Source organism: Streptomyces rishiriensis, from assembly GCF_003112535.1.
GTDB lineage: Bacteria > Actinomycetota > Actinomycetes > Streptomycetales > Streptomycetaceae > Streptomyces > Streptomyces rishiriensis.
Map to the genome: position 1 here is coordinate 1 of NZ_BEWA01000025.1, position 109,727 is coordinate 109,727.

Annotated in this window: 107 protein-coding genes and 23 pseudogenes (1 of these 130 running past the window's edge); 53 read left to right on the forward strand and 77 right to left on the reverse strand. The window is 69.2% G+C overall.

The genetic code is table 11. The annotated features are described in order from the left end of the window. Positions 1–163: 163 nt before the first annotated feature. Positions 164–718 carry a serine hydrolase domain-containing protein gene (locus Sri02f_RS34695; protein WP_359445539.1) on the reverse strand — a complete coding sequence of 185 codons (555 nt, stop codon included), beginning with the start codon at positions 716–718 and terminating at the stop codon, positions 164–166. Between the two features lie 141 nt (positions 719–859). On the opposite strand from Sri02f_RS34695, the gene Sri02f_RS34700 reads away from it, so the two are divergent. After that, positions 860–1,525 carry a hypothetical protein gene (locus tag Sri02f_RS34700; protein WP_109005317.1) on the forward strand — a complete coding sequence of 222 codons (666 nt, stop codon included), beginning with the start codon at positions 860–862 and terminating at the stop codon, positions 1,523–1,525. Positions 1,526–1,698: 173 nt separating this feature from the next. Here Sri02f_RS34700 and Sri02f_RS34705 read toward each other — a convergent pair whose 3' ends face one another. The 3 genes and pseudogenes from Sri02f_RS34705 to Sri02f_RS34715 form a co-directional block, all read right to left on the reverse strand. Then, positions 1,699–2,082: a hypothetical protein gene (locus Sri02f_RS34705; protein ID WP_245970933.1), complete on the reverse strand. Its 384-nt coding sequence runs from the start codon at positions 2,080–2,082 to the stop codon at positions 1,699–1,701. Then, a pseudogene (locus Sri02f_RS34710) lies at positions 2,079–2,912 on the reverse strand (IS5 family transposase). Before Sri02f_RS34710 ends, Sri02f_RS34705 begins: the two are co-directional and overlap by 4 nt. A gap of 81 nt (positions 2,913–2,993) precedes the next feature. Then, complete coding sequence (locus Sri02f_RS34715; protein ID WP_109005399.1) at positions 2,994–3,611, reverse strand: RNA polymerase sigma factor; 618 nt, start codon at positions 3,609–3,611, stop codon at positions 2,994–2,996. Between the two features lie 209 nt (positions 3,612–3,820). On the opposite strand from Sri02f_RS34715, the gene Sri02f_RS43720 reads away from it, so the two are divergent. Further along, positions 3,821–4,243 (forward strand): Tn3 family transposase, encoded by a 423-nt coding sequence (locus Sri02f_RS43720; protein ID WP_281261914.1) that lies wholly within the window; start codon positions 3,821–3,823, stop codon positions 4,241–4,243. Between the two features lie 208 nt (positions 4,244–4,451). Here Sri02f_RS43720 and Sri02f_RS34725 read toward each other — a convergent pair whose 3' ends face one another. Beyond that, positions 4,452–4,832: a winged helix-turn-helix transcriptional regulator gene (locus tag Sri02f_RS34725; protein WP_109005318.1), complete on the reverse strand. Its 381-nt coding sequence runs from the start codon at positions 4,830–4,832 to the stop codon at positions 4,452–4,454. A 265-nt stretch (positions 4,833–5,097) separates the two neighbouring features. On the opposite strand from Sri02f_RS34725, the gene Sri02f_RS34730 reads away from it, so the two are divergent. After that, complete coding sequence (locus Sri02f_RS34730; protein WP_109005319.1) at positions 5,098–6,003, forward strand: NADP-dependent oxidoreductase; 906 nt, start codon at positions 5,098–5,100, stop codon at positions 6,001–6,003. Between the two features lie 122 nt (positions 6,004–6,125). Here the strand turns inward: Sri02f_RS34730 and Sri02f_RS34735 are convergent, their stop codons facing one another. Further along, complete coding sequence (locus tag Sri02f_RS34735) at positions 6,126–6,560, reverse strand: Rrf2 family transcriptional regulator (RefSeq protein ID WP_109005320.1); 435 nt, start codon at positions 6,558–6,560, stop codon at positions 6,126–6,128. Between the two features lie 128 nt (positions 6,561–6,688). Between Sri02f_RS34735 and Sri02f_RS34740 the strand changes: the two genes are divergently transcribed. Both Sri02f_RS34740 and Sri02f_RS43205 read left to right on the forward strand, forming a co-directional pair. Next, a complete protein-coding gene (locus Sri02f_RS34740) occupies positions 6,689–7,438 on the forward strand; it encodes an SDR family NAD(P)-dependent oxidoreductase (protein ID WP_109005321.1) in 750 nt (249 codons plus the stop codon). A 125-nt stretch (positions 7,439–7,563) separates the two neighbouring features. Continuing rightward, a pseudogene (locus Sri02f_RS43205) lies at positions 7,564–7,743 on the forward strand (IS5/IS1182 family transposase); the annotation flags it as partial. An 11-nt stretch (positions 7,744–7,754) separates the two neighbouring features. Here the strand turns inward: Sri02f_RS43205 and Sri02f_RS34745 are convergent. Together Sri02f_RS34745 and Sri02f_RS34750 are read right to left on the reverse strand one after the other, a co-directional pair. Then, entirely contained in the window at positions 7,755–8,693 is a 939-nt protein-coding gene (locus tag Sri02f_RS34745) for a DUF1648 domain-containing protein (protein WP_245970934.1), read from the reverse strand. 50 nt (positions 8,694–8,743) lie between these two features. Beyond that, positions 8,744–9,091 (reverse strand): GntR family transcriptional regulator, encoded by a 348-nt coding sequence (locus Sri02f_RS34750; protein ID WP_109005322.1) that lies wholly within the window; start codon positions 9,089–9,091, stop codon positions 8,744–8,746. Positions 9,092–9,577: 486 nt separating this feature from the next. Here Sri02f_RS34750 and Sri02f_RS34755 point away from each other — a divergent pair, with 486 nt between their 5' ends. Both Sri02f_RS34755 and Sri02f_RS43210 read left to right on the forward strand, forming a co-directional pair. Continuing rightward, entirely contained in the window at positions 9,578–11,395 is a 1,818-nt protein-coding gene (locus Sri02f_RS34755; protein WP_109005323.1) for a serine/threonine-protein kinase, read from the forward strand. A gap of 50 nt (positions 11,396–11,445) precedes the next feature. After that, positions 11,446–11,703: pseudogene (locus Sri02f_RS43210) on the forward strand (helix-turn-helix domain-containing protein); the annotation flags it as partial. A 451-nt stretch (positions 11,704–12,154) separates the two neighbouring features. On the opposite strand, the pseudogene Sri02f_RS34765 reads toward Sri02f_RS43210, so the two are convergent. Beyond that, positions 12,155–12,627: pseudogene (locus tag Sri02f_RS34765) on the reverse strand (winged helix-turn-helix transcriptional regulator). A gap of 101 nt (positions 12,628–12,728) precedes the next feature. Here Sri02f_RS34765 and Sri02f_RS34770 point away from each other — a divergent pair. Continuing rightward, positions 12,729–13,220, forward strand: a complete 492-nt coding sequence (locus tag Sri02f_RS34770) for a PaaI family thioesterase (RefSeq protein ID WP_109005324.1) — start codon at positions 12,729–12,731, stop codon at positions 13,218–13,220. A gap of 338 nt (positions 13,221–13,558) precedes the next feature. Here Sri02f_RS34770 and Sri02f_RS34775 read toward each other — a convergent pair whose 3' ends face one another. Continuing rightward, a complete protein-coding gene (locus tag Sri02f_RS34775; protein ID WP_109005325.1) occupies positions 13,559–14,119 on the reverse strand; it encodes a TetR/AcrR family transcriptional regulator in 561 nt (186 codons plus the stop codon). Positions 14,120–14,234: 115 nt separating this feature from the next. Here Sri02f_RS34775 and Sri02f_RS34780 point away from each other — a divergent pair, with 115 nt between their 5' ends. From Sri02f_RS34780 to Sri02f_RS34815, 8 genes are all read left to right on the forward strand, one after another. Further along, positions 14,235–14,927: an SDR family oxidoreductase gene (locus tag Sri02f_RS34780; RefSeq protein ID WP_109005326.1), complete on the forward strand. Its 693-nt coding sequence runs from the start codon at positions 14,235–14,237 to the stop codon at positions 14,925–14,927. Positions 14,928–14,985: 58 nt separating this feature from the next. After that, positions 14,986–16,041, forward strand: a complete 1,056-nt coding sequence (locus tag Sri02f_RS34785; protein ID WP_109005327.1) for an aldo/keto reductase — start codon at positions 14,986–14,988, stop codon at positions 16,039–16,041. Between the two features lie 355 nt (positions 16,042–16,396). Further along, a complete protein-coding gene (locus Sri02f_RS34790) occupies positions 16,397–17,266 on the forward strand; it encodes an alpha/beta fold hydrolase (RefSeq protein ID WP_109005328.1) in 870 nt (289 codons plus the stop codon). Positions 17,267–17,781: 515 nt separating this feature from the next. Beyond that, positions 17,782–17,958, forward strand: coding sequence for an ATP-binding cassette domain-containing protein (locus tag Sri02f_RS42300; protein WP_109005329.1), 177 nt, complete (start codon positions 17,782–17,784; stop codon positions 17,956–17,958). A 28-nt stretch (positions 17,959–17,986) separates the two neighbouring features. Next, positions 17,987–18,151, forward strand: a complete 165-nt coding sequence (locus tag Sri02f_RS42305; protein WP_218029918.1) for a hypothetical protein — start codon at positions 17,987–17,989, stop codon at positions 18,149–18,151. Positions 18,152–18,473: 322 nt separating this feature from the next. After that, positions 18,474–19,127 (forward strand): response regulator transcription factor, encoded by a 654-nt coding sequence (locus tag Sri02f_RS34805; protein WP_109005330.1) that lies wholly within the window; start codon positions 18,474–18,476, stop codon positions 19,125–19,127. Next, complete coding sequence (locus tag Sri02f_RS34810) at positions 19,118–20,386, forward strand: sensor histidine kinase (RefSeq protein WP_109005331.1); 1,269 nt, start codon at positions 19,118–19,120, stop codon at positions 20,384–20,386. Before Sri02f_RS34805 ends, Sri02f_RS34810 begins: the two co-directional genes overlap by 10 nt. Before the next feature lie 38 nt (positions 20,387–20,424). Then, positions 20,425–21,696: a COG4705 family protein gene (locus Sri02f_RS34815; RefSeq protein WP_109005332.1), complete on the forward strand. Its 1,272-nt coding sequence runs from the start codon at positions 20,425–20,427 to the stop codon at positions 21,694–21,696. Positions 21,697–22,210: 514 nt separating this feature from the next. Here the strand turns inward: Sri02f_RS34815 and Sri02f_RS34820 are convergent. The 5 genes and pseudogenes from Sri02f_RS34820 to Sri02f_RS34840 all read right to left on the reverse strand — a co-directional run. Continuing rightward, positions 22,211–22,377, reverse strand: a pseudogene (locus Sri02f_RS34820) (helix-turn-helix domain-containing protein); the annotation flags it as partial. A gap of 248 nt (positions 22,378–22,625) precedes the next feature. Further along, positions 22,626–23,078, reverse strand: a complete 453-nt coding sequence (locus Sri02f_RS34825; RefSeq protein WP_373865152.1) for a GtrA family protein — start codon at positions 23,076–23,078, stop codon at positions 22,626–22,628. 31 nt (positions 23,079–23,109) lie between these two features. Beyond that, the gene (locus tag Sri02f_RS34830; protein ID WP_245970936.1) at positions 23,110–23,859 is read right to left on the reverse strand and encodes a hypothetical protein; all 750 of its coding nucleotides are present in this window, start codon (positions 23,857–23,859) and stop codon (positions 23,110–23,112) included. Between the two features lie 499 nt (positions 23,860–24,358). Next, positions 24,359–25,240, reverse strand: a complete 882-nt coding sequence (locus Sri02f_RS34835; protein WP_245970937.1) for a serine hydrolase — start codon at positions 25,238–25,240, stop codon at positions 24,359–24,361. Positions 25,241–25,919: 679 nt separating this feature from the next. After that, a complete protein-coding gene (locus tag Sri02f_RS34840) occupies positions 25,920–26,348 on the reverse strand; it encodes a hypothetical protein (protein WP_109005334.1) in 429 nt (142 codons plus the stop codon). 417 nt (positions 26,349–26,765) lie between these two features. Here Sri02f_RS34840 and Sri02f_RS44195 point away from each other — a divergent pair, with 417 nt between their 5' ends. The 3 genes and pseudogenes from Sri02f_RS44195 to Sri02f_RS44200 form a co-directional block, all read left to right on the forward strand. Beyond that, positions 26,766–27,065, forward strand: a complete 300-nt coding sequence (locus Sri02f_RS44195; protein WP_373865155.1) for a DUF6009 family protein — start codon at positions 26,766–26,768, stop codon at positions 27,063–27,065. Positions 27,066–27,436: 371 nt separating this feature from the next. Next, positions 27,437–28,153, forward strand: a complete 717-nt coding sequence (locus tag Sri02f_RS34850; protein ID WP_109005335.1) for a DUF1345 domain-containing protein — start codon at positions 27,437–27,439, stop codon at positions 28,151–28,153. Between the two features lies 1 nt (position 28,154). Continuing rightward, a pseudogene (locus Sri02f_RS44200) lies at positions 28,155–28,298 on the forward strand (helix-turn-helix domain-containing protein); the annotation flags it as partial. On the opposite strand, the pseudogene Sri02f_RS44205 reads toward Sri02f_RS44200, so the two are convergent. The 3 genes and pseudogenes from Sri02f_RS44205 to Sri02f_RS34865 all read right to left on the reverse strand — a co-directional run. Further along, positions 28,293–28,688 (reverse strand): annotated as a pseudogene (locus tag Sri02f_RS44205) (serine hydrolase domain-containing protein); the annotation flags it as partial. The pseudogenes Sri02f_RS44200 and Sri02f_RS44205 sit on opposite strands and share 6 nt — an antisense overlap. Next, positions 28,673–29,194 (reverse strand): pyridoxamine 5'-phosphate oxidase family protein, encoded by a 522-nt coding sequence (locus tag Sri02f_RS34860; protein ID WP_109005337.1) that lies wholly within the window; start codon positions 29,192–29,194, stop codon positions 28,673–28,675. The gene Sri02f_RS34860 and the pseudogene Sri02f_RS44205, both read right to left, overlap by 16 nt. A 273-nt stretch (positions 29,195–29,467) precedes the next feature. Continuing rightward, positions 29,468–30,043 (reverse strand): TetR/AcrR family transcriptional regulator, encoded by a 576-nt coding sequence (locus Sri02f_RS34865; protein ID WP_109005338.1) that lies wholly within the window; start codon positions 30,041–30,043, stop codon positions 29,468–29,470. Positions 30,044–30,295: 252 nt separating this feature from the next. Between Sri02f_RS34865 and Sri02f_RS34870 the strand changes: the two genes are divergently transcribed. Next, positions 30,296–31,381, forward strand: a complete 1,086-nt coding sequence (locus Sri02f_RS34870; RefSeq protein WP_307721063.1) for an FAD-dependent oxidoreductase — start codon at positions 30,296–30,298, stop codon at positions 31,379–31,381. Positions 31,382–31,686: 305 nt separating this feature from the next. Next, positions 31,687–32,127 (forward strand): hypothetical protein, encoded by a 441-nt coding sequence (locus tag Sri02f_RS34875; RefSeq protein ID WP_109005339.1) that lies wholly within the window; start codon positions 31,687–31,689, stop codon positions 32,125–32,127. Positions 32,128–32,325: 198 nt separating this feature from the next. On the opposite strand, the gene Sri02f_RS34880 is transcribed toward Sri02f_RS34875, so the two are convergent. From Sri02f_RS34880 to Sri02f_RS34890, 3 genes are read right to left on the reverse strand one after another with little or no spacing between them, the layout of a single operon-like run. Continuing rightward, the gene (locus Sri02f_RS34880) at positions 32,326–32,673 is read right to left on the reverse strand and encodes a nuclear transport factor 2 family protein (protein WP_109005340.1); all 348 of its coding nucleotides are present in this window, start codon (positions 32,671–32,673) and stop codon (positions 32,326–32,328) included. Further along, positions 32,670–33,146 carry a TetR/AcrR family transcriptional regulator gene (locus Sri02f_RS34885; RefSeq protein WP_174855770.1) on the reverse strand — a complete coding sequence of 159 codons (477 nt, stop codon included), beginning with the start codon at positions 33,144–33,146 and terminating at the stop codon, positions 32,670–32,672. Before Sri02f_RS34885 ends, Sri02f_RS34880 begins: the two co-directional genes overlap by 4 nt. A gap of 47 nt (positions 33,147–33,193) precedes the next feature. Beyond that, complete coding sequence (locus Sri02f_RS34890) at positions 33,194–34,630, reverse strand: FAD-dependent monooxygenase (protein ID WP_109005341.1); 1,437 nt, start codon at positions 34,628–34,630, stop codon at positions 33,194–33,196. 115 nt (positions 34,631–34,745) lie between these two features. On the opposite strand from Sri02f_RS34890, the gene Sri02f_RS34895 reads away from it, so the two are divergent. Then, a complete protein-coding gene (locus tag Sri02f_RS34895; RefSeq protein WP_109005342.1) occupies positions 34,746–35,711 on the forward strand; it encodes an Lrp/AsnC family transcriptional regulator in 966 nt (321 codons plus the stop codon). An 82-nt stretch (positions 35,712–35,793) separates the two neighbouring features. On the opposite strand, the pseudogene tpg reads toward Sri02f_RS34895, so the two are convergent. After that, positions 35,794–36,106 (reverse strand): annotated as a pseudogene (gene tpg, locus Sri02f_RS43220) (telomere-protecting terminal protein Tpg); the annotation flags it as partial. Then, positions 36,097–36,312, reverse strand: a pseudogene (locus tag Sri02f_RS43225) (telomere-associated protein Tap); the annotation flags it as partial. The pseudogenes tpg and Sri02f_RS43225, both read right to left, overlap by 10 nt. Positions 36,313–36,707: 395 nt before the next feature. Between Sri02f_RS43225 and Sri02f_RS34910 the strand changes: the two are divergent. Further along, a complete protein-coding gene (locus Sri02f_RS34910) occupies positions 36,708–36,932 on the forward strand; it encodes a type 1 glutamine amidotransferase family protein (protein WP_109005404.1) in 225 nt (74 codons plus the stop codon). Between the two features lie 366 nt (positions 36,933–37,298). On the opposite strand, the gene Sri02f_RS34915 is transcribed toward Sri02f_RS34910, so the two are convergent. Together Sri02f_RS34915 and Sri02f_RS34920 are read right to left on the reverse strand one after the other, a co-directional pair. After that, on the reverse strand, positions 37,299–38,126 hold the full coding sequence (locus Sri02f_RS34915) for a ZIP family metal transporter (protein ID WP_109005343.1): 828 nt from the start codon (positions 38,124–38,126) through the stop codon (positions 37,299–37,301). Between the two features lie 170 nt (positions 38,127–38,296). Then, a complete protein-coding gene (locus tag Sri02f_RS34920; protein ID WP_373865153.1) occupies positions 38,297–38,506 on the reverse strand; it encodes a Rossmann-fold NAD(P)-binding domain-containing protein in 210 nt (69 codons plus the stop codon). Positions 38,507–39,613: 1,107 nt separating this feature from the next. On the opposite strand from Sri02f_RS34920, the gene Sri02f_RS42105 reads away from it, so the two are divergent. After that, the gene (locus Sri02f_RS42105; RefSeq protein WP_174855771.1) at positions 39,614–40,645 is read left to right on the forward strand and encodes a WD40 repeat domain-containing protein; all 1,032 of its coding nucleotides are present in this window, start codon (positions 39,614–39,616) and stop codon (positions 40,643–40,645) included. A 341-nt stretch (positions 40,646–40,986) separates the two neighbouring features. Here Sri02f_RS42105 and mscL read toward each other — a convergent pair whose 3' ends face one another. Then, positions 40,987–41,430, reverse strand: a complete 444-nt coding sequence (gene mscL / locus Sri02f_RS34930; protein ID WP_109005344.1) for a large conductance mechanosensitive channel protein MscL — start codon at positions 41,428–41,430, stop codon at positions 40,987–40,989. A gap of 217 nt (positions 41,431–41,647) precedes the next feature. Here mscL and Sri02f_RS41455 point away from each other — a divergent pair, with 217 nt between their 5' ends. Continuing rightward, positions 41,648–41,836 (forward strand): hypothetical protein, encoded by a 189-nt coding sequence (locus Sri02f_RS41455; RefSeq protein WP_159106826.1) that lies wholly within the window; start codon positions 41,648–41,650, stop codon positions 41,834–41,836. Between the two features lie 84 nt (positions 41,837–41,920). On the opposite strand, the gene Sri02f_RS34935 is transcribed toward Sri02f_RS41455, so the two are convergent. Continuing rightward, positions 41,921–43,123: a DUF4241 domain-containing protein gene (locus tag Sri02f_RS34935; protein ID WP_109005345.1), complete on the reverse strand. Its 1,203-nt coding sequence runs from the start codon at positions 43,121–43,123 to the stop codon at positions 41,921–41,923. Between the two features lie 517 nt (positions 43,124–43,640). Between Sri02f_RS34935 and Sri02f_RS34940 the strand changes: the two genes are divergently transcribed. Continuing rightward, positions 43,641–44,093: a DUF5707 domain-containing protein gene (locus Sri02f_RS34940; RefSeq protein ID WP_109005346.1), complete on the forward strand. Its 453-nt coding sequence runs from the start codon at positions 43,641–43,643 to the stop codon at positions 44,091–44,093. A 204-nt stretch (positions 44,094–44,297) separates the two neighbouring features. Here Sri02f_RS34940 and Sri02f_RS34945 read toward each other — a convergent pair whose 3' ends face one another. The 4 genes from Sri02f_RS34945 to Sri02f_RS34960 all read right to left on the reverse strand — a co-directional run bounded on the left by Sri02f_RS34945 (position 44,298) and on the right by Sri02f_RS34960 (position 47,772). Continuing rightward, positions 44,298–44,876, reverse strand: coding sequence for a TetR/AcrR family transcriptional regulator (locus Sri02f_RS34945; protein ID WP_109005347.1), 579 nt, complete (start codon positions 44,874–44,876; stop codon positions 44,298–44,300). Between the two features lie 80 nt (positions 44,877–44,956). Next, positions 44,957–45,847, reverse strand: a complete 891-nt coding sequence (locus tag Sri02f_RS34950; protein ID WP_109005405.1) for an SDR family NAD(P)-dependent oxidoreductase — start codon at positions 45,845–45,847, stop codon at positions 44,957–44,959. A 645-nt stretch (positions 45,848–46,492) separates the two neighbouring features. Next, positions 46,493–47,392 (reverse strand): phosphotriesterase family protein, encoded by a 900-nt coding sequence (locus Sri02f_RS34955; protein ID WP_109005348.1) that lies wholly within the window; start codon positions 47,390–47,392, stop codon positions 46,493–46,495. Beyond that, positions 47,392–47,772: a carboxymuconolactone decarboxylase family protein gene (locus Sri02f_RS34960; protein ID WP_218029919.1), complete on the reverse strand. Its 381-nt coding sequence runs from the start codon at positions 47,770–47,772 to the stop codon at positions 47,392–47,394. Before Sri02f_RS34960 ends, Sri02f_RS34955 begins: the two co-directional genes overlap by 1 nt. Before the next feature lie 128 nt (positions 47,773–47,900). Between Sri02f_RS34960 and Sri02f_RS34965 the strand changes: the two genes are divergently transcribed. Both Sri02f_RS34965 and Sri02f_RS34970 read left to right on the forward strand, forming a co-directional pair. Next, positions 47,901–48,500, forward strand: coding sequence for a CGNR zinc finger domain-containing protein (locus Sri02f_RS34965; RefSeq protein WP_109005406.1), 600 nt, complete (start codon positions 47,901–47,903; stop codon positions 48,498–48,500). An 858-nt stretch (positions 48,501–49,358) separates the two neighbouring features. Beyond that, a pseudogene (locus Sri02f_RS34970) lies at positions 49,359–49,487 on the forward strand (IS5/IS1182 family transposase); the annotation flags it as partial. 114 nt (positions 49,488–49,601) lie between these two features. On the opposite strand, the gene Sri02f_RS34975 reads toward Sri02f_RS34970, so the two are convergent. Continuing rightward, a complete protein-coding gene (locus tag Sri02f_RS34975) occupies positions 49,602–49,910 on the reverse strand; it encodes a DUF7677 family protein (protein WP_109005350.1) in 309 nt (102 codons plus the stop codon). A 159-nt stretch (positions 49,911–50,069) separates the two neighbouring features. Then, on the reverse strand, positions 50,070–50,642 hold the full coding sequence (locus tag Sri02f_RS34980; RefSeq protein WP_159106827.1) for a hypothetical protein: 573 nt from the start codon (positions 50,640–50,642) through the stop codon (positions 50,070–50,072). A gap of 341 nt (positions 50,643–50,983) precedes the next feature. Between Sri02f_RS34980 and Sri02f_RS34985 the strand changes: the two genes are divergently transcribed. Further along, positions 50,984–51,772 (forward strand): hypothetical protein, encoded by a 789-nt coding sequence (locus tag Sri02f_RS34985; RefSeq protein WP_159106828.1) that lies wholly within the window; start codon positions 50,984–50,986, stop codon positions 51,770–51,772. Here the strand turns inward: Sri02f_RS34985 and Sri02f_RS42310 are convergent. After that, on the reverse strand, positions 51,769–52,236 hold the full coding sequence (locus Sri02f_RS42310; RefSeq protein ID WP_218029922.1) for a helix-turn-helix domain-containing protein: 468 nt from the start codon (positions 52,234–52,236) through the stop codon (positions 51,769–51,771). The genes Sri02f_RS34985 and Sri02f_RS42310 overlap by 4 nt on opposite strands. Before the next feature lie 291 nt (positions 52,237–52,527). Between Sri02f_RS42310 and Sri02f_RS35000 the strand changes: the two genes are divergently transcribed. Next, the gene (locus Sri02f_RS35000) at positions 52,528–53,187 is read left to right on the forward strand and encodes an MSMEG_1061 family FMN-dependent PPOX-type flavoprotein (protein WP_109005353.1); all 660 of its coding nucleotides are present in this window, start codon (positions 52,528–52,530) and stop codon (positions 53,185–53,187) included. A gap of 78 nt (positions 53,188–53,265) precedes the next feature. On the opposite strand, the pseudogene Sri02f_RS42110 reads toward Sri02f_RS35000, so the two are convergent. The 3 genes and pseudogenes from Sri02f_RS42110 to Sri02f_RS35015 all read right to left on the reverse strand — a co-directional run. Next, a pseudogene (locus tag Sri02f_RS42110) lies at positions 53,266–53,951 on the reverse strand (transposase). Between the two features lie 239 nt (positions 53,952–54,190). Further along, entirely contained in the window at positions 54,191–55,048 is an 858-nt protein-coding gene (locus Sri02f_RS35010) for a PDR/VanB family oxidoreductase (protein ID WP_245970939.1), read from the reverse strand. A 460-nt stretch (positions 55,049–55,508) separates the two neighbouring features. Next, positions 55,509–55,991 (reverse strand): annotated as a pseudogene (locus Sri02f_RS35015) (metal-dependent hydrolase); the annotation flags it as partial. Here Sri02f_RS35015 and Sri02f_RS35020 point away from each other — a divergent pair. After that, positions 55,915–56,181: pseudogene (locus Sri02f_RS35020) on the forward strand (HAD family hydrolase); the annotation flags it as partial. The pseudogenes Sri02f_RS35015 and Sri02f_RS35020 overlap by 77 nt on opposite strands. 413 nt (positions 56,182–56,594) lie before the next feature. Here the strand turns inward: Sri02f_RS35020 and Sri02f_RS41460 are convergent. Further along, on the reverse strand, positions 56,595–56,747 hold the full coding sequence (locus Sri02f_RS41460) for a hypothetical protein (RefSeq protein ID WP_159106829.1): 153 nt from the start codon (positions 56,745–56,747) through the stop codon (positions 56,595–56,597). Here Sri02f_RS41460 and Sri02f_RS35025 point away from each other — a divergent pair. Beyond that, positions 56,746–56,919: a DUF6300 family protein gene (locus Sri02f_RS35025; RefSeq protein WP_245970940.1), complete on the forward strand. Its 174-nt coding sequence runs from the start codon at positions 56,746–56,748 to the stop codon at positions 56,917–56,919. The genes Sri02f_RS41460 and Sri02f_RS35025 overlap by 2 nt on opposite strands. 50 nt (positions 56,920–56,969) lie before the next feature. Here the strand turns inward: Sri02f_RS35025 and Sri02f_RS43230 are convergent. The 5 genes and pseudogenes from Sri02f_RS43230 to Sri02f_RS44220 form a co-directional block, all read right to left on the reverse strand. Beyond that, positions 56,970–57,262: pseudogene (locus Sri02f_RS43230) on the reverse strand (IS110 family transposase); the annotation flags it as partial. A 183-nt stretch (positions 57,263–57,445) separates the two neighbouring features. Next, the gene (locus tag Sri02f_RS35030) at positions 57,446–58,486 is read right to left on the reverse strand and encodes an arabinan endo-1,5-alpha-L-arabinosidase (protein WP_109005354.1); all 1,041 of its coding nucleotides are present in this window, start codon (positions 58,484–58,486) and stop codon (positions 57,446–57,448) included. 142 nt (positions 58,487–58,628) lie between these two features. Further along, positions 58,629–59,096, reverse strand: a complete 468-nt coding sequence (locus Sri02f_RS44210; protein WP_373865156.1) for a fibronectin type III-like domain-contianing protein — start codon at positions 59,094–59,096, stop codon at positions 58,629–58,631. A 236-nt stretch (positions 59,097–59,332) separates the two neighbouring features. Continuing rightward, positions 59,333–59,595 (reverse strand): annotated as a pseudogene (locus tag Sri02f_RS44215) (sugar ABC transporter ATP-binding protein); the annotation flags it as partial. Then, a pseudogene (locus Sri02f_RS44220) lies at positions 59,575–60,034 on the reverse strand (FAD-dependent oxidoreductase); the annotation flags it as partial. The pseudogenes Sri02f_RS44215 and Sri02f_RS44220, both read right to left, overlap by 21 nt. A gap of 182 nt (positions 60,035–60,216) precedes the next feature. Between Sri02f_RS44220 and Sri02f_RS35045 the strand changes: the two are divergent. Then, positions 60,217–60,987: an SDR family NAD(P)-dependent oxidoreductase gene (locus tag Sri02f_RS35045; protein WP_109005355.1), complete on the forward strand. Its 771-nt coding sequence runs from the start codon at positions 60,217–60,219 to the stop codon at positions 60,985–60,987. 567 nt (positions 60,988–61,554) lie between these two features. Here the strand turns inward: Sri02f_RS35045 and Sri02f_RS35055 are convergent. The 10 genes and pseudogenes from Sri02f_RS35055 to Sri02f_RS35100 all read right to left on the reverse strand — a co-directional run bounded on the left by Sri02f_RS35055 (position 61,555) and on the right by Sri02f_RS35100 (position 68,462). Further along, on the reverse strand, positions 61,555–61,920 hold the full coding sequence (locus Sri02f_RS35055; protein WP_109005357.1) for a winged helix-turn-helix transcriptional regulator: 366 nt from the start codon (positions 61,918–61,920) through the stop codon (positions 61,555–61,557). A gap of 221 nt (positions 61,921–62,141) precedes the next feature. Further along, complete coding sequence (gene namA / locus Sri02f_RS35060) at positions 62,142–63,218, reverse strand: NADPH dehydrogenase NamA (protein ID WP_109005358.1); 1,077 nt, start codon at positions 63,216–63,218, stop codon at positions 62,142–62,144. Between the two features lie 650 nt (positions 63,219–63,868). Next, positions 63,869–64,255: a nuclear transport factor 2 family protein gene (locus Sri02f_RS35070; RefSeq protein ID WP_109005359.1), complete on the reverse strand. Its 387-nt coding sequence runs from the start codon at positions 64,253–64,255 to the stop codon at positions 63,869–63,871. Between the two features lie 183 nt (positions 64,256–64,438). Beyond that, a complete protein-coding gene (locus Sri02f_RS35075) occupies positions 64,439–64,873 on the reverse strand; it encodes a VOC family protein (protein WP_109005360.1) in 435 nt (144 codons plus the stop codon). A gap of 41 nt (positions 64,874–64,914) precedes the next feature. Then, a complete protein-coding gene (locus Sri02f_RS43725; RefSeq protein WP_281261915.1) occupies positions 64,915–65,274 on the reverse strand; it encodes an SDR family oxidoreductase in 360 nt (119 codons plus the stop codon). Further along, complete coding sequence (locus Sri02f_RS43730) at positions 65,244–65,669, reverse strand: SDR family oxidoreductase (RefSeq protein ID WP_281261916.1); 426 nt, start codon at positions 65,667–65,669, stop codon at positions 65,244–65,246. Before Sri02f_RS43730 ends, Sri02f_RS43725 begins: the two co-directional genes overlap by 31 nt. A gap of 81 nt (positions 65,670–65,750) precedes the next feature. Next, positions 65,751–66,860, reverse strand: coding sequence for an NADH:flavin oxidoreductase/NADH oxidase (locus Sri02f_RS35085; protein ID WP_109005361.1), 1,110 nt, complete (start codon positions 66,858–66,860; stop codon positions 65,751–65,753). A 63-nt stretch (positions 66,861–66,923) separates the two neighbouring features. Beyond that, positions 66,924–67,358, reverse strand: a complete 435-nt coding sequence (locus Sri02f_RS35090) for an SRPBCC family protein (protein ID WP_109005362.1) — start codon at positions 67,356–67,358, stop codon at positions 66,924–66,926. Further along, positions 67,358–67,648: pseudogene (locus tag Sri02f_RS35095) on the reverse strand (RidA family protein); the annotation flags it as partial. The gene Sri02f_RS35090 and the pseudogene Sri02f_RS35095, both read right to left, overlap by 1 nt. 163 nt (positions 67,649–67,811) lie before the next feature. After that, positions 67,812–68,462: an NAD(P)H-binding protein gene (locus tag Sri02f_RS35100; protein ID WP_109005364.1), complete on the reverse strand. Its 651-nt coding sequence runs from the start codon at positions 68,460–68,462 to the stop codon at positions 67,812–67,814. A gap of 94 nt (positions 68,463–68,556) precedes the next feature. On the opposite strand from Sri02f_RS35100, the gene Sri02f_RS35105 reads away from it, so the two are divergent. After that, the gene (locus tag Sri02f_RS35105; RefSeq protein WP_109005365.1) at positions 68,557–69,240 is read left to right on the forward strand and encodes a GntR family transcriptional regulator; all 684 of its coding nucleotides are present in this window, start codon (positions 68,557–68,559) and stop codon (positions 69,238–69,240) included. A gap of 870 nt (positions 69,241–70,110) precedes the next feature. On the opposite strand, the pseudogene Sri02f_RS35115 reads toward Sri02f_RS35105, so the two are convergent. The 4 genes and pseudogenes from Sri02f_RS35115 to Sri02f_RS35145 form a co-directional block, all read right to left on the reverse strand. Then, positions 70,111–71,000: pseudogene (locus tag Sri02f_RS35115) on the reverse strand (IS110 family transposase); the annotation flags it as partial. A 781-nt stretch (positions 71,001–71,781) separates the two neighbouring features. Beyond that, the gene (locus Sri02f_RS44225) at positions 71,782–73,812 is read right to left on the reverse strand and encodes a glycosyltransferase family 2 protein (RefSeq protein ID WP_174855773.1); all 2,031 of its coding nucleotides are present in this window, start codon (positions 73,810–73,812) and stop codon (positions 71,782–71,784) included. 414 nt (positions 73,813–74,226) lie between these two features. After that, positions 74,227–75,645: a glycosyl hydrolase family 28-related protein gene (locus tag Sri02f_RS35140; RefSeq protein ID WP_159106831.1), complete on the reverse strand. Its 1,419-nt coding sequence runs from the start codon at positions 75,643–75,645 to the stop codon at positions 74,227–74,229. Between the two features lie 512 nt (positions 75,646–76,157). Then, positions 76,158–77,837: a glycoside hydrolase family 13 protein gene (locus tag Sri02f_RS35145; RefSeq protein ID WP_109005370.1), complete on the reverse strand. Its 1,680-nt coding sequence runs from the start codon at positions 77,835–77,837 to the stop codon at positions 76,158–76,160. A gap of 452 nt (positions 77,838–78,289) precedes the next feature. On the opposite strand from Sri02f_RS35145, the gene Sri02f_RS41465 reads away from it, so the two are divergent. Continuing rightward, positions 78,290–78,481: a DUF6417 family protein gene (locus Sri02f_RS41465; RefSeq protein WP_159106833.1), complete on the forward strand. Its 192-nt coding sequence runs from the start codon at positions 78,290–78,292 to the stop codon at positions 78,479–78,481. A gap of 31 nt (positions 78,482–78,512) precedes the next feature. Here Sri02f_RS41465 and Sri02f_RS43255 read toward each other — a convergent pair whose 3' ends face one another. The 4 genes from Sri02f_RS43255 to Sri02f_RS35175 all read right to left on the reverse strand — a co-directional run bounded on the left by Sri02f_RS43255 (position 78,513) and on the right by Sri02f_RS35175 (position 81,822). Further along, positions 78,513–79,043, reverse strand: a complete 531-nt coding sequence (locus tag Sri02f_RS43255) for a DUF6233 domain-containing protein (protein ID WP_307721062.1) — start codon at positions 79,041–79,043, stop codon at positions 78,513–78,515. A gap of 226 nt (positions 79,044–79,269) precedes the next feature. Beyond that, positions 79,270–79,854, reverse strand: coding sequence for a TetR/AcrR family transcriptional regulator (locus Sri02f_RS35165; protein ID WP_167467685.1), 585 nt, complete (start codon positions 79,852–79,854; stop codon positions 79,270–79,272). 380 nt (positions 79,855–80,234) lie between these two features. After that, on the reverse strand, positions 80,235–81,626 hold the full coding sequence (locus tag Sri02f_RS35170) for an amidase (RefSeq protein ID WP_109005373.1): 1,392 nt from the start codon (positions 81,624–81,626) through the stop codon (positions 80,235–80,237). Further along, entirely contained in the window at positions 81,613–81,822 is a 210-nt protein-coding gene (locus tag Sri02f_RS35175; protein WP_109005374.1) for a hypothetical protein, read from the reverse strand. The genes Sri02f_RS35170 and Sri02f_RS35175 overlap by 14 nt, the downstream gene beginning before the upstream one ends. A 133-nt stretch (positions 81,823–81,955) precedes the next feature. On the opposite strand from Sri02f_RS35175, the gene Sri02f_RS35180 reads away from it, so the two are divergent. Together Sri02f_RS35180 and Sri02f_RS35185 are read left to right on the forward strand one after the other, a co-directional pair. Next, the gene (locus tag Sri02f_RS35180) at positions 81,956–83,221 is read left to right on the forward strand and encodes an MFS transporter (protein ID WP_109005375.1); all 1,266 of its coding nucleotides are present in this window, start codon (positions 81,956–81,958) and stop codon (positions 83,219–83,221) included. 24 nt (positions 83,222–83,245) lie between these two features. Then, positions 83,246–84,172, forward strand: a complete 927-nt coding sequence (locus Sri02f_RS35185) for an MBL fold metallo-hydrolase (RefSeq protein WP_109005376.1) — start codon at positions 83,246–83,248, stop codon at positions 84,170–84,172. Positions 84,173–84,274: 102 nt separating this feature from the next. Here the strand turns inward: Sri02f_RS35185 and Sri02f_RS35190 are convergent. The 5 genes and pseudogenes from Sri02f_RS35190 to Sri02f_RS35210 form a co-directional block, all read right to left on the reverse strand. Then, positions 84,275–84,916 (reverse strand): annotated as a pseudogene (locus Sri02f_RS35190) (transposase); the annotation flags it as partial. 125 nt (positions 84,917–85,041) lie between these two features. After that, a complete protein-coding gene (locus Sri02f_RS35195) occupies positions 85,042–85,329 on the reverse strand; it encodes a barstar family protein (protein WP_109005377.1) in 288 nt (95 codons plus the stop codon). Then, positions 85,253–85,576, reverse strand: a complete 324-nt coding sequence (locus tag Sri02f_RS41910; RefSeq protein ID WP_167467684.1) for a hypothetical protein — start codon at positions 85,574–85,576, stop codon at positions 85,253–85,255. The genes Sri02f_RS35195 and Sri02f_RS41910 overlap by 77 nt, the downstream gene beginning before the upstream one ends. 48 nt (positions 85,577–85,624) lie before the next feature. Next, a complete protein-coding gene (locus Sri02f_RS35205; RefSeq protein WP_109005379.1) occupies positions 85,625–86,563 on the reverse strand; it encodes a helix-turn-helix domain-containing protein in 939 nt (312 codons plus the stop codon). Between the two features lie 10 nt (positions 86,564–86,573). Next, a complete protein-coding gene (locus Sri02f_RS35210) occupies positions 86,574–86,840 on the reverse strand; it encodes a hypothetical protein (RefSeq protein ID WP_109005380.1) in 267 nt (88 codons plus the stop codon). Between the two features lie 974 nt (positions 86,841–87,814). On the opposite strand from Sri02f_RS35210, the gene Sri02f_RS35215 reads away from it, so the two are divergent. The 6 genes from Sri02f_RS35215 (at position 87,815) to Sri02f_RS41470 (ending at position 92,265) form a co-directional block, all read left to right on the forward strand. Beyond that, positions 87,815–88,216 carry a class II aldolase/adducin family protein gene (locus Sri02f_RS35215; RefSeq protein WP_109005381.1) on the forward strand — a complete coding sequence of 134 codons (402 nt, stop codon included), beginning with the start codon at positions 87,815–87,817 and terminating at the stop codon, positions 88,214–88,216. A gap of 132 nt (positions 88,217–88,348) precedes the next feature. Continuing rightward, positions 88,349–89,668 (forward strand): UDP-N-acetylglucosamine 1-carboxyvinyltransferase, encoded by a 1,320-nt coding sequence (gene murA, locus Sri02f_RS35220; RefSeq protein WP_218029920.1) that lies wholly within the window; start codon positions 88,349–88,351, stop codon positions 89,666–89,668. Position 89,669: 1 nt separating this feature from the next. Beyond that, positions 89,670–90,881: a radical SAM family protein gene (locus Sri02f_RS35225; protein ID WP_245970941.1), complete on the forward strand. Its 1,212-nt coding sequence runs from the start codon at positions 89,670–89,672 to the stop codon at positions 90,879–90,881. Then, on the forward strand, positions 90,823–91,215 hold the full coding sequence (locus tag Sri02f_RS35230) for a helix-turn-helix domain-containing protein (protein ID WP_109005383.1): 393 nt from the start codon (positions 90,823–90,825) through the stop codon (positions 91,213–91,215). The genes Sri02f_RS35225 and Sri02f_RS35230 overlap by 59 nt, the downstream gene beginning before the upstream one ends. A 100-nt stretch (positions 91,216–91,315) precedes the next feature. Beyond that, on the forward strand, positions 91,316–91,978 hold the full coding sequence (locus Sri02f_RS44235; protein WP_507772821.1) for a DUF6093 family protein: 663 nt from the start codon (positions 91,316–91,318) through the stop codon (positions 91,976–91,978). After that, entirely contained in the window at positions 91,861–92,265 is a 405-nt protein-coding gene (locus Sri02f_RS41470) for a hypothetical protein (protein WP_159106834.1), read from the forward strand. The genes Sri02f_RS44235 and Sri02f_RS41470 overlap by 118 nt, the downstream gene beginning before the upstream one ends. Positions 92,266–92,828: 563 nt before the next feature. On the opposite strand, the gene Sri02f_RS43260 is transcribed toward Sri02f_RS41470, so the two are convergent. The 4 genes from Sri02f_RS43260 to Sri02f_RS35250 form a co-directional block, all read right to left on the reverse strand. Continuing rightward, positions 92,829–93,713, reverse strand: coding sequence for an ATP/GTP-binding protein (locus Sri02f_RS43260; protein ID WP_245970942.1), 885 nt, complete (start codon positions 93,711–93,713; stop codon positions 92,829–92,831). After that, positions 93,707–93,922, reverse strand: coding sequence for a hypothetical protein (locus tag Sri02f_RS35240; RefSeq protein ID WP_174855774.1), 216 nt, complete (start codon positions 93,920–93,922; stop codon positions 93,707–93,709). The genes Sri02f_RS43260 and Sri02f_RS35240 overlap by 7 nt, the downstream gene beginning before the upstream one ends. A gap of 116 nt (positions 93,923–94,038) precedes the next feature. After that, a protein-coding gene (locus tag Sri02f_RS35245) for an IS5 family transposase (protein WP_373865158.1) occupies positions 94,039–94,838 on the reverse strand; the annotation gives its coding sequence in 2 pieces (ribosomal slippage) (positions 94,039–94,500 and positions 94,503–94,838; 798 coding nt in all). Positions 94,839–95,213: 375 nt separating this feature from the next. Further along, positions 95,214–96,110, reverse strand: a complete 897-nt coding sequence (locus tag Sri02f_RS35250; protein ID WP_109005385.1) for an NAD-dependent epimerase/dehydratase family protein — start codon at positions 96,108–96,110, stop codon at positions 95,214–95,216. Positions 96,111–96,258: 148 nt separating this feature from the next. On the opposite strand from Sri02f_RS35250, the gene Sri02f_RS35255 reads away from it, so the two are divergent. Further along, positions 96,259–97,221, forward strand: a complete 963-nt coding sequence (locus Sri02f_RS35255; protein ID WP_109005386.1) for a GlxA family transcriptional regulator — start codon at positions 96,259–96,261, stop codon at positions 97,219–97,221. A 92-nt stretch (positions 97,222–97,313) separates the two neighbouring features. Here Sri02f_RS35255 and Sri02f_RS41475 read toward each other — a convergent pair whose 3' ends face one another. Next, a complete protein-coding gene (locus tag Sri02f_RS41475; RefSeq protein ID WP_159106835.1) occupies positions 97,314–97,469 on the reverse strand; it encodes a hypothetical protein in 156 nt (51 codons plus the stop codon). Positions 97,470–97,838: 369 nt separating this feature from the next. Further along, a pseudogene (locus Sri02f_RS43265) lies at positions 97,839–98,249 on the reverse strand (GGDEF domain-containing protein); the annotation flags it as partial. A gap of 274 nt (positions 98,250–98,523) precedes the next feature. Here Sri02f_RS43265 and Sri02f_RS35270 point away from each other — a divergent pair. After that, positions 98,524–99,042: a hypothetical protein gene (locus Sri02f_RS35270; RefSeq protein ID WP_109005388.1), complete on the forward strand. Its 519-nt coding sequence runs from the start codon at positions 98,524–98,526 to the stop codon at positions 99,040–99,042. A 149-nt stretch (positions 99,043–99,191) separates the two neighbouring features. Here the strand turns inward: Sri02f_RS35270 and Sri02f_RS35275 are convergent, their stop codons facing one another. The 3 genes from Sri02f_RS35275 to Sri02f_RS41480 form a co-directional block, all read right to left on the reverse strand. Then, a complete protein-coding gene (locus tag Sri02f_RS35275) occupies positions 99,192–99,845 on the reverse strand; it encodes a hypothetical protein (protein WP_109005389.1) in 654 nt (217 codons plus the stop codon). Beyond that, positions 99,842–100,153 carry a hypothetical protein gene (locus Sri02f_RS43270; protein ID WP_245970943.1) on the reverse strand — a complete coding sequence of 104 codons (312 nt, stop codon included), beginning with the start codon at positions 100,151–100,153 and terminating at the stop codon, positions 99,842–99,844. Before Sri02f_RS43270 ends, Sri02f_RS35275 begins: the two co-directional genes overlap by 4 nt. Before the next feature lie 389 nt (positions 100,154–100,542). Continuing rightward, the gene (locus Sri02f_RS41480) at positions 100,543–100,836 is read right to left on the reverse strand and encodes a hypothetical protein (RefSeq protein ID WP_159106836.1); all 294 of its coding nucleotides are present in this window, start codon (positions 100,834–100,836) and stop codon (positions 100,543–100,545) included. Between Sri02f_RS41480 and Sri02f_RS43275 the strand changes: the two are divergent. From Sri02f_RS43275 to Sri02f_RS35315, 6 genes and pseudogenes are all read left to right on the forward strand, one after another. Continuing rightward, a pseudogene (locus Sri02f_RS43275) lies at positions 100,829–101,721 on the forward strand (IS3 family transposase); the annotation flags it as partial. The gene Sri02f_RS41480 and the pseudogene Sri02f_RS43275 overlap by 8 nt on opposite strands. 70 nt (positions 101,722–101,791) lie before the next feature. Beyond that, positions 101,792–103,206: pseudogene (locus Sri02f_RS35300) on the forward strand (IS30 family transposase). Between the two features lie 4 nt (positions 103,207–103,210). Next, positions 103,211–103,504 (forward strand): annotated as a pseudogene (locus Sri02f_RS35305) (integrase core domain-containing protein); the annotation flags it as partial. A 129-nt stretch (positions 103,505–103,633) separates the two neighbouring features. Then, positions 103,634–103,804 (forward strand): hypothetical protein, encoded by a 171-nt coding sequence (locus Sri02f_RS41485; RefSeq protein ID WP_159106837.1) that lies wholly within the window; start codon positions 103,634–103,636, stop codon positions 103,802–103,804. Between the two features lie 186 nt (positions 103,805–103,990). Continuing rightward, complete coding sequence (locus tag Sri02f_RS35310) at positions 103,991–104,872, forward strand: alpha/beta fold hydrolase (RefSeq protein ID WP_109005393.1); 882 nt, start codon at positions 103,991–103,993, stop codon at positions 104,870–104,872. 222 nt (positions 104,873–105,094) lie between these two features. Next, complete coding sequence (locus Sri02f_RS35315) at positions 105,095–105,511, forward strand: hypothetical protein (RefSeq protein WP_245970944.1); 417 nt, start codon at positions 105,095–105,097, stop codon at positions 105,509–105,511. Positions 105,512–105,960: 449 nt separating this feature from the next. Here Sri02f_RS35315 and Sri02f_RS35320 read toward each other — a convergent pair whose 3' ends face one another. Next, entirely contained in the window at positions 105,961–106,230 is a 270-nt protein-coding gene (locus Sri02f_RS35320) for a hypothetical protein (protein WP_109005394.1), read from the reverse strand. A gap of 855 nt (positions 106,231–107,085) precedes the next feature. On the opposite strand from Sri02f_RS35320, the gene Sri02f_RS35330 reads away from it, so the two are divergent. Further along, positions 107,086–108,483 carry a replication-relaxation family protein gene (locus tag Sri02f_RS35330; protein WP_174855775.1) on the forward strand — a complete coding sequence of 466 codons (1,398 nt, stop codon included), beginning with the start codon at positions 107,086–107,088 and terminating at the stop codon, positions 108,481–108,483. A 98-nt stretch (positions 108,484–108,581) separates the two neighbouring features. Here the strand turns inward: Sri02f_RS35330 and Sri02f_RS35335 are convergent, their stop codons facing one another. Beyond that, positions 108,582–109,112 (reverse strand): sigma-70 family RNA polymerase sigma factor, encoded by a 531-nt coding sequence (locus Sri02f_RS35335; protein ID WP_109005396.1) that lies wholly within the window; start codon positions 109,110–109,112, stop codon positions 108,582–108,584. A 274-nt stretch (positions 109,113–109,386) separates the two neighbouring features. Between Sri02f_RS35335 and Sri02f_RS35340 the strand changes: the two genes are divergently transcribed. Continuing rightward, positions 109,387–109,727 carry the 5' end (the start) of a fibronectin type III domain-containing protein gene (locus Sri02f_RS35340; protein WP_159106838.1) on the forward strand. Its footprint extends 640 nt past the window's final position, so the window shows 341 of its 981 coding nt (coding positions 1–341); it begins with the start codon at positions 109,387–109,389; its stop codon lies off the right edge, out of view.

Genomic DNA, 109,727 nt, shown 5'->3' on the forward strand with positions numbered 1-109,727 from the left:
TGGGCGCTGACGGTCATCGGGCCGTAGTAGTTGTTGGCGTACGTCCCGGTGTAGGCGCTGTTCGCCTTGGCGGGTGCGGGTGCGGGTGAGGCCGGCGGCTTGCTGTAGTCGACCTTCGAGTGCTCCCCCTGCAGGGTCTGCTGGAAGATCGGACCGAGGAACTTCAGCCAGTCGACGGTCGGCCCGCCCGTCTGCGCAGTGTCGAGTCGAGGAACGTGGCGGAGATCGCCTCGGGCACGCCGATGGGCTCGCCGTTGGTCAGGACGACGATGCCGAGCTTCTCCGAGGGCAGCAACGCGACGTTGGTGGCCGCCCCCAGCGCGAACCCGCCGGAGTGGCCGAGCTTCAGCCTGCCCTGGTCGTCGTAGCTCACATTCCAGCCGAGCCCGTAGAACCCGGTCCTTCCCGCGGGCGAGTGCGGCGGCTCGGAGACCATGTGCGGCAGATGGGTCTCCTCCAGTGCGTCGGCGTCGACGACTTGCCGCCCCTTGAATGTGCCGTTGCCCAGTTGCAGGCGCAGCCACTTCGACATGTCCCGGACCGTGGAGCTGACCCCGCCCGCCGGGCTCTGGGCGTCCGGGTCGTGCACATGCTCGGCACGCCAGGTTCCCCCGGTCCTCAGAGGGCGGGATGTGAGGTGATGTCCGTTTCGCTGCCCCGGAGGGAGTAGCTGCGCTGGTTGTCTGGGCGTTCTGCGCAGCGCGTTTGTGCAGTTCATGGGTGTGTAGCGGGTCTCGGCATCCGCAGCATCGGCCGACGTCGCCGGCGGCCCGGTCACCCGTTCCAGCCGGGCGGCTGCGACACTGCCGGGCGAGAGCGCCAGCCGCTGGCGCCGACCACATGCCTCGGGGGGGCACACATGGGTACATTCGAGCGCGTCAACCTGTTCTACGGCGTCGACCACGAGCAGGTGTACGCCGCGTTGGAGGAATTCTGGCACCAGGAGGAGCACACGCTCAAACTGGAGGACGTCCACGACGTCAACCTCGATTCCTACGCCCTGCACGAGCGGCGCGGCGACTGGACCGTGCTGAAATGGATCCGGGGTTGGGAGTGGGTCCTGCGCCGACGCGCCCAGCTTCACGTTTCACGCGCCTACGACTGCCCGGGCCTGCTGGTCTTCATCTACGACGACGACTTCTGGGGCTGCGAGCTGTTCCACCACGGCAGAGCGATCGACCAGTTCCAGCAGGAGACCGGCATCAATGGCTCGTTCTTCGGCGATCTTCCGTGCCAGGGGCGCCCCGACCTCCTGCTGGCCCAGTTCCCGGCTCTGAACCTGAACATCGAGCATGCCCGGGGCTATCTGACCCACTACAGCATCGACGACCCCGGGTACGAGGACATCGACTGGGAGAACGAGCACGACCCTCTCAACAGCCCCGTCCGTCCGAGCGATGGGTACGGCCGCCTTGAAGGAGGCATCTACTGGGACTTCCAGAACTTCCTCGGCGTCGACCATCATGCCCCGGTCTGGCGGAGGTTCACCACCTCGCCCCAGGCACTCGGGAGAACGGACAAATGATCGGTTCTGCCCGAGACCGAAGGTGGCTACGCGCACCCCCTGGCCGCGCCTGCCACGGCAACATGCCTCAAACGCTGATCATGCTCTGAACTGTGGAAAGTAGCGAGTGGCCCCAGGCGCCACGGCGGACGGTTATGGTCGTGGCAGGGTGAACAGACCCGGCTCGGGCTCGGTCAGAATGCCGCGCCTGGCCAGGCGCTTGAGCTTGTTCGGACGTTGTTGATGTTGTTCGGAGCCAGGTCCAGGTCCATCGCCTCGCATACGCCCCGCGCGCGTAGCGGACCTCTGGCCTCGGCGAACACTGCCAGGATCTCCTGGTAGGCCGCCTTGTCCGGCAGCTCCGATCCGGCCGGCGGCGTGGGCGGGCCTGACTCAGGTAGCTCCAGCAGCGTCTTGCGCGTGATCCGCACCTCCTCGACGGCTCTGTCGAGCTCGTCCAGCATCGCAGTGAGCTGCGCAATCTGCTCGCGGGTCTGCTCGGCCTGCGCGGCGATCTCCCGCTCGCGCTCCTCCAGCCGTACCAGTACCGCCCCCAAGGTCAGTTCCCCGCCGGTCATGCGCCGCGCCAGGCTGGGGTCGCGCCGCCCGTCAGCCGACGGGCCATCACATCGCTTATCGCCCAGTACACCCGGGACTCGGCCGACGCGGGGCGGTGCTCGTAGTCGCACACCAGCCGCCGGTGCAGCATCAAGATTCCGTTCGTCTGCTCCACCCGCCACCGGATCGGCTGCGGGACGAACCCGGCATCGGCCGGGTTGCGCTCGACAATTTCGACCTCGATGCCCAGCCGCTCGCCGTGGTCCGCCACGGTCTTCTTGAACCCCTGGTCCACAAGGACCTTCGTCACGGTGCCGGCAGCACTGACGGCGACCTTGTCGAGCAGGGCGGTGCCGAAGGAGTTGTCGTGGACGGAGGCGGCCAGCACGACCACGGCGATCACCAGGCCCAGCACGTTCACGGCAAGTCCCCGCTTGCGGCCGGGCACCTTCTTCGCCGCGTCCCGTCCCGTCGTCTCGGCCGGCACTCCGGCCGCGGCGTGCAGGCTCTGGGTGTCGAGCACCACCAGTCTGGGGTCGGCTAATCGGCCCCTCTTCTCGCGGACCTGCCAGCGCAGCAGGTCGTGAATGACCTGGTCGGTGCCGTCGTTGCGCCACGTCTAGAAGTAGTACTTCACCGCGCCGCCCGGCGGAAGGTCGTGCGGTAGGTAGTCCCACTGGCAGCCGGTCCGGGACTGGTAAAGCAGTGCGTTGACGATCTCCCGCATCTCGTAGCGGCCCTCGTGGCCGCTGACGGAGGGATGCTGGGCCTTCCAGGCGTTGATCACGGGCTCGATCAGCGCCCAGCGCTCGTCGGATAAGTCGCTCTTGTAGGACTTGCGGTCACTCACCCAGCCACCTCAGCACGGTGCTGCCCCGACGACCTGCCATGGACGGCAAGGCCACACGTTCAGGCGACGACAGAACGGATATCAGCTCACATTTCGCCCTCTCGCATGAAGGGCGGCCTTGTTGTCCGCTTTCTCGTAGTCGGCGAAGGAAGAGCTGGTGGAGTCCATGCCGAGCGGCCGGTACAGCGTGTCGGCGAGCTTTGCCCGCGCCCGCGAGAGGCGTGATCGCACGGTGCCCACGGGCACTCCCAGTGCTTCGGCCGCCGCCTCGTACCCGAGGCCCGACCACACGCCCAGCGCCAGCACCTCGTGCTCGGCGCGCCGCAGCCTCGCCAGCGCGGGCCGCACGGCGGCCAGTTGCACGGCGTCGTCCACCCGGTCCGCCACCTCGTCGGCGAAGTCCCGCACCGTCTCCTCGCGCGGCAGCCGCGCCACCGCGGCGGCGTGCCTTCGGGCCGCGCGGCGGACGTTGCGGGTGACGTTGGTGGCGATGCCGAGGAGCCAGGGACGCGGCGAGCCGCCGTCCTCGTTCAGCCGCTCGCGCAGCCGCCAGGCGTCCAGGAAGGTCAGCGAGACGATCTCCTCGGCGGTCGTCCACTCTCCCGTGAGCCGATAGGCGTGGTTGTAGACGGAGCGCGCGTAGGCGTCGAATAGCTCACCGAAGGCGTCGTGGTCCCCCGCGCGGATGCGTTTCCTCAAGATGCTCAGATGCGTATCCACACCCTTCTACCTGTCCGTACGACGAAGGCCGGTTCCCGTGACCCACGTCACGTCCTGGGTGGCACCGACGTGCGTGAAGCCGGCCGCCGCGGGAACCGATCGCCGCCCGGTGCACCCTCTACCGGATCGGGATCCATTGCGAACTCGGCGACCTCGACACTGCCCTCGCCGCAGCCGCGGCCCGCCGCTTGTTCCCCCCAACCGCCCATCCCGACGCCGCGCCCGCCGCGTCCGACGCCGACCGCCTCGACGCCGGCGAGGCGGTCGGCGCCTTCACGCAGCTGCGCCTCGCCGAGCTCGCCGCACCCGGGCCTGAGCCGCCACGCGACATTCAGTCAGCCGGACGCTCAGCGTCTGATCTCGTGTTGAACGCCGTGGTCCTGTGGACGACGCGCCACATCGACGCCTCAGTCGCCCAGCTCCGCGTCGAGGGCCACGAGATCAGTGACGAGGATGTCGCCCGGCTCTCCCCGCTCGAACACAAGAACCTCAACTGCCTGGGCCGCTACAGCTTCACGGCCTCCCAGCCGGTTGAGGGGCTGCGGCCCTTGCGCGCCCCGGACGCCGTCGACCTCGACGATGACGATGACGACGACGGCCAGGAGGCGTGAGCGCCGCATCCGTCGTCCGGGGCAAATCCTTGTACTCCGGGAAGACCACCGGCGACCGGCGGCCACGGCTGGACCGCGGACAACGCAGGACCCCGCTGTCCCCGATCGCCGCCCGGTGGGAGCCGAGCATGGCCTGCCACCGCTGATTTCCCGAGTCAACACAGAGGCGCGGCTGGTCCGGTGCGGCACGCGCAACCACAGGTTCGCGTCAGCCGATGGAGGGGGAGATGCCGCCCTCGCGGGCGTCGAGCAGCTCGTCCCAGTGCTCGGTCGCCCATCGGCACGCGGCGGCCAACGGCTCCAGCGTGCTGCGGCCCAGGGGTGTCAGCGCATACTCCACCCGCAGTTTCGGGTCGGCGTGCACCGTGCGGGACACGAACCCGTTCCGCTCCAGGCTGCGGAGCGACTGGGTGAGTGCCTTCGGGGTGACGCGGCCCAGCGGTACGCGGAGTTCGGAGTACCTGCGCGGGCCGTCCTCCAGGCAGCGGAGGACCATGGACGCCCATTTGTCACCGAAGCGGAAAGGCAGCAACGAGGACGGGCACAGCTCGTCGAACAAGTCGGCTGGCAGCGGTGGCCGTTGCGTCATCGGGGGTCTCCGTCTCCGGTCTTGGTATCCAGATGGTGACCGACCTTCTGGATACCTTCTGGAGCATCGACTCAACGGGAGATATTCCGACGACGGGCCGGATCGTGGGTTTCGGGGCAGGTGGCCGCCTGCTCGACAGACTCACCGATCCGCACCCGGCCTCCTCTGGCCGGAAGGCAGCCGGCGTGCCGATTTGCACCTCGTCAGAGTAACGGGTGTCGTATAAACGCCATCATTTCGACCCATAAAGGTAAGGCAGGACATTATGCGTGCAGCCCGCTTCCATGCATACGGCGGAGCGGAGAGCCTGGTGATCGAGCAGGCCCCCGACCCCCACCCCGGACCTGGTGAGATCCGTGTCCGCGTCGCGGCGGCCGGCGTCAATCCCATCGACTGGAAGCTGCGCGCCGGCGCCCTGCGCCAGCTGATTCCCCTGGAGCTGCCCGCCATTCCCGGGCGCGACGCCGCCGGCGTGGTCGACGAACTCGGTGACGGGGTGCAGGGGGTGAGCGTCGGCGACCGCGTCTTCGGGCTGGGCGGTGTCACCGGCTCGACCGCAGAGCTGGTCATCCTCTCGGCCTGGGCCCACGCCCCCGACACGTGGAACGATGAGCAGGCTGCGGGTGCCGGACTCGCGTCCGTGACCGCGATGCGTGGCCTGAACGCGCTCGGCTCCCTCGCGGGGCGCACCCTTCTCGTCGAGGGCGCCGCCGGAGGCGTGGGCAGTGCGGCAGTCGAGATCGCTGTGGCACAAGGTGCCACCGTGATCGGGACCGCCAGCGAACGCAACCACGAGTTCCTCACCTCTCTCGGCGCCGTTCCCACCACCTATGGCGCCGGCCTCGCGCAGCGCCTCTCCGCTCTCGCTCCGCACGGCGTCGACATCGCGCTCGACACCGCGGCCTCCGGATCCCTGAGCGACCTCGTCACTGTCACGGGCGACCCGAAGCGTGTCGCGACGGTCGCCGACCACGCAGGCGGGCAGCGCCTGGGCACACATGTGGTCAACGCGGAGAACGACTCCACCCTCCTGTCCGCGGCCGCGGAACTGGGCCGGCAAGGCCGCTACACACCCCGTATCGAACAGACCTACCCCCTGGAGCGGATCGTCGACGCCCACGCACACGCCGAGCGCGGACGCACGCGCGGAAAGATCGTGATCTCCATCTGAACCGGAGGCATGGCACAGATGTGCCGGCCCGCCGAGCGACGATCTTGGCGGGCCGGCGCTGACGGCAGGCAATGTCGAAAGGCCTCAGGCTGCGGCCAGGCCAGGTGTTACGGGACAAGCCTTTAGCGAGGTGCCGCGAGTACGTCCCGGAGTACGTTCTCGAGCGTGACGCGGGCCAGCTCGTGTCTCAGGGTCTCCTCGATGCCCTCGTAAATGTTCTGCATTGCCGGCTGGATGCCGTGACCCACCACACATCCCTGGTCCGGGGTGGTGCGGTGCATGGCGAACAGCGGACCGGGTTCCACGGCCTCGTACACGTCGAGCAGGGTCATCGACTCCAACTCGCGTGCCAGCGACCAGCCCGCGCCCACGCCTCGCCGGGACTCCACGAGCCCGGCCCTGCGCAGCTCGCCGAGCAGCCGTCTGATGACCACGGGGTTGGTGTTCGCGCTGGTCGCGATCTGCTCGGAGGTGGCGACCTCATGGCCCTGGCGCTGATAGAGGCCGATCCAGGCCAGCGCGTGGGCGGCGATGGTCAGCCTGCTGTTGGCGCTCATGGACTCCTCCTCTCGGCCGCAACGCTTTATGTTACGACGGCACAGTCGTAACAGTGAAGGTTGCAACTGCCTGTCGTAACAATTAACGTTGCGACTGCCGGGAAGGGTCAATCAACGAGGTGAGAAGAATGAGCAAGTCACTCACGGGCAAGGTCGCCCTGGTCACCGGGGGGTCGCGCGGACTGGGAGCCGCGACCGTACGGCTGCTGGCCGAGCAGGGCGCCGACGTCGCCTTCACCTATGTCAGCTCCGAGAAGCAGGCGCAGGCTGTGGTCGACGAGGTGTGCGGCAAGGGAGCGAAGGCCGTCGCCTTCAAGTCCGACCAGGCGGACATGAGTCAGGCGCCGGCGCTGATTGATGACGTGGTGGCGCACTTCGGCGGCCTGGACATCCTCGTCAACAACGCGGCGATCTCCGTGGCGGGCACGGTGGACGACCCGGACGCCGACACCGCCGCACTGGACCGGATGCACGCCACCAACTACCTCGGCGTGATCGCAGTCATCCGGGCCGCCTCCCGAGTGCTGAGCACGGGCGGCCGCATCATCACGGTGAGCTCCGGACTGGGCTCCCGGGTCGGCGCCCCCGGCCTTGCCGACTACTCGGCGACCAAGTCCGGGATCGAGAGGTACACGATGGGCGTCGCACGCGACCTCGGGCCCCGGAACATCACGGCCAACGTCGTGGAGGCCGGACTGATGGAGGGCGGCATGCAACCGCCGGACTCAGAGACCCTCAATGCCCTGGTCAGCTCGCTGTCGCTGCAACGCATGGGGCGCCCCGAGGAAATCGCCGCGGCGATCGCCTTCCTGGCGAGCCCCGCCGCGTCATACGTCACGGGCGCGGTGCTGGACGCCCACGGCGGCTACAACGCCTGAACCCGAACCCCTGCCGCACGCCCCGAAGGGCATCGCGCCTTCGGGGCGCGCACCGCCAACGACCCGCGTGTGCGTGGCCACGCCTCGGGAAGCCTGGATCGTATTCGTGTGACGAGCTCTTGCCCGGCTTCGGCTCGGGCATGAGCTGCCGGCGCCGCCCGGCCGAGTGGACCGAGGCCGGTGTGTGGCCCCGGCTGCACGAGATGCTCCTCGCCAAGCTCCGCAGCGCGAACACCCTGGACTTCTCCCGGACGGCGGTCGACGGCTCCCACATCCGGGCGTTGAGGTGCGGGGGTGTCACCGGCCGGGACCTGCCTCACCTTGTGTGCTGTGCACTCAAGGAGTTCAGAAGAGCGGCCGCGTGTTCGGCGTCGTCCACGCTCACGCCGAAATCCTTGCCCCTGGCCGTGCGAATGACCAGGCATTCGCCGCCGCGCAACATCACCGTGGTCCCCAGTCCGCTCAGCCGGTATCCCCAGCCGCCGACCTGAGCGGGTGTGAGGTTCTCGGTGCGGGCCGACTCGATGTCCTCGAGAGCCCAGTGGCGGCCGGGCCAGCGCAGGGGGCCGAAGGTCACGTCCAAGCCGCGTTCCGTCACACGCGCCTGAACCGAGGAGCAGCCCAGGACCAGCACGCAGGCGAGCGCGAACGGCGTGGCGGCCAGTGCGACCGGAGAGTCCGTCAGACCGGCCAGCGCCCCCACCGCAACCGCGATCGCGAGCAGTCCGGTCACGGCGGAGATCGCCTGCAGCCAGGGATTCGAGGTATGCGCGAGCCATACGACGCGCTGTCCGGCGGGCAGATCCAGTGCCGGACCGTCCTGCGGCGGAGCCTGCGCCGGTGTCTGCGCCAGTGCCCGCTGCGCGGCCAGGAAGCCGAGCGCGCCGACCGTGGCCGCAACGACGAGCGTGCCCACGACCCAGCTCGTCACCGGGCCGGCATCATGCCAGTCCGCGTGGTCGAGGTTGGCCCGCACGATCGACGTCTGCCCGCCGAGCAGCATCACGCCGCCGAACCCGAGGCCCGCTAGGGCCCATCCCGGTATCGCGCCGCTGCCGGTACCCGCCCGGCGCAGCGCCAGCGCGACGACGGCGGTCAGCACCGCCCACACGAGCGCGGGGAAGAGTGCTGCGGCCCACAGTGGCATGGAGCCGTCAGGCCTGCCGGAGCCGGCGTTCCAGTGCGTCGCGAGCCGCTCCGGCAGTCGGCTGCTCGCAGCGGGCGGCAACGCCGCCAATAACACCAGCACACCCACGCACCAGCCGACGGTCCCCCACGCAGTCGTGCTCCTGCGTCCACGGTCGGTCACGGAATCTCCCTGATCATCTCGATGACGTCGTTCTTGCTGTAGCCCAGGTGCGCCGCGTCGGCCACCAGATCGCGCACGCGGTCCAGCAGCGCGGAGCGCCGGTCGGCCCCGTCGGCCACCGTCACGCCCCGCCCCCGCCGGAACTCGAGCACGCCTTCGTCGCGCAGCGCCCGCAGTCCGCGCAGGACGGTGTTGACGTTCACGTCCAGCGCCCGGGACAGGTCCCGGGCCGGGGGGAGCCGGTCGCCCGGCACGCACTCCCCTTCGGCGATGGCGCGTCGGATCGCTCCGGCGACCTGCTCGTGCAGGGGGGAGCTGCTCGCGGTATCCAGTCTCAGGAGCATAGTGCTAATGACGATAGCACCAAGCTCTTCATGTGAGTGATCGGTTTCCGGACACTCAGCACTCGCGTGAAGCCATGGAGGGACAGGTCAGGCCGCCGGAATGCATGCCGGGCACGATCCGCGTGGAGAGTCCGCTCATCGCGCGACGGGCCGACGGGGATCGCGAGCATGCCTGGGGTGCGGGTGCAACGATGCCCCTCATATCGACGGGACGGCTCCACAGGCCGCACCGTCCCGCCGACCTTGCGCCGCGGAGGTTGCCGGGAGCTACTCAAGGAGGCCGAGCGTGGTGTCGTGGCGGCGGGGCAGGGGCTCGCCGCGTCAGCCTGCGGTGGCTCGCTCGTGGGCTGGCTGGTCGCGTTCGTCGACGGTGGGGCCGTCGAGTTGCCGTTGACGCTGGCGATCCGAAGTCCGCGCACGTACCCCGGCCGGGGCCGCCCACTATCCTGCTTCGTCACGGGGTGAGGTGACCAGGGGGAGGCGTACGTGCAGTCGTTGGAGAGCACGGATCCGGCCACGATCGGCGGCTATCCGCTGCTGGCGCGGCTCGGCGCGGGCGGTATGGGGCAGGTCTACCTGTCGCGCACGCCGACCGGCCGCCCCCTGGCGCTGAAGACGGTCCGGCCCGACCTCACCGCCGCCCCGGACTTCGAGCGGCGCTTCGCCCGGGAGATCCGCACCAGCGACCGCGTCCGCTCCCCGTGGACCGTTTCGGTGGTGGACTTCAGCCCGCCCGGCCACCGCCCGCTGTGGCTCGCCACCGAGTACGTCCCCGCGCCCGCCCTCTCCGACTGGGTCGTTGGGCACGGTCCGCTGCCGCCCGCCGCCCTGCGCACCCTGGCCGCCGAACTCGCCGCGGCGCTGGCCGCCGTGCACGCCTGCGGGCTCACCCACCGGGACGTCAAACCGTCCAACGTCCTGCTCGGCCGCGACCGGCCCATGCTCATCGACTTCGGCATCGCCCGGGCCGCCGATGACTCCCGCCACACCAGCACCGGCGGTGTCATCGGCTCGCCCGGCTACCTCGCTCCCGAACAGGCCGCCGGGGGAGCCGTCACCGAGGCGGGCGACATCTTCTCCCTGGGCGCGGTCCTGGTGTTCGCCGCGACCGGCACCGGTCCCTTCGAGTATCCCGGCGAGCAGCCCTCGGCCGCCTCCCTGCTCTACCGCATCGTCCACGAGCCGCCCCGCCTGGACGGCGTACCGGCCGAACTGGCCCCGCTGATCCGCGACTGCCTGGCGAAGCGGCCCGAGGACCGGCCGGACAGCGCCGAGTTGGCGGCCCGGCTGCGCCGTCCGCGGGCCGCGGACGACCCGCGGACGGCCGCTCACGAGGGCGCACCCGCTTCGGCGGCTGACGCGTGGAAGGGCGCGCTGCCGCCCGGACTCGGCGCCGACCTCGCGGCTCGCGAGGAAGAGGTCGCACACCGATGCGCGGTACCGCAGCACGGCCAGGGGCAGGCGCCGTCGGACGCGGTGAGATCCGCCGGCGGGAGGCCGCCCGTGCCGGCGGCCGCCAGGGCGGTGTCCCTGACCCCGTCCCTCGACCACGCGACCCCCGCCTTGCCATACCCGCCGCCCCCCGACATCCCGGCCCCGTACGGCCGGCCGGCCCCGGACACCCCCACGCCGTACGGCGTGTTCACCCCTGACACCGCCCAGCCCCACGGCCCTTTCGCCCCCGGCGCCGCCGGGCCGGCCGGGTCCGGGCCGCACGGCGCCTGGGCCCTCCACAGGGAGGGGCGCGCACGCCGCCGCGTCCGCTGGACCGTCGCCGGTTCCGTTCTCGCGGTGGCCGCCCTGGTGACCGGCGTCCTGCTGTGGAACCCGTTCGACAAGGAGGCGGCCGGTGAAGGCTCCACGGCCTCCCCGGCCCCGTCGTCCTCCGCGCCCGCCCTCTCCGCCGCCTGGGCGGGCGTCTGGACCGGCACGGGACCGGGCAACCCTGACGCGGACGGCCAACAGCACCCGCGCACCGAGTCGTTCACCGTGACCCTCACCCTGCACACCGCCGAGGTGGGCGAACTGGCCGGCAAACAGGTCAGCAACATCAAGGAGGCCGGCACCGGCCGCGAGGTCGGCTGTACGGAAGCCCTGGAACTACGGTCGGTGCGCGGCACGACAGCCACGTTCGTCGCGGCCACCAGCCACGCGACCAACCGCTCGGACACCTCGCTGCAGTGCGAGAGCGGTCACCTGTACGTGGTCCAGCTGACCGCTGCCGACACCATCAGCCTCGGTGATGAGGGCAGTCAGTCCGCCGGTGCGCCCACGGCCCTGCACCACAGCCGCGGCACGTCCTGAGCGGCGACCGTCGGGCCGGCGCGGGAGCCACGCGATCGGGTTACGACTGCGCCCTGAAGCTGGTCCGCTTCGACCATGCCGCCCGCCGCCTGGTCGCGGGTGACGGCGCGGCCGAAGTCGCGGCCGACACCGGCTATGCCGACCAGTCCCACCCGCATCGGGACGTCATGGTGTTCACCGGGGCAACCCCCGCGACCGTGGCCCGCGAGCCGTTTCTCGCCGTTGACGACATCGCATGGCCCAGCCGTGGAACAACCGCATTCTTCACCTCTTCAGGGAGCTCGGGCTCGGTCGCCGGCCGAAGGTGAGACGGCTACCGCGCTCGAGCGGGGAAGTCGACGCCGCTGGTGGGGAATTACGTGACGTTCTACGGCGACGACTGCGGCTGCCGGAGCTGACCGACCACGACCATGCAGAACCTGCGTGTCAGGGCTTCCAGATCGGCAGACCGACGCGCGAGTCCTGGCTCGTTCCCCTCCATGAATCTGCGAATCCGCGCGCTTCGACTTCGCCCCCACGGATCACGACACCGAGCGGCTGCGCCTGTTGACCTTGGACGAGGCGTATGCCCTGTCAGGCGCCGCCGCCGGCCGCGGCCCTGAAGGAGCTGAAGAGCGCCCTGCGCTATCACGGTGCCGACGCCCGGCAGTTGGGGGAGTCCGGCGAACTCACCGTCGCGATCACCCTCTTGAAAGCGGCCGGCGTCTCCAGCGCCAGAGCATTCCGCCAGCGCCCGGCCGGCCGCCCGGGGCTGACGGCCTACGAGAGACCCTGCGCACCTGACCCCAGCCGGACGGTGACGCCTTCGGGGGTCAGGGGGGTGTGCTCCGCGGAGCACTGGACGTTGACATGGACCGGGGCGCCGCAGTCAGTGTGGGTCACCTTCAGGACGGGGTCCGGGCTCTCGGGGCCGACGGCGTGGGTCTCACCCCACTGCCTGAGCGCCACCAGGACGGGCCACAGATCCCATCCTTTGCGAGTCAGGTGGTACTCGTCACGGGTGCGGCGGCCTGGTTTCCGGTAGGCGACAGCCTTCAGCACGCCGGCTGCGGTCAGCTTCCGCAGGCGGTCACTGAGAACGGCCTCCGAGAGGCCGATATGACGGTGGAAGCTGTCGAAGCGGCGCACCCCGTTGACGGCGTCGCGCAGGATCAGCAGCGTCCATTTCTCCCGACCACATCCAGCGCGCGCTGGACCGGGCAGTTCTCCGTGCTCACCTCAATCCACTCCATCTGGACATCGTAGAGCCCCTGGCTTCGTCATTGACAGTCAGATGAATGCGCAGCTAGCTTCGCTCGGGAAAGTCAGATGATCAGAAGGAAGGCGCTGGGCTGTGGGGCGAACACGTACGTACAGCTGGGACGACCCGGCGATCCCGGCGCAGGCCGCAGCGGGCATGGCCGGTCTCGACTTTCTGCGCGAGGTGCAGGCGGGGCGACTTGCCGCGGCGCCCGTCGGCCGGACCCTCGACTTCGCCCTGGACGAGGTGGAGCACGGCAGGGCTGTCTTCTCCCTGGTGCCGGGCGAGGAGCACTACAACCCCATCGGGAGCATGCACGGCGGCGTGTTCGCCACGCTGCTCGACTCCGCGGCGGGCTGCGCTGTCCAGTCCACGCTTCCGCAGGGGATGGCGTACACCTCGCTCGATCTGACGGTGAAGTTCCTGCGGCCGGTCACCGTGGACACGGGCCGGGTGCGCGCCGTCGGCACGGTGATCAGCGGTGGTCGCCGAACCGCGCTCGCCCAGGCCCAGTTGGTCGACGCGGCGGACCGCCTGCTCGCGCACGCCACCAGTAGCTGCCTGCTCTTCCCGGTGCCCGTATGACGTTCTGAGACAGCGAGGCACCGCGACGCCGGTGACCGGTTCATGGGACACCGGCATCCCGGTGCCTCGCTTGATACGGCGTTCTGTCGAGCCTGCCCCGCTGCTGGGTTCGGGCGCCGAGGTGCTGGTGCAGCCACTGGCCCATCTCCTTCATCCTCCAGCGCCGGACGCGTGCCCGAGGCCGACCAGGCCATCCAGCAGCGACCCGGGACTGACCGGCGCCCGGTGAAGCCGACGCGCCGAGCGCCGACAGCAGCCTTCTCCCACCGCCCCTGCCTGGCCGTGGACGCCTCGTCGCCCACGCGTACGGTCGACGTGCACCCGGACGGCGCCCTTGATCAGCTTCCGTCCGTCAAGGCCTCGTGCGCGGCGTCGAGGATCTCCCCGGAGAGCGGGGAGTCCTTGGTGGCCCGGGACAGGATCAGCGCACCGAACAGGGTGCAGAGGCGGACGATGCCGTCCTGGTCGTCTGTGGCGAGGAAAGCGGCGAAGTCGGCCACCCCCTCGGCGTAGACGCGACGGGCCTCGCGCCCCCCGCCCTCGCGCGCGATGTCGGTGGCGAGGGCTGCGACCGGGCAGCCGTCCCCCGGGCCGTCGCGGTGCTCGACGGAGAGATAGGTGTCGATCAGTGCCTGCTGGGCGGCTCCGCGCTGCCCGTCGTACCGCTCGAGCCCGGCGTTGTAGCGCTGGGTGAGCTCGGCGAAGGCGTGGGCGGTGGCCTCGTCGACGAGCGCCTCCTTGGAGGCGAACTGCTTGTAGAAGGCGCCGTGGGTAAGGCCGGCCGCCTTCATCAGGTCGGCGACGCTGACCTGCGTCCCCTGCTCCCGGAACAGCCGGGATGCGGTGTCCACCACCCGCCTGCGATTTTCCACCGCCTGTGCCTGCGATACGCGACCCATGACCACCTCCCGTTTGGATGTCGACTGGCATCTATCATAGGCCCATGTTTAGATTGTGCATGTAATCTAATTTGTTGCGGGTGGACGACACCACCCGCCAGGAGCAGGAGCAGACATGGAACTCAAGAACGCGGTCGCGGTCGTCACCGGGGCCAACCGGGGCCTCGGACGGCATCTGGCCGCCCAGCTGGTCGAGCGGGGCGCGAAGGTCTATGCGGCGGCCCGCCGCCCCGAGACGGTCGACCTGCCGGGCGTCACCCCGCTGCGCCTCGACGTGATGGACGAGGAGTCGATACGGGAGGCCGTCCGTATCGCCTCCGATTCGACGCTGCTGATCAACAACGCGGGCATCTCCACCGGCGTGACGCTGATCGGCGGCGACCTGGACGAGGTACGTCGCGAGATGGAGACCAACTTCTTCGGCCCGCTCGTCGCCACACGGGCCTTCGCCCCCGTCATCGAGGGCAACGGCGGCGGCGCCGTACTCAACGTCCTGTCCGCCCTGTCCTGGTTCCACCCGGCCGGCCTCGGCTCCTACGCGGCCTCCAAGGCCGCCGCCTGGGCGCTGAGCGACGCGACCCGTGAGGAGCTGGCACCGCGCGGGATCACCGTCTCGGCGCTGCACGTCGGTTACATGGACACCGACATGGCCGCCGGCGTGCCCGCCGACCAGAAGGTCGCCGCCGCCGACGTCGCCGCCCAGGCCCTGCGCGGCATCGAGACCGGCGTGCCCGAGATCCTCGCCGACGAGACCAGCCGGTACGTCAAGCAGAGCCTGTCCGCGGCACCTCAGCCGACCGCTGGCTGACCGCTCACCCCTCCACCCCGACGCGACCGCCTTCTCACCCTTCATGCGAGGACATCTCATGCGTTACACGACCTTCGGACACCGGACCGGACTGCGCGTCTCCGAGTACGCGCTCGGCACCGCGAACTTCGGCACCGGCTGGGGAGCGGGCGCCGAGCCGGACGAGGCACGCCGGATGTTCGACCGGTTCGCCGAAGCGGGCGGCACTTTCCTGGACAGCGCGGACGGCTACCAGTTCGGCGAGTCGGAGGAACTGACCGGAAAGCTGATCTCCGCCGACCGAGAGCACTTTGTCCTGGCCACGAAGTTCTCGCTCGGCGCCTCCCCGCAGCCGGACATCTCCAGGACCGGCAACAGCCGCAAGACCATGGTCGCCTCGGTGGAAGCCAGCCTGAAGCGCCTGGGCACCGACTACATCGACCTGCTGTGGGTGCACTTCCCCGACGAGCTCACTCCGATGGAGGAGCTCCTGCGCGGACTCGATGACCTGGTGAGCGCCGGCAAGATCCACCATGCCGCGCTGTCCAACTTCCCCGCCTGGCGCGTCTCCCGCGCGGTGGCCCTCGCCGATCTGAGGAACCAGGCCCCGATCATCGGCATCCAGCATGAGTACAGCCTCGTCGAGCGCACCGCAGACCGCGAACTCCTGCCCATGGCCGAGAGCCTCGGACTCGGCGCCGCCCTGTGGTCCCCGCTCGGCGGCGGACTGCTCACCGGCAAGTACCGCAGCTCCGCCGAAGGGCGCCTGAGCGACCTGGGCATGGTCATCCACACCGAGAGCACCGGCCAGAAGACCGATGTCGTGGACACCGTCCTGGCCATCGCCGAGGAGACCGGCGTGACGCCCGCCCAGGTGGCGGTGGCCTGGGTGCGCGAGCGCGCCGCCCGCTCCGTGGCCACGCTCGTCCCGATCATCGGCCCGCGCAACCTCTCTCAGCTCGACAGCTACCTCGGCGCCCTCAACGTCCAGCTGACCGACGCGCAGTACACCCGCCTCACCGAGGTCAGCGCGGTGCCGCTCGGCGTGCCCCACGAGGGGATCGCCGCCTCCCTGGACCGCCTCCAGGGAGGCGCCGCCGACCGGATCACCGCCCCGGTCGTTCCGGTGGCCTGATCGCCGGACGGGGCCGGGGACACCGTGCGCCCGCGCCACACCCGGAAAGACGACACAAACTAGTTCGTACGGGGAGAACCGCGGACCGAACGGAGACCCTCGTCCGAACGGACGGGACACGGAACGGAGACGACGATGAGGGCCGTCCCGTCGCCGACGCGTTTTCCCGTTCGACGAAGCCCTCCAGGCCATGGAGTACGTCGAGACGGGCCGAGCGAAGGGCCGGGGAAAGTCGTCGTCTCCCGACTCCATGACGGGAGCGCGAGCACGGCCCAGCCGGACGCCGAGGCAGCCCGGAACAACGAGAAGCCCAACCCCCACACCCCCGTCCCCTACCGCGCACCAGGACCCGGCCATGACCGCATCGTCCAGCTCCTCCACACCCACCCCGGCGTCGTACAAGAACGCGGCGACCCGCTCCGTGTCCGTGCAGGGCGTCAACTTCGCCTACCGGCAGCTCGGCCCGGACAACGGCGTACCGCTGATCCTGCTCAACCACCTGTCCGCGGTCTTGGACAACTGGGATCCACGGGTCGTCGACGGACTGGCCGCCCGACGCCGCGTGATCACTTACGACAACCGCGGCGTCGGCGCGTCCGGCGGCTCCACGCCCGACACCATCGAGGCGATGGCCCGCGACACCGTGCTGTTCATCCGGTCCCTCGGGTTCGACCGGGTCGACCTGCTCGGCCTGTCGATGGGCGGCTTCATCGCCCAGGTCATCGCGGCAGAGGAACCCGACCTCGTACGCAAACTCATCCTCGCGGGCACCGGCCCCGCCGGCGGACCCGGCATCGACAAGGTCACGTCCCTCACCGTCCAGGACATGCTGAAGGCGACGCTGCGGCGCAAGGATCCGAAGCACTACCTCTTCTTCACCCGGACCGAGGGCGGACAACGGGCGGCGCGCGAATTCCTGGCGCGGCTGAAGGAGCGCACGGACGACCGCGACAAGGCGATCTCGGTGCCCTCGTTCCGCGCCCAGCTGAAGGCCATCAAACGCTGGGGCCGCACGGCACCGCAGGACCTGTCGCGCATCCAGCAGCCGGTCCTGGTGGCCAACGGCGAGAGCGACCGGATGGTCCCGAGCGTCAACACGATCGACCTGGCGGCCCGACTGCCCCGGGGTGAACTCGAGCCCCTCTACCCCGACGCCGGACACGGCGGGATCTTCCAGCACCACGACAGATTCGTTCCGCGGGCGCTCGCATTCCTGGAACCGTAGCCAGCAGCCGGACAGGTCCAAGGCCCCTGCCTTGCACCCAGCGAGACCGGCACCAGGAAATCCGTCCTCGCACATTGCCACCATGAACAGCGACCCCGGCGGAGGTCGACGGGGTCCGGCCACCCGGTGGACGGATCGTGCTGCGGCTGTTCCTCGTCGGAGCCGTGGTCGGCAAGGGCCACCCTCGTACTTCGGGCCCGCGGCGGAGGTCACGCCGAGGTACGGCTGTCCGATGCGGTGACGGCGGTTTCGGGTGCGGCGCCCCGCCGAACGAACGGCCCAGGTATGTATCAGATCCTCGTACCCGAACGCGCCCACTCGGTCTCTCTTCCGCCCCCGTCCCGCCGGTGACTCCGGCTTCCCTCCGAGGTGAACCCCCTCGGTGCCCGCACGCCGCTCGCCCTTGAAACGCCGGGTTCCACCGCCTCGAGTACGGCCTGCGGCACGGCGAGTCGGCCGCGAGCCTCAAGGCCCCGGCCGGCCACCTCGTCGCCTCGGCCGTCGGGTTGGTCGGCATGTCGCCCGCGTTCGCCGACCGCTGCCCGCACGAGCTGTCAGGAGGCCGGCGCCAGCGTGTCGCGGTGGCCAGGGCGCTCGCTGCCGACCTGCGGGTGCTGATCTGCGACGAGGTCACCTCCGCACTGGACGAGGAGGCGGCCGCGGCGATCATGGATCTGCTCGCTGGCCTATAGGGAACAGCGAGACGCGACGCTCGTCCTCATGAGCCACGCTCTTCGCCTGGTCGCGGACCGCACGGACACGGTGACGGTGCTGGATGCGGGACGGGTGGTGGAGCCGGGGCGGACCGAGGAGGTCTTCGGTGCTCCGACGTATTCGGCGGCACAGGCTCTCCTCGGCCGCGCCGCAGAGGTCGGTCGGCCTTGAGACAGCTGTTGCCCACCCGTAGATCGAGACGCCGTAAGACCGGACGCCGATGTACAGCCTGCGCTGTTCGACCCGGTAGACGGGCATTCCGCACGACAGTGCCACGCTCGCCTGCGGGAATTCCTTGAGGATCAGCCCGCTCACCCGGTCGAGGAGCGGGCGGCGACCTGGCGGATGGGCGTCGATGTACTCCTGCACACGGTCCAGGCCATATTGCGGTCTTCCCGTGAGCCCCCGCTGCGGCTCGGCCGGTCGTCCCCGGGCGTCAGGTGGCTGATCTCGGCAGATGGAGAACTGGGACGGGAGTAACTAGGGTCGGCACGTGGCTTTCATCATGGTGTGCGAAGACGACGCGGCGGTCCGCGACATCCTCAGGCGTGCCCTGGAGCATGACGGCCACACCGTTTCCGTCGCCGCCACGGCCGACAGCCTGCTGCGGCAGCTCGCACCGGCGCCCCAGCTGGTCGTCCTGGATCTCGGGCTGCCGGACGCAGACGGCCGCGATGTCTGCCTGGCCCTGAGGGCTCGCGGCGTCGACGTGCCGGTGTTGATGCTCACCGCCTTGGACGGCCTGCATCACAAGGTGGGCGGCTTCGAGGCCGGCGCCGACGACTACATGACCAAACCCTTCGACATCCCGGAACTGCTGGTCCGCGTCCGGGCGCTGCTGCGCCGGGCCACCGTGGCGCCCGCACCGCACGAGGTCGTGCTCGATCCGGCGAAGCACGTGGTGTCCTACGATGCGGCGAGCATGAGCCTGACCCCGACCGAGTTCCGACTACTGGGCCGCCTGATCGCCTCGCAGGGCGACGCGGTACGTCGCCACGCCCTCGTCGCCGCCGGCTGGCCGCACGGAGCACAGGTCAGCGACAACACTCTCGACTCCTATATGCGCCGGCTGCGGGCCAAGCTGGGTCCGCTGGGTGTGGCCGGCCGTCTGGCGACGGTCCGCGGCGTGGGCTACCGATGGCAGTGACGGGATTCCGTAGAAGCGTCGTCGCGCTCACCGTCGTGATCGCCACCGCCGTGGTCGCCATCCTGGTCGTGGTCTCGCACGTGCTGCTGAGCAGGGTGACGGACGCGGACGCGCACGATCTGGCCCGGACGCGCGCCGAGGCGGTCGCGGCGAACGTCACCTCCGAGGGCGGCCGTGTCGTGCTCACGGAGAACGGCAGTGAGGCGTTGGACGAGGTCGCCTGGGTGTATGCCGACGGCCGCCTGATCGACGGGAATGTGCCGGCGAGCGTGGTCGGGCGTGTCGAGGAGCTGGCGGGCTCGGCGCGTTCGCAGACCGCGACCGTGGACGACTCCCTCCTGTACGCGCGGCAGGTCCCGGTCGACGGCCACCACGTCATGGTGATCGTCCGGGTGGACCTCACGCCCTATGAGACGTCCGAGCAGCGCAGCCTGACCTTGTCGTTGATCCTGGGCGGCCTCACGATCCTCCTCGCCGGCGGTGTCGCGCATCTCGTGGTGCGCCGCGCGCTGCGGGTCGTGCATGAAATGGCTCGCCTCGCCGACGACTGGGGTCATCACGAACCCGGGCGTCGTTTCAACCTCGGCGTCCCCCGCGACGAGTTCGGGGAACTGGGACAGACCCTGGATCGCCTTCTGGAGCGCGTCGACAACGCGTTGGCGGACGAGCGCCGGCTCACCGACGAGATCGCCCACGAACTGCGGACACCGCTCACGGTCCTGCGGGGCGAGGCGCAGCTGGCGCAGCTGTCCGGCGAGCCGGTGGTGCCGGAGGTCGTGCTGAGCGAGGTCGACCGCCTCGATGCGGCGATCACGACGATTCTCCGGGCCGCACGCGCACGGACGGACGACGGGACCCGATGCGATCTGCGTTCCGCTGCGCGGCAGGCGATCGGCACTCGCGCGGTCGAGGTCGTCTTCCCGGCGAAGGTCGAGGCGGCCGTGGCTTCTGACGTCGCCGTGTCGCTGCTGTCACCCCTGCTGGAGAACGGCCTGCGGCATGCGAAGTCCCGGGTGTGGATCACCGCGCGCCACCAGGGCGAGGTCATCGTGGTCGATGTCCTGGACGACGGCCCGGGGTTCGGTCCCGACGAGGTCGACCGGGTCTTCGAAGCGGGTGTGACCGGCGGCGATGGATATGGGCTGGGGTTGCCTGTGGCCCGGCGCATCGCCGCCTCGGCCGGTGTGGAGGTCCGTGCGATCGCGGACGGCCGCGGTCATGTCGAGGTGACGCTCCCGGCCGTGCGTGCGATTACGTAGTCAGGTTGCTTGCAGGTTCCCCGCGTAAACCTGGCCGCATGACAACGACAACGGAAGCGCGCACGCGCAGCGGGCGTCTCATGCTCAACAAGGTCCCTGAGGTCACCATCTGGTTCTGGGTGATCAAGATCCTGTGCACCACTGTGGGTGAGAGCTTCGCCGACTGGATCAACATGAAGCTGGGCGTCGGCCTGGTGAACACGGCCTGGATCTTCACCGGGGTGTTCGTGGTGGTCCTGGCCGTCCAGTTGCGGCTGAAGCGGTACGTTCCGTTCCCCTACTGGCTGACCGTGGTCGTTGTCAGCGTCACGGGCACCCTGTACACCGACATCCTCACCGATCAGCTCAACGTGCCGCTGTGGATCAGCTCCGCGGTCTTCTCGGTGCTGCTCGCGGTGGTCTTCGGCGTGTGGTGGCTGCGCGAGCGCACGCTGTCGATCCACTCCGTCACCACGCTTCCGCGTGAGTCGTTCTACTGGCTCGCCGTTCTCGTCACCTTCGCGCTCGGCACCGCGACCGGCGACTGGACCCTCGAGCTCACCGGCTGGAGCCCGGGCGCCTCGGTGCTGCTGCCGCTCGGCCTCATCGCCGCGATCACGCTGCTGTGGAAGTTCGGCGCGAATCCGGTGCTGTCCTTCTGGCTCGCCTACATCCTGACCCGCCCGCTGGGCGCGAACATCGGCGACTGGCTCGCCTCCCCGAAGGTCGCTCAGCCGGGCGAGCCGACCGGCCTCGCGCTGGGCACCTTCACCACCAGCCTGATCTTCCTCGGCCTGATCCTGGCGACCGTGGTCTACCTGACGGTGACGCGCTCGGACGTGACCGAGACCTACGAGGCCGCCCACGCCACCCACACCACCGGCGACCTGCGAAAGGAGCGCGTCGGTCTGGCCGGCTTCGGACTGCTCGCCGTCGCCACCACGGGCCTTCTGATCTGGGCCCACAGCCAGCCGCACGTCGGCCCGGCGCCGGAGGCCGACAACACCTCCGCCGTGCAGATGGCCCCCGGCGAGGCGGTGAAGAAATTCCCGCCCGCCAAGGTCACCGCCCTGAAGACCCTCGCCTCCACCGCGCTCAAGGACGCCCGCTCCGGGAACGCGAAGGGTGCGCACACGGCCGCACAGTCGCTGCGTGACCTGTGGGATGCCGACCAGGCCTCGCTGCAGCCGCTGGACCAGACCGGGTGGACCTCCATCGACGCCCAGATGGACAAGGTGCTGGGGACCTTCGGCATCGATCACTCGAACCCGCCTATGCCGCCCGCGCAGCAGGAGAAGGAACTGAACGCCCTCCTGACGGACATGGGCTGACAGGCCAGGCCACGCCCGGCCGAGCCATCCGCCCGACGGGTTGAGTGTGCCGGACTACGCCGAGAACACGCCGCCTCGGCACACACCCGAGCCGTGGACAACGGATATGCCCGGGTCGCCTGCAGGCGACCCGGGCATATCCGCACACTCCGTTGGGACGGTCGAAGCCGGCGTTGATGGCTCCGACCGCCCCACGGTCACCCCAGGCTGATCGACGGCCACGGTGGACCGGCGATGGGGGCGGGGCCGGCACGGTACGCGCCGGCGCTCTGTGCGATAGCGGCCCTGGCCGCGCACAAACCGGTAACGGTGCGACGACACTCCGGCGATATGCTTGCCGTGCTGGAGCGGCACTTGGCCGAGGGCTGGTTCGGACGGGAGGGCGGGCCAACGGTCTATCCTCATGGTGAACGCCACGGTCAGGACCGTCATCAGCACTGCAGCAGTGGTCAGCGCCACGAGCGAGAGCCGGCCCGCAGGGTGCGCGGGGTGAGACGGCGGACGACGCGTTTCTTGACAGGCGGTGTCCGATCCCGCGCGCCGTGCCGATGGTCAGCGCGCTGCCGCCTCGCGCAGCTTGTGCCGCAGCCGGGTCAGACAATGATCCAGTGTGTTGTCGTTGACCTGGGCGCCCTCGGGCCGACCTGACCGGATCAGATCGAGACGGCGCACGATGCACCCGAGATCGGTCCGAGTGGCCGAACGCCCCTGGTCGCCGCGCAAGGGATGCGAAGCAGACAAGGCGGTCGCGTGGTTGGCGCCAGTCACGGAACCTCCTGCGCGGGGTTCTCGCCCTCTCCGTGCGCACCGGACACCGTGAACGTACGTGTTTGATCATCACGGGCACGCTCATGACCATTACCGCAGCGGACATCCTGTTCCCGCGGTCGTCACGTCGGTGATGCGCCAAGCGGCCGGGGTCCCTCGCGTCACGGACGGGTCTTCTCGAAATCGCTCTGCGGCGGGGAGTGCTCGGGTGGGTGGCTGGAGCCGTGCCGCCTGAACACCCAGGTGCGGTACACCCAGAAGCGGAAGCCGGTTGCGGCCGCCAGGCCGACAGCCTTGAACAGGTTGCTCTGGAGAGCGGTGTCCCAACCGAACCAATAGGTCGCCGCGTACAGCACGCCGTTCTCGATGGCCAGGCCGATGACGCTGAACACGACGAACAGGGTGAACTCGCGGGCCGGCCGGCACTTGTCCCGGTCGCGGTAGGCGTAGTAACGAAAGCCCAGGTAGTTGACGAGAACCGCCACGCTGGTGCCGATCACGCTGCACCGCACCACAGGCAATCTCGTGACCGAGCGGCACAGGTTGAACACCGCGAAGTTCACCACCACACCGAGACCGCCGACCACGGCGAACCTCACGATCTCGGCCGCCAAGTCTCGACGCATCCGGTTGCCCGGCGGTCGATCAGGAGCGGAATCCGACGTGTACATGATCGTGATGAGTCGGGTCGCTGAAGAACTGGCCTGCGCTGGCACCGCTCGGCAGTTCCGGTCCGCCCACGTTGTAGGAGCCGACCGCCGCAGCATCCCGCATGAACGACTCGATCAGACGGCGGGGGGTGGCCGAGTCGACCACGGAGCGGCCATTGATCTGCCAGACGTCGAACGCCAGGCCGCGCGGGTGGTCGCTGGGGCGGGACGTGCCGAAGACGTCCAGCGGATGGCCCGAGCGGATCACGCTCAGGTTCATCCGGTACGTGTCCGCCAGCCGCAGCATCGCCTCCAGGACACTGGTGTGGATGTGCCCGCTGCGCACGTCGGCACGTGCGGCCGGCGGCAGACCGATACGCGAGTCGTCCAGCACCTTGCGTGCGGCCGGGGGCAGGGACGAGACGGCCGGACCCGGGCGGGCCGGATGCAGGGCGGTGATCGCCCACCGCGGAATCGCGCGGCTCAGCCGTACGTCCACGGTGGTCCCACCCGCAGTGACCGCGCCTGCCCGGCGGGTCCACTGCCGGCAGACCACCAGCACGCTGGCCGCGTCCGCCAGGATGCCGCCGTACTGGGCGTCCACCACCCGCAGCACGGCCTCGTCGGCCGAAGCCAGCAGCGGCCCCGCCTGTCCCACGAGGCCCGGATCCAGCCCGAGGGCGGATACCCGGCGCCGGGCCGCAGCCGCGCCCTGTTCCCCGGTGCGCCAACTTCCTAGAGCCACGATGAGCTGTACGGCGCGCAGCTTGACCTGCGGATCGACATCGTCAGGGCTGGGATGCCACGGCGTGGCGCGCGGGAGTCCTGACGGGTTTCCGGGGCTTTCCGCTGCGGTGACACGAAGGCGGTCACCGGAACAGCCTGCGGCGCCGAATGCCATTCCACCCACCGCAAGCAGTACCGTCCGACGACCAACCGATGACGCCGGCTGCCCGAAGTCACGCATCGATCAGTCCCCCTCCTTTCCCGGAAGGTGCGCCGGGCCGCCCCGGTGCGAGAACCAAAGCCCTGTGCGCCTGGCAGAGCGACCGTGGCTCTGGCGAGGGACGCGACATCCGGGGACTGGGGTAAGACAAACCCGAAGTACCCATTGCCCGGTCTTCGAGCATTACCTCATGGTTTGTAGGGTTTCGCAGAAGATTGTCGGTCCGTGTGCCGAAGGTGTGCACAGGAGGGCGTTGAGCCCAGTCGGCGACCGAGGCAGACGAGGACGGGTCTCCCCGTCAGGTCCGGACGGTCGCGGTCACGGCCTGCCGGGCCGCCCGCTCCACCAGTGAGACGCCGTCGCTCATCGACGTGCTGCCGTCCGACAGCACGGTGACGAGGTAGCGGTGTCCGTCCACCGTGATCCGGCCGACGCTGTTGACGTCCCAGAGCCCGGAGGTGGTGCGCTGCAGCCAGCCGTTCTTCAATGCGTACTCGGTGTCGGAGGCCGTCGAGACACCCCACGTCTGATCGCTCGCGATACGGCTCATCAGGGTTTGGACGTAGGTCCGGGACTCTTTGTTCAGCGGGGAGCCGGTCTTCGACGTCGCAGCGCCGTCGAACACGGAGAGCAGGAGCCTGATCTGGTCACTCGCCGTCGTCCGCGTCAGCCCCCACTTCGTGCCGTGACCACCCTTGGTCGAGGTCAGTCCCAGGCGTTTGTTGGCCGCCTCCAGGCCCGGTGCCTGGCCGATCTCGCGCCACAGGGCGTTCGCCGCCGCGTTGTCGCTGTTGCGGATCATCGGTTCGGCCAGCGCGCGTTCATGAGTGGTGAGGTGCCGGCCCGCGTCCTGAGCCTGCAGCAGCAGTGCCGCGAGGATGTCGACCTTGATGATGCTAGCGGTGTCGTACAGGGCGTCCTGACCGTACAGCGACGGCTTCCGGCTCCCGCCGTCGAGGCTGAGCACCGCCGCTGTCACGCGCGCCTTGCTCTGCGGCTGCATCGCGGCGTGGACGCCGGCTGTGGTCTGGGTCTGCGCCGACAGCGCGGGCGCGGCGACCGCAGGTGCCGTGTGCAGCGCGCCAAGGGAGAAGAGGGTCGTCACCGAGGCCAGGAGCACACCGGCGCAGGCGCCGACGCGGCTGTCACGGCGCCTGGCTGAGGACTTCGAATGCGGCACGGAACGGGGGCAGGACATGGTCGGGCGGGCCTCGGCATGGGTCGACAACGGGGAACTGCATGGCAAAGGTAGAGACAACGCGCGCCAGGTGAAGTGGCCCCCGTCACTACGAACCCGTTTCGGCCCGGATTGTGAGAAGGCCCATGTGCCCGTGGCCTCGGCACACGGGCTCTGTCGCGAGTTCCGTGAAACCCGAGATGTCGCCGGGCGGGAGGAGCAGCGCGCGGCATTGACGGCCGCCGCGCCGATCGCCGTAACGGCGGCCCCGAGGATGAGGGCGAGGTGCGTCCAGGGACGGCCAGGCGGCGACGCTCTTTTGATCGGTGCCGCCGGTGTTGGTCGCCACATGCTGCGGTCACTACGTCGCGTTACCGGACAAAAGCTGCGCCGAGGCGTCGTCGTCCAGGCCGAGCCGCTTCATGGTGGGGAAGGAGGCCGGGAAGGGGGCGAAGGACTCCGGCTGCGTGCTCACCGCTGCCTTCACCCTGCTCGTCGCCGCCCTCGCCTGAGCCCGCGGATCGGCCGTGCGCGTCGGCGGCGTACGCTCCCGGCCCTCGGGCGGGGGAGCGGCCCGCTGAGCTCCCGACATCCGGGAAGGCAGCTGCCGGCGCAGACGGTGCCGCCCGGCAAGCGACATGCCGGTCTTCGACTGGATGTCGTCTGCCGGGCCGAACCCGGCCTAGAGGACGGCCACCGTGTCCGCGTCGCCGTACCTGAACCCGTCATTGTCGAAGTAGAAGACGGAGACCTTCACTTTGTCTCCCTTGTCGAAGTGCGAGCCAGCGGCCGGGCGCAGGGTCACCAGCGCGACATGGTCGTTGTAGTCGCACACCAGCTTGTCCTTCTTGACGGTGCCCGCAGCGATGGACTGGTCGTGAGGGCTGTGGTTGAGCGTCGTCGCGTTGGCCACGAGTTCGTGGTCCATGCCGACGTCACAGGAGTAGGTGACCTTCACCTGCAGGCCTGGAGTGTGCTGCGACACCGTGTCGATGGTCAGCAGGTTCGCCTTGGCCGCTGCTGAAGGCGCGGTCGCCAGGGCCCCGGCTCCGATCAGAAGAGCGGTTGCCGCGGTGCCGGCGAGGCGTCGTCGGAAAGTGGATGACGTCATCTGGGTTTGTTCCTTCCCCCTTGCACAGGTGCCCATGGTCAAGATGTGGAGAGTCTCCAACTGAGCGGGCAACTGCGTCGGTTGCTGTTCAGGTCGACCTGGATGCTACGTGAGCTTTGAGTGATTCCGGCATCAGATGGTGCGGCCCTGCTTCGTGAGGAATGCCGCATCCTGCCGGATGAACCACTCCCGGCTCGGCATCGTCCGTGACGGGCCCGTCTGACTCAAGAGGTCGCACGCGGCCCGCCGCTCGGACGGCCGACCGCGTGGGCTCCGGTTTCGGAGGCTGCCAGAGGCACCGTAATCGTCGTGGCAAGACGGTGTGAGCCGCGCGGTGATTACGGCGTAATCACTCCGGGGCCCGCATGGTCGGGGTCGGCGCCGAGGCCGGGCTTCTGCCACCCTTGTGCCGGAGTGGTGCAGGGGGTCGGCTCGGCCTGTGCTGCGCACCGCGAGGGACGCAAGGTCGGCTACGCGGTCCTGGGCCCCACGGCCAAACCCTCACGCGCCTCCGGCACGTTCCGCCGCCACGTCCTCTGGCTCCGTCTTGTAGCCCTTGATCCGGCTTCGAGCGTGCGGGGCGTCTCACCAGTTCGTGCATGCTCGGTGGTGGCACGGCGGGACTTCGATCGTCGATCACGATCTGCGTGGTGGGGGACCGGGCGGGCGCAGCGGTCCTTGGCAGTCAGCAGGTCACCGGCCTCAGTTCGGAGCTGATCGTCGAACTTGTAGCGGAGATCGGCCAGTTGTGGCACGAGCGGCACCAGGCTGCACTTGCCTCGCGTCCTCGCGGGCGAGCAGTCGGGGCCGGTCACCGATACGCGTGCGATCGGTGAAGTGACGGCCGCTGCTGGCCCAGCGATGCTGCACTGTCGTTCCTGGCCTTCGATTCCGCACGCTCGCCGAGGTGCTTGACGCGTGCCACGCCTCCCGCGCCCACAGCGCCCCGCCGACCCCGCGCGCCGGACCAGACAGGCGGGGGAGAGCCGTACTCGGGGTAGATACTGGAGGTGCCCGATGGCCTGCACCGCTGAAGGACGCAGGCGTCGTGGCGCTGTCACCGGCGGCGACCGGAAGGACCAGTCGGCATGGCACGTACGCGTGCGGAGGCGAGTACCAGGCATCCCCGGCACGAACGCAGGGGCGAAGTGCGGCTGCCCGCGGTCGTCGCGACGCTCGCCGCGATCGCCCTGTACCTGTTCCTGCCGCAACGGCTGCTGGTCGCTCCGCGCTATGTGCTGCCCGCCCTGGAGTGCCTGCTGCTCGTTCCGCTGATCGCGATCAACCCGAAGCGTCTGACCCGGCAGACGAAGGCGTTCCGGGTGCTTTCCCTCACGCTCGTGGCGGTCATCGCCGTCAGCAATCTGGTGGCGCTGGTCATCCTGATCCACGAGCTGGTGTACGCCGGGGTGAAGGACGGCCGGTCCTTGCTGGTGGCGGCCCTGCAGGTGTGGCTCACCAACATCATCGTCTTCGGCCTGGCCTACTGGGAGCTGGACCGCGGCGGCCCGGTCAGCCGCACCCAGGTGCCCCGCTCGGCGCTGCCCCTGGCGGATTTCCGTTTCTCGCAGGACGAGAATGACGACGCCGTCCAGGAAGTGGCCGACGGCGCCAGCGGCACGTCGGACTGGGTCCCCACCCTCGTGGACTACCTCTACGTGTCCGTCACGAACTCCACGGCGTTCAGCCCGACCGACACGATGCCGCTGTCGACCCGAGCGAAGCTCCTGATGAGCGTCCAGAGCGTCGCCGCTCTGTGCACCTCGCTCCTCGTGATCGCCCGGGCCGTCAGCATCCTGCACTGACCGGCCGCGTGGCGGTGATATCCAGCGGGGCCGGCCGTGGCGATCGCCGATGGCCACGTACTGTCGCACGAACCTGACGTTGCGCCAGGTGGCGCCGTTGTCCGGGATCTCGAAGTCGGCCGCGGACCGGATCCTGGACCATCTCAGCGCTGGGCACACCGAAATGCAGATCGCCGTCGATGCCCGGGGGCAGGGTGACCCACTCGCGCAGAAGCTGCCGCGTCGATTCGCCGGTGGCTCGGCGTGCGACTTCGCCGACCAGGAAGCCGAAGGTGAACGGTGGTACCCGGTCTTGGTCCCGGAGCGCCCCTGCGGCTCGGCGTCGGCGAGATCGCGCTGCAGACCCGCGGCCAGTCGGTGAGAACGGCAGGCCGATGCATCGCGGCATGGCCGACGCTCCGACCGAGTGTGTCAGCACGTTTCGAAGAGTCGCACTCTCCTTCCCGTGGGCACCGAACTCCGGCCACAGGTCGACCACTGGTGTGCCGTATCCGACCGCTCCTAGTGAGGGTGTGATCGTCACCGCTTCGGCCATGTGTAGCGGGTCTCGCTGAACGTCGGTAGCTTGCCGAAAGCGAATCCCACCGTCGGATCGATTCGATACAGCCTGACGTCACCGACGATGACGGCCTCGCCCAACCCGTACCAGGTGCCCTCAGGGCTGGTCAGATGTGTGCCGTACTTTCGCTCGAAGTCCGCAGCAGCCTGTTCACGCTCGGAGCGCCCATCCACTGTGTGTGCGGCGCCCTCGATGACGACGTCCACACCGGTCAAAGCATTCGTGCCGGTCGTCAGCACACAGCGGGGATTGCGCTCGAGATTTCGCGCCTTGCGCTCTTGGCCGCCTGTGGTGAAGCACATTCCGCCCAGACTCCAAGCAGCCAACAGCGGTGTCACGTGCGGTCGCCCGTCAAGCCGCACCGTGGAAAGCCAGAACACCTCCGCCTCAGCCAGGACCGCCAAGGCCGACCCCCACGGCGTCGCTCGCGCGCTTGGGGACGAGAAGGGTCCCAGCAAGACATCTGGTTCGCTGTTCAACATTTGCGTCCCCAATCATGCATGTTCCGCCATGGGCACCGGTGAGCCAGCGCCATCCAGCCGACCCGTCATGCTCTCGGACAGGTCTTACGCGCCGTGTTGGTGATGACCTGAGTTCGCCGAGAAACTCATCGGTCCGAGCGCACCGGGAGGCTGTAAGCGTCGCCCAGCAGTTGCGGTGGGGCCGGGACAGACACGCTCAGTTGATCTCCCCGTCCCTCCAGGTGCTGACTTGGGACGGAGCGTCAGACCCAGGGCCGGGCCACGCTCTTACGCTCAGACGCCGGGACGGATGCCGTTCCAGCCGCGTTCGAGGAGGTCGAAGGCGCGGCTGACCCTCTCGTGGCGGTCGGCACGGCCTCGGGCGGCGCGGGGCGCTTCAAGGGCGAAGTGGGCGAGCGCCGCGCAGTCCGGATCGTCAGCGGGAACTCCGGTCGCCTCGGCGATGGCACGCGCGAGCGCGCTTTCGTGGCGCAGCCACATGTTCTGGGCGTAGTCGCGTAGGGCGGGGGTGCCCTCCACGAGTTCGGCGAAGTCGGCGAACTCCGCGTCTCCGCCCCGGGCCTCGACCCGGTATCGGAGTGCGTGCTCGCGCAGGGCGGCCACGACGGACTGGCCTTGGCGCCGCTCGCGCACGGCGGTGAGCAGCAGGGTTTCCTGTTCCGCGTCCTCGTCGAAGACGAGCGCCTCTTTCACGGGGAAGTGCTTGAACAACGTGGTGGTGGACACGTCCGCGGCATCGGCGATGTCCCGGATGCCGACCTGGTCGTAGCCGCGCTCGAGGAAGAGGCGCAGGGCGGCCTCGGCCAGGGCCTGCCGGGTGGCGGCCTTCTTGCGCTCGCGGCGCCCCATCGGTTCGCGCCCAGCAGTCGTCTCGTTCACGCTTCAACCCTACTCTCTTGGTTACACAACTCCAAAAGTTGGGTTGTTGCACTTTTTTGCCGAGGGTGGTCTTCTGAAAGCGCCGGCCGCGGCCCAACCGCGGTCAGCCGAGCCTCTCCTTCGACTGAGCACACCCATGAGCACACCCACGAGCGGAGCATCGCCATCCACACACCCGCCGCACCCCGCATCGCGATCATCGGCGCCGGTCCCGGCGGCCTGATCTGCGCCCGCATCCTCCAGCGGCACGGCATCATCGCCACCGTCTACGACCTGGACGCCTCCGCGACGGCCCGCAACCAGGGCGGCACCCTCGACATGCACCCCGACTCCGGCCAGGACGCCCTGCGCGAGGCCGGACTGCTGGACGAGTTCCTGGCGCTGGCCCGCCCCGAAGGTCAGCAGATGCGCCTGGTCAGCCGCGACGGACGCCTCCTGGTCGACGCCGTGCCACCCGAGGCCGACACGGACGGCAACCCGGAAATCGACCGGAGCCAGTTGCGCGACCTCCTGCTGAACGCCCTGACGCCCGGTACCGTCCGCTGGAACCATAAGCTCACGCACGCAGAACCCCTCACCGACGGCGTCCACCGCCTGCACTTCGCGGACGGCGCCGGCACCGAGGCCGATCTCGTCGTCGGAGCCGACGGCGCCTGGTCGAAGGTCCGTCGCCTGCTGTCCGGCGCGATACCCATCTACACCGGTGTCACCTTCGTCGAATCCGGCCTCGACCACGCGGACACCCGCCACCGCACACTTGCCGAACTCACCGGCGACGGCACGATGATGGCCCTCGACGACAATCGCGGCTTCATTGCCCAGCGCAACAGCCGCCAGCACATACGCGTCTACATCGGCATGCGCACCGATGAGCACTGGTACCAGAGGCCCGGCGTCGACCTGTCCGATGACCGCGCCGTTCGCGAAGCACTCCTCAAGGAGTTCACCGGCTGGAACCTCGACCTGCTCGGCTTCATCACCGACACTGACCGCGGGTACATCAACCGGCCCCTGTACGCCCTGCCCGTGCCCCACACCTGGCAGCACAAGCCCGGCATCACCCTCCTCGGTGACGCCGCGCACCTGATGTCCCCCTTCTCCGGCATGGGCGCCAACCTCGCCATGCTCGACGGCGCCGACCTCGCCCGGGCCCTCATCACCCACACCACCACCGACGAGGCCGTCCGCGCCTACGAGGCCCTGATGCTGCCCCGATCAGCGGAAGCAGCCGAAGGTGCCGCCGAGGGAATCGACAGCGCCTTCGCACCCGACAGCGCCAGCCAAGTCCTTGCACACATGTCCCGTTGAACCGCTGACAACACGAGAGTCGTCAGCCCCTCTACAGGCCGTATGTCCCTCAATCGATCATTCAGGCTGCGGCCTGCGCAGATGACCGCGCGGGCCGGCGGGACGTGGTGGTGACGGATTGACGGACGGACCCGGCGACGGCCAGGTGGACGGGCGGACAGCGCACAGTCGGCGTAACGGCCCTTGTGACACCGGTGACGGGACCGCGACAGAAAACCTACAACTGTGAGCGGGCCTGCCCGGTCTCGCATTGCGTGGACGGCGACGACCGGCCGTCCCGCCGAGACACCAACAGGGGGAACACCATGAAGTCGATCCGCCGTAAGGCAGCCACCGCCGGCGCGCTTGCCGTTCTGGCTCTGGGCGGCACGCTCGCCGCGACCGCACCGGCTTCGGCTGCCACTGCCCGCGCGTACAACGGAGCGTGTGGCAAGGGGTACGAGGTCTTCACGTCGACTCCGATCAGGTCGTCGCAGACCACGGTGGCCGCCACCACGTACGTGGCCTACAGCTCTGCGGACAAGCAGTGGTGCGCGGTCACGGTGCGCAACAAGCCCGGCGCCCGCGTGTTCATGGAGGTCACGCTGGACACCTGGCCGACCAGCAGCAACCCGGCGAGGGATGCCGGCTCCTACACGACCTTCGCCGGCCCGGTGTACAAGGACCTCCCCGAGCCCGGCCGGTGCATGACCTGGAGCGGTTCGATCGACATCTACTACAACTCGGACAGGGGCCTTTGCCCCTGACCAACGGTAACGGCTGCGGGCGGGGCCGACCCCCGGCTCGGCCCCACCGGCAGCCCCCGCAGCGGGAACACCGTCCGCCGGGCCGCGAACTGCCTCCCGTGGCTGCGCAGTGCCCAGCCGTCGAAGTAGCGGTGGACAGTGACCTCGCCGAGCGGGCCAGCTGATCTGCGAGGTGCTCGGCGAGGCTGCGGGGTCCGCTCAGGCGGGGAGGAAGAACCCGGTGATGTCGGCGAGCCGGCCGTCGCGGTGCAGCGCGGTGCTCACGCCTGACATGGCGGGTTCGCCGTGCTCGCCGAGCTGGGTCCACCGTGCGAGCGACCGGTCGTGGTGGTCGAATACCTGGTCGATGCGGAACCGGTGACCGGGGAAGGCTCCGGCGAATCCGGTCATGTAGGCGGCCAGCTCGGTCAGTCCGCCGACCTCCGTGCCAGGGTCCCGGTAGGCGACGTCGTTGACCGCGACCGCGTCGAGTGCGGCGAGCCGCTCGCCGGGCTCGGCCGACCAGCACGCGGCATGGTTCTCCCAGAGCTGCTGTGCGTCACTCATCGCTGTCCCCCTTTCTCGGGGGCGATCGACGCCATCGCGCCGCCGGTGATCGTGTGCAGTTTCGTGACGGGTGTGCCGGCCCTGACCAGTACCAACAGGCCTTGATAGAGCGCCAGCAGGTGGGCTGCCGACACCTCGACGTTCAGATCCGCCGAGAGCAGGCCGAGGGCGCGGCCGCGCGTCAGGGCTTCGGTGAAGCCTGACTCGATCGTCTCCAGCCCTCGGCGTACTCCGGCGGCGGCCTGCGGAACGGTGAAGGACTCCACGGCGGTGTTGGTGAGCAGACAGCCCGGATCGGGCTCGGGGCCGGCCTGGAACGCCGAGGTGAAGAACGACCGGATGCCCGCCACGGGGTCTGTCGACTCCAGGAGATGGACTCGTACCCGGCCCTGGACCACCTGCTCGTTGTAGGCGTCCAGGGCGGCGCGGAACAGACCGTCCTTGCTTTCGAAGGCCCGGTACAGGCTGCCCACTGACGGCCATCAGCCTCTCCACGACGGACGGCTTCCCGAACGTCGGCTCAGCGGGGTTCGCCGAACCAGCGGTGGAGCGCCGGTTCCAGCTCATCCGCGCCTGCCCAGCACACGTAGCCGTCCGGCCGGATGAGCATCGGCTCGGTGTCGGCGCCCTCGCCCACCCGGTCCACCCGGTCCGACCAGGGGCCGGCGACCTTGGAGAACGCGTCGGCCGGGTCCAGCAGGATGCCGTGCCCGGACCGCAGCAGTTCGTGCATCCGGGCCGGGCCGAGGTCCAGGTCCGGTGCGGGCCGGCCTACGAGCGGATGGGTTTCGGTGCCCGGCATCGGGTAGCGGATGGCCATCCCGGACATCAGGTCGGCGAGGTAGTGCTGGACGTCCGGCAGTTGGGCCATGTCCGTGAAGATCTCCCGGGCGGCCAGCACGTCCGGATCGCGGGTGCCGGTCCAGTCCATCAGCAGGCTCTGTGCCCGGACGTTGCGCAATACGGCGGCCCCGGCCGGATGGCGTTCCGCGTGGTAGGTGTCGAGCAGGTTCTTTGGCGCCCAGCCGTTCACGGCGGCGCCGAGCTTCCAGCCGAGGTTGAGCGCGTCCTGCATCCCGGTGTTCATGCCCTGCGCGCCGAGCGGAAGGTGGACATGCGCGGCATCGCCCGCCAGGAACACCCTCCCGTGCCGGTACTGCTCGACCTGCCGTGACGCGTTGGTGATACGGCGGGCGTAGCGCAGTTCGAGCAGATGCACCTTCGTTCCGAACACGGTGCTCAGACCCTGGCGGATTTCGTCCTCGGTGACGGGGATCTCCCTCGGCAGTGACCGGCCCGGCCCGCCGAGGACCAGCCGGAGCAGCTGCCTGCCCTGCGGATCGGTGCCGAGCGGGAACAGTGCCGCCCAGTGCCCGTCCTCGTTCCAGGTGTGCGACGTCGATGGACTGACGCCGCTCAGCCGCACGTCGGCGGCGGTGATCGTCAACGTGCCGGGCTGACCGGGGAACCCGGCCCGCAGGAGCGACCGTACGGTGCTGTGGGCTCCGTCGGCGGCGACGAGGTGACGGGAGCGCAGGGTGGCGCCGTTGGCGAACGTCGCGGTGACCCCTTTGTCGTCCTGGGCGAGGCCGACCAGTTCATGGTCCCTGCGGGCGTGGAGGCCCTGCGCGGCGAGATGCTGCTCGAAGAATCCCTCGATCGCCACCTGCGGCACGGACCGCCAAGGCAGACTGTGCCGGTTGGAGTGGGGCGGGAGCGGGATACCGGCGAAGTGGCCAGTGGTGACGGGGTGATCTCCGGTGGCCAGCAAGGGCTCCAGCAGCCCTCGTTGGTCGAGCGCCTCCAGTGTGCGGGACTGCACGCCGCCCGCCTTGGACAGGTCGCTGCGCTGCGACAGCTTGTCGACCAGCACGGTCGACACCTCCGCCATCAGCAGCTCGTTGGCCAGCGTCATTCCGGTCGGGCCGGCGCCGACGATGAGCACATCGGTGTCCATGGGTCTCCTGTGGGCTGTGTCGAACGGGACACAGGCAACGCTCCGTCGGCCGAGCCGTCCGAGCCAGAAACCGGCGTCATTGCGTTGGTATCTGACACTGTCTAGCCTTGGCTCGGTGGAATCCGACTACGACGAGCTGGATCGTCGGCTCGTGCACGCCCTGCAGATCGACGGCCGTGCTCCGTTCAGCACCATCGCCGAGGTTCTCGGCGTGTCGGATCGCACCATCGCCCGCCGGTACGCCCGGTTGCGGTCGGCCGGGGCGATACGGGTGCTGGGCGGGGTCGACCCCACCGTGCTGGGCGCCGTCCTGTGGTTTCTGCGGGTGCGATGTGCGCCCGCAGCGTCGCTCCCGGTCGCCGAGGCGCTGGCGAGACGCCCCGACACGTCCTGGGTGAGCCTCAGCTCCGGCGGCACCGAGATCACCTGCGTGGTGCGTACCGAGAGCGAGGCGGACAGCGAGGCACTGTTGCTGGCCAAACTCCCCCGTACCCCGCGCGTGGAGGGCGTGACCGCACACTCCTTGCTGCACGCCTTCTACGGCGGCCCGGACAACCTGGTCGGAAAGCTCGGGTCGCTGGACACGGAGGCGATCGAGCGACTGCGCCCGCCTCCGATGCCGCATCGACGGGGACCGGTGCGCCTCGACGACGGTGACCGCAAACTCCTCGCCCTGCTCGCCACCGACGGCCGGACCGGGTTCGAGCAGTTGGCCGCGGCGACCGGCTGGTCCCCGACAACGGTCCGGCGCAGGATGACGGAGCTGCGCGAACATGGCCTGCTCTATCTCGACATCGACGTCGACTGGCGCATGTTCGGCGTGAGCGCCCGAACCTTGCTCTGGCTCTCGGTCGCCCCAGCACACCTGGAGGAGGCCGGTCAGGCGCTGGCCGGACACCCGGAGATCGCGTTCGCCGCCGCCACGACCGGCCCGACCAACCTGTACGCGAGCGTGGTGTGCACGAACCAACAGGAGCTGTACCGGTATCTGACCACCCGGGTCGCCGCGCTCCCCGCCATCACACACCTCGAGACGGCACCAGTGATCAGGACCGTCAAGCAGGCAGCGAACCAGACATAGCAACCGACCGGCCCTGCCGTCGCGATCGCGCAAAGCACACTGCTCGGCACGAGTTCGGCGCGCTACCTGTCACCAGCAGGGGTCAGTAGTCGAGGTCGAGGTAGTCGGGCCGTCGAGGCTGACGTCGGTGAGTCCGGTGGCCCGGTTTCCGCCGTCTTGGAAGTACACGTCTTTGAGGCCTTCGGCGATGATCTGGCGCATCTGCTGGTCGCTGGCTCCGCAGTCGCGGGCGTTGAAGCGGCCTTGTGCGCAGGTGACGGGGGAGGTGGACGGTGAGGCGGCGGATGCGTCCGTCGCCGGTGGTGCCGATGGGTGCGGTGTAACCGAACCGGGCCGGGCCCGGGTCTCCATTGTGATCCCGCGCGTGGTGGCAGCCGGCGTCTACGGCGACGGTGTGGGTCTGGCACCAGGCGGGTCCTGTCGGCCGGGTGCCGTCGGGGGTGAAGGGCGAGGGCAGGCGTGGGTCCGCATCGATGTGGGAGAGGTCGACCAGCCAGGAGCCGGGGATCTTCGGGTTGAACACCGGACGGTGGAAGTGGTCGGGTGCGCTGAGGCCGACGACGAGGCGGGCGGCGGCGGCGAGGAAGGCGGTGTTGGGGTCGCCGAAGGTCAAGTGGCTCGCGAGCAAGGCCACCAGGAGCCGGTGCGCCGTGGGCCAGAGCAGCGCGCTTTCCAGCGTGAGGCCCGCCGCCCTGTCTGCACCGAATGCGGTGCCGAGGTCACCGACGAACGGTGGAAGGAATTCGAGCGCGTCGGCTGGGGGTCGGCTGGGGTGTTCCTCAAGGGCCCCGCCCGTCTCTGTGCGGGGACTGCGACCGGCGGTTCGTCACCGACATACAGCAAGCCCGGCCGGCCGCGCATCAGCATCAGGAACAGGGCCAGGAGGCCGTGCCCGAGCAGAAGCCAGCGGAACCTGGCGCCCCCGTTTTCCGCGGATGATGCATGACGCCCCCGGCCGACTCGCCCGCCGAACCTGCCCGGGGCACGCTGGAAGGCATGACCAGCGCGCCGATCGTCGTGCACCGGCCCACCCTCTCGGGCGGCCGGAGAGTCACCGTGCACAGCAGCGGCCGGGACGAGATCCTCGGCACCGCCTACAGCGACCACGACCTGGTCGTGTTCCTCGAGGGTGCCGGCGTCGCCGACCCCGAGGTCATCCTGGACGACCCGCAGTGGGTGGAGTGGCGCGGCGGTCCCGCCCACGAGTTCAGCGCCGCCTGACGCGAGGGCAAGTGAGGTCTTCTCGGCGACCTGACGGTTGCAGGCAGGGACGGTGCAGGGGCCGACTTGGCTTCCCAGGCTTGCCACCGGACCCACAAGTACGCGCACGGCGGCATGCGGCTGTGCCAGGGCGCGCGGCACCTCTCCTGGAGCAGTGGGGCCCACACGTACGCGACCTCAGCACCCGCACCTGACGGGGTTGCCGGTCCGGGTCGGATGCGGGGGTCGGACGAGGGCGGACGGGCCGGGTGCTGTGACGGGCGGTGGGGGAGCGAGGTGCATGGTTGGTGTCCTTCCGGCGGCGCGTGCGGGGCTCTCAGGGCTGCCGCCGGGAAAGGTAGCCCGTGCCCGTGCCCGTGCCCGTGGTCAGGCGCCCGCGGCTGTGACAACGGCGTCGGTGGCGAAGCCGAGCAGGAGGCCGAGGAGGATGCTCCAGGTGGTGAGCGTCTTGAGGCCGGTTTTGCGGGCCACGGCCAGTAGTTCGATGACGACGTAGAGGATCGAGCCGGCGGCGAGGCCGAGGAAGGCGATCGACAGGGTGTCACTGACGAGGTGCTGGCCCACGAGGGTGCCCAGGAAGGTCGGGCCGCCGCCGATCAGGCCGAGCCAGAGCAGGGAGAGCCAGGAGGGACGTTCGCCCTCGGCGGCGAGCGGGGCGACGATGCCGAAGCCTTCGGTGGCGTTGTGCAGGCCGAAGCCGAGGATCAGCAGGAGGGCGAGGGAGAGTTCGCCTTGGGCGGCGGAGCTGCCGATGGCGAGGCCCTCGGCGAAGTTGTGCAGGCCGATGCCGGTGGCGATCATCAGGGCCAGTGAGGCCGCCTGGCTGCGGGTCTTGGGCGCCAGTTCGGCGGAGGTAGCGGCGCCTGGGCCCGTGGGCCGGGTGGCGGCCTCGCGGCGGCGGGTGATCCAACCGTCGTAGTGGACGAGCCCCGCCAGGCCGACGGTCAGGCCGGCGGCGAGGGTGAAGCCGCCGGATGCCACCGTGCCCCAGGTGTGTTGGCCCAATGCCTCGTCGATGGGCTCCCAGGCGTGGGTCAGCACGTCCCAGACGAGGAAGATCAGGATTCCGATGGCGACGGCGTTCAGGCCGGCCCTGAGTCGGGGCGTGGGGGAGCGGAGGCGGCCGAGGGGGAGGCCGAGGTAGATGGTGAAGCCTGCGATGGCTCCGAGCAGGGCGATGTTGCCGCTGGACATGGGAACTCCGGTCTGACGTGCACGGGAAGCGCCCAGAACATAAGGCAGGCAAGGCTTGCCTAACAATACTGTCGGATCAGACTTCAACGAACCTTTGGGAAGTCATGGCGGGAGCCATGCCTGCGAGCGAATCGCGGCCAGAGCATGATCCCGCTCCGATCGGAGGGGTGTCAGGCGGCCAGCTTGTTGAATTTGCGGATCTGCTGGTCGAAGACCCTGGTGGGAGCGATGCGGCGTAGCAGGCTGATGCGCCGGGCGAACGGGCCGGCGGTGGAGCGCAGCCGCGGCTTGCGTGCGGTGGCCGCCGTGACGATGGCCTGAGCGACGACGGTGGGGGCGTCGCCGCCGGTCGCCGAACTCGCCGAACCCGGCCACGGCAAAGAAGCACCCCTGCGTCGCACCGGCACACCCCGACCCCCACGACGCCCCCACCCCCTCCGCCGCACGGCGGGTCGCCGAGGTCGCCGACGCGATGCGGACCACCGACCCGCGCACCGCGATCTGCTGGGCGTCGCCGCCTGGCGGGTGGCGCCGCTGCCCGAGGCCCGCCGGGCCCTGCTCGGCTCCCTCGCCCAGGCGGAGCACGCGATCTTCACCGACCCGGCCGCGGGCGACGGCCCGAGACGGTTCCTCGCCGACTCCGGCCGTACGCTGCTCAGCGTCGAGGGCCGTACCTGGCGGACCTGGGACGTGCGCAGGGCCCGCCGTACCGGCTCCGGGCGGCTCCCGGCCGGCCAGGTGTTCGCGGCCGGCCCCGACGCCCGCGTCCTCGCCCTCACCTCCGGCGACGGCATGCGGCTGTGGGACACGGTCACCGGCCGCTGGACCGGCGACCCGCGCCCGCTCCCCTTCACCCTCGCCGACCTGGCCAACGGCGGCTTTCTGGTGAGCGAGGGGGACGACGTACGGCTGCACTCGGTCACGGACGGCCGGGTACTGTTCGAGAACCGTTCGGCCGGCCTGGTGACCCCGGCCCTGAGCAAGGACGGCCGGCTGGTCGCCCTCTGTCCCGAGGGCAAGACCCCGCAGCTCCGGGACGCCGCCCGCCACCGCACCCTGCCCGGCCCGTGGGAGCGGGCCCGGGATCTGTGCGCGGAGGACCAGGAGACCTCCCTGGTGTTCGGATGCCCACGCCTCGCCGCCCTCTCGACGTCCGGCGTGCGCGTCTGGGACACCGCCAAGGGCCGCGCGCTCGCGAGCTTCGCCGACCCGGGCGCGCAGTGGGCCTCCTTCAGCGCGGACGGACATTTCCTCGCCACGGCCGACAGCGCGGAGCTCAAGGTCTGGCGGCTCTCCGACCCCGCCACCCCCGCCTTCCGCCACTCCCTCAACAGCCAACACCTGTACGGCCTCGCCTGGGACCCCACCCACCACTCGGTTCTGCGCTACCTCGAAGGCCACCGTCCACTGCCTGAACCTGGGCACCGCGCTCACGCCGGCCTGGCGCGAGCGTCCACAGGCGGCCGTACTGCTGGCGCCGGACGGCCGTGCGTACGCCACAGCCGAACGCACCGGCGGCGCGCGCTACCGTTTCGAGCTGCGCGCCACCTTCGACGGCCGCCTCCTGCGCACGCTCCCCGCCCCGCCCCCACCGGTGTCGCGCGACCCCGCCGAACCGGTCGTCCAGGACACGGTGGCCCTGCGCGTTCAGCCCGGACGGCAAGGCGCTCTCCTACGGCGTCTCCGCCCCCGGCAGAGAGGCGGCGCCGCTGCGCTTCACGGTCTGGGACCCGGCCCACGACCGCGCCCGCACCACCGCACCCGACCTGGCCACCCCGAAGTCCGCCGCCCCTGTGGTCACCCTCGCCCTCGGGCCCGGCGGCCGCACCCTGTACGCGGCCCGGCTGCCGGTGCTCGGCGACCCGAGCGACGAGGCGTGGTACACCGCGAGGGGCCGGCGGGTGTCGGTCCTGTCCGGCCTGACCAGCTCCGACCTGGCCGTGCACCCCGATGGCGGCCTCCTCGTCGGCGACAACCGCACCGCCCGCCTGCCCTGCGGGAAGGTCACCGGCGCGGGCCTCGTCCAGGGCGAACAGATCGGCGCGCTCGCCGTCGCCGCCGACGGCTCCCGCTTCGCGGCGGGCGACCAGACCGGCCGAGTCGCCCTGCGGGACGGGGAGTTGACTTACCGTATGGGCGTGCTGCGCAACGTCTTCCCCGTCCCGCTCGGCGACGAGCCCGAACCGGTCAGCGCGCTCGACGTCAGCCCCGACGGCAAAACCCTGGCCGTCGGCGGCGGCACCGGCACGCTCCAACTCTGGGACATCGCCACTCAACAGCCCTTGGGCGGCCGCCTCGTCACCCCGGGCGGGCGGATCGACTCGCTGTCCTTCAGCGCTGACAGCGCCACGCTGTACGCGAGCAGCGCCCACGTCCCCCTCCAGCGCTACGCCATCGACCCGACGCGCGCGACGTCGGCGGTCTGCGAGCGGGCACGGGGGAGTCTGACGCGGGAGCAGTGGCAGACGTACGTGCCGGAGGTGCCGTATCGGAAGGTCTGCGCGGCCGGCTCTCGCTGAGGTCAGGCCGTGGCGAGCTCGCACCACACGTACTTGCTCCGGTCGCCGAAACCGGGACAGCGGCTGCCAGCGACCGACGAGCCGTCGTCCATTGCCGCGTCCCCTGCCGCGCGCAGCAACAGACGCTTCAGTGACGTCGCGGGGCCCTGGCCGCCGGGGCCGGGCAGGGTGCCCTGCTGCTCAATGTCACGGAGTCAGGTCTCGTCGGCGAGCGCGGCCGCCCGTTGCGCCGGCTGTGAAGCCACGCAGCCGCTTCGGCATCGGACGCCGTCGGTGATCACGGTCACCACGGACGTGCCCGCGGTGGGCCCGGAAACCCGGGCCGGGCCATGGAGGTCGGGTCACCCGGCGCGCTGGGTCGTCTCCCCGGCCTGAGCGGGTACGGCGGGCAGGGGGACGGTGCAGGAGGCGCAGCGTCGGGCCTGTGCGGGGACGGGGCTGAGGCATTCGGGGCAGTCCCGTTTGGGGGCCTGGACGTCTTGGTGCGGGGCGAGGCGTTCGTGGAGCTTGTTGATCGGGAGCACGACCAGGAAGTACAGAGCGCTGGCGAGGAGGAGGAAGCTGATCGCCGCGTTGATGAAGGCGCCGTAGGGGAACTTCGTGGCGCCTACGGTGAAGGTCTTGCGGCCTATGTCGCCCGTGGCGCCGGTGGCCAGCCCGACGAGTGGTGTCAGCAAGGCGCTGACGAAGCCGTTCACCACGGCGGTGAACGCTGCCCCGATGACGATGCCGACGGCCAGGTCGACCACGTTGCCGCGCAGGATGAAGCTGCGGAAGCCCTTCACCTTCTCACTCCCAAGAGATTCTTGACCTGGCCACGGTGTGGCCCGCCTTGTGGCAGCTCCTCCCGGACGCCCCGCGTCAGCAGATCGAAGCGGGCCGCGAAGCCCTCGGCCGCGCTACCACCCTGGTGGCCTGGGCGGTCTTGTAGCGGTCCTCGCGGTCTGGCGGTGGCCCGCACCGCCGCCGGCGGTCGCCACGTACGTCACTGGCCGGCTCCGTATGCGCAGTGGTGTGGACGCCTACGCGGCCCTCATCGAGGCGTCGGTCCCCGTGTACGTCGCCGAACTGGCCGAGCGCCTGTACGTGGCCGCCCAGGGGGTCGTCGGCAGGCGCACGGGATGGGAGATCACCTGCCTGCTGCAGGGCAAGCATCACCTCATCGACCTGACGGCCCACGAACCCCAGTAATCAGCGCCGGCCAGGCAGCGGGGGAGACGGCGGACCGCTCTGCCCGCACGCTGACCACCGGCAACGTTTGCAGCAGGGGATGACTTACTCTCCCCCGTCGGCGGATTGGAGCTGGAAGTCGACGACCACGCAGCCAACCTGTCCGTCATCGGTGCGGCCGATCCAGACGGGGTAGGCCCCGTCGCCCTGGCCGGCACGGAAGGCGATGAGATTCGGCTCGGGCGCCGTGCCGGGCATTTCGACGCTGACATGGCTGGCGAGGGGTACGAACAGGCCCTCGTCCAGCTGGTCTTCGATCACCGTCCGAGTCGCATCCATGAAAGCAACGGTGCCGGTATCCACGCCGACCCCGAAGAACTTGCCGTCGCCGAGCAGCCCCAGGTCCTCGTCCGGCCGGAGGACCATTTCCCACTCGCGGGGCGGGACGTCCAGGAACGTCACCTTGGCCCCGGCGACATGGACCCCACCTGTCGTGCGCAAAAGTGACAGCGTGACCGGGAACTCGCCCGGTGGCACAGCCACGGTCCGCGGGTCTCCGATCCAGCCGGGATCCAAAACCGCCAGTTGCCCTGACGTGATCCGCAGCAGGCCGGCGTCAACGGGCTCGACGACGGCCGACCCGTCCGGAGTGTCGCGCGCGCCCGGGCTGAACAGTTGCTCGATTCCAGTGGCGCGCAGCGGTCCCGATCCTTCGTCCACCGACACGTCGCTCAGGACTATGGTCGTGGCGGGTTCGTGGCCCTGCTGGGCGAGGAACGGCGCGAACACCTGCCAGTCGCCGAATTCCGGTACGGGGCAGAGGAAGTCCTCGGCGGATGCCGGGAACCGCCGCACGGGGACGCTCGACGGGCCGGACATCCGCGCGTGCAGTGGCTCTGTCGACGCTCCCCGCGGCTGGGCAAACTCGGACCTCACCTCGACCTGCCCGTCGGCCGAGACGGTCGTGGTCTCCTCGACATCCCACTTCGAGGACGAGTGCTCCTGCTCGCCGGAAAACTGCCATCGGGTATTCCGATGAGCCAACAACATGCCCTTGCTGTGCGGCTTGAGGTCGATCATCTGCATGCACCAGGACCTGTCGTCGAACAGATACACACGCCACATTCGACGCGGCCAGTATTCGACCAGTGCCAGCGGTCGCTCCCGCGCGGACAGCAGTACCGCGTAATCCATCCCGGCAGCATGTCTGCGTGCCGCAACCGCGCGCGACATCGGGTCCGGATGGGTCATACCCCGATAGGAACCCCACATCTCGCCGTACGACACCTCAAGCCTGTCGAAGATCACAGCCGCGCATCTCCCCCCGTGGCACCAGCCACCCCGAGCAGTGGTGCTCGACGGGTGACCCCTGCCGCAACGCCCTGCCCTTCCGAAGCTTCGTTGTGCCGCAGTCTGCCACTGAGGTGTGACACATACGATGGTGGGAGGCCCGCAACCTGGGGTTACCGCACCGCTCTGCACTGCGCAAACCGCACCCCTATTTCAAGGTGGCTGATGAAGTCCGCCTCGGTGCCGCACCCAGCGCGTGACCGACCGGACAGCAACGCCCGGCGGTGGGCCGGCAGTTGCCCGGCGCACGGTGCATCCCGGAAGCCGGCCCGCTCCGAAGCCGGGAGGCAAGGCAGGGACGGTGGCTCTGGCAGATGCAGCCCGTGACGGTGTCGATGGGTGAGCGGGCGGGCGTACTCATACCGAGCTGAGTACGTTTCCTCATGCCGGGCGGACCTTCGCGACGCGAGTATCGGTGCAGCGGCGCGGACCAGTAGCGCCGGCCCGATCCGGTTGAGACTGTACGGAGAATCTCATGTCCCGACGTATGGCCCTTTCCGTCGCCGCCGGCGCCGTCGTCCTGGTGGGTGCCGGTGCTTACGCCCTCGCCTACGCCGGCGAGCAGCCTCCGGCGCTGACGCACAGCACCGCCCGCTACACCGCCCCCGAGGGCGGCCGCGACGGCTCGCTCACCTTCGCCACCTCCGTCACGGCGTCCTCCGGCGTGAAGAACGTGAAGGTGCTGGCATGGCCGCAGAACTCGTCCTTCGCCAAGAACAAGCTGACCGCCAAGGACATGGCCGCCGCGGAGCCGGCCGTCTGTGTGCCCTTCAAGAAGCACACCGCGACCTGCACCTACAGGATCGCGACCACCGCCTCCGACGCCGGGTCGTCCCCGCGCGGCGTCTGGCACGTCGCCGTTCTCGCCACCGCGCGGAACGGCGCCACCACCCTCGACACACAGGCGGCCGACTTCCTCGTCAAGTGACCCGAACGCGCATGCCTCGTCGCCTGGGGCCTGTGGTGAAAGGGCTGGTCACAGCCACTCGTTGAGGCTGCATCAGCTCCCGTTGTGGGTGAACGACAGCTGGGCGTCATCGCCCAGGTTCCGTGCAGCGCCTCCGATCGTGGCCGGTCTCGAGACGCTGGGCGGGCATGTCTGGAGGCCGCGGTACATCCGGGGGCTGGTCGCTCACGCAGTCGGTGGTGTCGTGCGCAAGCCCTCAAGGAAGGCAGCGAGGTAGCGGTGTGCGAGGTCGACCCTGTCGGCGGGATTGCCGCCGCGCAGGCCTACGGCATGGGCGATGCCGCACATGAGGGGGACGAGGTCGGCGGCGGCGAGGTCGGGGCGGACCACGCCGGCATCACGGGCCCTGGCGAGGAGTGTGGCGCCGGCCGAAGCCATTGACTTTTTGAGTTCCGTGGTGCGCGGCACGGCGTCCGTGGCCGCGGCGGCCACCGGCGGCAGAGCGGCGTCGGTGACCTGTGCCTCGACGACGTGGGAGAGGAAGCCCGTCAGACCGCGCCAGGGATCGGTGTCGGTCAGCGCCTGCCGGCCGTGGGCGGCCAGGCGCTCCAGGCAGGGGGCGGCGACGGTCTCCAGCAGCGCCTCGGGCGTGGCGAAGTGCCGGTAGACGGTGCCGACTCCGAGTCCCGTCCGTCGTGCGACGTCGTTGAGCTGCAATGGTGTGCCCTCGTCGATGAGGTCGCGGGCGACGGAGACGATCCGCTTCCAGTTGCGGGCCGCGTCCTTGCGCAGAGGGGTCGTCATGACGTCATGCTAAACGGATGGCCCATCCGCATGGTTCCATCGCCCGACAGGTGCCCGCACTGCCGCCGTCCGCACGACGCTCAGGCGAGGGCGAGCGGCGCGTGCCGTTCGCTGAGGCGGCGTACGGCTTCGGCGACGCGGGGGTCGGCCGCCGCGCGGTGCGGGGCCACCGGGTGTGCCTGGGCGCCGATGACGATGCCGGTTCGGCCCGTCAGAGTGGCGTCGGTGGCGGCCACGAGGGAGGGCCTGGCTGCCGCGGAGGCTGGACCCGAGGTCGAGCGTTCGAATGTGCGGCGCACCAGAGGCCACAACAGCCGCAGGGCGGGGGAGACGATCTTCGGATCGGCCATGGTGCCGTTGGTCATGTCGGTCGCGGCCCCTCCGGGATCGGCGGCGAAGACCGAGACGCCGGTGCCGTCCAGCCGGGCTGACAGGTCCAATGTGTAGGCCAGGTTGGCGAGCTTGGCGCGACCGTACCAGTGGAAGCCGTAGTAGCCGCCCGGCGGCTCGACAGCGTCGAACGCTCGCTTGGCCACGGCGACCGCGCCCGACGTCACGTTCACGATCCTGCTCGGCGCACCGGCCGTGAGTGTGGGCAGGAGCAGTTCGGTCAGCAGGTAGGGAGAGAGGTGGTTGACGACGAACGACGCCTCGACGCCGCCCCGGGTCTGGCGCTCGGCGAACATCGCCCCGACGTTGTTGACCAGCACCGTCAGAGGTTCCCCGGAGGCGGCGTGGTCGACAGCGAGCCTGTGGGCGAGCACACGCACCTGCTCGAGCGAGGCGAGGTCCGCGGGCAGGAAGCGGGGCGGGTGCACCGGGCCCGCCGCATTCAATCTGTCGATGGCCTTGGCTCCCCGTTCGGCGTCGCGTCCGATCACGGTGACCGCGAACCCGGCGTCGGCCAGGCCCAGCGCCGTCTCCAAGCCGATGCCTCCCGTTCCGGCCGTGACCACAGCTGTCTTCCTCATGTGCTCCTCCATCCCGGCAGTTAACCGGATAGATCATCCGCTTAGACCCGGACCGTAGCACATACCGGATGGGCTATCCGGTTGAGGTTTCAGCGGCAAGAGCGGCCCGTCGGCACCAGACAGGCGGGTACCAGCGGGTACCTGGGGATCGCGTGATGTCTGCCCTGAGGAACCATGACCGTCGCCATGGCGGCGTCGTCGACCGTTGTGAGCGGCTGCGGCGCATACCGCAGGAGGCCGCCCCATCGCGGGCTTCGACGGGCGTCACTCGCCCGGCTCGGCCGAACTGCCGCGCCATGCCCGGCGCTCGGGGGGACGCCCTTCACTTGGTCCCGGGCTGAAGGAGCGCGGTCCTGCGGTCGGCGTCCGGGGAGATGTCGGTCTCCCGGCCGTAGGGGCGAGCGCACGACGGTCGCCGACGCGCCGGGCTTTCGCTGGTGGACCGCGCCCCGGCCCAGAAGGGCGCACCCGGTTCCTCGTCACGTTCACTCCCCCCGGAGACCCGTGCCCAGGGCGGCGCGCAGAGCTACTCGTCGGGTGGCGGCAGCTGTACGAGGACAGGGCCTGTCCAGCTGTCGCCAGGTCCTGGTTGAGGCGGGGTGTGTGGTGACGGCGTGTGATCGTCGGGCGGCTTGCCGATGATGGCTATCGCCACCGCGCCGCGAACGCGCGGGCCGGATTCTCGGTGAAGATGGCAGAGGCGATGTCGGGTCCCAGTTCGCTCTCGATCCGCGGACGCAGGCCGCTCAGCAGGAAGGGCATGCCAGGGCCGTCCGCAGTGGACCTGGCCGTCGGCGTGACTGTGTCACCTCCGAGCAGGACCTGGTTGATGTGACCGGTGTCGGCGAGGGCGGCGAGGGAGTCCAGCAATCGCCAGTCGGTGCCATGGTGCACGCGGGATGGACCATCGAAGGCCAGGAAGGCGCCGGCCTCGGCGGCTTGCCGGTGGATTCGGGCATCGGGGAATCGATGCAGGTGCCCGAGGATCACACGGCGCGGTGCGACCCCGTGCGATCCGCACAGGAAATCGAGCACGTCCATGGCGGCGGTTCCAGCCTCCAGGTGGACGCCGATGGGTGCGTCCGTGGTGTGGTGCGCCTCGGCTGCGGCGGTCATGACGTGCCGAGCGTGGTCGTCCAGACGGTGATAGGACCCGGCGACCTTGACCAGTCCGGCCTTCACGGGGGCGCTGGTCAGCTCGTGGACGAACAGTTCGGCCAGCCCGTCGCGAACACTTTCCAGATCGTCGGGGTCGTAGTGCCTTGCCTGGTGCAATCCGGTGGCGGAGATGACGTGGACACCGGACCGCCGCGACAGGCCCGGGAGTTCTTCGGCTCGCGGTCCCATTCCCCAGGGTGTCCACTGCACGACCGCGCTGCCGCCGAGCGCGCCGAAGGCGTTCAATTCGGCAAGTGCGGCTTCGACGTCGTCCAGTTCCTGGCCCGGCAGCGTGAGCGAGCCGATGAACAGGTGGTCGTGGGCGTCGCACGTGCCCAACTCCTCGGGCGGGATGTCCCCGAGTACGGTCCGGATCGCGGGGCTCATCACGCGCTCTCCTGCTCGGCGGTGGCGAGCGTGTCCGCAGCGACACGTAGTCCGGCCAGCGCCTTGGGTACGCCGACGTAGGGCGCCAGGTGGACGAAGACCTCGACGATCTGCTGCCGGGTCATTCCGATCCGCAGCCCGGTCCTGACGTGCCCGCTCAGCTGCGGCTCCACCCCGCCGAGTGCGGTGAGGGCGGCCAGGTTGACCAGCTGCCGGTCACGCAACGACAGCCCCTCGCGCAGGTAGGTGCCGCCGAACAGAGCGGTGATGATCCAGTCGGCGTATCCGGGGGCGATCTGCTCCAGGCCCGGCAAGGTCGCCTGCTGGGTGGCCTCGTCTTGGAGGAGGTTGAGCATCCGGTATCCCTCATCGCGATCCATGCGGCTCTGTGTCAGGTGCTCTGGCAGTGCGCGATTCGTTGTCACAGTCATACCCCCATCGCTTCGTAACGCTTCAAGCGTTACATGGACGATAGCAGGGGTAACGGATGAGGCGTTACACTGCCGTCATGGTCAAGGAGGACAAGTTCGCCTTTCGTTTCGACTGCGGCGCCGTCTGGTTGAACCTGCTTGCCACCCGAGGCCGCTCGTTCAGCACGGAACCGGTGGAGCGGCTCGCCACGCCGGCCCGGCTCGCCGCATGGCTGGAGCATTGCGAGCTGTCCCCGGCTCAGCCACCGGACCGGGGCGACCTGGAGAAGGCGCGGCAACTGCGGGAGATCCTGCGCGCCCTGGCGTTGGCAACGGTCGACGAGCAGCCGCCGCCCGCTGACGCCGTGGCGGACCTGGCTGGGTTCCTCTCCGAACACGACGACCCGGTCCGGCTGGCAGCAGCCGACCGGCTGCGACGCCAACCACCAACGATGACCATGAACGCCCTGGCCCGCATCGCCCGTCAGGCCGTGGACCAACTCAGCAGCTCTGACCGGCTGGCACTCAAGAGCTGCCCGGAGCAGGACTGCCGGGGCATCTTCATCGATCCGCCCGGGCGTCGACGTTGGTGCCCCTCCCCGGCATGTGCGAGCCGGGGGAGGGTCCGCGCATTGCGCGCCCGCCGCAACGCGACTCCTGATGCGAACAGCGGCCCCGAAAACACCCCGGGCCCTTGAACAGCCTGCTGTGGTGGCGGTGCTCGGGCCGTCGGTACAGCGGTTGGCGACTTATCGAACTTCCCGTCACCTGAAGAGGCGTCAAGGTGTGCCGCGGTAAATGCCGGATTACTGCGGCAGACCCCCTACGGTGATCACCGCGACCTGCGGCGGACTGTTCCGGCCGCCGGGTGGGGCGGGCGTGTCGATCGAACCGGAGACCGAACTCGGGAGCCGGGGGGTGCTTCGGCTGCCGCGCGGCCGGGTGGTGCCTGCCCCTGTCCGCCACGCCCGCGTCGTACACCGCGTCTCGGCTTTGAGCGCGCGCATCGGCGATCCGGTTGAAGGAGATCTTCACGTCGTGGGCCATGGCGAACGCCGTGGTGAAGTCCCGCTTACGCAGGGCCAGGACGAACGCCGGTCCGGTCAGCAGGCGATGCGGCTACTTGGGCGGGTGACGGCCGTGAGTCGTCCACAAGTCCCGCAGAGCCATTGAGGGATGACAGCGTGTCAGCCCAACGGCCATACCCACCGTGGGGCCCCATGGCGGGGCTATGTTGTTCGGGGCTGTACGGGCGGTGTTCGCGGCCGCGTCTGTCCAGGGCCCGGCCGCCCGATCAGGAGGAGGGTCCTCGTGCAGAGTCCCGCCATGCCCCGCCCGCCGTGCCGCCGACGGGCGGCCCGATCCGCTCCCGTCGGCTGATCGTCGCCGCCCGGGGCCGCAACGCCGTCCCCCCTCCGACGGCGGCGGCACCGGCACCGGCACCGGCACCGGCAAGAGTGACGGCAACGACTGACGATCGGAGCGGTGTTCGGGTCAAGGCGCTCGGGATGAGGGCGCCAAACCGGCTGGCGGCTGACTGCGCCATGATCTTGGTCGTGGTTGGTGTGATCACGGCGTCGGAGCCGTCCTGGACAGCCCTGTTCACCGGGCTGAGCCCGCGTACCTTCGGCAAGTTGATGACCCAGCAGCGCCGGGAGGGCGCAGACGAGCCGGGTCGAGGCCGCCGGCCCCGGCATCGCCCGCGTGCACGACCTCTCACCGGATAGCCCACCGCGCAGGGGGTCGAGGGCGGGACAGTGGGTAGGGCCTGCCTACCGAATGACGTCGCACGTCAACGGTCAATGAAGTTGGCATTCCCAAGGCTCGATGTCCGGCTCCCCCTGGGGCGGCTCCCCGGTGCAGTATCGGTAGAGCCAGGCTGCAGCCCGGCGCTCCGCATGCTTCTCGTTGACCGGTTCTCCCTGCTCATCCAGTTCGAGGACGTTGGCGAAGATCGCGACGCAGATCTCCATCTGAGAGGGCGACTCGCGCAACTCCTCCCAGTAGTCGATCCCTTCCAGCATCGGGTGGCCTACTGACCCCCGGGCGAGCCATCCAGCGAAGCGTCGGAGGGCTCCGGAAGCACCATGGCTGAGATGCGAAGGCATGCGAAGGCATGCGAAGAATCTAGCCCCGGCCTTCCCAGGCTGAACGTCGACCTCCCAACGCGAGGGGCGAGGGGGTGACGCCGATGGTTACGGGACGCCCCTTGGGCTCACCTCCATGTCCGAGCCAGCCCCTGACTCGGACATACTCCGCACAAGCCGTTACGTCTGCCTCCTCTCGAGCAGCTCGTTGAGGACCGACATCTTGTCGGGCCGTGCCTCCAGCAGGATGAGGCCGAGCACGGCGACCGGGTCGAGCGCGGGATCGCTGCGGGTGACGTATGTGTGGACAGTGCGGTCGGGTCGGGACGTCTCCCTGACATCAAGGACGGTTCGTTCTTCGGATGTCACGGAGAAGTGCAGCTTCCTGCGGAATCGAGCACGGCGGATGCGGTACTCCGCTTCCCACAGCAGCACGGTGTTCCCATGGCGCTCTCCCACCGGCTGTCCATGTGCCGACAGCAGGGGCTGCCCCTCATTGAAGTCGACGAGCAGACGCGGGTCGTCGCCGACTCTGTCCGTGCTGCCCAACACATGCTGACAACCAGGGCCGGCCTGCGACGCGAACGCTCCGACGGGTTCGCCGTCCAGTTGGAAGAACGAACTGACCGTCCACATCATCGACTGGCCCGGCCGAAGCCCACCGCTTGTCGTCACCGGCGCCTCACCCAGTTCCTGAAAAGCACATCGTCGTTTCGCACATGGTCGCTGAGCCCCCATCGGCTGCTGGGACATGACATTCACCCACGGAGACGTGAGCATTCCCGAAGCGGTTCTTGATGTTGCTGCTGTGCCTCCATCGTGGCTGACGCGTGCGCGCACAACGTTCGGGGTCCTGCTGCCCGAGCCGTACGTCAGCGCGACGCGGCACGGCGGTGGCTATACGGCATGGAACCGGACAAGCAACGGAAGGTTCGCGCCACGATCCGTGACGTCTCGGCGCGACCCGCCGCCCTGAGCCCCAACGCCCGCAAGGGCACCAGGCCCGAGCCCCGTGGACCGGGGTAAGCCCAGTCACCGTTGCCCGCTCGGGAAACCGGCTGCCCTGACAGGGCGAACACGCCTAGGCTCGGCGCGTGGATCCCGTGAGGCTCGCCTGTGCCGTCGTTTCCGTCACAATCCTGCTGTACGGCGTGCCCGTCGTGCGTGACCGCCTGCGCGCGTGGCTCCCTGCCGCACCCGTCGACCCCTATCGCGCGGCCGCCGGTCGCTGGTTGACCGAGGACGACGTCCAGGCGGCCGCCGCCCGGCTCCTGCTGGACGGCCTGGTCACCATCAACCATCGCGGCAATCTGGCACTGACCGAGACCGGCGCGGACGTGGCGCGTACCGCGGGGCACCCCCTACCGGACGCCCTGCTCGCCGCGCTGCGCCGGCGTACCGCGGCCACGACGCTCGGCATCATCGCCTACCACGACCCCGCCTTTCGCGCCGCCCACGCCGAGTTCCACGGGCGTCCTGGCGCGTCCCGCGCCCGCCGGGCGGCCGCCGCCAGGGATTGTCTGTCGGCCACCGGGGTGCTGCTTCTTACCGGGGAACTCGCATTCGTGCTCGTGGCGCTGTTCGACCGCCTGCCCCAGGGGCCCGCGCAGTGGGCCGCGACCGCGGCCACCGGCCTCGCCTCTCTGGCCCAGCTCGGCTTCCTGGGGCGCTACGGCGAAAGGCCCGGCGTGGACGGCCACCGCGTCGCGGCCTCCGAACCCTACGTACCGCCCGCCCCGCATCCGGCTCTCGTGGAACTGTCCGAGAAGGACCCGGCGGCCGTGGCCCGGCTGCGTGCAGGACGGCTGCGCACGACCCGACGCCGCAACCGAGGACGCCGACGACGCCGTGGGCGCGGAACGGCCGCCGCGCGGACGGACTAACGGGCTGACCCGCGATTGATCTCGAGGCGTGTTCGCCTGCGGGTTTGGCTGGCTGGTGGTTCAGCAGGCCGTGGTGCGGACGTGTACCAGCTCGGTGCTGGGTTTGTGCCGGGTGGGCCGCTTGGCGGCACGGTCGGAGACCAAAGCGGCGATGGCGATCGACGGTGTTCTGCCTGCGCTTGTCGGAGACGAAGGCCCGCCGGCCGGGGGCCTGCGTGCGGACGGCGCACTTGGGTCTCCATCCCGTCGATCCGCAAGGTGACGCCCTCGGCCGCGGCGTAGGCGAACACGTCCTCCAGGGTCCGCAGCCGGATGCCGGGCCGGTCGGGGACGGCGAACCCACGGTCCGCCAGCAGCGGGCGGACCTCCCGGATCGCCCGCCCGATCGTGGAGGACCCCACCTCGTAGAGCACGCCCAACGCCTCACGAGTGAGCCCAGTCCGCAGATGGACCAGTGTCGCCAGGAGCCGGTCGGTGAAGACAAGTTCGTACTTCGGCCCGGCCCCCGCCCCCGCCGACGGTCGCCCTCACGTCGCTCACAGCGCCCGGACTCACAGCGTGCCACCCAGCGCGGGGCGAGTTCCGCAACCAACTCGCCCAGATGTCGGCGCGACAGCCCGCAGAAGGCAGGTTGAGACATGGCCGCCGCGGACCTGTTTGATCTTCACACGCCAGATAACTCGCGAGGCCGTCGCTATGTCCCCGCACTCACCGACCCAAGATCAATCGCAGGTCGGCCCATTAGGGTTGGAGGCATGACGACACCCCTTGCCGCCACCGCCTTCGACTCGTTCCGCCTGGACGCCGTGCCCGACCAGGAGACGCTGCGCCGGGTCTACGAGCTCCCCAAGGAAGCGGCATTGCGCAAGCAGATGGCCGAACTCACGGAGCAGACCCGGCGGTTGATCGGCTGCTCATCACTGGTCCTGATCGCCAGCGCGGATGCCGAGGGCAACTGCGACGTCTCCCCGCGCGGCGGCCCCGCCGGGTTCGTCGCCGTCCTGGACTCACGGACGGTGGCGATACCGGACGCGACCGGCAACAAGCGTCTGGACACCCTGCAGAACGTCATCGCCACCGGACGGGCCGGGCTGCTGTTCCTCATTCCTGGGCGCACCACGACGCTCAGGGTGAACGGCCGGGCCTGCGTCTCCACCCGCCCGGAGCTGCTGTCGCAGCTGACCGCAGTGGGCAAGCCTCCAGCCAGTGCGCTGGTGCTGGGGATCGAGGAGGTCTACCCGCACTGCCCCAAGTCGCTTCTGCGCAGCGGAGCCTGGAAGCCGGAGCAGTGGCTGCTGTCGGACGCCCAGCCAACTTCGGCCGAGGTGACGCTGGCCCAGCTGCGGATGCCGGAGCTGACGATCGCCGACATCGAGCAGGCGGAGGCGGACTCTCTGAAGTACCGGTACGAGTAGCGGGCCGGCCTGTGCTTGCTGAACCACCTGACCAGCCCGCCCCAAGATCAATCGAGGGTCAGCCCGTAAGACCGTGTCCTACGTGGTGAGGCGGACGAGCCGCTTGGAGCGGCAGAGGGCGGCGGCCAGGCCGAGAAAGGCGAGGTATTTGCGGGGATTGCGTTCATAGCGGGGCGGGGGTTGAGTCGGCGGTAGCCGGAAAGCCACGACATGGTTCGCTCGATGACCCACCGGCGGCGCCCTCATCGTTCGCTGGACTCGATGCCCTTGCGGGCGATCCGCACTCCGATGCGCATCCACCGGAGCCATCTGCGCAGATCAGCCCGGTCATAGGCTTTGGCCGCGTGCAGGCGTGGCGTTGGGACTTGAAGTGACGGCCTCTGCGGGGATCGTGTCTCGTTTGGTGACCCTCGATCATGGGCTTCAGCCCCTCGCCGTCGTGGGTGTTGCCGGCCGAGACGCCGACGAGGAGGGGCTTCCGTTCGCGTCCGGCAGGATGTGCGTCTTGGAACCCGGCTTGCCGCCGTCCACGGGGCTTGGACCTGTATGGTCGCCCCCTTTTTGGCCCTTACATGGGCGGTGTCGAGGACGACGCGGGTGACGTCGATGAGGCCGGCGTCGTCGAGCCGGTGCAGCACCGCTTCCTCATCAGGCGTGTCCTGCGTTTCGCCACCGTGCGGCCGTACCTTCGACGGTGGGATCAGCGGCTTCGCGATCTCCCACAGCCCGTCAGGAGCAATCCAACTCCACGTACCCCGCCCCATACCGAGACCGACGACCGCCTCACCACGTAGGACACGGTCGTAGTGTGGCCGCCGGGAGTCGCCACCGTACGGATGAGTTGGAAGTTCTGCTGCCGACCACCGCCGCGTTCCTCCTTGACGGGGCTCGCTACCGGCGGCCGTCGGGCTACGGACAAGGGGGTCCCCTGCACCGACAACAGCACCCAGCGCAGCCCCGTCCGGACCCTCCCTACGAGGGGTACCGCGAGGTAAGTGCCTGCTCACACCTCCAGCACCAACCGCTCTCCTTCCGGTGCACGCGAGACGCAGGGCAGCATGGCGCCGGCCGCACGTTCGGTGGCGGTGAGCCGGCGGTCACGGTGATCGACCTGACCGTGGGCCACCCGTACCCGGCAGGTGCCGCAAAACCCCTGGCGGCAGGAGAACGGCAGGTCCGGCAGGGCCTCGTGGAGAACATCCAGGGCGGAGCGGTCGCACGGCACCGGCAGCACCCGTCCGGTGTCGCCCAGCTGGAGTTCGAAGGGACGGCCGTCCGTGATCGGGGCCGGGGCGAAACGCTCGAAGTGCAGGGCTGACGCGCGGCTACCGCCGAACGCGCGCCGAACGCCGTCGATCATGGGTGCCGGCCCGCAGCAGTACGCCGCACCCGCCGCCGGGCACGAGCTCAACAGATCGGCTGCTTCGGGCGCGCGGGACTCGTCGTCAGGGCGGACGGAGACCCGGCCAGGGGCTGCTGCTGCGAGTTCGGCCAGCTCTGCCGCGAAGGGCATCGAGCCGCGGCTGCGGCCGGTGTGCACGAGCCTGAAGTCCAGCCCGCGTCGGGCGGCCTCCCGAGCCATCGGCAGGATCGGGGTGATGCCGATGCCGCCCGCGATGAACAGGACGGATGCTTCGGCGGCGAAGGGGAAGGCGTTCCGGGGCCCGGCGACGGCGACGCGCATACCGTCTGCGAGGGCGTCGTGCACCTCGGCCGAACCGCCTTGGCCGCCCGCGATGCGGCGCACCGCGATGCGGTACCGGTACCGGTCGGCGGGGTCGCCGCAAAGAGAGTACGGGCGCTTGCGGCCGGAGGGCAGGTGCAGTTCGATGTGGGCGCCGGGCTGCCAGGGCGGGAGCAATTTCCCCGTCGGGTGCTGCCAGCCGCAGGGAGACGACGTCCTGGGCCTCTTGGTGCTTGGTGGCGACCACCAGTTCCCGGATCGCGGGCATCCGGGTGGCCGGCGGGCGCCTGGGAGGAGTGCTGCGCCGTGCGAGGCGCGCGGCCGCGTTGTCGCTGAATGCCGCCAGCTTCTGCATGAAGGAGTCGCCGCGCGGCCTGCCGTAGAGGTCCGGCAGCCGGGTGACGGGTGTGCTGATGTCCATGGGATGCCTCACTGCCTCACTGGTCGCCGGGTCATCGGGCAGCCGCTCGGGCGGCGGGGGAGGCCGCCAGGTAGGCGACCGCCTGCTGAGTCGAGCCCTCCTGGGTCGGGTCGTAGCCGGGGCGGAAGTAGCGCAGCACCGAGCGGGCGAACGCGCCGGCCGGGGCAACAGGTCCTTGCGGGCCGCGGCCAGGTACTCGCGGACGCGGACCTTGACCCGATCGTCGAGTTCGGGGTCGGCGCTCATCAGGAAGCGGACTCCGCGGATCCACAGCCGGGTCAGCACCGGAGCGGTGACGAGCATGCCGATCACTCGGCGTCGGTAGCTTGGATCGAGGTGCACCAGCAGGTCGAACGCGACCGAACGGTGTTCGACCTCCTCCGCGCCGTGCCAGCGGAACAGATCGAGCATCGCGGGGTCCGCGCCGGCCCGGTCCAGGTGCCCGTTGCTGAGAATCCAGTGACCCAAATACGCGGTGAAGTGCTCGAAGGCTGCTATGGGGGCGAGCCGTTGGAGGAGATGCGCGTGTGCGGCGGCCGGCGTCAGCTCCGGGCGGTCTCCGAGCACCCTTCTAAAGATCCATTCGGACTGCAGGGTGTACGGAGCCGGATCCAGTCCCTTGGAAGGCAAGCCGTCGCCTGTGCCGTATCTGCAGGCAGCCGCGCGGCTCGGTGCCAAACCGGAGGACTGTCTGGTCATCGAGGACGCGCCTTCCGGGGTGGAGTCGGGGCTGCGTGCCGGGATGACGGTGTGGGGTGTCAACGCCCCTGCGGCGGTGGACGGCGTGCACCGCCACTTCGGCAGCCTGCGCGAAGCGGTCCGCGACGTCCATGCCTTCGTGTCCGGACTCCGCCCTCACGGGCTGGAGGGATCAGCCGCGATGGAATGATCTTGGCGAGTGTGGAGCCGTGGACACAGTGCCCACCACCATTTCCTCCATGGCATGGCCTGAACCTTGGGCAGCGGCGCCGTGACACTGCTGATCCTGTGGTGGGAGACGCGTCACTGGCCGCACTGCGGTCCTGACCGCCAGATACCCGTGAGGCCCTGCACCGCGGTGCTGCGCCGGGTTGGGGCCTCACTCGCGTATTCGCGGGGGTCGGATGTTCATGCACGCGTCTGTGTGCCTCATGCCGCTTGCGCTTGCACGGACACGGGGCCCGGTCGCGCGGCGAGCGCCTGGTCGACGAACTCCTTACGAGCGCCAGGGAGTCGGTGCTCCCGTCTTGACGGTGTATGGCCATTGTGATCGCCGCTCCGGCGGGCCCGCAGCCAGCTGCGGGCCCGCACTACGGGCAGCGGTCACCCCGCCTGGACGGCGCGCCGCCGGGCCCACCAGGACAGGCGCGGGGCGGTGGCCGTGCGGACGGCCTGCCCGAACGCTTCCAGGGCCGCCTCCAGGCGCGCGGTGTTCTCCCTGTCCCCACAGGCACGTTGCCGGAGCAGCCTCATCATGAGCGGGGTGGCACCGCGGGACGACGAACTCGGGCGGCCGATCAACCTGGAGCTGTGCGCGGTGTGCGACACCGGCGACGTGGACCGCCCGGCGGCCGACCTTCTCGTCCAGTTGTTCGCCAACAGCGGCGGCCATGACGAGAGCGCGCCAAGGAGGGGTCACACCTGCTGATGGAGTGGAGGCGGACGCCGACCGTCCGGGTGAACACACAGAACGGAAGTGGGCGCACGCCGGTGTGCGGCTGCGAGCCTCCGGGGTCGTCTGATCTGCGCTTCCCGGGCTCGTCGCTGTTCGTGGACGGCGGAGAGCGATCGGACAGGGACGGGATCACGACGTTGAGGGCGCCGGTGCCCGGGACGACGACGGTCTGCTCGTCGAGCGCGTCGCAGACCGCGTCGATCAGGCCGCTGGGCGGCCATGCGCGGGGCTCGGGCCGGATCATTTCAACGAGCCTGTGACGACCGGTTTTCCGCCACACGGATGGGGTTTTGTGGCGTTCCAGCAGGCTGGCCACGGGCCGGGTGGTCCACTCGGAGGCAGGGCTTCGATGGAGGCGGACCGGTCCACGACGCACAGCACAGTGCCGATCTTCGCGGCCTGTTCGTCGAAGACGGCCCGCAGCGGGCTTGCTGCTGGGCAGCTGCTTGTCGAGGGCGAGTCAGACCCACTTACGGCGTCTCCACGAACTTCGTCACTGTCAGTGGACGACGGGCCATCCGCTGCTCCAGTTCAAGAGGTTGAGGCCCAGCTTGGGCCTGCCGTTGTCGTTGCCGTCGTAGTAGTGGTAGACGATCAGGTCGGCGTCGGCGTCGTGCATTATGGACTGGCCGCCCGGTCCGATGTAGCGCCCGTGCGACTCCAGGACCGGTGTGCCGCCGTTGTTCGTCATCGCGACGCCGTTCTTGTCGGAGTACGGTCCCGTGACGGCGGTGGCGCGGCCGACCTTCACCTTGTAGGTGGAGCTGGTGCCGGCGCAGCAGGTGTCGTACGAGGCGAAGAGGTAGTAGTAGCCGTTGCGCTTCACGACGTAGGGCGCCTCGACGGCCTTGGTCCCGGTGGGGCGGGCGGCGATCGTACGCCGGGCGGTGTCGGAGGAGAGCTGCTTGCCGGTCGAGGGGTCGATCCGGATCATCTTGATCCCCGTCCACCAGCTCCCGAACGACAGCCACCACTTGCCGTCGTCGTCCACGAAGAGGTTCGGGTCGATGGCGTTGTAGTCGCTGGAGGCGGTGGAGGTGTAGACGGTCCCGCGGTCGGTCCAGGAACCGGGCAGGCCCGAAGGCGAAGTGGCCAGGCCGATGGCCGACTTGTTGGACCCGAAGGTGGAGACGGCGTAGTACAGCAAGTACTTGCCGCCCTGGTACGAGATGTCGGGCGCCCAGGCCTCGGTCGTGCCGTACGACGACCACCAGCCCGGCCTGGCCGGGAACGCGTCGCCGCCCGCGCTGAACGCGACGCGGTCGGTGGAGGTGCGGTAGGCCAGGCCGCCACCGGTGGCGTAGAGGAGGTAGCGGCCGCCCGAGGTCCGGATCATCGTCGGGTCGTGCACGACCGTGGCCCCGGTGACGGCGCCGGGGTCGGGATAGGCGGAGGCCGCGGAGGGGGTCAGGGCCAGCAGGATCGCGGCCGGGACGCAGAGCAGCGCAGCCCTTCGGGAGATGCGTGAGGTGCGCGCCACGCGAGAGGTACCGGAGGCGCGGGGCGTGCGAGAGGTGCGCGTGCGTGAGATGCGGCTCATGCGGACGCTCCTTCAGAGAGGACTCATGTTCGTGATGTCGAACGGTGGTCGCGTCATCGGGCGGAACGTAGAATCGAACCCCTTGCGCGTCAATGCCCTGCGCACGCATCCGAAACTTCTTCGAAAACGACGCACCGACAGCTCAGCCCCGCTCGACCACCGTCGGCACGCCGTGCTGCCATGTGACGCTCGCGGCGCTGCTCACCGGCGAGATGAACACTCGCCTCGTTCGGGGTGACCCCGCTGGAGGGCCCGGCGCGCGGCAAGATTTCACCGGGCTCGACCACGCGGCTGTCCGGGCCGGTGAGGTCAGACGGTCGGTGTGGACGTCGAAGTGGACGGTCGCCTCCTCCTCCCGCTCCAGCGTGACCTTCGCGAAGGGTGGTAGCGCCCGGACCGGCCGGGTGGACCGTGAAGTACCGCTGTCCGGTCTCGGCGCCTGGAACGGCGCCGGTGCCACGCACCCGTATGGAGACCGTGAACTCCTCGCTGTGAAAGCGAGTTGACGGTTGATGTCTGCACATCGTGAATTCGAGTCCGGGCAGGCCAGGCCGTGCTCCAACGGGAGAGCGGGGGTGGGTCGAGGTCGGTGCCCTCGCCGGTTGCGCATCACGTTCCTGCGGCGGTGTCGTCGTCGCCGGCGGGTTGGGCCCAGAAGATGATGTCGGTGCTGCTGCGCCACAGGACCATGCGGCAGGCACCCCGTCCCGGCGAAGTCCGGTGCCCCACTCGCCGACGGCGAGGACGCGTTCGCGACCGGTGAGCGCGGTGGCGGTTTCGATCGCCTTGTGGCTGGTCGTCAGAGTTGTCCCGCTGGGGTACCGGCATCGCCTGCCGTCACAAATCTCACGCGTCTTCTGTTGCGGTGGCCGTGGCGGGGGCGGTGAGGTCCTTCTCCTCCGGCAGCAGATCCACGTCCACCCCGCGGACCTGGGACAACTCGTGCTTCAGAGCGGCGAGTTCGGCGCCGCCGGCCATGTGGTTGGTGAGTCCCTCGAGGCGACGCGGTCGCGGGAGGCGGTGAGCTCCGTCGTGCCGAGGCGCAGCACGCTGAAATGGTCGCCGACCATGTAGGCGTGGTGCGGGTTGTGGTCGGGCCGCGCCACACCGGCCTCATGCTCGTAGAAGGCCACCTCGTCGTCAGCGGGGGTGAAGGTGGGAAACCGGCGACGGATCTCGGCGCTGTCGAGCATCTCGTGGGCCAGTCCCCAGTCCCCAGTCGCGGGCGCTGTGCACGCTTCCTACGACCATCGTGCTGTCATGCGCACCGAGCACCAGCCCTCCGGTGGTCGTGAACACGTCCTGCCCGCAGTCCGCGGCCAGTGCGTCCCACAACTCGCGGGAGCGCAGGAGCAGCGGTATGTAGCTGGAGCCCTCGGCGTAACTCTGGCGGTAGATGCGCGAGCCGCCGTGGCTCGCGCCGAGAGCGTGGACGGGATGGAAGCGCTCCAGCCCGAGAACCCTCCGGCCCCGCCTTGCGAGATGGCAGGCGGCGCCACTGCCCATACCGCCGAGACCGATCACGATGACGTCATAGGGGCGTGCCATGGTCGATTCCTCTGGTCGGTCCGAAGCGGAGAAAGGGGAACGTATCGCCCCGACTGTATTTCCCGGCAGGGCCCGAACTGTGATTTTCCGGGACGGCCGACCTCGGCCCGGCGGCGCTCTCCGTGCGAAGGTGGACGCCTCCTCCGTGGGGAATCCACCACGCCTGCAACTGAAGGAACACCATGGCCAGCATCACGGGCAGGACGGTCCTGATCGTCGGCGCCTCGTCAGGGATCGGCGCGGAGGTCGCCCGCCGGCTCGGCCACGGCGGCAACCGCCTGGTCGTCACGGCACGACGCGCCCCCGAGCTGGCAGCCCTCGCGAAGGACGTACGAGCCGCCGGCAGCGCGTGCCTGGACATCGCCGCCGACGCCCTGGACCCGCAGGCGGCCGCCGGCGTGGTGACAGCCGCCGTCGCCGAGTACGGATCGATCGACGTGGCCCTGCTCAACGCCGGTCAGGGACCGGACATGTCGATGGACGAGGTCACCGTGGCGGACGTGTCACGGATCATGGCGCTGAACTACGACGTCGTCGTCAACTACCTCATCCCGCTGATCGCACAGATGAGAGACCAGGCGCACGGCGGCCTGATCGCCCACACCAACTCGCTGGCAGGGCTCATGGGCGTCCCACGCCAAGGCCCCTACTCCGCCGCGAAGGCGGCCGCCCGCACACTCATCGACGCCGCGCGCGTCGAACTGGCCCCCAAGGGCATCCGGTTCACCAGCATCCACCCCGGCTTCGTGGCGACCGACCGGGTCAACGCCGACAGCCTGCCCAAACCCTTCCAGGTCAGCACGGAACGCGCGGCACGCCACGTCATATGCGCGCTGGAGCGGGAACCGGCTCAGGCGTACTTCCCCCGGGCGACAACCGCGCTGGTTCGTACCCTGAGCATCCTGCCCACGTCGGTCTCCTCAGCGGTCCTACGGAGCCTGGCCTCCCTATAGAGCGGGCGGTCTGGCCGCACACCAAGTTTCGACAGAATCCTTGACGGTGCCCCGGTGCTTCCTACGCTCCGTGGGAGCGTTCCCATGCCCGTCCGTGTGAATTGATTCTTCCTGCCCCCAGGGGCACCGGTTCACTCGGCACCCCCACGCATCGGAGGCCACCGTGATCGCCGCCACCCTCGGCATCCGACCGTCACCGCGAAGAGCGACGCTGCGGTTCGCTGTGACCGACTGCTCGACGGCATCACCTCCCTCGCACTGACCGGCACGCGCATCAACTCGCCGCACCCGAGAGACCGGGTCGGCCGTCACGCGGGTACCAGTCGGCGAAGTCCTCGTCGTGCCGCAGCCCGTCGAGCCGGTTTCTCGCCCGCATCGCCTCGTGCCCTTCAGGTTGCTCGCCCGAGCAACCTGCACGGTCGGGAGGGATCTGCTCACCGGGACGGGGACGGGGACGGACGGACAACGTGCACCTCACCAGCTGGGTCGAACTACACCATGGCAGTGAGCCTGCCTGCTGATCATGCACCCGCACCGGGAAACCTCAAGGCTCCCGACGGAGTCGAGCTAAGCCTCGGACAGTGCCGGCGGCGTGGCGGAGGAGGGTTCCTCCTGCGCGTCCTTGGGATCCGGCAGGACGATGCCACGGCGGGCCAACCACTGCTCACCCCAGTTGCTGAGGCCGATCAGCAGCGGCTCCATCGAGCGTGCCTCCTCGGTCAAGGCGTACTCCACCTTGGGCGGGACGACCGGGTAGACAGTGCGCTGCACCAGACCGTCCTCCTCCAGCTCACGCAGTTGCTTGGTCAGCAGGCGCGGAGCGATGCCGGGCACCTGGCGATGCAGCTCGTTGAACCGCATGGTCCCCTCGAGCAGATGGAAAAGGATCACACCTTTCCACTTCCCGCCGATGATCTTGACTGTTGCTTCCATCGCGCAGCCTGGCAGGTCGTCAAACGGTCGCGTACGCGGCATGGGGCACCTCCGAGTCGTGCTGCCTTGTCGAGTATCTCGTGCCCGGAGGGGCATCCCCTCCGGGCACGGGCCGGTCCGCCGCCCGGTGCCGGGAGCGCTTCAGCCGCCCCAGCCCCGGGCGGCCGCAACGAGTTCGGTGCCCTTGCGCCGGGGTGGTTGCGGGATCAGGGCAGAACCGCTCAGGAGACCGTGGCGTTCATCGGCGCGGCGGGCAGCGGGGGCTGCGAGCGCTGCCAGGCCGACCCGTAGCGGGTGTACTGCAACGGGACCTCGATGGCGGCGCGCAGCTCGTCGGCGGCGGTCCGGGCCCAGAAGGGGTCCTTCAGCATCTCCCGGCCGACCAGCACGATGTCGGCGCGGCCGTTTCGCAGGATCTCCTCGGCCTGGCGGCCGCTCTCGATCAGGCCGACAGCACCGGTCCGGATTCCCACCTCCCTGCGAATCAGATCCGCGGCGGGCACCTGGTAGTTCGGGTAGGACTGCACCTTCACCGGGGCGATGCCGCCGGATGAGGCGTCGATCAGGTCGACGCCCTGCTCCTTCATCCACCTGCCGTAGGTGACGAAGTCCTCCGGAACGTTCCCGCCCTCCGCATAGTCGGTCGAGGAGATGCGGACGAACAGCGGGCCGTCCCACTCGCCGCGCACCGCGTCGATGGTCTCCCGCACGATCCTGTAGCGGTTCTCCCGGCTGCCTCCGTACTCGTCCGTGCGGTGGTTGGCCAGGGGTGAGAGGAACTCGTTGAGCAGGAAGCCGTGCGCCGTGTGCACCTCGAGCACGTCGAATCCGGCGGCCTTCGCCCGTGCCGTCGCATTCCGGAACGCCTCGACGACCTCCTTGATGTCCCCGACGCCAAGCTCCTGGGGAACGCGTGAACCGTCACTGAAGGGAATGGGGGAGGGGGCCACCGCGGTCTCGGACTCCACGCCGAGCTGCCGCCCCGCGTGGCCGATCTGGGCGCCGGCCCTGGCGCCGAAACGATGGATCACCTCGACGATGCGCGACAGGCCTGCGACGTGGTCGTCGCTCCAGATGCCGAGGTCGCCCGGCCCGATCAGCCCGTTGGGCAGTACCGCCGCCGTCTCCAGCATCACCAGGCCGGCGCCGCCCAGTGCACGCGCGCCGTAGTGCACCGTGTGGAAGTCGGTGGCGCGCCCCTGGGCGTCCGCGGAGTGCATGCACATCGGGGACATGGCGATCCGGTTCCGGAAGGTGACGTCGCGGATCGTGAGCGGGTCAAAAAGGTGTGCGGACACGAAAGATCATCCCTGTCGTTCAGTGGGGTTCTTGTCGCTTCCGACCGTAGGAGAAGTACGCCGAATGCAACAGTATGCACTTTAAAGTCCCATAGAGGCAAAAAGGGAAGTGTGCTGGTCGGGCGCGAATGCGTCGCGCCATCGGCGCCTCCTGGCGGCCGCCCGGCGCCGCGCGGGGGTGCCGGGTCCGCCAGTCGCCATGCAGCTTCGACGCCTGTCGAAATTTGATCGTCGTCACCATTCGGTGTTTCAGGCGTCTGACCGTCTGTGACAATTCATGAAAAATGATCACCGCAGGGGGAGCGTCACGCGGGTGGGTGTTTCATGAGCGGCCACCTATGAAACAGGGGCTGCCCAATGGGATAGGCGGGCAGCCCCTCCGAAAGCCCTCCATCGACACAGAAGATGTCAGTGTCAGGCAGCGAACACTTGGAGTCGACGGCGAACGCCTTGAACTCCAGCGCGTTGCCGGCCCGATCGAGCGGGAACATCATCGTCCGCTGCTCGCCGGATTTCGCTCACGCTCTGACGGAACTGAGACGGGTGTGCTGCTGGCCTGGACGGTTCCTTTCCGGCAACCTCAAGGTCAGCTCACGCCACGCGTCCACCGCGAGGAGGGGAAGCTCATGCCCGCCCGGCCGTGTGCGCAGCTACGATTTCGGCGCGTCGTTGGTGTGGTAGATCTTGCTGACAATGGTCCACGTGCCATCGACTTTCAACAGGTTGAAGTAGTCGGTGAAGCACAGGCCGGAGACATCGTTGGTATCAACACGCGCATTGGCGGCAGTGCCGGTCACGTTGATGTAGGCGATCACGGCGCGGCCTTCCGGCGAGGGGTGGAAATCCCTGTCGATCCCCTGGTAGAGGGCCGTGATCGCGCCGCCGGAGAGTTTGCCGTTCTCCACGCCGAAAATCGTCGCCTCTTCGGCGAACGCGGGCTTCATGATCGAGCTGTCGGCCTTGGCTACGCCCTGGTTGTACTTTTCCAGCACTTCGGTGATGGCGATGTGGTCAGCGACATAGGTCGGTGTCGACATGTTGTGTCTCCAGTCTGAGGTTGCGGCGCGCTTGCGCCGGGTTGGTTGAGACGTGGATCAGTGGCAGCGGCGGCCTCTTGGTCGAGGACCGTGCTACGCCTGTCCCGGTCGTTGAGCCACCAGCCCATCGACAGCTGGGGTACCTGCCAGTTCACGGCCGGGGCGCGCCGCAGGGTCCCGGCGTCATGGGGTGGCGAACACTTGGAAGTCGTCGGCGAACGCCTTGAACTCCAGGGCGTTGCCGGCCGGGTCGAGCAGGAACATCGTCCACTGCTCGCCGGTTTCGCCTGCGAAGCGCACGTAGGGCTCGATGACGAAGTCGGTGTCCGCGGCGCTCAGCCGGTCGGCGAGCCGGTGGAAGGCGTCGATGGTCAGGATCAGCCCGAAGTGCGGTACGGGGACGTCGTGGCCGTCGACCGGGTTGTGTATCTGTTCGGTGCGGGTCGGGGCGAGGTGGGTGACGAGCTGGTGGCCGTGCAGGTTCCAGTCCACCCAGGTGTCGGCGCTGCGGCCCTGTGCCAGGCCGAGCGTCTCGCCGTAGAAGCGGCGGGCGGCGTCGAGGTCGTCGACCGGGACGGCGAGGTGGAAGCGGGGGATGGGGGAGGCAAGACCGGACATGGGCCTGGTGTTCCTTCCGTGCGGTGTGGAGTGCCTGGCGCTTACCAGTTCTGACGGGTGGGGGAGATGACCAGGTCGTTGACGGTGACATCGGCGGGCTGGTCGAGGGCGTGGACGACGGCATCGGCGATGGCCTCGGGGCTGATCGCGAGGGCGTTGAGCTCCTGGGCGGCCTTGCGTCCGGCGGGGTCGGTGACCTTGTCGGCCCAGCCGGTGTCAATGACGCCGGGGCTGATCGTGGACGCCTTGATGCCCTGGTGGACGCCGAGTTCCCTGCGCATGGACTCGGTCATGGCCTGCACGAAGAACTTCGTCGCGCTGTAGACACCGGCGCCGTCGCCGACCTGGTGGCCGGCCACCGAGTCCATGTTCAGGATGTGGCCGGACTTCTGGCGCAGCATGCCGCCGGAAGGACGGCCTGGACGCCGTTGAGGTAGCCGCGGATGTTCACGTCGATCATCCGGTTCCAGTCGTCGATCGCGCCGTCCTTCCAGAAGGAGAACAGCATCAGACCGGCATTGTTGACCAGGACGTCGATCCGGCCGAACCGCTCGACAGCGAAGTCGGCGAGCGCCTGCATGTCGGCGGCGTCGGCGATGTCGGCGACGTCGGTGAGCCTGGCGATGGCGGTGCCGCCGGCCTCGTTGATGTCGGTGACGAGCTGGGCGAGGGCTTCCTGGCCGCGGGCGGCGGCGACGATCTTGGCGTCGCGGGCGGCGAGGGCCTTGGCGCTGACCGCGCCGATGCCTGAGGAGGCGCCGGTGACGACGACGACCTTGTCCTGAAGGTGGTTCATGGGGCCTCCCGATGAGATGGACCGGCACGTTGAGGCCCTTGTAGGGGCAGCACGGCCGTTAGTGATGAGGCTGCGGGGGTGTCAGCGCTCGCGGCTCTTGACGACGTAGGCATACTGGTCCGGCCAGGTCGGCTCGGCGCCGAGCGCGAGAGCGGCATGCTGAGGCCAGTAGGGGTTGCGCAGGAGTTCGCGGCCGAGGAGGACCGCGTCGGCCTGCCCGTTCGTGATGATGTCCTCGGCCTGCTGCGGCTCGGTGATGATGCCGACGGCAGCGGTGGGAATGCCGGCCTGGTTGCGGGCCTGGTCCGCGAAGGGCACCTGGTAGTCCGGTCCGGCGACGATCTTCGCATCGCGGACCATGCCGCCGGTGGACACGTCCAGCAGGTCGACGCCGTGGGCCTGCAACTCCTTGGCGAGGCGGACGGTGTCCTCCCCGGTCCAGCCCTCACGCTCGTCCTCCGCGTCCTCGGTCAGCCAGTCGGTGGCCGAGGTGCGGAAGAAGACCGGCAGACTCTCGGGCCACACCGCGCGGACGGCGTCGACGACCTCCAGGGCGAAGCGGATGCGGTTCGCGAAGCCGCCGCCGTAGGCGTCGGTGCGCTGGTTGGACGCTGGGGAGAGGAAGGAGTTGATCAGGTAGCCGTGGGCGCCGTGCACCTCGGCGACCTGGAATCCGGCGGCCAGGGCGCGGCGGGCGGAGTCGGCGAAGTCGTGGACGAGCTGCTGGATCTCGTCCACGGTGAGCTCGTGGGGGACGGGCAGGCCCTGGTAGGCGACGGGGCTGGGCGCGACGGCCTGCCAGCCGTTCTCGTCCTCGGAAACGTAGCGGTCGGACAGCCAGGGCTTGTCGACGGACGCCTTGCGGCCCGCGTGCGCGAGCTGGACGGCGGGAACGGAGCCGTGGGCCTTGATGGCCTCGGTGACGCGGGTGAACGCTTCCTGCTGGCGATCGTTCCACAGGCCCAGGTCCCAGGGGCTGATGCGCCCGTCCGGGCGGACGCCGGTGGCCTCGGCCATGACCAGGCCGGCTCCGCCGACGGCGCGGGAGGCCAGGTGGGTGAGGTGGAAATCGGTCGGTGCACCGGTGTCCGGGCCCTGGGGGGCGGCGGAGTACATGCACATCGGGGACATCCACACCCGGTTGGGTATCTCCAGGGACCGCAGAGTGAGGGGGGTGAAAAGGGAAGTCATGCGGGTGGTGCTTCTTTCGTGGTCGGTGATTGATGGCATCTGCTGGTCGGCTGTCGTCCGGTGTCAGGCGATGACCGTGTGGAGTCCTGCGAGGGCAGGGGCGTAGGCCGCTTCGAGGACTGCGGTGGCTTGCGAGGCGGTGGTTCCCTCAGCCGGGACTAAGGTGGCCTGCCAGCTGAGGAAGGCGCCGCCGGTGTCGGCGACGGGCTGGACGTGCAGCGTCGAGCGATAGCCGCGGACCGGCAGCGGCGCCTCGACGATCTCGTAGGTCAGCGTCCGGTCGGCGTCGTCCAGGTCCACAAGCCGGTCCCGGTAGATGCTGTGGTCCGCCCCGGTGAGGACCCGGACCGCGCCGGGGGTGATCTCGTCGCCGCCCCCGGTGATCTCGCTCGCCCGGATGGCCGGGTGCCAGTCGGGCAGGCCGTTGAAGCGCTGGACGACGGCCCATATCGCGTCTGCGGAGCCGGTGAAGACCGAACTCCAGTACGCCGTGGCCATCAGGCGGGCAGACGGGTGTCGAGGATGAAGCTGGTCTCGATGAGCTGACCGGGGAAGAACAGCGACGCGACGCCGATGGTGCTGCTGGTGGGGCGGTGGTCACCGAAGTAGGCCAGGTTGGCGGCCGCCATGGCGTTGTTGTACTTCGGCAGGTCGACGATGTACTGGGTCTCGGAGACGACCTGGTTGCGGGTGGCGCCGTAGTGGGCGAGGACCTTCTCGAAGTTGGCGAAGATCTGCTCGCTCTGGGCGTCGAAGTCGTCGGGGTGGAGGAAGTTGCCCTCTGCGTTGTGGGAGAGCTGGCCCGAGACGTAGATCGTGTGCTCGACCTTGATGGCCTGGGCGAAGCCGAACTCGCGCTCGCCCGAGACGCCGTGGCTGTAGGAATCGATCGCAGTCAAGGTGGCTTTCCTTCTCTGGTGGGGGATGCAGGGGTGGGCAGGAGCGCCGGGCTCAGGCGGCGAGGCGGGCGACCGCGTCCGCGACGGGGGTGTCGCCGGAGGTCAGCTCAACGATGACGCGGCTGAGGGCGGGCGCGTGCAGGGCGGCGTCGATGAACGCGGCGACGTCGTCGCGGTGCACGTCGCCGTACTCGAGGGCGGGCCCGGCGGCGACCCGTCCGGTACCCGGTCCGTCCAGCAGTGTGCCCGGGCGGACGATCAACCAGTTGAGGCCGGTGCGGGTGAGATGGACGTCGGCACTCTTCTTGACCCTGACGTAGTGCTCGAAGCCTTCGGACGCTCCCTCGCCGCGCAGGGCGTCGGGGAACACCGAGACGAGGACGAAGCGCGCGACTCCGGCGGCCTCGGCCGCAGCGGCTGCCTTCTCCAGGCCTTTGCCGTCGATGAGCGTGGTCTTGTCCATGCCGGTTCCGTGGGCGCCGGCCGAGAACACCACGGCGTCGTGCCCGGCGAGCCTGGCTGCGAGCTCGTCGACAGAGTCGGCGATCAGGTCGCCGGTGACCGGCCTCGCACCGGTCGCGCGGATCGTGTCGGCCTGGGCCGGGCTGCGGTGCATGCCGGTCACCTCGTCACCGCGCCCGGACAGCAGACCGGCGAGCCTCCTGCCGACACCTCCGGCGGCACCGATCTGGAACACCTTCATGGGAAACGCCTCTCTCCTGGCTGGACGAACGACCGGCGACTCCAGTTGTCGCAATGTTGACATTGCGACAACGATGAAATGTTAACATCACGACATGGAGAAGACGCAACTCACAGGAGATCGCGTGGTGGCCCCCGCCCGCCGTCGCGGACTGGCCGACGAGGTTGCCGACCGGATCCGGGAGGCGATCTTCAGCGGTGCATACGCCCCCGGGGCACCGCTGCGAGAGGTGGAACTCTCCGGCGTGCTGCAGGTCAGCAGGGGCCCGGTGCGTGAGGCTCTGCGCGTTTTGGAGCGCGAGGGACTCGTGCACTGCGCCTGGCACCGCGGCACCGTGGTCACGACGCTGTCCGAAGAGGATGTCGCCGAGCTCGACAGCCTGCGCGGCGCGCTTGAGGATCTCGCCGTCCAGCAGGTCATCGCGCACGCCTCGGACGAGAGCCTCGCGGTCATCGAGAAGGCGGTCGGCGTGATGGACCGCACGACGGACCCGCACGCCATGGTCCGCCTGGACATCGCCTTCCATGATGCCGTGTTCGCCGCCACCGGCCACCAGCGTCTGGTCGCAGCCTGGGAGACCATCCGCTGCCAGGTCCACCTGTTCCTGCTGACCCGCATCGGCCTCAGCACCGAGGGCTACCTCGGCTGCATCCCCCAGGAACACCACGCACTGGCCGCAGCCCTGCGCGCCCGCGACCCCCAGACCGCCCTCCCCCTCTTCGCCGCCCACCGCCGCCACGCGGTGGACGTCGTCACCGGCACCTCGAACCCGGCCTGACGACCGGTCCGCCACCATCTGGACACCGCCCAGCGTTGGTGAAGCCTGCTCGTCATCGCCCCGCCCCCGGCAACCATGGACATGTGCGGCGGCAGCCGGTCACAGGTGGCCACCGCGCACTTCCGGCACAGCTCGACCGATCCGTCGCCTCAGCAAGCCGCGCGCACGACGAAGCGTTCCCGCACTGCGCAGGACCGCATCAGGCCAGGCGCACGCCAGACCAGTCGGCAGCGTCCGCCAGTGTGCGAGACCGACATCTTCGACATCTGCTGGCTCAATGGCGAGAGGGTCAGTGGCGAGACTGTTCCGGGCGCCCGATTCTCGCGCTTCCACGACCTCGTCGCCGCCTGGCGCGAGCCTGCGGAGTAGAACGGGAACCACGCCCGCAGGGGACGCAGCGCAGGTGTCCGTGGGCCAGTCTTGGCGGCGGGCTGCCGCTACTCCGGCAGGCTGCTGGCGACGACCGGTCGTGGTCGCATCGCGTCGATTGCGGTGGCGAGTTGCTCGGCGTGGTCGTCGAGTAGCACCTTCAGCTCGCGGTAGCGGGGATGGTCGTGCGTCTGTCTGAGCCAGGTGCAGGGGAATCTACGGTGGTACTTCCGGATGGGGCAGGCTTCTGGGTCGATTCCGATGTATGGAGGGCAGGGTAGAAGAAGTACCCGTCCTGGGTGACGCGGGGCCCAGAGGTAGGGCAGGGACGGTGCGTCGTTTCCGATCGTCGGTGATGGCCTGGTTTCCGGGCCATTCCTGCAGTTGGGCGACCATGTGGTTCCAGATCGCGGGCGTCAGTGTCCAGCCCGCGAGGCATTGGCGACTGTGCTGGTACTCGATGCGGGGTGAGGCTTCGAGGTCGGTGGCGATGGCGTCCACCCCGGCGAAGGCTTTGAGTCCTTTCGCGTCGGTGAAGCGGGATCGGTCGTCGCCGATCTCGGCGAGCACCCGGGCGCCGGTGAGAGATCCGGGCCCTGGAAAGCTGGTGATGATCTCGGCGTCCGGGTGCGTGTCAAAAGACTGCGCCGTTGCCTCGGTGAGGTCGGCGACGCCGGTGCAGACGGCATCGAGCTGTCTGGGCAGGGCGACGGTCTGGCGTCCCATGGCTTGTTCGACCTGTGGGAGCTGGCGCATCTGTGGGACTCGCAGGGCGTCTCGGAGGCGTTCTGACTCCGCTTCGATGCCGCGCTGGAGGCCGGCCTTCTTCAGCAGCGAGCGCAGCTGGGCGCGGGTGAGTTCGGCCGCCGTTTCGGGAGTGAGGGCGGCGGCCAGCACGGCGCGGGCGACGTTGCTGCTGACCCCTTCGCGGGTGTGCTGGAAGGCGACGAGGAGGCCGGGGAAGTATTCGCGCAGGTGGGAGCGGAGTTTGTTGCCTGCTTGGATGCGGTCCCAGACGACGTCCTGTTGGGCGCGGGCCAGGACGGCGATAGCCTGGACGAGTTCGCTGTCGTTGGGCAGGGTTCGGCGGGCGGTCTTGTCCGTGCGCAGGATGTTCGCGAGCACCATCGCGTCGAGGTGGTCGGACTTTCTGCGGGTGACCGTGTGGCGGTCGCGGTAGCGGGCGGCGGCCATCGGGTTGATGGCGTGGACGGGCCGGCCGGTGGCGCGGAGGCAGGCGACGAGGAGGCCGCGGGAGGTCTCGATCGCGACAGGGATCGGGGGTTCGCGGTGTCGCCTTGGGCGGTAGAAAGCTCGAGGAGTCGGTGCAGGCCGTCGAGGTCGTCGGTGATCCGGGCCCGAGCTGACAGAGTGCCTTCGTGGTCGACCAGGGCGACGTCGTGATGGTCGCTGGCACATCGTCCTCACCGCGCCCGAGGACAGGGTGTCGCTGCTGTTCGTGGAGATTGACAACTGCTACGAGTCCGCGCAGGTCCTCGCTGCGAAGATCGACCAGTACGTGCGGTTCTGCCAGCGGAAGGTGAAGGACGTCGATGGCAAGGAGCGGCCGATGTGGCGCACCCGCTGGTGGGCGCCAGACGGACGGCGCGGCGACCAGCCGCACCCGCCACTGCTGCTCGTCTTCAACCGCGTCGGCCCACGCAACCCGGGCACCGTCAGCGCGCAGCTGGCCGACCTGACCCGACGGCACTGGCGCGGCATCGCCCACGACGGCTTCCACATGTACGACGGCAAGCTCCCCATCGTGGTCACCGGCATGAAACAACTCCAAGAGAACGGCCCGGCCGGGGTGATCTTCCGACGCTTCGGCCCCCCCGCACAACCAGGCGCTCCTGGAGGCGATCGGCAACCCGCGCCGCGAAGCCCACGACGCCCGCCCGCCAGCAGGTCGAATACGAAGCCCGCGAGCGCGAGTACAAGGAGCAGCTGCGCCGCGCCGCCGAGCAACAGAAGGCCGAGCGGGAGCCTCGCCGCCCCGCGTGCGCCAACTGCGGGACCCGGTACACCGACGCACGGTGGAGGGCCATCGAGCCCGCCGGGTCGGATGCCCCGAGGGAGACCCACCCGCACCTGTGTGACGACTGCAGGCAACGCGCCACTCACCGCCGAACGCCAAGCCCAGCAAACCGAGCACGCGCACCAGGAGCACGACTAGCCCATGCCCGAGCAGAAGACCGGCGGCACCTGGATCTCACGCTTCCGCCAGTGACACGACCGGACCCGGCATGGACCGTGATGAGAACCAGCTGCTGAGCCGCCGGGTCTAAGGCGCCGACCGTGACCGCCCGGGCCGGCGGCCGGACCGGCGCGCCACGCCGAACTGGTCGGCGGGCCGCCGCCGGAAGGTCTGCTGCTCGACATCACCGGCTTGGCGTAGGACGAGGTCGACACCGGTGTCGCGTTGGCAAACGAGCTGAGGCAATTCGGTGCCGGCGGCCGGGCTGTGTATGACCCGGGCCCCGGCGACCCGACCTGCTTCGACCGGACCGGCGACGCTCCCTCATGTCCTGGGCCGACTCGCCCACCGAACCGGGCCGGGGCACGCTGGGAGGCGTGACCAGCGCGCCGATCGTCGTGCACCGGCCCTCCCGTACGGGCGACCGGAGCACCGTGCACAGCAGCGGCCGGGACGAAATCCTCGGCACCGCCTCCAGCGACCACGACCTGGTCGTGTTCCTCGACGGCACCGGCGTCGTCACCCCCGAGGCCGTCCTTGTTGCATGCGCTGTGGAGCGGTCGGTGATGACTGTTGCACGTCCGGCTGCGCACGTCCGTTAATCGTGGGTGTACGGAGCCGGTCGATGCCGGCCCTGATGTCCCTGGTTGGCGCCATGGTGGCATCTCGTCGTGCTTCGGTTCTCCGTTGGGCAGGGACAGCAGCAGTCCGAGGGGATACAGGCGACTGAGGCGGATGACTGCTGCGGTGACACCACAGAGCACGAAGACGGCGATCAGGTGCCAGGCGATGCCGAGCGCGATGCAGGCGAAGGCCAGGCCCACGACGCCGGTCAGCAGGAGGACCAGACCGCAGGTCGTGACCAGCAGCCTCCGGAGGCGTTTCTTACGGCCGCGTGCTTGTTCCCAGGTGGCGTCGGAGCGGGCCAGGATATCGATGAGAGCTTTGGCGTAGACCACGTTGAGGAATTGGTCGAAAAGCACTTCCGGCACAATTGCAACGGCGAGCAGCAGGGCCTTCCAGCCGCCGCGTTTGGATGCCCAGACGCGTTCGAAGGCCGCGATGCCGGTGACCGCGGCCCAGAACCACGGCACTCCGGGGAAACCCTTGGTGACGGTGTAGTAGCCCAGGACGGTGAGGAAGAAGGGGACGAACGCCACGCTCAGATAGGTGAGCGCTTGCCGGCACACGTAGGGCAGCGTGACGCGGGTGAGGCCGTAGGCTCTGAGGTTGTCCAGGGCGCCGCGCTGCCACCGCAAGCGCTGGTAGTAGAGCCGCGACCAGGTGGGCATGAGCTCGGTGCCCACGATGCAGGCGCACGGGGACACACAGCGGTATCCGAGCTGTTTGAGTGCGAGGGTCAGTTCGTTGTCCTCGGTCAGCGACTCCACGTCGTAGACGCCGTCTCCCCTCGGCAGGGTGCTCTCTGCGCGGGCTCGCTGGATCTGACGCAGTGCCTTGGCCGGGTAGAGGGAGGCGGTGCCGGTCAGGACGTCGGCGCGGCCGCGGCGGCGGTGGAGTTCACGTGCGTAGCGCACGTACTCGTTGTCCTGGAGGTGGCAGACCAGACCGTGCAGGGGGTAGCCGAAGAAGATTGCGCCCACGCCCCCTATGGGCGGCAGGCCGGGTTCCTGCTCGTGCAGGCGGCGGGCTGCCCTGGCGATGAACTCAGGGGACAATGAGGTGTCGGAGTCCATGACCATGACGGCGTCCTCGTCGGACAGCCGTGGCAGTAACTCGTCCAGGACCTGGTTGAGCGCACCGGCCTTGGCTTGCGTGTTCCCGACCGATTCAACGACCCGCGCGCCGTGGGCTGTGCTGATCTGGGCGGTGCGGTCGGTGCACCGGTCGGCGACGACGATGACCTCGTCCGCGGGGCGGCTCTGGGCCGCGAGCGACTGAAGAGTCTCGGCGATCAGCGCTTCTTCGTCGTGCGCGGGCACCAGCACGACGATCCGTCCAGGACCGGCGCGGCGAAGGTCGGGTATGTGTCCGGGCAGGGTCATGCCCTTGGCGGTGAGATCTCTGCGCTGACGTACGAACGCAGGCCCCCAAGCCTCCTTGCGCCTCTCCCTCCGCGTCGGCCGGCCCACCAATGACACCTCGGCTTTCGGTAGCGCCCATCAGCCGGGCGGACTTGTTCCGTGGCCAGCCTGCGACAGGAGGATCGGGTTCCTGCTCCTGTGGGGCGCCGGGTTGCTTGAGCGATGGCGACAGCGGCGGGAGAACGCCCAGCGCCGATGAGAGGGCTGTCCTCGTCGGAGCACCGCGGCAGCCGCCCGCTCCAGGGCCTGATCCGCCCCGCCGCCCGGCTCTGCTCGCCGGGAAATGACGGTGGTGCCCTACAGCCGATTCTCCCCGGTCGGGGCGGCCCGGCAAGTGGATCACTGCGGTCGCGCTCTCGCCCCGGTCCCTGCAGCTCAGAATCCCTTGACGAATTCGAGTACGTACCACTTGTTCGTGGTGGCGTTGTAGATCGCGGTGAGGAAGTCCCGTTTGTTGGCCGTCGTGGTGAGGGTGACGGTGGGGATGGTGGTGCCCTTGACGAAGGCCGAACTGAGGGTGAGGGTGCGGTTTCCGGTGGCGTCCTGGATGAGTTCCCAGGTCACGCGTTGGCCGTTGGTGGGGTTGGTCGGTGTGCCCAGGGTCCTGTTGCCTTGCAGGGTGACGCGGAAGAGGGTGCCGAGTGCCGCGTTGGTGGCGATGGTGGGGGCGTCGGTGAGGGTGACGGGGGCGGGGCTGACCTTGGCGTCGACGTAGTCCTTGCGCGTCAGGTGCTCGGCCGCGGTCGGTGCGGTGCCGGAGGAGACGGTGCCCTCGTAGTAGGCGGAGTCCGCGCCGTAGACGAATCCGGCGGCGACGGTGCCGCCGGCGGTGTCGTTGATGATGTTGGTGCTGCCCGCCAGCGACAGGGGTTCCACGTTGCTGCAGTCGCCGAGGGTGGCCGAGCAGCCGGAGTCGACTTTGATCGAGTTGACCGCCGTGCCGGTGGGTGTGTTCTCGGCGAATCCGAGGATGCTGACCGCTCGGGCGGCGCCGGTGACCCAGATGCTGACGTTGGGGCTGTTGTAGGTGAAGGGGTTGTACAGGCCCACGCCGATGGCTGCGTTGATCTTCCAGCTGTAGCCGTTGTATCCGGTGCCGCGGTTGACCGCGGACTCGGCTCCGCATCCGGTGAAGCTGATGCCCTGGCTTCCGACGCCGGTCACCTCGTAGCCGATGCCGCAGTGGTCCGCTGCGCAGCCGACGAAGGAGCAGTAGGCCATCGTGTCGAGACGGAAGCCGGCGTTGGTGACGATGTCGGCGTAGCAGGCGATGAACGAGCAGCTCGTCCCGGCCGCGCCGCCGGGGACACCGTGGATGTCCCAGCCGTGATTGCCGTTGTTGGCCGATGTCACTGCGGTGAACGTGGACACGATCGGGTTGGACAGTTCGATGCCGGTGTTGCCGAAGAACTTCACCGTCATGCGCGAGAACGTCAGCGAGACGGTCGCGGGGTTCGCCGATCGCGTCAGCAGGATTCCTTTACCGCTGCCGCTGCCCGGTCCCTGGACGGTGAGGTCCTGGATGGTGAGCCTCGTGATGTCCGAGCCGGTGAGGCCGTTGGCCGTGGTGCTGCTCTGCGCGATCACCGACGAGCCGTCGCTGACGCCTTGCAGGATCAGGTTGGAGCGGGCCACCAAGGCGGAGGAGATTTTGTAGGTGCCCGCCGGGAAAACGACGGTTCCGCCGGAGGAGGGCACCGCGTTGATCGCGGATTGGATTGCGGTGGTGTCATCGGTGACGCCGTTGGCGGTCGCACCGTAGTCCAGGACGTTGAACCAGTAGCTGGTGGCCATGATGGTCTCCGTCGCTTGCATGTCGCGGGGTGCTGATCAGGGAGCAGCAGAACACCGGAGTCGGTAGCCGGCCCTGAGGAGAGGCGATCAGAGCGATCGCAGTCGAGGTTTCAAGGAGGTTGGTCGGCCCCGGGAGGGGGAGCAGCTCGTTGTCTGGGAACGGGCTCCGTGACCGGCTGCTCAGGGAGAGCAAGGGGCACGATCGCCGACTCGCTGTCTGATTACGCTACGGATGTGACTGGTTACGCCATGCCAGCTTAAAGACTCCCGGACAACCCGTGAAGGGCTTACGTGTCTGGACGTGCGTCCGTCGGTCTGATGGCCGACGACGTAGTGTCGCGTTCGGCGCTGCCCGGCGGTCAGCCGGTCGCCGGACCGTCGCAGGCCGATCTGGGTGGCACCGGCCTGCATCAGACTCGTGTCATGGGCGCTCCACGCCGAGGCTCCAGGTCCAATTGGTGGGCACGTCGGTGTCATCGGGTGAGCCACACGGCCGCATCGCCGGGCAGACGTCAGTTCTCCAGGAGAACGCTGCTCAGGAGCACACCATCGTGGCCAGGAAGCCGAAGGGCGTCGGGGCGGAAGTTGACGATGCACTGGAAACCGGGGAGACGGGTGAAGGACAGCACGCCGGGGCCGGCGAGGGGATCCCAGACCAATGCCCCGTTGCCCAGGGCCGGGTGAAGCCTGCGGATGTGCAGCGCCCGCCGGTACAGCTCCAGCATCGACTGCTCATCACCTTGCTGCACTTGCACGGTGAGGCGCTTCCACTCCTGCGGCTGGGGCAGCCAGGGGGCTGATCCGGCGTGGTCGGGGCTGAAGCCGAAGGGCGGGGTGTCGCCGGACCAGGGCATCGGCACACGGCAGCCGTCGCGACCGCGGTTGGTATGCCCCGAGCGCCGCCAGATGGGGTCCTGCAACGCCTCGTCAGGCAGGTCCTCCACCTCCCACAGGCCAAGTTCCTCGCCTTGGAAGAGGTAGGCGCAACCCGGAAGAGCCAGCGTGAGCAGAACGGCCGCACGGGCCCGACGCGTGCCCAGCTCCAGGTCGAACGGACCGGCGAGAAGATGATCGGCGAGATCATGCACCGGCCCGTCGGACTGCGGCCGCCCGTAGCGGGTCAGGTGTCGCACGACGTCATGATTGGAGAGCACCCAGGTCGCCGGCGCGCCGACGGCGCCCATCGTCGTCAGCGAGCTGTCGATCGCCGTGCGCATGTGCGCCGCGCGCCACGGGGTTGTCAGGTAGTCGAAGTTGAAGGCGGTGTGCAGTTCTCCGGGCCGGGCGTAGCGGGAGAGGCGTTCTGGATTGCGCGCGCACGCCTCGGCGACGAACACGCGGGGCTCGGCATAGGAGTCGGCCACCGCGCGCCAGTGACGGAAGACTTCGTGGACCCCCTCACGGTCCCAGTGAGGATGGCCTGGATGGGCGGCCGATCCGATGAGTTCGATGTCTGCCGGCCCCAGGTCCGGCAGACCTGGGGCCTTGATCATGGCGTGCGCGACGTCGATGCGGATGCCGTCGACGCCGTGATCGAACCAGAACCTGAGGACCGACTCGAATTCCCGGCGGACCTCGGCATTGTCCCAGTTGAGGTCGGGCTGCTCAGGCGCGAACAGATGCAGGTACCACTCTCCGGGCATGCCGTCGGGTTCGACGACCCGGGTCCAGGCCGAGCCGCCGAAGACACTCCGCCAGTTGTTGGGAGGCAGGTCACCATCCGGCCCGAGGCCCGGCCTGAAGATGAAACGGTCCCGTCCCGCGCAGCCGGGACCGCCGGCCAGCGCCTCCTCGAACCAGGGGTGCTGCGAGGAGGCGTGGTTGGGCACCAGGTCGATCAGGATGCGCAGCCCCACGGCGTGGATCTCCTCAATCAGCGCGCGGGCCTCGGGCAGGCTCCCGAACGTGGGATCGATGGCCCGGTAATCGGTGACGTCGTAACCTCCGTCGGCCATCGGAGAGGGGTACCAGGGATTGACCCACACCGCGTCCACACCCAGCTCGGACAGATAGGGAAGGCGTCGGCGCAGCCCGGCGAGGTCTCCGACACCATCGCCGTTTCCATCAGCGAAACTACGCAGGTACACCTGGTAGCAGACTGCGTCACGCCACCACTCGGCATCCCCGCTGCGGGCATCGTCCCGGCGCAGTGACGTCTCCCAGGGCAGATCCGGATCGTGTCGATGGGTCATGCGGCGGCCCGCGCCGGCAAGCCACCACGAGTGGGGCGAATGGAAATCAAGATCACCAACGCCAACCGCCACGATCTCGACGGACAGGGATCACCACACGCACACAGATGAGTCGTCACCACGGCCAGTACAACGCAGGTCAGCGTGTGAGGACACTCGCATACGTAACCGGTCTCGCCGGTGCGCACGGCGTCGACGTTCGTGCGGTTGAGCCCGTACTGGATCAGCCATTCGGGAGGAGGCGGCCGCATCTCCTCACCCCGTCGCCGCTCTGCCTCGCGCCGCTCTTCCACCGCGATCCATCCGTCGATTTGAGCGAGGGCCGCCGTCGCCTGCTGGACGCCGCTTCGTGTCGTGCTCCACGGGTGCGAAGTCGATCTCGTCGAGGTCGAGGTGGTCGTAGTCGTCCATGAGCTGGGCAACGTCGGCAGCCTCGGCAAGTCACGGTGGAAATGTCTGTGGCCCCGGCCGACGAGGACGCCGGCCGGGGTCGCGGAGGAAGACCTCTGCGCCTGCTGACCCTCGACGAGGCACATGACCTGCTGCGAGTGCTGCGCACGATGGCGCAGGAAGGCGGGACGGCCGCGGGGGAGGCGGACCGCCTGGTGCGAGAGATCGGCGCCCGCATCCCCTCGACGCACTGACCACTCTTCCCGCCCGCTGGCTGGCCGCAGCTCAGGGGTGGGTGCTGAGGTGGTGCACGTGCGGACCCCACTGCTTCAGGACCGGCGTGGCGCACCATGGCACAGCGGCATGCCGCCGTGGCCGTACTTGTGGGTCTTTCGCTGGCAGGCGGCGCAGGGTCCGGCCTGGCTGCCCAGGCAGACGAGGCGGACGGGTCGGGTTCGGTGAGCGGTGGTGGGGGAGCGGGGTGCATCGGCGGTGTCCTTCCGGCGGCGTGGGCCTGGGGGCTGCGGTGGGGCCGTCGGACAAGTCGATGACGTTCAGGCGGGTGTCGGGCCGGCAGTGCGTACAAAGGCGCAGGCCGTCGGCCAGCAGGCGGCGGGCCTCGTCACGGTCGACGGGCCGGCGGCGCTTGCCCGCCGTGTAGCAGTCCCCGGCGTGGACCTGCACGGGCGGTCGGCCGGCGCCGATGCCGAGCTCGACCGTCCACTCCGGCAGCGGCGGCCGGCGCGCCCGGCCCCGCTCGATCTCGGTCTGCCGCTGGCGCACAGCTTCGATCTTCGCGTCGATACGGGAAGCCACATCGCGTGCCGCACCCGCAGCGTGTGCAGGCGCTCCAGATCGGGCGGCAGGTCATCGAACGCACTTTTGATTCTTTGTCCACGATCGACGCCTTGACGGCGCGTGTTCGATTTTCTGTTCGATAACGTGAGGAGTGGGAGGTGGACGTCATGACGGCACAGCTGCTGTCGGCGGGACAGGGCACGGTGATGCATGTGCGCTGCCCCGACCGGCTGCCGGAGGAGACCTATCGGCAGGTCCTGGAGGAGATGGCGCCGGTCGGGCCGAGGACCGCTGTCACGAGCCGACGCGCGTACGCGGCGTCGAGTCCGTCCGGGCGGAAGAGGATGCGGTACATGAGCGGGGCGACGACGCCGTCGATGACCGTCTCGACGTCCGGCGTCTTCTCCCCGCGTTCTGTCGCACGGGTGAGGATGACGTCGATCTGTTCGGCGGCGTAGGCCGAGCACTGGCCGGCGTTGCTGCCGTCCGGGTCGCCGAGCAGGGCGTCACGGATGTAGGCGCGGCCGGCGGGGGAGGACATCTCGTCGAGGAACTGCTCGGCCCAGGCCGTCAGGTCGGCTGGCAGGGCACCGTGGTCCCCGGGCGCGGTCTCGGGCCTCAGACGCTCGACCGCCACGTCCGACAACAGCTCCTGCAGATCCCCCCAGCGGCGGTAGATCGTCGACGGTGTCACGCCCGCGTGCTGGGCGATCATCGGTACCGTCAGGGCGTCGCGGCCCACCTCCGAGGCGAGTTCGCGCACGGCGGCGTGCACCGATGCCTGGACCCGGGCGCTCCGCCCACCGGGGCGTACCATCTGCCTGCTCATGGAACCCACCTTAAAGCGAAATCATTGCGTCTAGTGACCCGCTGGGCCACCGTTCGACGAGCCTCTCTCGCTGCGAGTCGTGTGGCCGGCGCCGCCTCGGTGCACGCCCGCAGGGAGGAGACCTTCATGGCGCGGGCGTGATCCGCCCCCTCGTGCTCACAAAAGACGTCGTCCAGGCGCTGGGCTGGTCGTCTTCCGCGCTGCGAGATGCGCGGTGCGGTCTGTCCGCTCCATCGCCCTCGGCGCCGTCACCGCTCGGGCACTTTCGGGGAACGCCCGCGCAGGCTGTGTCGTCGAGAGCGGGTGAGTGCCCGACGGTTGCGGCACGGCCGTCGGGCACTCACCCTGCCCATGCGATGCTGCCGGGTCCCGTCCTTCGTTCACGTCGCGTGTGCGAGGTCGTGAACGGGCTGGGTCTGCTCGTAGGCGTGGCCGACCCTTAGGAGCACGCTCTCTTGGAGCGGTCGCCCGAGCAGTTGCATGCCGATCGGCAGCCCCGCCGTGTCGTGGCCGACCGGCATGGACAGGGACGGTACTCCGGTGATGTTGGCGGGGGACGACAGGCGCACGTAGGCGTCGGAGACGCCCTCGACGGTGCCGTCGGCCCAGGTGATCGTCTCCTGACCGGCCGTGACGGCGGTCGCCGGGACGGTGGGGGCGGCGATCACGTCGACCTCCGTGAGCATGCGGGCCCATTCCTGCCGCATGAGGGTGCGGGAGCGCTGGGCGCGCAGGTAGTCTCCGGCGGGCATCAGTTCGCCTGCCTCGAGGAGGACGCGGACGTCGCCCTGGTAGAGCTCGGGGACCGCGCGCAGGGTCGCCTCGTGGTAGGCGGTGGCCTCGGGCACCATCAGACCCCACTGCGTGGCCTGGATGTAGCGCGTCATGGGGATCTCCACCTCGACGAGGCGTGCGCCGAGCGCCTGAAGCTGGTCGATGGCACGCCGGACGGCGGCTTCGACCTCGGGGGCGACCTGGTCGAAGTAGTAGGTGCGCGGCACGCCGACCCGCAGCCCCGTCAGGTCCGTGCCCGCATCCGGCCGGTAGTCCGTGGCGGGTGTGGTCAGGGAGGCGGGGTCGCGGGGGTCGTGCCCGGCCAGGGCGGCCAGGACCAGGGCCGCGTCCTCGACCGTGCGGGCGATCGGGCCGACGTGGTCCAGTGACCAGGACAGGGATGTGACACCGTGCCGGGGGACGAGCCCGTAGGTCGGCTTGAGGCCGACGACCCCGTTGAGCGCGGCGGGCACCCTGATGGATCCGCCGGTGTCGGTGCCCAGGGCGAAGGTGGCCATGCCCGCGGCGACGGCAACGGCGGACCCGCCGCTGGATCCGCCGGCAACCCGGCCTGTGTCCCAGGCGTTGTGGGTCTGTGGGGTTGTCAGGCCATAGGCGAACTCGTGCGTGTGCGTCTTGCCCAGCAGGACCGCACCGGCCTCCGCCAGGCGCGCGGCGACCGTGCTGTCGGTCTGTGCACTGTGGTCGCCGCGGACCCGGGAGCTGGCCGTTGTCGCCGTGCCCGCGACGTCGATCAGATCTTTGACGCCCATGGGGATGCCGTGCAGCGGACCGAGGTAGCGGCCGGCCGCGATGTCGTGTTCGGCTGCACGCGCGGCAGTGCGGGTGCGCTCGGCGGTGACGGTGACGTAGGCCCGAAGGCGCGGCTCCGCCTGTGCGATGCGCTCAAGGACCGAGTCCGCCAGCTCGACGGGGGACAGCTGCCGTGCCCGGATCGCGTCGGCGGCTGCGGTCAGGGACAGCTCATGCGGCTGCATAGGGCTTCTCCTGTTCAGCGCGGTAGGCGGGGGCGGGCGGGGTGTCCCCGAAGTCCAGCTCCCGCAGGACCGCGACGACGGAGTGGATGTGGTGGGCGGTGGCCGCGACCGCGGCGTGGCGGTCGGCAGGCAGCGGGAGCCCGGCGCGGGCGGCCCAGCGGGCCGCTTCCGGCGGGGTGAGCTCTACGGCGGACATGGATCTCTCTCTTCTCGGGCCGAAGCGGCGAAGCGCCCACTTCGGCTACAAAAGCTAAGCATTTGCGTTAGTCCACTGTAGGGTCTACGGTTCCTTAAAGCAAACCCATTGCTTTTAGTGCATGAGGAGTCCCATGCCCACCGTCACTCCCCGAGCACCCGCGCCACGCCGTCCCTACCAAGCCGCCCGCCCCCGCACGGCCAACCGCGCGGCGCCCTTCGTCCTGAACGCCTCGGTCCTGGCCGCACTCCTCGCGGCATCCAGTGCACCCACCCCGCTCTACCCCCATTACCAGGACGCCTGGCACCTGTCCGCGCTCGCCATCACCGTGGTGTTCAGCGCCTACGCTCTGGCCCTGCTGCTGGCCCTGCTCGCCACCGGAGCACTCTCCGACCACCTGGGACGACGCCCCGTCCTGGTGGGGGCCCTGGCGGTGGAGACCGCCTCCATGGCGCTGCTGGCCTCGGCGGACGGCGCCGGTGCACTGACCGCCGCCCGCGTCCTGCAGGGGGCGGCCACTGGCGCGGCCGCCAGCGCCGCGGGCGCGGCCCTCCTCGACCTGGAAAACCCCCGGCGTCCGGGCCGGTCCGCCCTGGCCAACAGCATCGCCCCGGTGGCGGGCATGGCCGCCGGCGCCCTGGCCTCCACCCTTTTCATCCGTTTCGTGCCCGCCCCCACGGTCACCGTGTACGTCGTGCTCGCGGTCCTCTTCGCCGCCCAGGCGGTCGCGGTCATGTTCACGACGGAGACGGCCCGCCCCCACCCCGGCGCCCTGAGTTCGCTGCGCCCTGAGCTCGCCGTGCCCCTGTCGGCGCGTCGCGCTCTGCTGGCGGCCGGTACCGGTGTCGTCGCTGTCTGGGCCCTGGGCGGCTTCTACTCCGCCCTCGGGCCGGCGCTCGTGCGCCTGGTGGCCCCCGGTGCCCCGCAGGCGGCCGGCGGCATGGTCTTCTTCACGCTGACCGCTGCGGCCACGCTCACCGTGTGGATTCTGCGGCGCACGGCGCCGTACGCCGTCGCTGTCGGCGGGAGCCTGGCCGTCGTACCCGCTGGTGCTCTGACGCTGAGCGGTCTGCACGGCGCCGGCCTGCCCGCCGTCTACGGCGGCGCGGCTCTGGCCGGGATCGCCTTCGGTGCCGTCTCCCAAGGGGCGCTGCGCATGACACTCGCCTCCCTTGACGCGCAGGACCGTGCCTCGACCCTGGCCGCCTACTACGTCCTTAGCTACCTCTCCATGAGCCTGCCCGCCATCGCCGCGGGCGCCGCCACCCAGCACTACGGGCTGCGCACCGCCGCCCATGCCTATGCCATCGCCGCCGCCCTGCTCGCCGTCGCGGCCCTGGCCGCACTCACCGTGTCAAGGGGCAGGACAGTCCACCACGCGCACAACGACCTTCCGTAACGAGACCCAGAGGACAGAACGATCATGAGCACTGCCCACCACAACCACCCGGCCACCGACCTGACCGCCGCCCCCTCCTGGACCGTGGGCGACGTCACCGTCCACCGCATCGACGAGGTCCTCCTGCCGCCCGCCACCGGACCGTGGCTGCTGCCCGACGCCACCCCGGACCTCGTCGCCGCGCAGGACTGGCTGCGTCCCCACTTCGCCGACGACGAGGGCACCCTCCGCATCGACAGCCACAGCTTCGCGTTCACCCTCGGCGGCCTGCGCATCCTGGTCGACACCGGCATCGGCAACGGCAAGGAGCGGGCCAATCCCGCCTGGCATGGCCTGGATACCGACTACCTGCAGCGCCTGGCCGTCGCCGGATTCCCCCCGGACTCGGTCGACCTGGTGATCCTCACCCACCTGCACGCCGACCACGTCGGCTGGAACACACGGGAGGTGGACGGTGGTTGGGTGCCCACCTTCCCCCATGCCCGTTACCTGACCTCCCGCACCGAGCGGGAGTTCTGGGCCGGGTACGACATGGACGAGGCACGCGAGCAGATGTTCCGCGACTCCGTGATCCCCGTGGAGGAGGCGGGACTGCTTGACCTCGTCGACGTCCCCGCCGAGGGCGTCGACGTCGCCCCGGGCCTGCGCCTGATCCCCACCTCCGGCCACACCCCCGGCCACGTCGCCGTCGAGCTGACCAGCCACGGCCGGACGGCTCTGATCACCGGCGACTGCATCCACCACCCGGTCCAGCTCGCCCACCCGGCCATCGGCGCCTGCGTCGACATCGACCCAGCGCAGTCCGAGACCTCGCGCCTACAGCTGATCGCCTCACTCGCCGACACGGACACCCTCGTCCTGGGCACCCACTTCGCACCGCCCACCGCCGGCCGCGTCGTTTCCCATGAGGGCGGCTACCGACTCTCGCCCGTCCCCGCCAGCTCGCACTGACCCGGCGACGGTCCGGGCTGTGTCCATCAGGGGGAGCGTTATCCGCTTGTCGAGTGGCGCGTCTTCGCGGCGCCTCGGCTCGGCCGGGCAGGCGTCGAGCAGGTAGGACCCCGACGTCGGGGAAGTGCCGGAAGCAGACGGCGAGGCCTTCGTTGCGGGCGGCAGTGGCGTCGTGCATACGCCCAGGTCGCAGGGCATCGGCCCATAACGTGCGGCCCGCCAGTCGGCGATCACGGTGGCCTTCACGGTGTTCTGCTTCTTCTTGCCCGAGACGAACGCGCGCCGACCGCCGCGGCCGGCCGGTGGCCGGCGGACCTGGATCTCGGCGGCGTCCAAACGCAACTCGACGCCTTCGGCCTGGGCGTAGGCAAAAACATCCGTCAGCGTCCGAAGCCGCAGGCCGGGACGGTCGGGAACCGCGCACCCGCGCTCCGCCAGGAACGTGTGCACCTCTCCGACCGCCCGGGTGAGGGTGGAACGGTCGACACCGAACAGCAGCCCCAGCACCGAGTGCGGTAGGTCGTGCCGCAGATGGATCAGTGTGGCCACCAGCCGGTCGACAAACATCAGCTGATGGCGGGCGCCGGCACCTTCGGCCCGCTTACGGGCCCTGCCCCGTGCAGCATGGCGACGACCCTCGGCCCCGGCCCGCCACGGCTCAGCCAACTCTTCGACCAGGCACGCAAGATGATGCCGGGAGAGCCCCGTGAACAGCCGATGCGCCAGCACCGCCCGATTGACCATGGTCGCCACAGCGGGATCATGTCATCCACCTGGCACGACACCTCACCCGCTATCACGCACCAACTCGTAAGTGCTGGGCCGGCCTGACGAGTCAAGCCAGAGCTCGTCACTCAGGATCCAGGTGGTCACGGGCGCCAGACCGCGAGATCCAGGGCCACTGTGAGGAAAACTCCCTCGACGCAAACAACAACGTCCGAGTCGCCGATCTCGGCCGCGAACTCCTCGGCTGACACCTCGTCCAGCAGAAAAATGAAGTGCTCGATCACCAGAAGAGCGTCGGCGCCGTGTACCACCGCGGCGATCGCCGCCTCACCAGCGGCATGGCCGTGAAGATCATCAAGACAGTCGACCAGAGCGTCCCAGTTCCGCCCGAAGCGGCCGGGAAATCCGATCGCCGGGCGAAGGCGTCGCACGACTCAGATCGTCCCGCAGGTCGCCGGCGTGCAGCTCATAGAGCCGGCCACCCGCGGTCTCGGCGCAGTTGCGGGCCATGACATTCATGATCGTCGCCTCGCCGTGCGCGGTGGTGCTCTCCACCACGCCGCCGCTGCTGTCGGCGATCGCCAACGCAGGATGCCGCGGTGTGCTCGCCAAGTCCGCCGTCGTCATGGACAGCAGGGCCTTCGCGACGTCCAGATTCTCGACGACGCCGATCGTCATCCGGCGGCAGGTCGTCGAACACATTTCCGACTCTATGCCCAGATGCGGCTACGCCACGGGCACGACGGGAGACCACGGCGGGGTGCCCACCCAGTGCTTGCCGTAGAACACCGGCACCAGCTCACCAGCGAAGCTCCCCGCGCATGGATCAACAACAAACGGCCTGGCCCATGTGCGGGAGAGTCTTTTCAGCCACGCCAGGAGCGCTTCACAGTCCTGCTGCGCCTTCTTGATACGCATCTGATTCTCGGTGATCATCTCCTCCGTGCTGGTCTCGATACGAAGAGCCCGCCACTGCTTGGCCTGCACCGTCTCGCGTAGGCCGTCCAAATAGAACTGTTTGAGGTTCGCGTCTAGCCACTGCCACACCAGGCGGTACTCATCGGGTGTTGGCGCACCGTGCACCTTCACCCACGCCTTGAACCAGGGCGCTAAAGCGCTGCTGCTGAGATGGCAAGCTTGCAGAAAGGCGACGAACTGCCGCATGTCCCGGGGAACGGTGTGCCCGTTGGCGATCCTGTTGGCGGTGCTGCGCGACAGCTGCCGCCTAGACTGCGCCGCCATCTGCCGGATCGAGGGCCGTCCCGCATAGGCCCACTGTTCGCGCAGCGCTCTGCTGAGGTCTGCCAGGTCGTGGACAAGCTGCGGTTTCGGTACGACCGTTGAACGGCGGGCCGCCCGCTGCTGCTCCTCAACGGCCCGCTTGGCCGCGGCGTGGAGCTCGGCGAGGACGGATTGTGAAGCAGCCTGGTCCTCGGCACTGCATTGTGCCCTGCAGGCCGCTGTGTAGGAGGAGGCGACCGAGTAGCTGGGCAGGTGTTTGCCGCTGGCGGCCCGCTTGAGGTTCGCCGATGAGCACGGGGTGCGCTCGGCCAACTGGCTGTAGGTCAGGTTGGCCGCGTGCCGCCAGGACCTGAGCCGTTCGGCGAGGGCTCGCAGCTCAGGCAAGGTGGTGGAGGGGTCGATTGGCACTTCGCGACGTCCCATGACACTGCCCTCAGCTGTCCGAGCCGGAGGTCAGGGCCGCCTTCAACAGGCGCTGCAACCAGCGTCCGCCGCGGTGGCCCAGGCTCATGGCCATCAGCACGGTGACGCTGATTCCGCCGGCGGCGGACAGCAGGATGACGATGTCGCGGATGGGCTTGTGGGCGACGAGGGCGAGGACGACGGCCGCGGCCAGGAAGCCCAGGATGACCAGAGCATGAGGCAGGCCACCAGGCAGTCCCGTGCAGGACGAGGCAGAGGCCTCGTGGGTGTGGCGCATGGAAATAGCCCCTTTGATATCGGGGCGGCGGCCCGGGCAGCCGCCGCCGTGCTGCTGACTCCGTGAACCAGGGAGATCGCAAGACGGCTTGGCAGACCGTCTCGAAAAACCGACCATCCAGTTCCCATGGGTGCAAGGTCGCGGGGCATCTGCCCGACAGCGATCTGGCTCCCGGCATCCAAGGGTTCCAGCAACCGGGCTCTCGCGGCAGCAGGCCTCCCGGTCGGCTCATATAGCGCCCACAGTTGGGCCGGTGCCCGCCAGGTGCACTGACCTGCAGGCTTGCTCGACGCTTAAGGCATTGGCTCACGCTCTGACCAGCTTGACGCCCCCAAAAGAGCGCGGAGTGCGCTCATAGTGGGGGCATGGCTCGCGACTGTCGCGTAGCTGCCCCTGTATTGCTGCTGACTCCAACAATCCGGGGAATGAAGGGCGCGATGGCGCGCCCGAAGGCAGGGGGCCGGTGGCCACCGCTCGGCAGCGGTGATCACCGGCCCAGCTCTTGCCCGAGCGGGATGGCAGACTCTGAACGCACCTCGACGCCCAGCTCCGCGCCCCTTCGCCCTAGTCCCTGGCTATTGCCGCGCTAGAGGAAGTCCTGTATGACGCCAGGCCGCGTTCACGTCCTCTACCAGGGTCGGCTCTCCAGCGACGGCCTACCGCCTCCGCCCGCGAGTAGCTCGCCACGTAGTCGGCGCTGCCCTGAAGCGCACAGCACCTCCGGGCCGCGTCGACGTCATCCCAGGACGGCATGGCTTCGGAGTCGGTCAGGATGACCGCCTGCGTCTGGCGGGCGCACCCTGGCTCTCCACCGAGGCGGCCGGGGAGACCCACGTCCGGACATACCACTGGCTCTTGGGAGTGAGCTGCAGAGGCTCTACCTCCGTCGAGCGCGTCGAAGACGTCGTCGATCAGCCGCTGGGCCATGCGCGGCGCCTTGGGCCGACGCGTCCCTGGGCCTGGCTGTACCGAGCGTGACCAACCGAGCCGACACCTTTGGTGACATCCCCTGTCTCCTCGCGGACGACAGCGCCGTGAAGGCCGACTTCATCGCCAACCCCAGTCCGCTGGACTTGCCGGAGGGCATGGTGAACCGGCCCGACGTCGCCGCCGTCAGCCTTCTGGAGTACAGGCCGCAGCTGGAGAAGGTCATCGCGCCTCGCGCCGACGAACTGCAACGTCACGGCCTGGCCTTCACCCTCTACCGGCACGGTGCGTTCACCGTCGGCCGACAGCTGGAGGAGACCGTCGACCTGATGCTGCGCCTGGAGGAGACCGCGCGGACCGCGCTGTTGCAGCCCCAGCTCACTGGCGGAGCTGTCTACCCCAACCGGGTGTTCCGACCCGAATGGCGGGGCGTGGCGGTGCAACCGTGACCACACCAGTATCGTCGTATCTCATGGGGCGGGATTTGATCTAGAGGCATAGTGATATTCGGCCCCAAAGTATCCGCAAACTGGGACAGGGAACGTCGCCGCATGCATATCTTGACCTCGCAGGAGCAGCCCATGGCCGCCGACCGGCACACCTACCGCATCACCGGCGGAGTACCGCTTCATGGCACGGTCGAAGCCTCTGGCGCGAAGAACGCCGTGACCAAGGAACTCGTTGCCACTCTGCTGACCGGCGAACCCTGCGTGCTCCATGGCGTGCCCCGCATCCTCGAGGTGGACCTCGTCCTCGGCATGCTCACCGAGCTGGGCACCCATGTGTCCTGGCTCGGCGAGCACACCGTCCGCGTTCACACCCCAGAGGTGACCAGCACCTCGCTGTCCTCTATGTACTCCGGCGTCAACCGGATCCCGATCCTCATGATGGGACCCCTGCTCCACCGGCGCGGCGAAACCGTCGTCCCACTTCCCGGTGGCTGCACCATCGGCAAGCGGCCCATCGACTTCCATCTCCGAGGTCTCGCCCAGATGGGTGCTGACATCGTGGACCGGCCCGGCTCTGTCAAGGTGTCTGCCGACCGGCTCACGGGTGCACACGTCCACTTGCCGTTTCCCTCGGTCGGCGCTACCGAGAACCTGCTTCTGGCGGCCGTCCTCGCCAAGGGCACAACCGTCATCTCGAACGCGGCCGTCGAGCCCGAGATCGTCGACTTGGTGCTGATGCTCCAGAAGATGGGGGCTCTGATCACCATCGACACCGACCGTACGCTCACCGTCTCGGGCGTTGACGAACTCCGCGGTGCCGAGCACCACACCGTCGCCGACCGCATCGAGATTGCCTCCTTCGCCGCGGCAGCAGTCGCTACCGATGGCCGCATCGAGGTGCGTGGCGCACGCCAGGATCACCTGATCACCTTTCTCAACGTACTGCGCCACGTCGGCGGCGAGTTCAACGAGACGGAGCACGGCTTGGAGTTCTTCCGGGCCCGGCCGCTGACCGCCACCGACGTCGAGACCGGCGTCCACCCCGGCTTCATGACTGACTGGCAGCAGCCGATGACGGTCCTGCTCACCCAGGCGACCGGCACTTCCGTCGTCCACGAGACGATCTATGAGGACCGGTTCGGCTATGCCCAGCAGCTCAGCGATTCCATGGGCGCCGGCATCGAGCTGACCACCCGGTGCTTGGGAGCTGCCGCCTGCCGATGGCACAACCGCGACTTCCAGCACACCGCCAAGATCACCGGCCCGACCCCGCTCAAAGCCGCAGACCTTGTCATTCCCGACCTGCGCGCTGGCTTCGGCTATGTCCTCGCCGCCCTCGTCGCGGACGGCACAAGCACCATCAGTGGCACCCGCTACCTCGAACGCGGCTACGAGGAACCTGTCGCCAAGCTCACCGCAGTCGGCGCCAACATCACCACCCAACCCGCCTGACATGTCCGTGCCGCCCGCCCACAGCCGGACGGGCGGCACCCCGGCCGAAGAGGACCCGTCCGTGCGAAATGCCTTACCTCTCCTACCTCCACAGCGGGTGTGGGAGCCGGTCATCGACCAGCACGACACCTGGCTCGCGATCAATCCGGATCAGGGCTGCCCCAAGGTCTGCGACTACTGTTACCTCCTCGACCGCGGTCAAACGCGCGTCAGGCCAGCTCAACTGGCCACCCCCCAGCGGACCGTCGACTTGCTCCTGTCGAGCCCCTACTACTACCGGCAAGCCGTCCTTGCCCTCTACACCTGCACCGATGCCCTCGCCACCCCACGCAACCGCGCCCACCTTGTCGGCCTCCTCGGCGAACTGGTCGCCAGGGGCGTACGCAACCCGGTGTGCCTGATCACCAAGTGCGCCGTCACCCAAGACGTCATAGATGCCATCCTCGCGGCGCGGGCGGACGGCATCCCCGTGATCGTGTACCTCAGCTACTCCGGGCTCGGCCCTGACATCGAACGCGGCATCGACCACGAAGCACTCCGTGCCAACTTCCCGCGTCTGAGCGAACACGGGATTCCCGTTATCCACTACTGGCGTCCGCTCATCCACGCTAACGCCGCCCCCGAGACGATCACCTATGTCCTGGACTGGGCCGCTCGCTATTCCACCTGTTCCGTAGCTGTCGGCCTCAAAGTCAAGCGAGGCTCCAGGAAGCAGATGGCAGACCTCTGGCCCGCACTGAGCGACGAAAACCTGCCCCTGGAGTCGGCCGACGCCGTATGGCCACGCGAGACCTGGCAACTGCTGGACACCCTGCCGCTCCTATATCCCGACCACCCTATATATCAGACCAACTCCTGCGCCCTCGCTCACGTTCTGCGGCGCCCGGACAACCACAATGTCCATGCCACCCCCAGCTGTACGGCCAACCACTGCCCGGTCAGTCAGCGCGAACGCTGCGCCACCGCCTCCCCGCCCCCGGTCAATGTAGACGCCATCCGGAACCAGCTCGTGTGGCTCGGCGTGCCTACGCTCCCAGTCTTCGACTGGGACGCAACGACACGCACCGTAACCATTCAGGGAGCCCTCAGCCTCCGTGACCGCAGCAACATCGCCCAACGGCTCGGCATCGCCGTCCAAGCTGCACGAGGCAGCAATGAGCAGTACTGGTCTGGCCGACTCGAAGGCCGACAACCCATCATCGTCGACTCGTAACGGCTGCTCCGAAACGCCGAAGAAGCATGAGGCAGCGGCGTCTGGAAGATCGAACGAGAGCTACGTCAATGGCTTCAAGACGGACTTGGCGCGCTCTCTCGTCCTTCTCCGGAAACAACGTGGTTGGTCGGTGTACGACTTGGAACGGCGAACAGGAGTCAGCCGGTCGACGCTTTCGCGGATCGAACGAGCCGTGACCGAACCGACGACGACCGTATTAGTAAAGGTTTGTTTGGCATACGGCTGTCCCGCGTCACGTCTTGTGGCTGAAATCGAATCTCGGCTGCCCCGGCCTAACGACTCCAGCACATCCGCCGAGCAAGTCACGGATTGACGAACAGATTCGCTGACCGTGCCCAGTAGGGTCGTTGGTATGAGTACACCCACGGAAGGGCTGACTCTGGGGGGCCGTCAGCGCGATCGTCGAGAAGAAGATTCTCACCAACAAGGTCCGCATCTATCGGCCTGGCGAGCCGGTCTTCAATCCGGACACGGGACAGTACGAGCCCGGCCCGCCAAGCACCATCTATGAGGGCCCGGGGGCGATCTTCCCGACCGGAGGTCCTTCCGTCGTCCTGCACCTCGCCGGACAGGCGTACGTGGACGACACCCCGTCCCGCTACCGACTGCTTACTCCGCTGTCGGCGCCGGTCGCCTCGCGCGAGGACACCGTGGCCGTCGTAGAGGCCGAAGACGAGTCGGCCATCGGCCGGACCTGGCGCGTCGTCCTCCCCGCCGTCGCGGGGGTGCTTCGGAGGCCGGGGCCGGCGAGCACACACCGGGCCAGTCCTCCCCGCCGACGCGGGGGTGCTTCGAAGAACAGATCCCTGTGCTTCACGGTGTACCCGTCCTCCCCGCCGTCGCGGGGGTGCTTCGGAGTTGGAGAACAGCGGCATCACCCGGACCGAGTCCTCCCCGCCGACGCGGGGGTGCTTCGCCTCCGGGCATCGCACAGACCAGTTCAAGCGTCGGGCACCAGGTGGTCCTCCTCGATGACGCGGGGGTGCTTCGCTACGCTCCACCTGAGCCCGACCCACGCGACATCACCACAGACCAGATCGCCGGCATGCCCGAAGGCGCGGCCCACGTCGTCGTGAAACTGGTCGAGTACGAAGCGAAAGAGTCACCGGAAACCGTCTGCGCACGCGACGCCGACAAACCGGAGTGCCTGATCCAGGGCATCGAATACCGCGACCAGGGCTACGCCCACGCCCAGCGGTGGATCGACAACAGCCGCGGCTCGGATCGTGACGGAGTCGGGTCAGAGACGCGCCGACGCTGTAGTGCAGACCACATCGCTGAACTGGCTGCGCGAGACCCTCGGCGAGCAGAAAAGCTGACGCGTGCTGAACTTATGCCCACGCCCGTACCGTCGGGGGTGTAAGCGGTGAATGTTCGAGCTGAGCCCCTTGGGGTCGGGCGTTGGTTGGGCAGGGGCATCAGTTGGACGGCATCGCGGTGAGCCGCTTGAGCTGACCAGAGGCAGGCGTGCTGGGAGTCCCGTTTCGCTCGCTGGGGTCGGCGGGCTGGCAGATGAGACGTTCCACGATCTCGGCCCGCTCGCTGATCTGCGTGTGTGGGGCGGGTTCTGCCGCTGTTTCGTAGGCGTGGGGGCGCTGCCGTGTCTGTGATTCGCAGGTGAAGGCGTGATCGGGTGTGGCTGGCGGTACGGGCCGAGCGGGTGGTGCCGGGGAGGAGCCGGATGGAGCGCTCGGGCAGCCGCGTGGCCTCCCGTGGGGAGCCGGGAGGCGCGGCGGGCCCTGTCGTACACGGGACGACAGGGCCCGGCCAGGGTGTCCTCCGCCTGGAATAGCGGAGGTGTGCCTGTGGGCACACCATGCATCAGATACCAGCCACGGCGATAGATATCGGCCACGACTGATTCATGCGATCGACGCGGCGACCGGCAGGCCAGCTGTGGTGTCGCAAGCGCCGCAGTTGTCGGTGTCAGTTGAGGACTTGGAGTTCTGCGACAGGGATGGCGACCTGGGACCGGCGGGTCTGGGTGAGCTGTCCGGCCTGCCCGGCGGCGCCGGCCGTGATCCGCCAGTCGATGGTCCACGTGGATGTCGCCGTGACCCGGTAGCGGCCTCCGGTCTGGCCGGCGGAGGTATGCGTGTAGGTGTGTCCGCACGTCGGAGAGTTGGTGTTGCCTGCCGCCACTGTGTAGGGCGTGCCGGGTCCGGCACAGGCCACGACCCCACCGTCACCCATCTGCCACACGATCTTCGAGACCTTGGCGGTCGCCCTGACGCTCACGCCGCCTGCCGAGGCGCTCGCGGTATTGGGCCCGAACGTCGTAGCGCTCTGGTTGACCCACATCCACATCGGCATCCCGACCAGATACTTCCCGGCGGCCCTCGGGCTGGCGATGTCGGGTCCGGCGAGCTTCATGGTGTCGACGGCCCGCTGCGCCAGAACGGCCGGGTCTACGGCGGTGGCCGCAGGCGGCGGGTCGGCGAGCCACTGGTTCCGCTCGATGGAGTTGGGGCTGTGGAGGTAGTGGCAGGTCTGCTGGTAGACGGCGCCGTCGCCGGGCGGGTGCCCTTCCCAGTCCAGGGAAGCTGCCGGGGGCTGGGGTGAGAGCAGTTCGTAGGTGCATGTCCACGGATTGCTGTCCGTGCTGCTCCCACCACCGCCCTGGGGTGCGTTTCCCGCACTGCCGCCGGTGCCGCTGCCCGTCTGGCCAGGGGCGTCGGCTTCCACTTCGCAGATGTAGTCGCCACAGACCACACCGCCGCCTGGCCCGTCGGCGAAGGCGGTGGGCGCCGAACCGAACACGGCCGCCAGGGCGACGATGGCCGCGGCCGCCGTCCTGGTCCGGGTCAGCACTTCTTGCCCTGCGGCTCGTCACGGACGACCCGCCAGCCCTGCGGCCACTTCTCCAGCGTGGTCAGCACCTGGTACTTGGTGAGCCGGTTCGTGGGCAGCTTCACGGGCTTGCGAGTGTCGGCGATGACAGGCTGCCACTGGGAGACGTCTAAGCAACTGGACAGCGTCACCCTCGGCGTCGGGCTGTCCAACTCGGTCTTGGTGACCACCGCATCCGAGAAGGTGACCTTCCCCAGATAGATCCGGCCCCGCGCGTGAGCGCGTTGCGCATCGCTCTCCGCCTTCGACAATGTTTCGGACGCCGCGTACTGCTTTACAGGTCATCTCAATTGGTGAGTCTGCGGTAGCAGATGAGGGTGCAGGCGATGCTGGTGAAGGCCAGAAAGTGGCTGGCTTTGCGTTTGTAGCGGCGATGCAGGCGTCGGCATCCGGCAAGCCAGGCCATGGTGCGTTCGATGGTCCGGCGGTGTCGGCCCAGCCGCTGGCTGGAGTCTGTGCCCTTGCGTGCGATGCGGGGCGTGATGCCACGGCCGCGTAACCATCGCCGCAGGTGGCCGTAGTCGTAGCCCTTGTCTGCGTGGAGCTTTTCGGGCCTGCGTCGCCGTCGGCCGCGGCGGGAGCGGATCGGCGGGATTCCCTGCAACAGCGGGATCAGAGCCTGGCTGTCATGGACGTTGGCACCCGAGATGCCGACGGAGATGGGCAGACCGGTCCGCTCAGTGACCAAATGGATCTTCGAGCCGTACTTGCCCCGGTCTACAGGATTCGGGCCTGTCAGCTCCCCCTTTTCAAGGCCCGTATGTTCACGGAGTCGATCGCGCACCGCGTCCAGTCCAACTCACCGCGGGAACCGAGCTCGTCGAGGACCAGGCGGTGCAGCTTCGCCCACACCCTGGCCTTCGACCATTCCGTGAATCGCCGGTGAGCCGTGGCTCCCGACGGTCCGAACGATGCGGACGGCACCTGCTGCCACGTGCAGCCCGACGTCGCCACGAACACGATCGCGGCCAGCACTTCGCGGTCACCGTGCCGACGTCGGCCTCCACCTTGCGGACGGGTCGGCGCCTCCGGCACCACCCGCTGGAACAACTCCCACAGCTCATCCGGCACCAGCCGCTCGACGATCCCCACACCGGCAGGTTATCGAACACGCCAAATGAGATGACCTGTAAGGAGGAGGTCGCACGCCGCTAGGGCGTCCTGACCTCCTGGACGTGCTGAAGAACGCCGAATTCCTGAGCGGTTTCACTGCCTCGACCTGGGACCGGTCGCCGCCGTATCCCGCCCCCGCAGCCCGGCGGATGCCACCGATTGCTCGCGGACGGAGAAGCGAGAAGAACTTCCAGGACCTCACCGACCTCGGATGAACGTGGGCGCGTCGCGGACCTCGGTCTGACACGCTCCTGCGCAGCGCGGGACCGTGCGGCGATCGTCGGGCACGTCGCGCACCTCACGTCCAAGTGGAGGCGGGCCGGAAGCCCCGGCCCGCCCACCGCGGCGTCAGGCCTTCAGCGCTTCGCTGAGGGTCGAAGGCTTGAGTCCGAAGGTGTCGCGGATATCGCTGTCGTCCACGATGAACGGACGCTCGGACATGTAACCCATCTCGGCGAACTCCCGCCACAGTGGATCGGTGAAAGCCAGCAGTGTCAGGTCCCGTTCGGTGAGCGGCTCCAACCGCGGTTCGGGCGTTCCGTGGAGTTCGGCGAGGCCGGTCGCGGCCTGGCGCAGGGTTGTGGTGATGACCGGGGCGTGCCAGGCCCGCCCCCAGGTCCGCTCGTCGCCGCTGACCGCCACCAGTGCCGCTGCGACGTCCTCGGTGTACGAAAACGAATGCGCCGTATCGGGGTTGCCATGGACGAGAGCCAGTTCACCTTCGCGGACCCGAGGCGCGACCAGCAGCGTGAACGCTGAGACTGCGCCTGGGCCCAGGTACTGGCCAGCTCGCACTTCGGTGGCCCGCAGCCGCCCTTCGTCGTGGGCATCCTTGGCCTGCCGCCACAGCTCGGCCCTCACTCGGCCCTTTCGGGTGTTCGGGACCATCGGGGTGCGCTCGGTGACTGGCCCGGTGGTCTGCTGATAGCCGTAGTGGTTACCGAGCATCACGTAGTCGGCCCCGGCCCGCTCGGTCGCGGCGAGGATCGAAGCGAACAACGGTGGCATGGTCTCTGGCCAAGTCTGGTAGGCGGTCATGGCGGCGTTGAAGACCGTGGTCGCTCCGGCCAGTGCCTCGGCCAGTTCGTCAGTCCGGCCCGCGTCCAGGGCGATCCGTTCGATGCCGGGGTGGTCAGGGCCGCTGCCGCTGCGGGTAATGAGGCGGACCCGCTTGCCGCTGTCGGCCAGTTGCCTGGCGGTCGCGACCCCTGTCGCGCCTGCCCCGATGACGACTGATTCAGCCATGACGTTGTCTCCGTTATCCGTCAAAAATGGAACGCTTCCCTGAAGAGGGAAACGTGGTTCGCGGGGCCCCGACCGCTTGGCCAACTGTGCCGTGCGGCCGCAGGGTAGGGTCAGTGGCCTGAAAGCCACGAGATCCAAGGATCTAGCCATGCATCGTGTCGCCGTGCTGGCCGTCCCCGCGGTCAAGCCCTTCGACCTGTCCATGCCGTCGACGCTGCTCGGCGCCGCCGAACTCAAGGGACACCCCGGCTACGAGGTGACGGTGTGCACCGCCATGCCCGGTACAGTCGCCGCCTCCGGTGGCATCGAGGTGGTGATCCGGCACGGCCTTCAGGCGGTCGCGGAGGCGGACACAGTGATCGTCCCCTCAACCGCCAGCCGGCACGACGCCGAGCCAGCCGCACTGGACGCCCTGCGGGAGGCGGCCGCCGCGGGCAAGCGCGTTGCCTCGATCTGCAGCGGCGCCTTCGTCCTCGCACAGGCCGGGCTCCTCGACGGCCGCGCTGCCACCACCCACTGGGCCCTGGCCGAAGAACTGCAGCGCGCCTTCCCTTCGGTGCGCGTGGACGCCGACCGGCTGTTCGCCGAGGACGGACCGATCGTCACCGGTGCCGGCTCGGCCGCCGGGATCGACCTGTGCCTGCACCTGATCAGCTCTGACTACGGCGCGGCCGTGGCCAACACGGCGGCCCGCGCCGCCGTCGTCACCCCGGTGCGCCACGGCGGGCAGGCGCAGTTCGTACAGACCCCACTACCGGCCAAGACCGACTCCTCACTAGACGCCGCCCGCATCTGGGCACTGCAGCATTTGGACCAGCCGATCTCCCTAAACGACCTGGCCGGTCAGGCCAAGGTCAGTGTGCGGACCCTGACCCGCCGCTTCACAACCGAGACTGGTGTGACCCCCTTCCAATGGCTGCTCCAGCAGCGACTGCTCCGGGCCCGCGAACTTCTGGAGACCACCGATCTCACCGTCGACCACGTGGCCCGTCGCAGCGGCCTTGGCTCTGGCGAGTCGCTCCGCCAGCACCTGAGCCGCCAGATCGGCATGACCCCGGCCGCATACCGAGGCGCCTTCACTCACCGCCCGAGTGTGAAGACTGGTCAGTGACCGCACATGGCGGCCATGTCCGGCATGGAGCGCGTACATCCGCGACCGCACCCTCGAAGACCATGAGTCCGCCCGCAAGCGCGGCAAGACCATCAGCGGCGCTGGCGCGTCACCGACGAGGACATGCTGGCCATGGCCCTCACCACCGGCACGAAGAAGGGCCAGCACCCCTCGCCCGCCACCGCCATGCGGATGCTGCGCGAGCACGACGAGAAAGCCACCACGGCGGCGAGCGCGTCCGAGGCCAAGTCGGGCGGGGTGTCATCCCTCGCAGGCCGTGCCTTCGTCTGGGGCCCGGCTGCGCGGCGGCAACATCAGAGCCAGATTCCGTGGGGCGGAATCCGTCACGGACATGTCCACCACACAAAAGAGCAGATCAGACCCCACGAATCACTGCTGAGCTGCCCATAATCCAGGGCACGGGCCTGTTCTCCGGACTCTTTCCGGCGAGGATGCAGGTCGCGAAGGGCTGGCGGATCGTGATGCCGCGGATCCAGTCGCCCTGGGGCAGGGTGGCGACGCTCATGCGGCTCGCCCCACACAGCGGTGCCCGGGCGGCCCGCGCGCCGGCCGTTAATGGACGGCACCTTGGCGTGCTCCGTGGTGGCGAGGGCCGGGCGGCCGGAGTGCTTGCCGTCGTAGAGAGCGGCGTCCGCGGCGCGCTGCGCCACGGACAGGTCACGGGTGCCGATCACGTCCAAGGCCGCAGCGCCGACCGAGGCAGCGACGTCCACGGCCTGGCCGTCGTCCAGGAGCACCGGGACGCGCAGCATCCGCACCAGTTGCGCGAGGCGGACCTCGCGGCGGCCGTGGGGCAAGCGCAGCACGATGGCGAACTCGTCTCCACCGAGCCGACCGACGGCCGCACCCGGGCCCGCCCAGGCGGTGAGCCGGTCGGCAGTCGCCCGCAGCACCGTGTCCCCGGCCGCGTGGCTCAGAGTGTCGTTGACGTCCTTGAAGTGGTCCTGGTCGGAAGCGCGCGGGTTCCCGGAATCCTGAACGTTGGTAAGCCGGAACCTGCATGCCAGCTGATGGCTGCGGCGGTCCCACGCGCGGGTTCCGGGCTAGCTGACGGGAAATGGTGAGCGAGGCCCGGTTCTGCCAGGAGGATCGGGAAGACCACAGCTGATCTGAAAGACGCATCCCGCCTGGGACTTCGGCTTCGACGACGGCGACGAACTCACCTGGGGACTGCCCTGACAGGCTGCTCTGTACGATCACCGAATACTGGGCGCTGGTCCGCCTGTCCTGTGCGGAGATCAGCAAGGGGTGCCCTGTCCGGATAGTTGAGGGAGTTGGCGGGTGTCCGCTTTGGACTTCTACGCTCACCTCGCCGTTTGCGGTGAGGTCCTGGGAGTTGGCCTCGGTGCCGACCCGGAAGCCTGGGAAGCCGCCCTGGGGGCGACATGCCTCGATGTTCCCGGTGGTGGCCTACTGCGGCGGGACTACGGGCTCGTGGAAATCAACTTCTCGCCGGACCAGCCAGGGCGGCAAGGGCAGATGTCGTGCTCCGGCTTCGGCGTGAAGATCCAACGACTGCTGTACGACCAGTCCCCGAGCACCGTGCCGTCCCCGCTCTCGCGGGCGTACGGGGAATTTGCACCCAGAGTCCCCTTCAAGGAACTGCAGACCGCCATCCTGGCCCTGGGCCACACGATCGAACTCGACAAGCACAACACGTCGAGTGACATGGACTGCTTTCGCGTATCCGCGTCCGCCGCCCGCATCCACGTCGTCGCTGACCCTGACCCGTACGGGTCAGGCGACCCAGATCCAGACGGACATCAGAGGGGCGACGTCTGGTCCGTCGACGTGTGGTGACCAGCTGGCGACCTCCCAGCAGTGTCCGTGATATCTCTTCGCTACGAGGAGCGCCGGGCAACGATCACCTGCGCGGCGGGCAACGATCTGAAGAGCGCACCACCCAGCTGATCAGCCACACTCAAGCCCCCCGTGCCGCATCCAACCGGCTAGCCCGCAGGCCAATGTGGGTTCGGCGTGCCGTCATCGCTCATGTGCGCCCGTCGCCAGATTTCGTTCCAGTGGAACGGGGTCTCCGGCACGAACCGGTGCCGCTGCCCGCACGGACATGGCGCCAGCGCCCGCGCGCACCCACGGCACAGCTCGACCCAACCGTGCCCGGTCGAGCTCAGCACTCGTGGTCCCTCATCCCCACAAGCCGGGCAGCCGAGCGGATCAGCACCGTCCAAAATCGCGTTCTGCCGCCGGACGTACTCGGACAGACGCAGCGACGGGTGGCGAAACGGGTCTTCGAACCAGGCCCGGTCGGGGCTTTCCCACCAACTCTGCAGCCACCACGGCCAAGGGTTCGGTACAGCCCGCCGCCCAGCCTGCTTCTCAGCCCGGCGCTGCGCTGCGTACTCGTCTGCCCGCACGAGCCACAGCACCCGCGCCTCGTGCAGTTCCTCCACCGCCCGCGCCAGCGCGTCCGGGTCCGCCTCCAACCGACGGGGGATCGCCGCGCTGAGCGTGAGGTGGTGGTATGTCGCCCGCAAGCCGTAGGGAGCAAAAACGGTGAGGCAAGTGCGCAACGCGCTGTGCCGCCGGTGGAGAGGGAGCCGGGCGTCGTGCACGCGAGCTCGGTGGGTCACGAAGCTGGTCATGATGTAGGCACCAGGTCCAGTGCCCGTGCCAGGGCGGCAGTGACGGCGGCAGCGTGTGCCGGCAGGTCTTGTTCAGCCCAGGTTTCGGCAAGGCTGAGGAAGTCCTGCAAATCCTGCTGGGCGCCGGTGACGAGCGTGCCTATCTGGTCTACCGACAGCTCGATCACCGGGCTGCTGTCCGTCTCGTGGGCGTCGAGCGTCAGCCGGACGATGTCGCCAAGACGTTCAGCCGTCGAGAACGGATCGTGGCCGAAGTAGGCGCAGCCGGTGCCGTTGAGCACCTCCAGCCAGTCGCGCCAGGTCTCCAAGCCGTTGCAGCAGCCCGGCTCGAAAAGACGATGTCGGTGGCGTTGTCGGTCACCCGGAAGCCGTCGGCGGCGAACAAGTCAGGCATGGTGAGCAAGCCGTGCAGGAAGGCGCCGAGCGGGTCGGTCGGGCACGGCCCGTGCTCCTCCTCCGGCTCGAAGTCGTTGCAGTCGGCGATCTGCATAGCCGCCGTGCCGACCTCCGCCGGAGTGAGCTCCCCATTCAGCACGAGGTAGCCATATGACTCGTGCTCGCGAACAGGCCAGAGCGCGAAGTCGTCGGCTGCGGAGATCTCCAGAACGGGTTGCATCCCAATCACATGGGGATGATGCCGGACCCACTGCTACACCGCCACGGGCTTTCAGCTGGCATCGGGCTCGGAGCAGGCCCACTACCTGGGCAGTTTCGCGGTGCGCTCCGGGCAGGCGGCGCTGACATAGCGCATGGCAGTCTGCGCGGTGATCCCGAAAAGCCGCATCAGCTTGAGGGGATCACCAGTGCCAAACGCCTCGTTGAGCATGCGGTCCTGCCGCAGGCCGACGAGGGTGACGTTCTTGGGGAGGGTCCTGCGAAGCAATGTTCTGCTGACTACCGGATGATCCGGGTCGAGGGGACTGCTGCAGGGTTGGGTGACACCTGACCTGGCTTGCTGAGAAGCGGCCTGGAAGGATGTTGCAGTGCCCAAGCCGTATCCGAAGGAGTTCCGCGAGGACGTCGTGCGGGTCGCGCGCAACCGCGAGCCCGGCGTCACGCTGGAACAGATCGCCGCCGACTTCGGGGTCCACCCGATCACGTTGTCGAAGTGGCTGCGCCGCGCCGAGACCGATGAGGGCGCCAGGCCCGCAACGACGTCGTGTGAGTCGGCCGAGCTGCGCGAGGCCCGCAAGCGGATCCGGTTGCTGGAGCAGGAGAACGAGGTGCTCAGGAGGGCTGCGGCGTTCCTGTCGCAGGCGAACCTGCCGGCAAAATGATGTACCCGCTCGTCCGTGAGCTGGCCGCCGCCGATGCCCCTTACCGGGTGCCGGTGGCGGTGACGTGCCGGGTGCTCGGGCTGGCCCGCCAGCCCTACTACCGGTGGCTGACCAGGCCGGTCACCGATGCCGAGACGGCCGAGGCATACCGGGCCAACGCCCTGTTCGACGCGCACCGCGACGATCCCGAGTTCGGGCACCGCTTCCTTGCCGACGAGGCCCGCGCTGCCGGTGAGGCGATGGCCGAGCGGACTGCCTGGCGGATCTGCCGGGACAACGGCTGGTGGAGTGCCTTCGGTAAACGCAAGGGCCGCGGGAAGAATGCCAAAGCCGGGCCACCGGTCCACGATGACCTGGTGCGGCGGCACTTCACCGCGGACGGGCCGAACCGGTTGTGGCTCACGGACATCACCGAGCACGCGACCGGCGAGGGCAAGCTGTATCTGTGCGCGATCAAGGATGTGTACTCCGGCCGCATCGTGGGCTATTCCATCGACGCCCGGATGAAGTCCCGCCTCGCGGTGGCAGCGCTGGAGTCCGCCGTCGCCCGCCGCGGCCCCGCTGCGGGATGCGTCGTGCACTCCGACCGCGGATCGCAAGGTGAATTCAACTGGTCGTCGCAACACTTTGATCTCGGAGGTGTGCGACGTGGCCACGGCGGACTGGAGTTTGAAGACCAGCGATGTTCCGGAGGGTCGGCGTCGGCAGTGGCGTGCTGATCGTGCGTTGCGGCCGGCGATGCGTTCGCCGGGGCGGCCTGATCCGTCTCGAGTCGTGCAGCGCCAGTTCTGGCGGCTGATCGCCACAGGGGTCACGACGGTGGAGGCGTCGTTGGCGGTCGGCGTGTCGTGGCCGGTGGGTGCGAGGTGGTTTCGTCACGCTGGCGGCATGCCTCCGATCTCGTTGACCGAGCCCACGGGCCGGTACCTCGCGTTCGAGGAGCGCGAGGAGATCGCGATCCTCAGGGCGATGAACAAGGGCGTGCGCGAGATCGCCCGCGCCCTGGGGCGTGACCCCGGGACGATCTCTCGCGAACTGCGCCGCAACGCCGCCACGCGCAGCGGCAAGCAGGAGTACCGCGCGACGGTCGCCCAGTGGAAAGCACAGCAGGCCGCCAAGCGCCCGAAGACCGCGAAGCTCACAGGCAACGACAGGTTGCGTGAGTACGTGCAGGACCGGCTCGCCGGCAGCGTCCGCCGCCCCGACAACACGATCGTCCCCGGACCCAGGACGCCCGCATGGAAGGGGCTGAACAAGCCGCACCGACAGGACAGACGATGGGCGACGGCATGGAGCCCGGAGCAGATCTCGCACCGTCTCCATGCCGACTCTCCCGATGATGAGTCGATGCGCATCAGCCACGAAGCGATCTACCAGGCGCTGTTCATCGAGGGCCGTGGCGCGCTCAAGCGGGAACTGGTCACGTGCCTGCGCACCGGCCGGGCGCTGCGGACTCCCCGTGCACGGTCCCAGAACAAACCCCAGGGGCATGTCACCGCGGACGTCATCCTCAGCGAACGCCCCGCCGAGGCCGCAGACCGCGCGGTCCCCGGACACTGGGAAGGCGATTTGATCATCGGGACGGGCCGCTCCGCGATCGGCACGCTCGTCGAGCGCAGCAGCCGCTCCACGCTCCTGGTGCACCTGCCTCGGCTCGAGGGCTGGGGTGAGATTCCGCCCGTGACGGCCCTTCGCTCGGGGGCTATGGCGCGATCGCGATGAACACAGCGCTCACCGCCTCGATGACGCAGCTGCCCGAGCAGCTACGCAAGACCCTCACCTGGGACCGCGGGAAGGAACTCTCCGGCCATGCCCAGTTCGCCCTCGATACCGGGACGAAGGTGTTCTTCGCCGATCCCCACTCGCCCTGGCAACGACCGACGAACGAGAACACGAACGGGCTGCTGCGTCAGTACTTCCCGAAGGACACCGATCTCTCCCGGTGGTCGTCCGCAGACCTCGAAGCCGTCGCCATGGCGATCAACAACCGGCCCCGCAAGAGCCTCGGTTGGCGGACGCCGGCCGAGGTCTTCGAAGAGCAGCTACGCTCGCTGCAACAGCCCGGTGTTGCAACAACCAATTGAACTCGCCCAATTCCGCTCCCGCAAGGTCGCCGCCGTCCTCACCCGGCACGGCCTGGTCGGCTCCATGGGCCGGGTCGGGGCCGCCGGCGACAACGCCGCAATGGAGAGCTTCTTCGCACTGCTGCAGAAGAACGTCCTCGACCGCCGCGTCTGGGCTACCCGCCAGGAGTTGCGGATCGCGATCGTCACCTGGATCGAACGGACCTACCATCGGCGCCGGCGACAACGACGTCTGGGCCGATTGACCCCCGTCGAATACGAGACCATCATGACCCCACCCGCAGCTCTGGCTGCATAAACCCCCGCTGTCACCCGATCACGCAGCAGTCCCGAGGTCTACTTCCGCCCCTTGGCTTGGACGCTGAGTCCCAGTGACGACCGCCTGGACAGCGAGTTGGGAGAGTCAGTTCTCAAGACATGGCCCGTCGTGGACCACTGGCTGCAGTACGGAGACGACGTCGCTGCACTCGATTTGCGAGACCTGTGCCGCCGTGGCATTCCGACAGTTCGCCACCCCCTGCGCGACGGACACGGCGAATGGGTGGAGACCTTCCACAACGACATCACAGCGATCCTCGAAGGAAAGATCCCGGCATGACTTTGAGGTGGGCCGCGCATGTACGGTGCGGCCACCTCACGCGGAGAGCTCGCTCGTTCGAGGGAACCGGTGTCTCGTTGACTAGGGCCTGTCCGACGGATCATGGGCAGAAGCCAGGAAAGTATGTGCAGGTCACCGGACGATATTCTGGGTGCGCTCCGTGGATGACTATGACAGTCTCCGTGCATGTCGATCGTTGACGTGTCCCCTGAGGTGTCTATCGCGTACGAGAGTTTCGGCGACCCTGGAGACCCGCCAGTCCTGCTGGTGATGGGTTTCGGCGCGCAGATGCTCGCCTGGCACGAGGACTTTTGCCGAGCACTGGCAGACCGCGGCCGTTACGTGATCCGCTACGACAACCGGGACTGCGGGCTGTCCGCCAAGTTCGACGATCATCCTGTGGACATGGGCATGTTCATCGCCGCCGTCAGCTCGGGAGACATTCCCGCCGCCCTCGCCATGGTTCCCTATCGGCTTCTCGACATGGCGGGTGACGGCCTCGGCCTGCTCACCGCGCTCGGTATCGAACGCGCCCACGTGGTCGGTGCCTCGATGGGAGGGATGATCGCCCAGGTGATGGCCCTCTCCTGCCCGGAGCGGGTGCTGACCTTGACATCGATGATGTCCTCGACCGGCGAGAGCGAATACGGCCAGTCCAGCCCGGAGGCCCAGGCGGTGCTGTTCAGTCCCAAGCCCGCGGACCGCGAGGGATACGTTGCGGCGGCGGAGCGGGAACTGGTGTGGGCCTCCAAGCGATACGGCGACGCCTCGGTGCTGCGTGAGTTGGCCGCCGCGAGCTACGACCGCGCCTACTACCCCGAGGGGATCGGGCGGCAGCTCGGCGCGATGATCCTCAGCGGTTCACGTGCGGATGCACTGCGTGAGCTGCGGGTGCCGACGCTGGTGATCCACGGCCTGGACGACACGCTGATCGACCCCAGCGGCGGGAAACGCACCGCGGAGCTGGTTCCCGGCGCCGAACTCCTGCTGGTCCCCGACATGGGCCACGATCGCCCGCGTGAACTCTGGCCCGAGCTCATCGATGCCGTGGTGACCCATACCGGTTGAGCAAGCATGTCCAGAGCAGCATTGAGGGGAGATGCGGCTGCTCCGGTACTGGTGCCGGCCTCGAGTACGCCAGGTCTGTCCCAGATCATGGGCGCAGCCAGAGTCGAATCGAGGCGATGATGAGGCGAGCCGGCTGCGCCCCGGCCCCCGGGCCAGGACGCGGGGGAGTGGGAGATCCCCCGCATCCCGCCGCAGTACGAGCGAGCTGTCCTCGCCGGCGCGGTGGTGCGGGAGAAGCTGCGCACCACCACCACCGCGACCGCTGTGCGGGGCCGGGCGTACGACGTCGTCGCCCACCAGCAGGCGGCGATGCCTGAGCAGCTGCTCGCGCCCGAGCCGGCCGACCCCGAACACGACGATCAGGAGCAGAAGCCCGGCCGCCGCGAGGCGCTGGACCTGACGGCGCTGCGGGCCCTGCGGGAATCCCGCACGGACGTGGAAGCCCTCGATGTCACCGCCGAACGCCTGCGCCACCTCCAGGACGCGTTCACCGCAGCGGCCGACCGGGCCCATACGACGATGGGCCGCTACGCGCGCCGCGACGACGCCGGGACGCCGCACCCGGTGCGCGAGGACGACCAGCAGGCGCACCGCCCACAGCAACCCGGACCGCACCGAGGCCGGGAGGCCGGCCACTGAGTGGACCCGATGGCGCGCGCTCGATGCGGTGGTGCGCACCGACGATGCCCCGCGTCCACTCCACCGAGTGGAGTCCACCGCCCGGGAGTGGACGCCACCGGGCCCGGCCTCCACTCCACCGAGTGGAGCCCACCGAGTGGAGCCCACCGGGTGGAGTGGACGACATCGACGGGGTCGGGGCCGTGTCTTCACCCGGTGCGTTTCTCCTTGACCTCAGCTCAGGTCAAGGAGAAACGCACAGCCTCCACCCGGGCCCACTCCACCGCACCGCGTCCACCCGGTGCGCGCCACTCCCGCGCGCCGGCCGCACCGGTGCGCGCACCGCCCACCGAGTGGAGCGCACCGGATGGACGGTGGTGCGCACTGGATGGGCGCACCACCGCACCAGTGCGCACCGGGTTGGTGCGCTCCTCCGCACCGGTGCGCTCCCACCCGGTGCGGTGGTGCGGTCAGCGGTGCAGAGCCACCACGTTCTCCACCACCGCGCGGGCCCGCTCCACCTGTTCGTCGCGCAGCGCCCGCAGAGACGGGACGACGCTCACCGGGGCGTCGGAGAGGACCTGGCCGACGAAGTGCGCGATAGTGCGGGCGATCCCCGGCGCGGCAGCCGCGGGGGCGTGTGTGGCCCACTCCCTGATCGCCATCAGGTAGAGGACGCCGACCTCGTCCAGGACGAAGGAGTCGGCGCAGGGCTCGGTGTCGTCGGACAGTGCGGTCACGGGGAAGCGACCAGTTCCGCGATGGCCGGCAGGAGCCCCGGCAGCTGCTCCACCTCGGGCGCGAGCCGCGCCGCTGTGGCGTCCTCGCAGGTTTCCACGGCCAGGACGTAGTCGAAGCCCAGCTGGACCAGGTGCGTGGGCAGCGAGGGAACGATCGGGGCATTGGCAGCTCCTGACGTACGGGCGCCGTGCCGATCACGGCGACGTCCCAGCAGGGTCGGCCCGCCAGCCTGTGGACAGAGACCAGAGAACTCTCCCTCCCGAGCCGAAACCGACGAATCAGGGCCGCAAGGGTCAAACCGGGCCCCCTTGTCCGGCGTGGTCGGTCCCGACCACGAGCCCGACCATCACCCCTTGTCCACCTCTGCTACCGCCCGACCACGACCGCGTTTCTCCTTGGCCACGGCCGCTACCAGCCACGGTCAGACCGCGGACAAGGGGGTCCCCTGCACGCTGCTCCCTCAAGTCCCCGCTCACCAGGGCGGCCTGAAGCGAAGGAGCCACCCCGATGACCACGCACCGACCTCCGGCAGGCGCCCGGCGCGCCCGCCCCGACCACGTGCCCGACCGGCACCGGGCACGCCGCCCTGGCCTCCTGTGGTGCGTACTTGGGACGCCACTGTGGAACCCACTTTGGTGCCCGCTACCGAGCAGGACGGAAAAGTCGCAGGTCACCGCGCAGATACGGCCGCGCGCCGCGTTGTCACGACCCTCTTCTCTCCTCCTGAACTTCTGTGTGATGTCCGTGGAGGAGGAGATCATCGGGTCCGGGGGCCGGATGCCCTCTGCGGCCGGGCGCGGCCGGCGCTCGGCAGGTGGCCGCGCGCGACAGGCGACGGGGAGGGAGCGGAGCTGATGGCGGGGAAGCGGGAGGAGAACCCGGCGGGGTCGTCGAACAACCTGCGCGGCGACGTGCTGCGCGTGCTCGGGGTGCTGAAGGTCGCGACGGTCGAACAGATCCAGCAGATCTCAGCTCCGCACCTGAGCTACCGGCACACCGACAAGCCGGCGCCCTCGAAGCGGAAGCAGGCCCGTACCGCCTCGCACCTCGGGGCGCTCTCCGATCTGCGCAAGCACGGCCTGGCGGAGAACGGTGGGCAGCTCCCGGGCGGGGACAGACTGCGTAACCTGACGCCCATGGGCCTGAAGGCCGCGGCTCGCGAGCTGGGGCGGCCGGTGGGGGAGATGGGCAACCCGGCCCGGGGCGCGGGCCGCACCGGCGCCTCCCACCCCATGGTGGTCAACGACGCCGTGCTCGCCCTGCTGCGCCCAAAGCCGGACCTGTCCCAGCTCGCTGGTGAGCCGGCCGACGTCCGCGCCGCTGCGCAGGCCGCCGTCGACGCGCCGGACGGGTTGGGCACCATCGCCTCCTACGCGACCGAGGTGGCACTGCCCGCGACGGGCACCTGGTCCAACCCCGGCAAGGGCGGCGCCCAGGCGGACATCGTCATCACCGCGCCCGAGGACGGGGTGCCGCTGCTGTTCGTGGAGATCGACAACTGCTACGAGTCCGCACAGGTACTCGCCGCGAAGATCGACAAGTACATGCGGTTCTGCCAGCGCAAGGTGAAGGACGTCGACGGCCATGAGCGGCCGATGTGGCGCACCCGATGGTGGGTGCCCGACGGACGCCACGGCGACCAGCCGCACCCGCCACTGCTGCTCGTCTTCAACCGGATCGGCCCGCGCAACCCCAACACCGTCACCGCGCAGCTGGCCGAACTGACCGAGCGGCACTGGAAGGGCACCGCGTACGACGGCGGCTTCCACATGTACGACGGCAAGCTCCCCATCGTGGTCACCGGCCTGAAGCAGCTCCAAGAGCACGGCCCGGCCGGGCCGATCTTCCGCCGCTTCGGCCGACCGCACAACCAAACCCTCCTCGAGGCGATCGGCAACCCGCGCCGCGAAGCGCACGACGCCCGCCAGCAAGCCGAATACGAAGCCCGCGAACGGGAGTACAAGGAGCAGCTGCGCCGCGCGGCCGAACAGAAGCGGGCCGAGCGGGAGGCCCGCCGTCCCGTATGCGCCGGCTGCGGCACCCGGTTCACCGACGCACGGTGGAAGGCCATCGAGCCCGCCGGGTGGGACGCCCCACGGGAGACCCACCGGCACCTGTGCGACGACTGCAAGCAGCGAGCGATCACCGCCGAACGCCAAGCCCAGCACAGCGAGCACGGGCACCACGAGGACGACCAGGCCGTGCCCGAGCAGAAGGCCGGCGGCACATGGATCTCACGCTTTCGTTCCTGACCTGGCGCGCTCGCGTCCTGAAGCGTCTGATGCCCGTGGCCCCCTCGAACGACTCCGAGGGGGCCACGGGCATCAAGCCGTCGCTGCTGTGGACAGCTTCAGGCCGAGTTGTCAGCCACGAGCAGCGTCCGAAGCCGGCTCCGGCCGTGACGCAGGTGGGATCGCACGGTGGCCTCCGTCAGCTCCAGCTCCTTGGCGATCTCCCGGGGAGGCATCCCATCCATCGTGTACACGAACACGGTCCGTTGGGTCGCTGGAAGGGAGTTGGCCAAGGACCTGACAAGCTGCCTCTGCGTGGCCAGGGTGGCCGGATCGGAGGCCGGATCCACGGTCTCCGTCAGCCACGTGTCCATGAGATCGACCACCGGGTTGTGGTGGTACTTGGAACGCAGGATGTCGATCCACCGGTGACGCGCCGCATGGCGTGCCAGACGCAACCGGTCGTTCTCCGGCGTGGTGTCCCACCGCTCCCACAGCCTCATCAGGGCGTACTGGGTGATGTCCCCGACGTCCTGAGGCTTCACGCCCCGCTTCTTCAAGGTCTTGCCCAGGTCCGCCTCGACCTTCTCGCTCTTGACGAAGGCCGTGAAATCAGCGCGGTCCTGGGCGGTCCGGTTCGCCGTGCTCACTCCGCACCCGCCTACTCGACCATCGCGTCGGTGGGCGTGGACGCAGAAGGTGCCTGCGCAGGAACCGCAGACACCGCCCGCACCTCGGCCTGCTGGGCTTCATGACCGGACGTGTCATCCCGCGATGGCGGCTGGGTCCGGTTCTCCTCGGCCGTACCGACGACGCATGCCGTGTCCGTGGTGGGCGAGGAGGTCGGGTAGGGCCGTGTCAGCCCTGGCTGGCCTGGCGGACGGGCAGTACAACCGTGCCGGATTCCCAGTTGTCATATACGGCATGACCTTACGAAGATCCGTCCGCGCCACCGTCATGGTCGCCCTCGGCATCGCCCTCCTCCTTGGCCCCGCCACAACCGCCGCGTCCGCTATGCCACACCTTCACAGCGATGATGGCCAGCGGGCAGCACAAGCCGACGATTCCGCGCCCGCCGCGCCGACCGGCCTCCAGGCGTCGTACGACCCCGCCGCTCAGAGCACAACGGTCAGCTGGGATCCGAACACCGAACCGGACCTCGCCGGGTACCGGCTCTACCGGCGTCTGGCCGAGAGCGAGGAATGGACGCTCGTCAGCGGCGCCACACCCCTGACGGCGACCTTCACGACCGATCCCCTCCCGCC

What these genes read in the sequence shown, in the direction of transcription:
- Sri02f_RS35250 (WP_109005385.1), bottom strand. Translation starts at nt 96,110, where the DNA reads ATGGCTGAATCAGTCGTCATCGGGGCAGGCGCGACAGGGGTCGCGACC.
- Sri02f_RS35100 (WP_109005364.1), bottom strand. Translation starts at nt 68,462, where the DNA reads ATGAAGGTGTTCCAGATCGGTGCCGCCGGAGGTGTCGGCAGGAGGCTC.
- Sri02f_RS34840 (WP_109005334.1), bottom strand. Translation starts at nt 26,348, where the DNA reads ATGACGTCATCCACTTTCCGACGACGCCTCGCCGGCACCGCGGCAACC.
- murA (WP_218029920.1), top strand. Translation starts at nt 88,349, where the DNA reads ATGGCCGCCGACCGGCACACCTACCGCATCACCGGCGGAGTACCGCTT.
- Sri02f_RS34965 (WP_109005406.1), top strand. Translation starts at nt 47,901, where the DNA reads ATGGTCAAGGAGGACAAGTTCGCCTTTCGTTTCGACTGCGGCGCCGTC.
- Sri02f_RS34880 (WP_109005340.1), bottom strand. Translation starts at nt 32,673, where the DNA reads ATGAGTGACGCACAGCAGCTCTGGGAGAACCATGCCGCGTGCTGGTCG.
- Sri02f_RS35055 (WP_109005357.1), bottom strand. Translation starts at nt 61,920, where the DNA reads ATGGAAGCAACAGTCAAGATCATCGGCGGGAAGTGGAAAGGTGTGATC.
- Sri02f_RS34740 (WP_109005321.1), top strand. Translation starts at nt 6,689, where the DNA reads ATGAGCAAGTCACTCACGGGCAAGGTCGCCCTGGTCACCGGGGGGTCG.
- Sri02f_RS34815 (WP_109005332.1), top strand. Translation starts at nt 20,425, where the DNA reads ATGACAACGACAACGGAAGCGCGCACGCGCAGCGGGCGTCTCATGCTC.
- Sri02f_RS34775 (WP_109005325.1), bottom strand. Translation starts at nt 14,119, where the DNA reads ATGGGTCGCGTATCGCAGGCACAGGCGGTGGAAAATCGCAGGCGGGTG.
- Sri02f_RS35045 (WP_109005355.1), top strand. Translation starts at nt 60,217, where the DNA reads ATGGCCAGCATCACGGGCAGGACGGTCCTGATCGTCGGCGCCTCGTCA.
- Sri02f_RS44210 (WP_373865156.1), bottom strand. Translation starts at nt 59,096, where the DNA reads ATGCGCAACCGGCGAGGGCACCGACCTCGACCCACCCCCGCTCTCCCG.
- Sri02f_RS35185 (WP_109005376.1), top strand. Translation starts at nt 83,246, where the DNA reads ATGAGCACTGCCCACCACAACCACCCGGCCACCGACCTGACCGCCGCC.
- Sri02f_RS34700 (WP_109005317.1), top strand. Translation starts at nt 860, where the DNA reads ATGGGTACATTCGAGCGCGTCAACCTGTTCTACGGCGTCGACCACGAG.
- Sri02f_RS43730 (WP_281261916.1), bottom strand. Translation starts at nt 65,669, where the DNA reads ATGAACCACCTTCAGGACAAGGTCGTCGTCGTCACCGGCGCCTCCTCA.
- Sri02f_RS34730 (WP_109005319.1), top strand. Translation starts at nt 5,098, where the DNA reads ATGCGTGCAGCCCGCTTCCATGCATACGGCGGAGCGGAGAGCCTGGTG.
- Sri02f_RS34975 (WP_109005350.1), bottom strand. Translation starts at nt 49,910, where the DNA reads ATGCCTTCGCATCTCAGCCATGGTGCTTCCGGAGCCCTCCGACGCTTC.
- Sri02f_RS35145 (WP_109005370.1), bottom strand. Translation starts at nt 77,837, where the DNA reads ATGACCCATCGACACGATCCGGATCTGCCCTGGGAGACGTCACTGCGC.
- Sri02f_RS35000 (WP_109005353.1), top strand. Translation starts at nt 52,528, where the DNA reads ATGACGACACCCCTTGCCGCCACCGCCTTCGACTCGTTCCGCCTGGAC.
- Sri02f_RS34910 (WP_109005404.1), top strand. Translation starts at nt 36,708, where the DNA reads ATGACCAGCGCGCCGATCGTCGTGCACCGGCCCACCCTCTCGGGCGGC.
- Sri02f_RS34735 (WP_109005320.1), bottom strand. Translation starts at nt 6,560, where the DNA reads ATGAGCGCCAACAGCAGGCTGACCATCGCCGCCCACGCGCTGGCCTGG.
- Sri02f_RS35090 (WP_109005362.1), bottom strand. Translation starts at nt 67,358, where the DNA reads ATGGCCACGGCGTACTGGAGTTCGGTCTTCACCGGCTCCGCAGACGCG.
- Sri02f_RS35330 (WP_174855775.1), top strand. Translation starts at nt 107,086, where the DNA reads ATGGCGGGGAAGCGGGAGGAGAACCCGGCGGGGTCGTCGAACAACCTG.
- Sri02f_RS35225 (WP_245970941.1), top strand. Translation starts at nt 89,670, where the DNA reads ATGTCCGTGCCGCCCGCCCACAGCCGGACGGGCGGCACCCCGGCCGAA.
- Sri02f_RS42300 (WP_109005329.1), top strand. Translation starts at nt 17,782, where the DNA reads ATGTCGCCCGCGTTCGCCGACCGCTGCCCGCACGAGCTGTCAGGAGGC.
- Sri02f_RS44225 (WP_174855773.1), bottom strand. Translation starts at nt 73,812, where the DNA reads ATGACCCTGCCCGGACACATACCCGACCTTCGCCGCGCCGGTCCTGGA.
- Sri02f_RS42305 (WP_218029918.1), top strand. Translation starts at nt 17,987, where the DNA reads ATGAGCCACGCTCTTCGCCTGGTCGCGGACCGCACGGACACGGTGACG.
- Sri02f_RS34875 (WP_109005339.1), top strand. Translation starts at nt 31,687, where the DNA reads ATGAAGTCGATCCGCCGTAAGGCAGCCACCGCCGGCGCGCTTGCCGTT.
- Sri02f_RS35165 (WP_167467685.1), bottom strand. Translation starts at nt 79,854, where the DNA reads ATGAGCAGGCAGATGGTACGCCCCGGTGGGCGGAGCGCCCGGGTCCAG.
- Sri02f_RS35070 (WP_109005359.1), bottom strand. Translation starts at nt 64,255, where the DNA reads ATGTCGACACCGACCTATGTCGCTGACCACATCGCCATCACCGAAGTG.
- Sri02f_RS41910 (WP_167467684.1), bottom strand. Translation starts at nt 85,576, where the DNA reads ATGACGATCGGCGTCGTCGAGAATCTGGACGTCGCGAAGGCCCTGCTG.
- Sri02f_RS34785 (WP_109005327.1), top strand. Translation starts at nt 14,986, where the DNA reads ATGCGTTACACGACCTTCGGACACCGGACCGGACTGCGCGTCTCCGAG.
- Sri02f_RS35310 (WP_109005393.1), top strand. Translation starts at nt 103,991, where the DNA reads ATGTCGATCGTTGACGTGTCCCCTGAGGTGTCTATCGCGTACGAGAGT.
- Sri02f_RS35170 (WP_109005373.1), bottom strand. Translation starts at nt 81,626, where the DNA reads ATGCAGCCGCATGAGCTGTCCCTGACCGCAGCCGCCGACGCGATCCGG.
- Sri02f_RS35255 (WP_109005386.1), top strand. Translation starts at nt 96,259, where the DNA reads ATGCATCGTGTCGCCGTGCTGGCCGTCCCCGCGGTCAAGCCCTTCGAC.
- Sri02f_RS34850 (WP_109005335.1), top strand. Translation starts at nt 27,437, where the DNA reads ATGGCACGTACGCGTGCGGAGGCGAGTACCAGGCATCCCCGGCACGAA.
- Sri02f_RS35275 (WP_109005389.1), bottom strand. Translation starts at nt 99,845, where the DNA reads ATGACCAGCTTCGTGACCCACCGAGCTCGCGTGCACGACGCCCGGCTC.
- Sri02f_RS35175 (WP_109005374.1), bottom strand. Translation starts at nt 81,822, where the DNA reads ATGTCCGCCGTAGAGCTCACCCCGCCGGAAGCGGCCCGCTGGGCCGCC.
- Sri02f_RS35085 (WP_109005361.1), bottom strand. Translation starts at nt 66,860, where the DNA reads ATGACTTCCCTTTTCACCCCCCTCACTCTGCGGTCCCTGGAGATACCC.
- Sri02f_RS34945 (WP_109005347.1), bottom strand. Translation starts at nt 44,876, where the DNA reads ATGACGACCCCTCTGCGCAAGGACGCGGCCCGCAACTGGAAGCGGATC.
- Sri02f_RS34915 (WP_109005343.1), bottom strand. Translation starts at nt 38,126, where the DNA reads ATGTCCAGCGGCAACATCGCCCTGCTCGGAGCCATCGCAGGCTTCACC.
- Sri02f_RS34955 (WP_109005348.1), bottom strand. Translation starts at nt 47,392, where the DNA reads ATGAGCCCCGCGATCCGGACCGTACTCGGGGACATCCCGCCCGAGGAG.
- Sri02f_RS41455 (WP_159106826.1), top strand. Translation starts at nt 41,648, where the DNA reads ATGCGCAGTGGTGTGGACGCCTACGCGGCCCTCATCGAGGCGTCGGTC.
- Sri02f_RS34865 (WP_109005338.1), bottom strand. Translation starts at nt 30,043, where the DNA reads ATGGGGCGCCGCGAGCGCAAGAAGGCCGCCACCCGGCAGGCCCTGGCC.
- Sri02f_RS34950 (WP_109005405.1), bottom strand. Translation starts at nt 45,847, where the DNA reads ATGAGGAAGACAGCTGTGGTCACGGCCGGAACGGGAGGCATCGGCTTG.
- Sri02f_RS34725 (WP_109005318.1), bottom strand. Translation starts at nt 4,832, where the DNA reads ATGACGCAACGGCCACCGCTGCCAGCCGACTTGTTCGACGAGCTGTGC.
- Sri02f_RS34790 (WP_109005328.1), top strand. Translation starts at nt 16,397, where the DNA reads ATGACCGCATCGTCCAGCTCCTCCACACCCACCCCGGCGTCGTACAAG.
- Sri02f_RS41460 (WP_159106829.1), bottom strand. Translation starts at nt 56,747, where the DNA reads ATGATGAGGCTGCTCCGGCAACGTGCCTGTGGGGACAGGGAGAACACC.
- Sri02f_RS34940 (WP_109005346.1), top strand. Translation starts at nt 43,641, where the DNA reads ATGTCCCGACGTATGGCCCTTTCCGTCGCCGCCGGCGCCGTCGTCCTG.
- Sri02f_RS35205 (WP_109005379.1), bottom strand. Translation starts at nt 86,563, where the DNA reads ATGGGACGTCGCGAAGTGCCAATCGACCCCTCCACCACCTTGCCTGAG.
- Sri02f_RS35230 (WP_109005383.1), top strand. Translation starts at nt 90,823, where the DNA reads ATGAGCAGTACTGGTCTGGCCGACTCGAAGGCCGACAACCCATCATCG.
- Sri02f_RS35025 (WP_245970940.1), top strand. Translation starts at nt 56,746, where the DNA reads ATGAGCGGGGTGGCACCGCGGGACGACGAACTCGGGCGGCCGATCAAC.
- Sri02f_RS34960 (WP_218029919.1), bottom strand. Translation starts at nt 47,772, where the DNA reads ATGGATCGCGATGAGGGATACCGGATGCTCAACCTCCTCCAAGACGAG.
- Sri02f_RS35140 (WP_159106831.1), bottom strand. Translation starts at nt 75,645, where the DNA reads ATGGCCACCAGCTACTGGTTCAACGTCCTGGACTACGGTGCGACCGCC.
- Sri02f_RS34695 (WP_359445539.1), bottom strand. Translation starts at nt 718, where the DNA reads ATGAACTGCACAAACGCGCTGCGCAGAACGCCCAGACAACCAGCGCAG.
- Sri02f_RS35180 (WP_109005375.1), top strand. Translation starts at nt 81,956, where the DNA reads ATGCCCACCGTCACTCCCCGAGCACCCGCGCCACGCCGTCCCTACCAA.
- Sri02f_RS43725 (WP_281261915.1), bottom strand. Translation starts at nt 65,274, where the DNA reads ATGCTGCGCCAGAAGTCCGGCCACATCCTGAACATGGACTCGGTGGCC.
- Sri02f_RS34780 (WP_109005326.1), top strand. Translation starts at nt 14,235, where the DNA reads ATGGAACTCAAGAACGCGGTCGCGGTCGTCACCGGGGCCAACCGGGGC.
- Sri02f_RS35075 (WP_109005360.1), bottom strand. Translation starts at nt 64,873, where the DNA reads ATGTCCGGTCTTGCCTCCCCCATCCCCCGCTTCCACCTCGCCGTCCCG.
- Sri02f_RS34860 (WP_109005337.1), bottom strand. Translation starts at nt 29,194, where the DNA reads ATGTTGAACAGCGAACCAGATGTCTTGCTGGGACCCTTCTCGTCCCCA.
- Sri02f_RS35030 (WP_109005354.1), bottom strand. Translation starts at nt 58,486, where the DNA reads ATGAGCCGCATCTCACGCACGCGCACCTCTCGCACGCCCCGCGCCTCC.
- Sri02f_RS34980 (WP_159106827.1), bottom strand. Translation starts at nt 50,642, where the DNA reads ATGTCCCAGCAGCCGATGGGGGCTCAGCGACCATGTGCGAAACGACGA.
- Sri02f_RS34890 (WP_109005341.1), bottom strand. Translation starts at nt 34,630, where the DNA reads ATGGACACCGATGTGCTCATCGTCGGCGCCGGCCCGACCGGAATGACG.
- Sri02f_RS35105 (WP_109005365.1), top strand. Translation starts at nt 68,557, where the DNA reads ATGGAGAAGACGCAACTCACAGGAGATCGCGTGGTGGCCCCCGCCCGC.
- Sri02f_RS34810 (WP_109005331.1), top strand. Translation starts at nt 19,118, where the DNA reads ATGGCAGTGACGGGATTCCGTAGAAGCGTCGTCGCGCTCACCGTCGTG.
- Sri02f_RS34705 (WP_245970933.1), bottom strand. Translation starts at nt 2,082, where the DNA reads ATGACCGGCGGGGAACTGACCTTGGGGGCGGTACTGGTACGGCTGGAG.
- Sri02f_RS41465 (WP_159106833.1), top strand. Translation starts at nt 78,290, where the DNA reads ATGTCTGTGGCCCCGGCCGACGAGGACGCCGGCCGGGGTCGCGGAGGA.
- Sri02f_RS34750 (WP_109005322.1), bottom strand. Translation starts at nt 9,091, where the DNA reads ATGCTCCTGAGACTGGATACCGCGAGCAGCTCCCCCCTGCACGAGCAG.
- Sri02f_RS35210 (WP_109005380.1), bottom strand. Translation starts at nt 86,840, where the DNA reads ATGCGCCACACCCACGAGGCCTCTGCCTCGTCCTGCACGGGACTGCCT.